The organism is Pseudoalteromonas tetraodonis (assembly GCF_002310835.1).
Taxonomy (GTDB): domain Bacteria; phylum Pseudomonadota; class Gammaproteobacteria; order Enterobacterales; family Alteromonadaceae; genus Pseudoalteromonas; species Pseudoalteromonas tetraodonis.
In genome coordinates, this window is sequence record NZ_CP011041.1 from 2561443 (window position 1) to 2676785 (window position 115343).

Genomic DNA, 115343 nt, shown 5'->3' on the forward strand with positions numbered 1-115343 from the left:
CTAATAAACATATTGTTGGCGAAATTCTGCATAACTCATTTAATTATTCACTGGTAAAAGGTGAAATAGACATAGCCTACAGTGCCTGTAGTGATACTGCGATAAGCCTTATTGAAAACGTATTAGTCAATCATGAACTCGTAGCTAAACACCCTAATGCACAAATTGGTATAGAACGTTTTGCTGATAGCGGCGTCACCATTAGTTATCGTTATTGGGTGCCCACCACTAAAATTATTGAAACTAAACTCGCAATAAATGGCGATGTGTATAAAGCGATTAACGATGCCAATATTGAAATTCCGTTTCCACAACGCATTGTTACGCTTAATAAAAGCGACCTAAAATAAATAAAAACCTTAATATGATTTTAAATCATATTAAATTAATTAAGCGTGCTTACAAATAAAATAATAACGAGTCCTTATGCATCAATCACCTTTTTATCTAGGCGACTGGCAGGTAACACCTGCCAGCAATTGTATACAATGTGCTGAAAAAGTAACGCAATTAGAACCTAAAGCAATGGATGTATTATTATATCTTTGCTTACAAAAAGGCGATATGGTCACCAGCGACGAATTACTCAATCAGTGCTGGCAAAACATTGAAGTAGGCGATAACCCACTGCATAAAACCATCACACAACTGCGAAAAGCACTGGGTGATAAGGCAAGCTCCCCGCTATACATAGAAACCATTCGCAAACGCGGCTACCGTATTATTGCAAAACTTGAGTTTCCATTTGCAGAAGATACATCAAGCTCTATAAATACGTGGCAAGGCGGTTCTCCTTTTTTAGGTTTAAGCGCGTATAACCCAACCGATACCCATTTATTTTTTGGTCGAAACCAAGCCATCACCACCTTACTCGAAAACGTATCAAACCAAGTGAAATGTGGTCGTGCTTTTTGCTTAATACTTGGCCCAAGTGGTACGGGTAAATCGTCGTTAGTCAATGCGGGTATTTTACCAAAGCTACTTGATGAGCGTGGTTATGATGGTATTGGCGTTGTTTCATACACTCAGCTCGACTTTGCAGATGTGCATCAAACTAGGCTGTATTTAGATTTAGCCTCTGCCATGCTTGATTGGGATATAAACCAACACCCCGTATTTGAAGGATTAAGCTCGCAAACACTGGCGCAGCAATTAGAGCACACAATTGACGAAGTGATAAACACGTTACAAACTGCAATCAGTAAGGCAAATACAAAACTAAACACACCGCAGTTTTTTTTGTTTATAGACCGCTTAGAGGTGCTGCTTTCATCGCCACTATTTAGTCCCAACACCCGAAGTCATTTTTTATCGATTATTGAACGTTTAGCCACCTCTAAAGCGGTGATCGTATTTAGTGCGTGTCGTAACGACTTTTACCCTTTAGTGGTTGAGCAACCCAGCCTTATGGCCGCAAAAGCGAATGGCGCCCATTATGATTTAACCCCGCCCAACCGCCAGGAACTACAACAAATTATTCGCTTGCCGGCATTAACCGCTAATTTAACGTTCTCACACGACCCGCAAACCAAAACTCCGCTGGATGAAATACTGTGTGCCGATACCGCCAACAACCCTGATGCCCTGCCCATGTTGCAATACACACTGCAAGAGCTGTATTTACAGCGCAGTGAAAATAATGAGTTATTGCACAGCGTGTATGAAAAACTCGGCGGTATTGAAGGCGCCATTGGTAAAAAGGCAGAAGATGTTTTTATTGGGCTGAGCGCAAAACAACAACAGCAACTAAAAAGCGTATTATCGCAGTTAGTGACGCTAAACCCAGATGGTAAAACCATTACTAGCCGTGCGGCCCGCTTACAAGCATTAACCAACACCAGCCAAAAAGAGCTTGTACAAGCCATGGTCGACAGTCGCTTATTTGTATCGCACTTACAAAACCAAGAAGCCTGCTTTAGCCTTGCCCACGAGGCATTATTACGCCAATGGCCACGTGCCAAACAGTGGATAAACGATCATAAAGATGCCCTTGCTATTAAAAGCCGTTTGCACCACCACACGCAACAGTGGCTTAATGAACATAAAAGTAGCGCTTACCTATTAGCACCGGGTAAACCATTGCAAGAAGCGCTCACGTTATTAAACGACAATATATTCAAACTAGACAATGACGAACGCGCCCTTATAAATAACTCTCTCAAAAATAGTAAAACAAAAACAATAATAAAACGCGGCACGATTGCACTGCTTTGCTTACTTACCTGTGTTGCCCTATTCATGAGTTTCACTAGTTTTCAAGCGCAGCAACTTGCACAGCAAAAGCGCCAAGAGGCCGAAAGCCTACTTGGCTTTATGGTCGGTGACTTTGCCGATAAGCTGCGCAGCGTTAAGCGTATGGACTTACTTGATGGCATTAGTAATAAAGCGCTGGAGTATTTTACCAATCAAGCAGAAGAGCCCAGCTCTCTTTTTAGTTTTAACGACCAAAAAGCCGAATTTAACAACCGCTTTCAATATGCACAAACTCTTGAGGCCATGGGCGAAGTGGCCTATTCGCGCGGTAAAACCAATGAGGCTAAAACCGCCTTTGAAAACGCCCGCACGCGTCTTGAGGCACTTTTAAAAATACAACCAAATAATTTAGAACTACTCACCCTTGCCGGTGCCAATGCCTTTTGGCTCGGTCAGCTTCATTATGATAAAAGTGATTACGCTGCTACTGAGCCATTATTTAAAAAATATCATGCCTACAGCGAGAAAATGTATTCATTAGCACCCAATGACTTTAACTCCATTATGGAGTTGTCGTATTCACATAATTCATTGGGGTCTTTGTATTTAAAGCAATTTAACTACACTGGCGCGAAACAACGCTTTACAGAGTCGCTCGCCCTTAAAAATGAAGCCCTTGAGCTTAAACCCAATAACAAAAATTTATTGCGCGATAAAGCAGACACCATTAGTTGGCTTGCAAAAACTGAAGAAAGGCTTGGTAACTTTAATGCCGCATTAACCATGTATGAAAATGCATCTAATGAGTTAAAAAGTTTATTAATTGAATATCCAGATGATGCCAGTTTATCAAGCAGTTTAGCTTATACTTATATTCAACAAAGCTACCTTTTGAGCTACCTGCCAAATAAACAACCAGCCTACAAAAAAGCACAGCAAGCCACAAAAACAGTTAATACCGCACGATTGCAAGATCCAAAAAGTAAAGACATTCAACATTCTTATTATCGTTTTTTAGCCCACCAGCTAATGCTTTCACCTAATAAAAACATTGATAACCGAGTTAAGGATATTATTAACTTTTTGAAAGTGCAGGACTTTAAAAATAACTTTGCAATTAATACTCAATTGATCCTTATACAGTACTTTATTGATAGACAGTCACCACTTAAAGCATATGAGTTTTTAACAGCCCTTGAAAATGATACAAGCTACCAACAGTACATAGCTAATAAAGCAAAGAGTGGTGATAATGTAGACTTTACGAATATAAATTTACTTAAAGCTAAATTAGCTGAAAATACCGTACAGCGAGAGCAATTTTGCTTAAATGCGCTTAAAGCCATTGCTGAAACAGTAAAAATAAACCAAAGCGTTCACGTAACGCACCCGCTGTTACAGGCATATACCTGCTTAAATAGAGCAAACGAAATCCCCAAAATAAAAGCAAGTCTAGTTAAATTAGGCATTACTCACTTTAAACTATAACCACGAATACAAAAGGAAATAATATGGATAGCTCTCAAGAACAAATTAACTTTACTGTAAATATTGAATTAGACAGTAACGACAACGCCAATTTTACATACTTTAAAGATAACAAAGAAGTCTCTGGCGGTGGCGTTGTTAGAACTGAAACCGCAGGTATTTATAGCTTAAATGAAGCAACACTTGCTAAAGGTTTTTTATTCACCGGAGCCACTATCACTGATAAAGAAGGCGACTGTGCTGGTGATTTTAAATCAGAAATCAATGATGATGGCCAATCAATCACCATCACAGACACAGATGAAAATAATGGCACTGTGTGTTTAATATTTAATGTTGAGTGCAATGGTAAAGCCTATGAAAGCGCCGACCCACAAATTGAAAATAAAGACAAAAATTAATCAACAACGCTTAATATTTAATTTTTGTTTTCCAAATTGCACAGGCCTTTAACGCCTGTGCATAATAAAAAATACTATTAATCAAAAACTTAAAAGCAGAAGATTACCGAAAGGTTTAATTGCACTTTTTTATGTAAATTTGTAGACATCAAAAACGTCTGTATCATGCTAAGGCTAAAACGTGTCTAAACAAATTAATAAAAAAGAGACTCCAGCGGTTAAAAACGATAAAGCACTCCCCTTCGATTGCGCTTTATCGAGTCCTTTTTCTCATACCCAATTTGGCGCTTTAATTGAATTATTTAACGGCACCGCCGAAGGCATTTTTGTACTTAATGAGCACGGTGGTTTTGAGTTTGCAAACCCAAAAGCAGCACAGCTATTAGGTTACTCTCAGCAATCTCTAATAGGCGAAAATTTACTGTCGTTTTTACACGGTGCAGACCTTGATAAATATAAACAGACCTTATTAAATTGGGTAGACATTAAAGATACTACCCTTAGCTTTGGCCCAAATGAAATAAAAATAAATAAAGCGAATGGTGATGTTATTGAAGCAGACTTATCAATATCAAGCATGCCAAAAAGTATTGCATCGGCGCAAAAATTATACGTTTGCATACTTCATGATCTTAGTACGCATAAAGCCATGTATAACCGTTTAAAAATACAGGCCTCAACCGATCACTTAACTGGGCTCGCTAATCGTTTAGCTTTAGATGAGTCACTAAAAAAATACTGGCAAGAAAGTATTCAAAGCCAACAACCTCTAACCAGCATATTGATTGATGTTGACCACTTTAAAAAATTCAACGACACCTATGGGCATATTAAAGGTGATAAATGCTTACAAAAAATTGCAAAAATGCTTTTGCATTGTATTCCGTCAAGAGAGTGTTTGGCTGCGAGATATGGCGGTGAGGAGTTTGCTATTATTTTACCGCGTTGCGATATAAAAAGTGCAACGATTGTTGCCAAGCATGTACAACAACAAATTAATGCGATGACATTTACAGATATAGGCCTACCACCGGAGGTTAAAGTTAGTGTAAGCCAAGGAATTGCCAGTGAAAATAATAACCAGTACCGCACCTACGAGGCGCTGTTATATGCCGCAGACACGGCTTTATACCGAGCAAAAACAGAAGGTAGAAATAAAATAAGTACGATTGTTTAAAGTTTAAATTAAAGGCCTTTTAATGACGCTATATCTATATTAAACGCCACTTCATGGAGGTGGCGTTTAGTTAAATAACGGCCAATTAAATTAAAGTAACAATAAACTACCTAACCCTAAAAAGGTCACAAAGCCGACAATATCAGTGACTGTGGTTAAAATCACTGAACCCGATAACGCAGGGTCAATTTTCATTTTATCTAAAATGGACGGGATCACTACACCCGCCAACGATGCTGCCACTAAGTTAAGTAATATTGCCACGGTAATAGTTATACTAAGCATAATATCGTTAAACCATACAAAGGTTAGCAAACCAATCACTAATGCCCACACCAAGCCATTTACCGCCCCTACTCGCAGCTCTTTTTTAAGTAATGCGTTTCGGTTTGAGTCAGTAACCTGACCCAGAGCCAGTCCTCGTACAATAACCGTTAAGGTTTGGCTACCGGCAATACCGCCCATTGACGCCACTACAGGCATTAATACCGCAAGTGCAACCACTTGCTCTATGGTTGCGCCAAACAAACCGATAAACCACGAGGCTAAAAATGCTGTTGCTAAGTTTATACCTAACCAAATACCACGGTTTTTAGCACTTTTACGAACACTGGCAAATAAGTCTTCGTCTTCTCGTAAACCACCGGCCTTTGCTGCCGCTTCGTCGGCTATTTCTTGACGTAATTCATAAGCTGATGCAATGGTTAAACGCCCTATTAATTTGTTATCGGCATTAACCACGGGCATGGCCATTTTCTCGCTATGAATAACCACTTCAGCGGCTTCATATAAATCATGGTCTGCGTGCAATGAGGTAAAATCATGATTAGCTAACGTCATTAAACTCTCGTTATCATGCGCTTTTATCAGATCATTAACCGCAACTTCACCGATTAAGCTACCTTTACGGCTCACCAAATAAATAACTTCGCTGTATTGCGGTAAGCCTTTGTGTAGCAGCTTTTTAGCGCCACCCGCAGTGAGTTTGTCTGACACCTTTAAAAAATCAAACCCAATCCAGTGACCTAATTGCTCTGGTGTATATTGCTGAGCCAGTTCGTATTGCTTAGTTTGTGCTTCATCGAGTTGTTTTTTAGCGTAATCAATAAAACGTTGTGGAATAACTTCTTCTAACTCAAGTAGCTCTTCAACATTTACTTCGTCTAATAATTTAAATCCGGCACTGTCGTCTAGTGTTTGTAGTAACCATAAACAGCTATCTTCACTTAAATTAACAAAAATTTCGTGCTGCGTGTCTTCATCTAATAAATGCCAAATTTCAAGACGCTGCTCTTTAGGGATCGCCTCAAACAATAAAGATAAGTGCTCAGTTGATAAAGTTTGCTGAGCATCTATAAGTAATTTATTTTTGCGCTCAGTGGTATCACACTGCAATAAGTCGTTTATGAGTTGTGGTAACTGATCAACCGGATACTCTATCATTTAAAAACCCTAAAATAGTCGTTTCACTATAAATTTACTGTAATAAGTAAGTACTTATTAATGAGATTAGCTAGGGTCTGTTTATCTTTCGAGGTTGAACACGTTTCAATCCAAAAAGGTCAACAGACCCTTATAGTGTACATTAGTCGCTAATAAAAATATTAAAAAATCGCTGTGCTGTTAAATATTTATGGTTGTAGCAGGCAATAAACTATCGCGCTTTAGCTAAAAATAAAGCAAAAAAAAAGCCGTAACTAAATAAGTCACGGCTTCCAAAAGCAATTAATAGCTAAGTGTTATTTATATTTTAAACTGACCAACTAAATCACCTAAGTTTTGACCTCGTCCCGCTAAGTGCTGACTTACCGAAGAGGTCGTTTTACTCGATTGCGTTAATTCATTCACAATTTCTTGAATTGCATACACGTTACGGTTTATCTCTTCTGTAACGCTACTTTGCTCAGTAGCTGCGGTGGCAATTTGTGTACTCATATCGTTAATTGTTGTTACCGATGTAGTAACCGCACCTAGACTTTCAGATATAGCGCGTGAAGACTCTACAGAGCGGTTACAGCTTTGTTGACTCGCTTGCATGGCTCCTACAGCCGCAGTGACTAAGTTATGTAATTCGCTAAGCATTTCATTAATTTCTAATGTGCTATCTTGAGTGCGGCTTGCTAAGCTTCTTACTTCATCAGCTACAACGGCAAAACCACGACCTTGCTCACCCGCTCGTGCAGCCTCAATAGCGGCGTTTAATGCCAATAAGTTCGTTTGCTCAGCAATACCCCCAATGACACTCAACACGCTATTAATCTTTTTAGACTGTTCACTTAACGAGTTTACTTGCTCAGCGGCTTGGTTAATTTCACCCATTAAATTTGAAACTTCACTGAGTGAAACATCCACACAATCTTGCGCATTGGCCACTTCTTTTGTTGCTGCCTGCGTTGATACCGCAACTTGTGTGGTATTTTGTGCAACTTCATGCGAGGTTGCTGACATTTCAGTAATAGCGGTGACTACTAATTCAGTTTCATGATTATGTTTTAATAATTTATCTTCAATTAATAAGGTTTGCGTATTGATATCTGATGAGGCCGTTTTAACATCGCTCGTCACATCGACCACACCGGAAATAATACTATGCAGCTTACTAACAAACAGATTAAACGATTCACCCAATTGACCAATTTCATCATGGGTGTCAATCACTAATCTTCTGGTTAAATCACCTTCACCTTTTGCTATGTCATCTAAACTTTGTACCATTCGATGTATTGGTTTAACCATATTACTCGCTGCATATAAAGCACCCACTGCTGCTAAACCAAGTAGCAGAAGTGATATTAAAAATAAGGTGGTCATTTTTTCAGTTAAATGCTCAGCCATGGTTGCTTGGTATTTAACTAGTTCAGCCTCAATGTCATCCATATAAGTACCCGTACCAATCATCCAGTTAGTACCTGGGATCATGGCTGCATACCCTATTTTTTCAATCAAACCCGTCGTGTTGGGTTTTTGAAAGTGATAGGTAAAAGACCCCCCCCCTTTACGAGCTTGCTCTAGTAAGCCAACCACTATTTTTTTACCGTTTGGGTCGGTCATGCCTATTTTATTTTGCCCTTCAATTGCATCGCCTAACAATGCATGAAAAACACTCACGCCATCGGTATCGTAAATAAAATAATAGCCATCTTCGCTAAATTTTAAATCTCTTAACGCATTTTTTGCGTCTTGTTCATTACCTTGTGCTAATTGGTATTGCACTATTTGAGAACCAATTTCAATTTCTGTTTTTAGCAGCGTTTGTTTATCTGCTATTAGTTTGGTTTTGAATTCATTAAAGTATTGCTGCTGATTTTGCTTCTCTAAATAATATGAGCCCGCCATAAAACTGATTAGCAATACAATTAATGGTAAAACAGCCAACAGTAGCAATTTGTTTTTTAAGCTTAAATTACCCATTATTTCTCCAATTAACATTACAAGCCATCAAGCTCTTTTTATTTTGTAGCCCGTTAGCTAAAAAATTTCATTGTTTGCATTACTATACAACGCATACCTGTATACAAATTAAGCACAAACGAGATCGTTTAGCAATTTAATACACTCTTGCAATAGTAAAACACACTAAAAAACACTTTATAACTAGACGATAGTATATAAGCAATAATAAAGAACCAAAACCAATTTAGCCTTTCACATAGCCAGTACACAGCTTGTTAAACTTCCTTAAAGCTAAATTAACCTGACTAACGCTATTTTAGCTTTAATGAAATTAAATATTGGGCATCACACAAAGGTCTTGCTTTCTGAGTTAAAACGCAAATAATGAAGCAACTAACTACTGGGTAAGAATGAGGAAAATGAGTTACATACTAACCACCCAATGCGCCGATGATATTGGCTTAATCGCCAAAATTACCGGACTGTGTCACCGACATAACTTAAACATTATTCGTAATAACGAGTTTGTAGATAAAGATGCACAGCGCTTTTTTATGCGCACTGAACTCACTGGCGAACCCCACACTGAGTTTTTAGCACAGCTACGTGAAGTATTACCCGCAGGTGCAAAAGTGGCGCTACACGGTGAAGAAAAAACCAAAGTTGTTTTATTAGCCACAAAAGAAGCCCACTGTTTAGGCGGCATGTTGTTAAAGCAATTTGAACAAACCCTAAACATAGAGATACTTGCCGTGATTGCCAATTATCCTACATTAGAGCCTTTGGTTAAGGGATTTGATATTCCTTTTCATGTGGTTTCTCATGAAGGACTTACGCGCAGTGAGCACGACGAAAAAGTCGGTGACTTAATTGCCAGCTATAACCCTGACATTATTGGGTTAGCTAAATACATGCGTATTTTAAGCCCTGAGTTTGTTGGTCGATTTGAGGGTAAAATCATCAATATTCATCACTCATTTTTACCGGCTTTTATTGGTGCTAAACCGTATCATCAGGCGTTTGAGCGCGGTGTAAAAATTATTGGTGCCACGGCTCACTTTGTAAATAATGAGCTAGATGAAGGCCCTATTATTTTACAAGACGTATCGAGTGTAACTCATGCTAATACGGCTGAAATGATGGCTAAAATGGGTAAAGACGTGGAAAAAACAGTGTTTTGTAAAGCATTGCAACTAGCATCAGAACATAAGCTATTTATTAATGGCAATAAAACCGTCGTATTTTCATAATTTTTACTTTTTAAATAAAAATGCCAGCTAATAAGCTGGCATTTTTTATAAGTAAATATTAAACCTTACTTAGTTAGGGTGTGTAATACGTTGGTGCCCCAGGGCCTACTGGCATACCTAAAACAAATACCCATAAGTAAAACAGCACCACCCAACCAACAAAGAAAATAATACTATATGGCAACATAGTCGCTACCAAAGTACCTATTCCCATGTCTTTTTTGTATTTAGTGGCAACCGCGAGGATCAAGCCAAAGTAACTCATCATCGGGGTAATTAAGTTAGTTACCGAATCACCAATACGATAAGCTGCTTGAATTGTCTCGGGGGCATAACCTATAAGCATCAGCATAGGAACAAAAATAGGGGCTGTTACTGCCCACTGCGCTGACGATGAGCCTAGCGTTAAGTTCACTAAAGCACACATTAAAATAAACAACACAAATACTTCCGGCCCCGTTAGGCTAAGTGCCTGTAATAATGCAGCGCCATTAATGGCTAAAATAGTACCTAAGTTAGTCCACTTAAAAAATGCCACAAACTGCGCAGCAAAAAATACTAATACAATGTACATTCCCATAGAGCTCATACTTTTGCTCATGGCGTTAATCACGTCTTTATCATTTTTCATGGTGCCAACAACGCGGCCATACACAAAACCTGGAATACCAAAGGTGACAAAAATAAAAACCACAATCCCTTTTAAAAACGGCGAGTGAGCAACTAGGCCTGTTTCTGGGTTACGTAAAATACCGTCTGCGGGTACAACCGTCCACGCGAGTAGTAATGAAACAACAAGTAATGAGAATCCAGCCCATTTTAAGCCCGACTTTTCTTTATCAGTTAAACCGGCAATGTTGTTTTGAGCTAAATCTTCACTGGCTTCGTCTGGGTTATATTTGCCTAATCGCGGCTCTACAATTTTCTCAGTAACTAGCGTGCCTAATATGGCAATTAAAAATACCGATATCATCATGAAATACCAGTTTGCTTCTGCGCCTACTTGGTAAGTTGGGTCAATCATTTGTGCAGCTGGCGTGGTAATACCGGCTAGTAACGGATCAATAGTACCCAATAATAAATTAGCACTGTAACCACCAGATACCCCAGCAAATGCCGCAGCAAGACCGGCAAGCGGATGACGACCTAAGCTATGAAATATCATTGCCGCTAGCGGAATCAATACCACATAGCCAAGCTCAGAAGCTGTATTGGATAATATAGCGGCAAACACCACCATAAAGGTCACTAAGCGTTTTGATGCCCCCATTACCATGCCACGCATAGCGGCAGACAATAGCCCTGAATGCTCTGCTACACTCACACCTAATAGCGCAACTAATACCGTCCCTAATGGCGCAAAGCTAGTAAAGTTAGTCACCAGCCCAGTTACAATACGTTGTAAGCCTTCTGCACTGAGTAAGCTTACTACTTCAATAACACCATCTGGATCGCGCCCAGCAGAGCCCTCAGGCCGTGGATCGATAGCACTGAGTCCAAACCAATCGGCAACACCACTAAATAAAATAATGGCAATACAAAACAATGCAAATAACGTAATTGGGTGGGGAAGCATGTTCCCTAAAAATTCTACAGTGGCTAAAAATCGATTAAACCAGCCGTTCTTTGCGACCTGATTTTCATCTTGGGATGTGTTTGGTGAGTCTATTGAGTCTGACATACCATGCTCTCTTAATTACAAAATGCCCGTAACCTAGCATTATTTACCCAGCAGGTCATGTAATAAAGATGAATGACTTGTTATGTCATAGTAACTGAATGGTTTCGCGTGCTTGAGTTGCAAAAAAGAGGCTCTCGCCTCTAATTTAACCTGTTTAAACTTGCTCTATGGGTTCTAGTTGTAATTTTGCGGCAATTAAAACAGCTTGAGTTCGGTTATAAACACCGAGTTTTCTAAATATGGCAGTTATGTGTGCTTTGACGGTGGCTTCTGAAATATGCAGTTCGTAAGCTATTTGTTTATTCAGTAGGCCTTCGTGCAAATATTGCAATACACGGTATTGCTGCGGAGTAAGTGATGCAACTTGTGCGGCAATTTCCCTATCTTCGCCTTCTATTTCAGCTACCTTACTTTTTAGTTCAGTTGGCAGCCAAGTGTCGCCTTCAAGTATTTGGTTTATTGCATTAGCAATATCATCCGATGAAGATGATTTGGGAATAAACCCCATAGCGCCATAACCCATTACCTTAGAAACAATATTTACATCTTCACTACCCGAAACCACCGCAATCGGTAAGCTCGGATAATCTTCACGAATACGGATTAATCCGTATAAGTCACCGTTACCTGGCATGTGTAAATCTAGTAGTAATATATCAAGATCTTCTTGTTCGCTTAACACTTTCAATGTGCTATCAAAATCGGCCGATTCAAAAACCTCTAAACCTGCAAATTTTGCGCTCAAAGCGCCCTTTAATGCTTCGCGAAATAACGGATGATCGTCCGCTATTAAAAACTGACTCATTGTTCACTCCCAAAAATTCGGCTGCTATCCGATAGACAACAGCCGATATACTACGTTTAGAATCAACTTCTAATCAAGCTTTTAACGCGAAATTAACGATTTAATCGATTTTCTACTAGCTCATCAACGACTGACGGATCGGCGAGTGTCGACGTATCACCAAGCTGTTGATACTCATTTGCAGCAATTTTACGTAAAATACGACGCATAATTTTGCCTGAGCGAGTTTTTGGTAACCCTGGCGACCATTGGATCATATCGGGTGATGCAATAGGGCTCAGCTCTTTACGTACCCAATTACGGATCTCTTTTGTTAGCTCATCACTCACTGTTACACCCTCGTTAGGTGTAATGTAAACATATATGCCTTGGCCTTTAATATCGTGCGGGTAACCGACAACTGCAGCTTCAGCTACGGCTTCATGAGCAACTAAGGCACTTTCAATTTCAGCAGTACCTAAACGGTGCCCAGATACATTAAGCACATCATCCACACGCCCTGTGATCCAGTAATCTCCGTCTTCATCACGACGACAACCGTCACCGGTGAAGTAAACACCCGGGTAAGCACTAAAATAAGTTTGCTCAAAGCGCTCGTGATCGCCATACACAGTTCGTGCTTGCGAAGGCCAGCTATCTAAAATAACTAGGTTTCCTTCAACAGCGCCCTCTAATGTATTACCCTCAGCATCAAATAACGCCGGTGCAATACCAAAAAATGGACGAGTTGCAGAGCCTGGTTTCATATCAGTTGCACCTGGAAGAGGCGCAATCATAATGCCGCCAGTTTCAGTTTGCCACCAGGTATCAACGATTGGGCAGTTAGATTTACCAATTTTTTCGTAGTACCACGTCCACGCTTCGGGGTTAATTGGCTCACCTACTGAACCTAAAATACGCAGGCTATCTCGGTTTGAACTGGCAATTGGCTCATCACCTTTGGCCATAAGCGCTCGAATAGCAGTAGGTGCGGTGTATAAAATAGTAACGTTATGTTTATCAACAACTTCACCCATACGCCCTGCTGTTGGGTAAGTTGGCACACCTTCGAATACGACTTGCGTACACCCATTAACAAGCGGGCCATAAGCAATATAACTGTGACCTGTGATCCAGCCCACATCGGCACTACACCAAAAAATATCATCTTCTTGTAAGTCAAAAACATATTCATGAGTCATTGATGAATACACTAAATAACCACCAGTGGTATGTACCACACCTTTAGGCTGCCCCGTAGAACCTGAGGTATATAAAATAAACAATGGGTCTTCAGCGTTCATGCGCTCAGGCTCACACTCGGGTGCTTCATCAGCAACTAAGTCATGCCACCAAATATCATGGCTATGCCAATCAACATCGCCAGAGGTCAGTTTATGAACAACTACGTGCTCAACGGTAGTTACCGAATCTTGTAACACCGCTTCATCTACATTGGCTTTAAGCGGTACACAGTTACCGGCGCGTCGACCTTCATCTGATGTGATCACCACCTTAGCGCCTGAATCATTAATGCGATCTGCAATAGCCGATGGTGAAAAGCCACCGAATATAACAGAATGAATCGCACCTATACGGGCACAAGCTTGCATTGCATAAATAGCTTGTGGGCTCATTGGCATATAAATGGCAACACGGTCACCTTTTTTTACACCCAATTTTTTCAAGCCATTGGCAAATTTAGCGACTTCGTCATGTAATTGTTGGTAGGTAATATTTTCACTTTGCGAAGGATCATCGCCTTCCCAAATAAGCGCTACTTTATCTGCTTTTGTTTTTAAGTGGCGGTCGATACAGTTGTAAGATGCATTAAGGTAGCCATCTTCATACCATTTTATATTAATATGGCCTTTATCAAATGAAGTGTTTTTTACTTTTGAATAAGGAGTAAACCAGTCAATACGCTTACCGTGCTCAGCCCAAAACCCTTCAGGGTCTTCTACAGACTGTTTATACATCGTATTATATTTTTCATTATCGACGAGCGCTGCGTTTTTAATATGCGCAGGAACTGGGTAGATACTTTGTGACATATTAGTCTCCAATTTATATTACTTGCCTTAGGCTTTTCATCAAGGATTACTCAGCGGTGCACTATTAAATATTAGACATTAGTTGTATCTAGGTTCAAACAGCTATTATCTTATCTATAATCCCCTTAGTTACACTTGATATACATAAAAATACACATTATTAAAGCAAAGAATATGAACAACTCATATTTATTAAACCTTAGTCTAATAGACTAATAGTTGATTGAGTAAATTGTGTACATATACAACAGTAGCTTAAATATTTAAAAGTATTGACTGTTTATTAACAATCTTTATTTACTTACAAATTAAATTAAAACTATGTAAATTCAATTTGTTAGTACTATATAAGTAACACACGTTAGAAAAAACATACAACAAGTAGCCTATAAAAGGACACAACAATGAAACTTACTCCAATTAAAACACTGGCAGCTACAGCTGTACTTTGTGCACTTTCTAGCACAGCTTATGCCGCAACAGCTGCAAAAATAGGTGATACCGAATTCACCTACGGTGGATACATTAAACTCGACGCAATGTGGAGTGACTACTCAGCAGGTGCGCCTGCAGGCACCAGTGTTGGCCGTGACTTTTATGTACCAAGTACATTAACCGTTGGCAGCGATAATAACTCAGATGCTGTATTTGATATGCACGCACGTGAATCTCGCTTTAACTTTGGTACGTCTACACTTTTAGATAATGGCAAAACGGTTAAAACTAAAATTGAGTTAGACTTTTTAGCGTCTGCTCCTGGCGGCAACGAGCGTGTGTCCAATTCATATTCTCCGCGTATTCGCCATGCCTTTATTTCTTATGATGGCTGGTTATTTGGTCAAACATGGTCAAACTTTCAAAACGTCGGTGCATTACCAGAAGCGCTTGATTTTGTTGGCCCAGCTGAAGGCACCGTCTTTGTTCGTCAATCTCAAATTAAATACACTACGGGCGCATGGTCTTTCTCTTTAGAAAACCCAGAAAGCACAATTACAACACCTGGTGGTGGCATGGCAGTGACAGATGATGCCTCATTACCTGATTTTACTGCACGCTATACCCATAATGCTGACTGGGGTAACTTTGTAGTTGCTGCACTCGCTCGTCAATTAACTTATAAAGTAGGCGGTGTTGATGCCGATGAAACTTCTTTTGGTGTCAGTGCATCAGGTATGGTTAAACTAGGTGAAGACAACCTTAAATTTATGCTTACTCAAGGTAAAGGGTTAGGTCGTTATGTTGGTCTAAACGTAGCACGTGGTGCGGTACTCAACGGTGATGATTTAGATGCCATTGATTCAACATCAGGTTTTATTGCTTATCAACATAAGTGGAACAGCCAATGGCGCTCTACATTCCTATATTCGTTTTTCTCAGCAGATAACAATACAGACTTACTTTCATTCTCAGGTGATCCGACAGAATCAAGCCAAAGCTACAGCGCAAATATTCTGTACTCACCGGTTAAACGCTTAACCTTTGGTGCTGAATTAAAACATGCAGAACGCGAGCTTGAAAGTGGCGTAGATGGCGATATGGATCGCTTACAGTTCTCTGTTAAATATGCATTTTAATTTCTTTACTGATTAAAGTACTGATTTACTTCCTAAGCGGCTTCGGCCGCTTTTTTTGTTTTTAACTAGCGCTCAGGTTAACTACAACCACACGCTTTATTTAAAAAATATCAAAGATGTGTAAAATACCGGGTTAACGCAATTGCAAATCACTCTCATTTAGATTAAATTACACCCACATTTTATCTTATGGGAAACAAGATGCTGTACAAACATAAAAACTCTGCATTTAAACTGAGTCTACTTACTTCACTGGTTTTATCTGGACATGCTATTGCTAACGACACGCAAGACGACCTACCTCTAGAAAAAATTGCCGTTTATGGGCAACATCATAAAAATTATATTACAGAAGAAGCACAGTCAGCGACTAAGCTAGGTTTAACAATTAAAGAAACTCCACAGTCAATCTCTGTTGTCTCACGTGCGTTGATGGATGACTTTTCACTTGATGATATTAATGCGGTATTAGAAAGCACCCCAGGCGTAACAGTGGAACAAATAGAAACCGATCGTACTTACTTTAAAGCCCGTGGTTTTGAAATAACTAACTTTTTAATTGATGGTTTAGGCACGCCGCAAAGTTCAGGTTCAATTCAAGGTACACTTGATACGGCAATTTACGATCGCGTTGAAATAGTGCGTGGTGCCAACGGCATGATGACCGGTGCAGGTAACCCATCAGCTACTGTAAATATGGTGCTAAAAAAACCAACCTACACAACGCAAGCTCATGCATCCGCTTCTTATGGTTCGTGGAATAATAAACGTGTAGATATTGATGTTTCCACACCGATTAACGATGAACACGCTGTTCGTGCTGTATTTACAAAGCAAGATAAAGAGTCATACCTAGACCGTTACCAAACCGATAAAACCGTTGCCTACCTTGCCTATGAGGGTAAGCTGACTGACGATACACTACTGAGCATTAACTACGTAAACGAACAAAAAGATGCCGACAGTCCTTTATGGGGCGCGTTACCACTTTATTACACTGATGGCTCAGCGACTAACTATGATGACTCAACTAGCACAGCTGCAGATTGGTCGTATTGGGATAATAGCACTGAACGTGTTTATGTAACACTTGAGCAAAACTTATCAGCGACTTGGGTCGCTAAAGCGCGTTATGCCCACATAAAAAATGAACAAAATTCAGAGTTGTTTTATGTGTATGGCACACCAGATAAAGAAACTGGTTTAGGTTTAACGGGATATGCGAGTCGTTATGATTACAAAGACACACAAGATTTGTATGATTTATATGCCAGCGGTAAGTTTGAGCTATTTTCGCTAGAGCACGACTTATCATTCGGCATCAGCCAAGCAAACATGGACTTTAATGACCAATCGCTTTATGACTACACTACAGGTAATGGTTTTCCAGGTATGCCTGATTTAGCAAGTTGGGATGGTGTTATTCCAGAAGCGACATTGGTTGATAGACCTAATGGCAGTGATGTACAAAACACACAAAGGTCGGCTTATATATCAACCCGCATCAAATTAGCTGAACCATTGAGCCTTTTAGCTGGAGTACGCTATACCGATTGGGAAACTAAAGGTATTGCTTATGATGTAGTACAAACCCGTGATGACTCAGAATTAATCCCTTATATTGGCACAGTGTACGATTTTACCGAGTCGTTATCTGCGTATGCTAGCTATACCGAAACGTTTGTACCACAAAAAGAGTTAGACATTAACGCTGAACAACTGGCTCCTGTAATTGGCAAAAGTACTGAGGTTGGCCTAAAAGCACAGCTTTTAGGTGAGCAAGTATTTGTTACACTCGCCTACTTTGATGCCGAGCAAGATGGACTTGCTGTTGCACTTCCAAACTCTCTTCCTAGCGATACGCGTTATTATGCTGCAGATGGTATCAATAGCGATGGATTCGAAATTGAGCTAAGCGGTCGCTTAACTGATGATTTAAGTGCCAGTATCAGCTTTAGTAATTTAAGTATTGATGGTGACGAACTTGTTAAAGACTACACCCCAGAAAACCAATTAAAAATGGCTGCCACTTATCAGGTGCCATTTATTGATGGTTTAACCTTAGGTGCTAATTACCGCTGGCAAGACTCTATTAGCCGCGTGCAAGTAAAAGATCCAGCAGGCAACGCATTGGTTACTACAAAACAAGGTGCTTATGGCTTACTAGATTTAATGGCCACCTACGAAATCACTCAAAACGTCGGTGTTACCTTCAATGTTAATAACAGCACTGATGAAAAATACATAAACAGCCTCTATTGGGCTCAAGGTTACTACGGTGCACCGCGTAACTACTCACTGTCAGTTAACTGGCAGCTATAAACCTGAGTACTGGGCTCTCATGAACAGAGCTTAAGTCAATTTATAGCAAGCAATAAAAAAGCGCTAACCTAATTGGTTAGCGCTTTTTTTAAGCTCGGGTCAAATCAAGCTTTTAAAACTAATTGGCTTAAAGGTCGCCTTCGTCACCTAATACGTCTTCGCCATCTTCTGGCTCAACTGTTGCTTTTAGCAATAGCATTTCACGCAGTTTACCTTCAATTTCATCTGCAATTTCAGGGTTTTCTTTAAGGAACTTAATCGAATTAGACTTACCTTGGCCAACTTTGTTGCCATTGTAGCTATACCAAGCACCTGCTTTTTCAACAAGTTTGTGCTTAACACCTAAATCAATCAGCTCACCCTGCTTAGAAATACCTTCACCATACATAATGATAAATTCAGCTTGTTTAAACGGCGGTGCAACTTTGTTTTTAACAATTTTAACGCGCGTTTCATTACCAACAACCTCGTCGCCTTCTTTTACCGAACCAATACGACGAATATCAATACGTACAGAGGCGTAAAATTTCAGGGCGTTACCACCGGTTGTTGTTTCAGGGTTACCAAACATTACACCAATTTTCATACGGATTTGGTTAATGAAAATACATAGCGTGTTTGAGCGCTTAATGTTACCAGTCAGCTTACGTAATGCTTGTGACATTAAACGTGCTTGTAAGCCCATGTGTGAATCACCCATGTCGCCTTCAATTTCAGCTTTTGGCGTTAATGCTGCAACCGAATCGACAATAACCACATCAACCGCGCTTGAACGCACTAACATGTCACATATTTCCAGTGCTTGCTCACCCGTATCTGGTTGAGATACCAGTAACTCATCAATGTTAACGCCTAGTTTTTGTGCATAAATTGGATCAAGAGCATGCTCAGCATCAACAAAGGCACACGTTTTACCTTCTTTTTGAGCTTCAGCGATAACTTGCAATGTTAGCGTTGTTTTACCTGATGACTCTGGGCCATATACTTCAACAATACGCCCCATTGGTAAGCCGCCTATGCCTAAAGCAATATCAATACCTAGCGAGCCTGTTGATACAGCGTCAATGTTTAACGCCTTGTTATCACCCAATTTCATAATTGAGCCTTTACCAAATTGACGTTCAATTTGTGATAAAGCTGCGTCCAATGCTTTTTGTTTGTTATCGTTCATTTTACTCTCCAAATCCAGCTAATGCAGACAAGTATACTGTATGAAATCACAGTATCAAGCTAATTTTATTATTTTATCTTCTCTATTATACTTTTCAATGAAAATACAATAGCTTGCAGCCTAACTTGCGCCCTATCTCCATCAAATACTTGCTCAAACGTCCAGTGTTTACCGTTAATTTGTAGGCCAAACCACACAAGCCCTACCGGTTTGCCCTCAGTGGCACCATCGGGACCTGCAATTCCTGAAATAGCAATGCCAATATCAGCATTAGCCGCCTTACATGCACCTGCTGCCATCTCAATGACTGTTTGTTCGCTCACCGCGCCAAATTCCTCGAGGGTATCACGCTTCACATTGAGCAATTCATGCTTTGCGTTATTGCTATAAGTGACAAATGCGCGGTCAATATATGCAGAGCTTCCGGGGGTATCGGTAAGCGAATAACTCACTCCACCACCAGTACATGATTCAGCGGTAGTGATCCATAAGCGTTTATCCGTTAAAATAGCGCCTAATTGCGCAGCAAGTGTCTTAATCTCTTGATGTAATTCCATATTCAGCCTTTGGGTAAATACATGTCGTTTGATCTTTATGCACCGCACACTATAAAACAACAAACCCCTATGATGCAGCAGTATCTAAAAATAAAATCAGAGCATCGCGATATTTTATTGTTTTATCGGATGGGGGATTTTTACGAACTCTTTTTTGACGACGCAAAACGCGCCGCGCAATTGCTTGATATTTCACAAACACATCGTGGCAAAGCCGGCGGCGATCCTATTCCTATGGCGGGCGTGCCTTATCATGCAGTAGAAAACTATTTAGCCCGCTTAGTACAAATGGGCGAGTCGGTGGCTATTTGTGAGCAAGTGGGCGACCCAGCCACCAGCAAAGGTCCTGTTGAGCGCAAGGTAGTACGTATTGTCACCCCAGGTACCATTTCTGACGAAGCCTTACTGCAAGAACGCCAAGACAACCTTTTAACCAGTGTTTGGCAAAATAAAAAAGGCCAATACGGTATTGCGTATCTTGATATCAACTCAGGGCGCTTTAATGTTGTTGAAGTAAACACTGATGAAGCATTTAGCTCAACGCTACAACGCTTAGCGCCTGCTGAATTACTGTATAGCGAACACTTTGAAAACACTCACTTAATTGAACACATTAAAGGGGCAAGACGTCGCCCTGATTGGGAGTTTGACCTTGATACCGCGCAACACTTACTGTGCGAGCAGTTTGGGACCAAAGATTTAGTGGGATTTGGCGTCGACAAAGCACATAGCGCCTTGGTGGCAGCAGGCTGTTTAATGCAGTACGTAAAAGATACCCAACGTATTGCATTACCGCACATCCGCGCAATCACTCTTGAGCATAACGAACACGCGGTTATTTTGGATGCGCCAACCCGTAAAAACCTTGAGTTAACGGTTAATTTATCCGGCGGCTTTGAAAACACCTTAGCCCAAGTGCTTGATAAAACAGCAACGGCGATGGGCTCGCGATTACTTAAACGTCGCATTCATACTCCTATTCGTAATAAAGATGAACTCAACTCACGACTTAATGCTATTACTGCTATTTTAGATGCACAATTATGTGGTGAACTGCATGACGCGCTCAAAGAGATTGGTGATATAGAACGTGTAATTGCTCGCTTGGCATTACATACCGCTCGCCCACGCGATTTAACACGGCTTCGCAGTGCGCTTCAAGCATTGGCGCCACTGCATAGCTTATTAAACGATGCAACTGATACACGTATTTCACATATAATTACGCATTCTAAAGAGCTTCCTGAGCTACAAGCATTACTTGAACGTGCTGTCATTGATAATCCGCCAGTGTTAATTCGTGATGGCGGTGTTATTGCGCCAGGGTATAACAGCGAACTCGATGAGTGGCGTAATTTAAGCCAAGGTGCCACCGATGTGCTTGAACAGCTAGAGCAGCGCGAACGTGAACGCACCGGTATTAGTACACTTAAAATTGGTTACAACCGCGTGCATGGCTTTTTTATTGAAGTGAGTCGCGCCAACTCGCACTTAGTGCCTGCAGATTACATTCGTCGTCAAACATTAAAAAATAACGAACGCTATATAATCCCAGAACTAAAAGAACACGAAGACAAAGTTCTCGGCAGCCAATCAAAAGCGCTGGCCCTTGAAAAACAATTATACGAACAGTTATTTGAATTTATAGCTCCGCATATTGAGCAGCTACAAATAATGGCCTCAGTAATTGCCGATCTAGATGTACTAAATAACTTAGCAGAGCGTGCCCAAACACTTAATTATGCCAAGCCTGAGCTTTGCGATAACGATAATATCAGCATTAAACAAGGCCGCCACCCTGTGGTAGAGCAGGTAATGAAAGACCCGTTTATTGCCAATCCTGTGGAGCTCAATAACCAGCGTAAAATGTTGATTATTACCGGCCCTAACATGGGCGGTAAATCAACCTACATGCGCCAAACTGCACTTATTGTGCTTATGGCACATATTGGCTGTTACGTTCCTGCCAATAGCGCTAAAATTGGTAATATAGATAGAATATTTACCCGTATTGGCGCCAGTGACGACTTAGCATCTGGGCGTTCAACCTTCATGGTTGAAATGACCGAAACCGCGGCTATTTTAAATAATGCCACCGCGCAATCATTGGTGCTTATGGATGAAATAGGCCGAGGAACCAGCACTTACGATGGTTTATCACTGGCGTACGCGACGGCTGATCACCTCGCTTCAAAAATAGCGGCTAAAACCCTGTTTGCAACCCATTACTTTGAACTTACAGAGCTTGCAGAGCAAACGCCTGGGCTGGTTAATGTGCACCTAGATGCCATCGAACACAACGATACCATTGCCTTTATGCATACGGTATTAGATGGCGCAGCGAGTAAGAGCTTTGGTTTGCAAGTAGCAGCACTGGCCGGGGTGCCTAAAGCGGTTATTGCCCAAGCTAAACAAAAGCTAAGCTTGCTTGAAAACCATCAAAGTGTCACCACAGTCACTACAGAGCAACAGGTTTTACCGTTTGATAGTGAGCCACAAACCAGCCAGCCAAGTGAGCTGGAGCAACAAATGAGTGCAATAGACCCTGATAACCTATCACCGCGTCAGGCGCATGAACTGCTTTATAAATTAAAAGCACTGCTTTAAACGCATACAGCCCGGCTTAAAAAGCCGGGCTGTATTCATTTTTCTGTGTGTTTAGATTAGATTAAGCAAATTGTTCAAATAAGCTTTCGGTACTTAATCCTTCTTGCTGCAAAATATCTTTTAACCGACGTAACGCCTCAACCTGTATTTGGCGAACTCGCTCACGGGTTAAGCCTATTTCACGGCCAACATCTTCAAGGGTTGAGGGTTCATAGCCTAGTAAACCAAACCGACGTGCAAGTACTTCGCGTTGCTTAGGGTTTAATTCACCTAACCAGTCAATAATATGCGTATTCATATCGTTGTTTTGTACTTCACCTTCGGGGCCTACATTTTTTTCATCAGCTATCACATCTAATAATGCACTGTCATTCTCGCCACCAATGGGCATATCTACAGAGGCTATTTTTTCATTTAGGCGTAGCATTTTGGTGACGTCTTCGACCGGTCTATCTAAGCTTTCTGCAATTTCTTCTGCGGTAGGCTCATGATCAAGCTTTTGCGTTAGCTCACGTGCTGTACGTAAATAAACGTTAAGCTCTTTAACTACATGAATAGGCAAACGAATAGTACGCGTTTGATTCATTATCGCCCGCTCAATGGTTTGACGTATCCACCATGTAGCATAAGTAGAAAATCGAAAACCACGTTCAGGATCAAACTTTTCAACCGCTCTAATGAGTCCTAAGTTGCCTTCTTCAATTAAATCGAGTAGAGCAAGCCCACGATTGTTATACCTGCGCGCAATTTTCACAACCAAGCGTAAGTTACTTTCAATCATGCGTTTACGGGAAGCTTCACAGCCTTTAAGCGATTTTCGTGCAAAAAAAACTTCTTCTTCGGCACTTAATAGAGGGGAAAAACCAATTTCGCCTAGGTATAACTGAGTGGCGTCGAGGTTTTTAGTGACTTCTTCTTTAACAAATACGTCTTCATCTTCCACGTCATCAAGTAGTTGCGTTGGCTCTTCAACTTTTGAATCGTCAAACTTATCATCAGTGGGGGTTTTCTCAGCTTTTGCTACATCAGCCATAAGACTTCTCCTGAGCAAGCTATCAATAACTTTATGATTAAGGTCTGTAGTCGTTTTATTAGCTTTTGCTGTATTAGCCATGAGCCTTCTCCAGAACTGTCAATCAACACCTTTAGTTCAGGGTAGGTATTTAGCAGGGTTAACAGCTTTTCCTCGATAACGAATTTCAAAGCGAAGTGCCGTTACTGAAGACTCTGAATTACCAATTTCTGCTATTTTTTGTCCCGCCTTCACTATTTGCTTTTCTTTAACAAGTAACTTTGAGTTATGTGCATAAGCACTTAGGTAATCATCATTATGTTTCAATATAATTAAATTACCGTAACCTCTTAGTGCACTACCCGCATAGACTACCGTTCCTTGAGCAGCGGCGAATACTGCCGCCCCCTTTTTATTAGCAATCTGTAGGCCTTTATAACCATTTTCCTTGTTAGAAAAGCGTTGGATTATTTTACCTTTAGCAGGCCAAAACCAACTCAACTTTCTGTTTGTAGAACCTTGAGACTTGCTAATTTTTTGGTTAGCTTGTTTTTGAACATACCTTCGTTTTTTCGGCTTATCAAGCTCTTTCTTTAATTTTTTGTTATTTTTTTGTAAATGAGATGGCTTTTTAGCTGGGTGTTTTTGATTCGTTTTTGCTGTAACCCTTGGCTTACTTGGTTCTAAAAGAGAAACAACCTGACCAGGAACAATAGTGTAAGGTGATGGAATTGAATTGTTTTTTGCAAGCTCTCTGAAATCTTTTCCGGCACTAAAAGCAATCGAGTAAAGTGTATCGCCTTTTTGTACTGTGTATTTTCCGCCGTTAATATTAATCCGTGAGGGATAGTCATTAATATTATTATTTAAACTGCTTACCGGAGCGGGAACATGGCGAGACGAGCATGCACAGAGCAAAACACTAATAAATAAAGCAACATAACAGCGTATTTGTTTATTCAATGCGTTTTGCCCTCTGCGTTAATAACATTAATATATAGTACTTAACGTAATAAAATGTACGCAACAACAATTAAAGCAACAACAGCCCAGCCAAGCACTTCAATATATTGACGTAATTTTTGCTCCATTTTAACTCCGCCCCATTTCATTAAAGCAGATACTAAAAAGAAACGCGCCCCTCGTCCAACCGCCGATGCAACAATAAAGGGTAAAAACGCCATTTGTAATACCCCTGCACCAATAGTAAATACCTTATAAGGAATAGGCGAAAACCCGGCTAAAAATACCACCCATACGCCATAATCTTTAAACCATGTAAGTGCCGTATTAAATTTATCTTGCCATTGCATTTGTGCAATAAAAGGCTCTACAACAGGTTCAAATAACCAAAACCCTAGTAGATAACCTAGCACGCCGCCAAGCACAGAAGCTATGGTAGCAAAGCTTGCAAATCGCCATGCTTTACTCGGTTGTGCCAGCGACATAGGCGCTAACATTACATCGGGTGGCACCGGAAAAAAAACCGATTCGGCAAAGCTCATCCCTGCTAAATAACGTTCTGCATGGCGATGCTTAGCCCACACTAAGGCCATATCATATAACTTGGTAAACAACTTCAAAATGAATTCCTATTCAATATCGCCAGGGACCAAAGGTACAAATCTTACTGGCGCAATTACATGCTCGGTAAAGCTATCGCCTTGGCGAATAACCATGGTTAATTTTTGTTCTGCCTCACCAATGGGGGCGAGTAATACGCCTCCATCTGCAAGTTGTGCGAGTAGTTCTGGAGGGATAATCGTTGCCGCAGCCGTCACAATAATGCCATTGAATGGCGCTTGCGATTGCCATCCTTGCCAACCGTCACCGTGTTTCATAGTGACATTATATAAATCGAGCTGATGTAATCGACGCTTTGCTTGCCATTGCAAAGCTTTTATACGCTCAACCGAATACACCTTATCAAAGGTTTTAGCCAGTACCGCGGTTTGATAGCCGGATCCGGTACCAATTTCTAACACTTTACTTTTCACGCCAGCTAAACGCATCAATTCGGTCATACGGGCAACAATGTAAGGCTGAGAAATAGTTTGTCCTTGCCCTATTGGTAGCGCCGTATTTTGATACGCTTTGTGCTTTAGTACATCATCAATAAAGATATGCCGAGGAATTTGCGAAATCGCCTTTAAAACCTCCTTATCTTCTACGCCCTCTCGTTGTAATAGGTCTGAAAGCGCTTGTGCACTGCGGGTATAATTAGCCAGCACGGTTGATCTCCAACTCGGCTAACCACTCTCCCACAGCTTTGATACTGTCTTTAGCGGTCATATCAACGCTCAATGGGGTGACTGATGCATAGCCATTATTTACAGCATAAAAATCAGTGCCTTCACCGGCATCGCTTTCTGTACCCAAAGAACCATACCAAAAAATATCGCGTCCCCAAGGATCGCTTTGCTTAGTCATGGTTTCTGCTTTGTGTCGCGCGCCTAAGCGAGTTACCTGAACCCCTTTTAGCTCACTTAAAGGAATATCTGGCACATTAATATTGATGATCTGATCTTTAGGCAGTGGATGCGAAGCAAGCCCTTTAATAATATTGACCGTAACGGCTGCTGCCGTTTCAAAGTGTTCACCATGGTGAGAGCACAAAGACACCGCAATTGCTGGTAAACCCAGATGACGACCTTCAGTCGCCGCAGCAACCGTACCAGAGTAAAGTGTATCGTCACCTAAATTGCCGCCGTGGTTAATACCGGCTACCACTAAATCGGGCTTTTCATCCATTAATTGATTCACACCTAAATGCACACAATCCGTTGGCGTGCCATTAACCGACATAAAGCCATTGTCGAGTGTCGTTGCACGCAAAGGATTCATTAACGTCAGTGAATTACTTGCGCCACTGCAATTTCTATCTGGCGCAACCAGCGTTACCTCAGCAATTTGTGTTAATGCTTGGTATAAAACAGCAATACCTTTGGCATTAACACCATCATCATTACTTAATAGAATCTTCATCTGCGTTATCCTTTTCTTTTCGCTCGCGAGGACTGGCGTCAGTATAATCAACCAGTTCGCGCAGTAAAGCCGTTGCAAAGCAGCCTTTGGGTAAACCAAAGCTGAGTTTTAATGTGCGTTCATCAAGTGTTTCTACACTTAGATCTTGGGGGATTAAACGCAGCATTCTGCGCTCGTTTTTAAGCCCTAACTCACCTAAGCCATCACACCATGCTTGATACGGTGCCAACCATGTTTTTTCTTGTTCGGTAAGGCCTTTTTCGCTTTTGCCCACCATGGGCGCCGACATCATAATATCGCCAGAGGCAAGACGTGCAATATTTTCATCGCTGATCGCATCTTCAAAAAACGCATTGCTACCGCTAAGCATAAATACTTCGCGGTGCATGGTTTTAGCAAGGCCATGTTCTGTCACGCGTAAACTAACAATTTGATTAAACACATGTGAACGTGCTGCAGAAATAATAATGCCTCGCAGCTTTTTATCGCGTATGCGCTCACCGGCAAACATTTTTTCAGCCATGACTAAGTTATGCCCATCACGGCCAAAACGCTGCTCACCAAAATAGTTAGGCACACCGGCACGTACCGCATTTATACGGCACAAAATATCAAGCGGCTCGGTTACATTGCGCAAGGTAATGGTAAATCTATTTCCTTTATGGCAACCGGTGCGCAATTTTCGCTCATGGCGCTGCTGCGATACCACAAACACGCTTTCGCTGTTGAGCTCAGTAAAGTCAATATGCTTTTTAATCGGTACTTTTACACTAAACCACTGTGAACACACACCATGGCGGTCTTTCATGCCGGCATAACTTACATCACGTGGCGACACCCCCGCTTTTTGCGCAATGAGTTTAGCTACATACTGAGTGTTTTCGCCTTTTTTTACCACTTGCAAACACACATGTTCGCCACTGCCGGTAAACTCTATACCGAGATCTTCATCAACCATAAAGTCTTCTGCGGTGGTTTTAAAGTCGGCTTTAGAAAGCGGCGCACCATATAAATAATTTAATTCGCTCATGCGCTTTGTTTACTCATAATGACCACGGCATGGCTTGAAATACCTTCTTTTCGCCCCTCAAACCCGAGCTTTTCAGTGGTTGTGGCTTTAACATTTATCTGTGAGAGCTCAGCATTTAAATCACTGGCAAGATTGGTTCGCATTGCTTGAATGTGCGGCAGCATTTTTGGTGCTTGTGCCACAATGGTGACATCCGCATTGCCCAATACATAGCCCTGTTGCTTGGCTAGACTCACTACATGGCGAAGTAAAATACGGCTATCGATATTTTCATATTCACTGGCTGTATCTGGAAAGTGCTTACCAATATCGCCCAGCGCTAATGAGCCTAAAATCGCGTCACACAACGCATGAATAGCTACATCACCATCTGAGTGCGCTAAAAAGCCTTGCGGGTAATCAATTTTTTCGCCGCAGATGGTTAAAGGCCCTTGGCCACCAAACTTATGCACGTCAAAACCATGGCCTATTCGTATCATGTTGCACTCTCATTATTTTGTTTTTGCAGTAAAAAACCTGCTAAGTCTAAATCTTCTGGGGTGGTAATTTTAATATTATCACTGCGCCCCGCCACCAACCTTACCGGCTTATTTGCCCATTCCATGGCACTGGCTTCATCAGTAATAATTGCCCCATTGGCTAACGCATTTTGCAGTGCTGTTTTGAGCTCGTCATATTTAAAAAGCTGTGGCGTAAGTGCTTGCCATAAATCATCACGAGGCACTGTTTGCTGCGCATGGCTTTGCCCTCGTTTTATGGTGTCTTTTACTTTGCTGGCTAAAATACCGCCTTCATCAGCCTGCATGCACTGTGCTATTAGGCGCTCTATATCAGCAATATCAACTAAAGGTCTTGCTGCATCATGCACCAAAACCCAAGTCGGTGGATTGGCAGCTAAAAACAATAAACTGTTTAATACTGAATCTGCACGCTCTTTACCGCCAATAGAACGCAAGATGCGAGGATCAGATAGCGTAAGGTCGTCAAAGTAAGGGTCGGTTTCGCTCAAAGCCACCACTATAGAATTTAAATGCGGTAACTGCGATAACTTAGCGAGCGTGTGCTCTAAAATGGTTTTCCCTGCTAAGGAAATATATTGCTTTGGTGTTGTGTGTTGCATTCTGCTGCCAACACCTGCGGCAGGAACAATAGCTGCAATAGTAAATTTATTTGTCATGGTGTTGAGCCGGTAAAACACGAATAAAGGTTTCGTCCGGTTTAATCATTCCTAATTCGTTGCGGGCACGCTCTTCAATACCTTCAAGGCCGAGCTTTAAATCTTCTATATCCGCTTTTAATACTTTATTACGCTTGATCAGCTTTTCGTTTGTTTGTTGATGCGATGCCACCGCATTTTTTAGACGGGTGTAGTCTTGCACACCATTATGGCCAAACCAAAGTCTATACTGAATAAAAAGTGCTAAGCACAACAAGCCAAATTGAAAAAATCGCATTAAACACTCCTTATTTTAATTTTGAATTGTAAGCTTTACGCCAATGGCCGCTTAACATTGCGCCAATTAATATTGGCAGCCAATAACATTTCCCGTAACGATAATAACCGTGGCGTACTGCGCTTTGAAAACTGCCACTGGTGGCCACAACACGCCGCAGCAAGCGTTGCTTTGTTGGGTTTGAGTAATTGCGCACTTTGCTGCTCAAGCCCTTGACCTAAAAAATCAAACCAGCCAAGCTCATTGCAATGAACCTGTGTTTTAGTTACTTGATCAATGCTGTCTATTCTAACCCGAATTTGGCCGTGATTTTGTAATAATACAGGAATAATCAGCCCAACTTTGGCATAGACTTGATAAAAAAGTTCATTCGCTGAAGAATTAACTTCTGGCGGAGTTGGTTTTTGCTTTTCAAGCCACCCACCATTTTGCGCATCGAGCGTAAAAGGCGATGTTGCATTAGCCACCCGTGTTGCGGCACGTTCAATGTAATAAGGCAGGCTTTTTAATTGCCTGCGTAAACGATCACCATTAGGTTCAGCCACTAAGCGCTGCACCTCACGCTGATAAAAGGCATTACATAATTGTGCATAAAGCACTTTTTGTGCATCAGTTTGCCACATTTCAACTTGTTGGTTTGTGTCAAACTGCTTATTTTTACTGACCAATCGCTGTACTCAAAAACACCTTAATAGATGTTTTATAACACAGTAATGCACAGTTTTTAAGCACCGATTGTTAGGGCTTTTCGCCTAATTTCGCAATGCCTGATTCTAAAAATTGCACAACCGTATTACGTTTTTTTCCAATTAATAAACTGCCATCGGCTAAAAACATAAAGTTTTGCCAGTTGCGTTTAAACACATCAAAGCTCGTTTCAATAATATTATCGCGCGCCATACAAAAATAAACGGTGGTGTTAGCCTGCCAGTCTAGGTGGTTTAAAATAGCGTCAGGAAATTGGGGATCTTCGCTTTCCCATGCGTCTTCCCAATTTACTTCTTGGCTAAAGTTTTGCTCTTGCGCGCACCAATCGGTTTTATCAAAAAAGTCAGGATGATCATGTTCACGACTCACCATGGTTGTCCATAGCACTGCAGCACGCTCGCTGGTCATCGGTTTAATATTAGCTGCATCAATATCTGAAACCGGAATATCTTTGTGGCGAAATACCCAGGCTTTTTTGTAATCATCAAGAGAAATATAATTCATAGTATTGGCGTATTCTTTGGCATAATAAAAAGCGAAGGCAAATTATACAAGATAACAGACTATGACTACAGCACTAAAACTGGGTTTATATCAACACTACAAAGGCCCACAATATAAAGTTATGCATGTGGCAACTCACAGCGAAACCAACGAGCAATTGGTTATTTACCAAGCCTTATACGGTGAATACGGCATATGGGCACGCCCACTAAGTATGTTTACTGAAACCGTTGAAAAAGACGGTAAAACGATTGCGCGTTTTGCCTACCTTGGTGAAGCCGATTAACTATGGCATTATAACGCATAATAATTACTGCTCAGACCAGAGGATGACCCGTGCAATTTAATTCTACTGATAATTACATCGCAAGCTCAGCATTAAAACAGGCCGTAAACGCCGCTATTATGCTGCAAAAGCCGCTTTTAATTAAAGGCGAGCCGGGCACAGGTAAAACCATGTTGGCTGAAGAGCTGGCAAAAAGTTTAGATACCGAGTTGATTCAGTGGCATATAAAATCAACCACTAAAGCGCAGCAAGGTTTGTACGAGTACGATGCCGTATCACGACTACGCGACAGCCAGCTAGGTGATGAGCGCGTTCACAATATTAGTAACTACATAGTTAAAGGTAAGCTGTGGCAAGCCTTCATGTACGCTGAGCTAAACGGAAAACGCCCAGTACTCCTGATTGACGAAATAGACAAAGCCGATATTGAGTTTCCAAACGATTTACTACTCGAACTCGATAAAATGGAATTTCATGTATACGAAACCGGTGAGCGCATTGTGGCCAAAGAGCGCCCTATTGTGATCATCACATCAAACAATGAAAAAGAGCTGCCCGATGCGTTTTTACGCCGCTGCTTTTTCCATTATATTGATTTTCCAAATAGCGACGAAATGCAGCAAATTATTGATGTGCACTACCCGCATGTTAAACAAGATTTAGTTCGCCAAGCACTTGAAGTGTTTTTTAACTTACGCGAAGCCAACGGCCTTAAAAAGAAGCCATCCACCAGCGAGTTACTGGATTGGTTAAAACTATTAATGGCTGAAGATATAGACGCAAAAACCCTGCACGACAAAGCGCAAAAAGGCGGCTTAATGCCGATGTTTGGCGCACTACTTAAAAACGAGCAAGACATAAGCCTAATCGAAAAGCTCGCGTTTATGAGCCGTCGCTAATATGTTGGTACAGTTTTTTTTCACGCTACGCAAATACCGCTTACCCGTGAGTCTGCGCGAACTGCTCGATTTAATAAACGCTTTAAAACAAGGTGTTGTATTTGCTGATGTAGACGCCTTTTATCATTTAGCGCGCACTATTATGGTAAAAGACGAAACGCACTTTGATCGATTTGATAAAGCCTTTAGCGATTACTTTAGCGGTATTGCCGACTTAGACCTGCTCGAGAGCTTAAAACAGCAGCACAACTTACCTGAAGATTGGTTGCGTAAAGAGTTTGAAAAGCACCTAAGCGATGAAGAAAAAGCTCAACTAAAAGCCATGGGCGGGCTAGACGAGCTGATGAAAACTCTTAAAGAGCGTTTAGAAGAACAGCAAAAACGCCACGCTGGCGGCAATAAGTGGGTAGGTACCGGCGGCACCTCGCCTTTTGGGGCATACGGCTATAACCCTGAGGGCATACGCATTGGTCAAGACGGCAACCGCAATCGCCAAGCGGTAAAAGTGTGGGATAAGCGCGAATACCGTAACCTCGATTCTGACCGCGAAATTGGCTCACGCACTATAAAGCTGGCCCTTAAAAAACTACGCAAATTTGCCCGCACTGGCGCAAGCGACACCCTTGATTTAAACGAAACCATACGCGCGACCGCCAAACAAGGTGGCATGCTCGATGTAAAAATGGCACCCGAGCGCCACAATGCAGTAAAAGTATTGATGCTGTTTGATATTGGCGGCTCAATGGATGACTACATTCATACCTGTGAAGAACTATTTAGCGCCGCCCACAGCGAATTTAAACATTTAGAGTTTTACTACTTTCATAACTGTTTATACGAACATGTTTGGCAAGATAACCAACGCCGCCACTCAAACGTTATTGACACCATGACGCTGATCAACAAGTTTACCAGCGACTACAAAGTTATATTTGTCGGTGATGCCACTATGGGCCCGTATGAAATTGCCTATCCTGGCGGCTCAGTAGAACATTGGAATGAAGAATCCGGCAGCGCGTGGTTGGCACGAATCACTAATCACTTTGATAAAGTCGCGTGGCTCAACCCACAACCGGTTGAACACTGGCCGTATTATCAATCAATTGATTTTATAAAGCAGCTAATGAACAACCGCATGTACCCGCTGAGTTTAGATGGAATAAGTAGCGCGATAAAAGAGCTGAGTTAAATATTAATTTACGACAGCTCAGCAGCAGAGCTTCGGGCGTGAACCTATAACTTTGTTGGGTGGCGCCTTCGGCTTAACCAACCTACCTTTGACGTAGGTCGAATAAGTGGCGAAGCCACGCCATCCGACAAAATGATCGATGTACCAGAAACAATCCGATGCACCGCGTTAATGAACAACCGCATGTACCCACTTAGTTTAAATGAGATAAGTAAAGCGATAAAAAAACTTAGTTAATGCATTTTAAGTAGCTCATACACCATATTTTTGATGGTATTCACTGAGCATGAATTCTAATTGCTTCTCGAAGACTTCAATGGATGGTGTTTTTCCACTTAACCGCTGCTGCTTTAGCCATTCAAGTAATTCAATCCTTACTAAATAACCGTCTTCAATGCAGTAACTTGGATCTGAAAGCCAAATTTTTGGAGCTCCTAGTGAAGCTCCTGAATACCAGTGACAAATGGAATAGCCTTCACTTTCAAGCTTATCACTAAGTTGCCAGCTATAAATCCACCAGGTAATCAGAAATAGAGGGAAGCATCCTATAATAACAAATAGCCCCCTTCGCATCGATTTCTCTGATATATCACCATGCATTCTTTGATAAATCCCGTAGATGAGTACAAAAAAAGCGGGCATCATAACTATCAAAGGAATTACTACAGGTTTAATTTTTAACGACATTACATTTTCAGCAATAAGACTTAATGTGCTAATTTCTAATTTAAAGCTGTAGGCATAGAGAGTAATGATTAAACATAAAACACCTATAGAAAACCACCCCTTTTTAGGGTTGGTAGGTGAGAGTTGATTAGCCGAGCTTGCCATTTTAGTATCGTCTTCCTGAGTACGGAATACCAAATAAGCGGTTTATAAACTCAATTGGATTGTTATCGTACATTCACTCAGCCCTATCTAACTCATATTTAAACTAATTAGGATAAACATCATAATTTTTGACCGTCTTATCTTCGCTCTTTGCAGCCTATCGCGGTCTACAACAGTCGGTATTTATGCAGAGGTTGTTTGATTTGCACCTTTCACCTCGAACCTCGAACCTCGAAAATAAAATCACATCAACTTCCAAACCACAAACGCTACAGCAAAACCAACCAAGTACACTAAACCTAACCACGTTAAGCTACGCAAAAGTAGACTGTGTTTAATCGCGGGCTCTGAGCGCACTAGGCTGAAGTTAAGCCATGCAAAAACCGGTGTGGTTACAAAAGCAAGTGTCATTGCAAAGGTAAGCATAGGGCCAAGGGCTGATTTAAAAAATAAAATAACCGCCATACCGGCCAATGCTTGCAGTATAAGCCACGTATTTAAGCTGTGTTTAGATTGCTTAAAACCAAGTAATTTGTGTGATTCGTTAAGTGTGCGGGCGTAACCGTCAAGTACGGTGAGTGTGGTGCCAAACATACACAAAAACGCGATGGCTGATACCAAAGGCCTTGCCCACTCGCCTATTGTTGATGCGTACATATCAATCAGCTGTTTAGCAAACGCTACACCACCGAGCTCTATATTACTGTTTTGCCCATATTGCACTAACGCACCTAAACTAAAAAATACCAGCGCAAGCCCGGCGGTTAACCAATAACCTAGATTAAAATCGAATAAGCCTTGGTTTTTAGTCACACTTTGCTGAGCTTGTTTTTCTTTAAGCCACAACGAGCTCAGTGCCGATATTTCAATGGGCGCTGGCATCCAGCCCATTAAGGCAACCATAAAGCCTAACATGGCAAGTTCATATGGTGAGGGGCCAACGTAGTTTACAGGCGCTACTGGGCCGTTATTTATAGCAATAACCAATGCAGTGATGGTTGCTATAGAAAGTAGCCCCATAATAGCTTTTGCTACGTTATCGAGCGCTTTAAAATGCCCCAGTAATAATATAATTAAACACACGGCCAATATTACCCAACACAATAAGGTAACAGGAATGCTAATAGGTAATGCGTAGTGTAATAAGCTCGCCGTAAGCAGCAATACGCCCGCAGTATTTACCACAGCGGCGATAATATTCAGAGCAATAAAACTGTAAAAATACCCAGGCCCTTGGTTTTTATACCCTTCTACTAAACTATTTTTGGTGGCGAGTGTGTATTCCATACCAAAACGAAAAAACGGATACTTTAAAACGTTAACCACCACAATAAGCCAAAATAGCTGCCAGCCAAATAATGCGCCAGCTTGGGTCGATGCAACTAAGTGTGAGCCACCAATGGCAGCGGTGGCCATTAAAATACCCGGGCCGAGCGCCCCTAACCGAGACTTCCATGTGCTTTGTGTGTATTGCATTAACTTCTCAAATTTGGTGTGTTATGTGCTTTTATTATTAATTTTTATCATTAATAAACTGTGTGAGTGCATAACTTACCTAATTTACAGGCAATAAAAAAGAGCCCTTAGGCTCTTTTTAAAAATAACACATTGTTAGTTATTAATTTAAATCCATCTCTTGGATGATTTCGTGTGCTATTTCAGGTGTGGTACTTACAGGCTTTTCATGTAAGTTCGCTTTTATTTGCCCTTTACGATGCTTTAGTGCGGCATCGAGTTTTTTAGCTGCGCTGGAAATAGCAGGATACATAACTTCGTTTTCCCCTTTTACCGATATACGCGCACCTTCATAATTTGTGCTAATTTCTGCTTGGAACTTATGATGCTCTTTTGAAAGAATAATATCTAGAGATATCAATGATGGAAAATGGCTCGCGACTTTTGAGAACTTTTCGTTAATGTGTTCTTTAATAGAATCAGTAACGTCAACATGGTGACCAGAAAGATTAATTTTCATAGGGTATCCTTTTATTTGTTACCTCATAGTTAGTATTGGGGGCTAAACGAATTAACACAAGAGAAAAAATGAAAATTACGCAATTATTTATTACCCCACCTGATTTAGATCATTCATTTAGCATTAAGTATGCAAAAAGCCGCTTTGAAGCGGCCTTTAGAAATGTTGATAATTTAATCAACCAACAAATTAATCGGTGTATGAACAGCAATAATCAGCAAAATCACTTACTTTTACATGGAAGCTGACATTAGCATCAACATTAAATGACTCACCCGCATTAAATGTTTTCCACTCGCTTTCACCTGGTAATAACACATCCCACTGCCCTGCTAACAACTCCATACACTCTTTTTGGTTAGTATTAAACTCAAATTCACCGGGTTGCATAAAACCCAAGGTTTTCGCTTCACCATTTCCTAAAAGCACAGTACGACTTGATACTTTGCCATCAAAATACACATTGGCTTTTTTAACCACACTAACGTTATCGAACTTTGGCATGTTAACTCCTGTTGTTAATTTATAATTTTGTTACCCCCACAGTGCCTGATACACAAAAACCTTGCAAGTTAAGTGCTGTGAAAATTACTCATCTAAAATCCAAAAGGTTAAAAAAGAACGACTTTATAGAGAGATATGCTTCGAGCAACGGGCTACAAGTTTCGAACAGTACTTTTAGTGATTTATGGACAAAGAGAACTAAAAGACGCTGCGCTTTAGAGAAGTGATCAAACAACTATTTTTTATAATTTGGGTTTTGTATTACCTCATTTTCTTCTCATTCGCTTCTCTTTGTTCAAATTAATTTTTAATGATTTGTGCACAAAGAGGGCGATGAGACACTACGCTTTAGAGAAGTGATAAAAGTACAGCTCATAAAAAAGCCCGCCCTGTTTACACAGCGCGGGCTTTTAAAACACTAAAGTAATTAATTAAAACAATGCGTTTGCTTTGTTAACTACATTTTCTACCGTAAAGCCGAAGAACTCAAATAGCTCGTTTGCCGGTGCCGACTCACCAAAGGTGGTCATACCAACTACGGCGCCATTTAGGCCTACATACTTGTACCAGTAATCAGCAATACCCGCTTCAATCGCTACGCGACGTGAAACGCTTGCTGGTAATACGCTTTCTTTGTACTCAGGCGATTGGTCTTCAAACGCATCAGTACATGGCATAGATACAACACGTACCTTTTTACCCTGCCCACGTAGCTCTTTCGCAGAGTCTTGCGCTAGCTGTACTTCAGAACCCGTTGCAATCAAAATAAGCTCTGGATTGCCGTCACAACTTAAGATGTAACCACCCTTTTTAACGTCGCTTAATTGCTGGGCATCACGAGCTTGCTGCTCTAAGCCTTGGCGAGTAAAGATTAATGATGTAGGACCGTCTTTACGTTCAATAGCTTGTTGCCATGCAATTGCTGACTCAACTTGGTCACATGGGCGCCAGTTGTATAGGTTAGGCGTTAAACGCATGCTGGCAATTTGCTCAACTGGTTGGTGAGTTGGACCATCTTCACCTAAACCAATTGAATCGTGCGTGTATACAAAAATGCTTGGTTGCTTCATTAATGCAGCCATACGTACCGCGTTGCGTGCGTATTCCATAAACATTAAGAACGTTGCACCGTAAGGAATAAAGCCTTTATGCAGTGCAATACCGTTCATAATGGCCGACATACCAAACTCACGTACACCGTAGTAAATGTAGTTACCACTTGCATCATCAGCAGTTAAGCCTTTAGAGCCATCCCAAATTGTTAAGTTTGAACCCGCTAAATCGGCAGAACCACCCATAAATTCAGGTAGTAACGGGCCAAACGCATTTAATGCATTTTGCGACGCTTTACGTGATGCTGGGTTTGCTGGGTTTGCTTGCAGCTCTTCAATGTACGCTTGTGATTTTTCAGCCCAGTCAGCTGGTAATTCTGAATGTGTACGGCGTTTGTATTCTGCTGCAAGCTCTGGGTATGCTTTTTCATATGCGGCAAATTTTTCGTCCCAGCTTGCTTCAAGCTGTTGGCCTTTTTCTTTGTTATCCCACTGTGCATAAATATCTTCAGGGATTTCAAATGCATCGCCCGTCCAACCTAAAAACTCGCGAGACGCTTTAATTTCGTCATCACCTAGTGGTGCACCGTGACAATCGTGGCTACCTGATTTATTAGGTGAGCCGTAACCAATAATAGTTTTACAACAAATTAGTGTTGGCTTATCAGTCACGCTTTTAGCTTCTGCAATTGCTGCACTTACTGCATCGCTATCATGGCCATCAACGTCACTAATTACATGCCAGCCGTATGCTTTAAAACGTGCTGGGGTATCATCACTAAACCAACCTTCAACTTCACCGTCGATTGAAATGCCGTTGTCATCCCAAAATGCCACTAATTTGCCTAGGCCTAATGTACCGGCTAGTGAGCATGCTTCATGAGAAATACCTTCCATCAAACAACCATCACCCATAAACGCATACGTGTGGTGATCAACAATGTCATGGCCTTCACGGTTAAACTGCGCTGCTAATGCTTTTTCAGCAATCGCCATACCTACCGCATTTGTGATCCCTTGACCTAATGGGCCCGTAGTGGTCTCAATTCCTGGCGCGTATCCATATTCTGGATGGCCTGGTGTTTTAGAATGCATTTGGCGGAAGTTTTTAATTTCGTCCAGTGGCAAGTCATAACCACTTAAATGCAGTAGAGAATAAATTAGCATTGAACCGTGACCATTTGAGAGTATAAATCGATCTCGGTCAGCCCACTCTGGATTTGTTGGGTTATGTTTTAGATAATCGCGCCATAATACTTCTGCGATATCAGCCATGCCCATAGGGGCTCCAGGGTGACCAGATTTGGCCTTTTGTACTGCGTCCATTGACAAGACGCGAATAGCATTTGCAAGTTCTTTGCGAGATGGCATGAATTCTCCTACCTTTATATGTATTTGCGCGGGTATTTATTTATCCCCATTCTTACTTATTGTGGGGGCTGTGTGCAATTAAAAACCCATAAAAATAGGGCATTATGAATATTTTTTAAGAACCATTTACTATTAGATATTTTATTTAGACGTCTAGGCGTAAAAAAACTATGCAAGTTCATTTGTTTTAGATAAAATACGCGCCTTAATTTTTTAGCGCTAATACCGACGTTTGTGAAGCGCAATATTTGTGAGCATAATTACAATGGCAAAACATTTATTTACTTCTGAATCTGTTTCTGAAGGTCATCCGGATAAAATCGCCGATCAAATTTCTGATGCGGTACTTGATGCTATCCTAGAGCAAGACTCTCATGCCCGTGTAGCGTGTGAAACTTACGTTAAAACCGGTATGGTTATGGTTGGTGGTGAAATCACGACTAGCGCATGGGTTGATATCGAAGAAATTACACGTAAAACAGTACGTGAAATTGGTTACACACATTCAGACATGGGCTTTGATGCCGATTCGTGTGCAATTTTAAACACGATTGGTAAACAGTCTCCTGACATTAACCAAGGTGTTGACCGTACAAGCCCTGAAGAGCAAGGCGCTGGCGACCAAGGCCTAATGTTTGGTTACGCATGTAACGAAACTGAAGTATTAATGCCTGCTCCAATTACTTATTCTCACCGTTTAGTACAACGCCAAGCACAAGTACGTAAAAGCGGCGAGCTTAACTGGTTGCGTCCAGATGCAAAATCACAGGTTACGTTTGCATACGAAAATGGCAAGCCAGTAGGCATTGATGCCGTTGTACTTTCTACTCAGCACAGCGAAGATGTATCGCAAAGTGATTTAGTAGAAGCGGTAATGGAAACGATTATTAAGCCAGTACTTCCTGCTGAGCTGATTACTAGTGCCACTAAATTCTTTATTAACCCAACTGGTCGTTTTGTAATTGGTGGACCAATGGGTGACTGTGGTTTAACTGGTCGTAAAATCATTGTAGATACCTACGGTGGCATGGCTCGTCACGGTGGTGGTGCTTTCTCTGGTAAAGATCCATCAAAAGTTGACCGCTCAGCGGCTTATGCTGCACGTTATGTTGCTAAAAACATTGTTGCTGCTGGCCTTGCTGACAAGTGTGAACTTCAGGTGTCTTATGCTATTGGTGTTGCAGAGCCAACATCTATCAGTGTTGAAACATTTGGCACAGGTAAATTAGAAGAAGCGCGTTTAATCGAACTTATTCGTGAACACTTTGACTTACGCCCTTACGGCCTAATTCAAATGCTTGATCTTGAGCGCCCTATTTATCTTCCAACAGCGGCTTACGGCCACTTTGGCCGTGATGAATTCCCATGGGAACGCACAGATAAAGCAGACGCACTTCGCGCAGCAGCTGGCCTGTAAGCCACCTAGCTAATATTAAAACGGCCCTTTTTAGGGCCGTTTTGCTATGTGTATTAAGTTAGTCATAAAACAGTCTCGAACTGTTTAACATTTTAGGTATATACTCTGCTTATACAATAAAGCGTGTTAGGGATAAAAAATGGCCGACAATTTTCGTGTTATATTTGTAGGACTTGCAGAAGGCGCAGACAGCCAAGCAGTGACCAATGCACTGACAGAAAAACTAAAAACCTCACCTGAAAAGGTGGCGGCATTTTTTAATGGCAAGCCGCTGTTTGCTCCTAGCAACAAAGAGAAAGCCCTTAAGCAAGCTAAGTTACTTTCAACGCTGGGGATCAAAAGCAAACTTCAGCAAACAGCCCCTACACAAGCTACTTCTCAAAAAGCGCACGACAGCCAGCGAGATCAGCGCTTATTTGATGCCCTAGATTATATTACTAGTAGCTTAATTCGTCTTGAAGAGAAACTTGAGGATCTTGAGCAACGTCTCCCCGAGGTTGAGTTATCACTGCCTGATGAAAATGACGAACCATGGCAAGATGACGATTTAATGCTAGATGAGCCACTCTCTACAACACCCAAAAAACGCAGTAACCTTGTTTTATATTCACTGATTGCCACAGTTGTAATATTACTTATTGTGCTTGCTGTGTACTTATTATTTCCTAATTTATTCTCTTTTTAATCATGGTTTAGTTATTTAATGAGCAATAATCGCGCACAAATAAGACTCGATATTCGTAAAGCACGGAATAATCTATCAAAAAACCAGCAAGAAATAGCGGCCCACTCGCTTAAATTGAATTTTATTCAATATATAAAAAGCCAAAAAACAGCTAAAAAAAAACATATCGCCATTTATTTAAGCAATGATGGCGAATTAGATACCTCATTGTTAATTAATGAATTATGGAGCATTGAACAGCATGTTTACTTACCTGTAATTCACCCTTTCAACGGGGCTAATTTACTATTTCAACGATATGAAAAAAACTCACCCATGAGAGCAAACCGCTATGGTATCTTGGAGCCTAAGCTGAACTGCTCTCAAATATGCCCATTGCCAGCGCTTGATTATCTACTTATGCCACTTGTTGCATTTGATAAATTTGGTAATCGCCTTGGAATGGGGGGTGGGTTTTACGATAGAAGCTTGGCACGTTTACACGAAGAAAACTGGCAGCAACCACAACTTATTGGCCTAGCACACGAATGCCAACAAGTGGATAAGCTCCCAATTGAATCGTGGGATGTGCCTCTTAAAACTATTATTACACCCAATAAAACCTACTGTTGGTAACAATTAATCTTGTAAACTAACAGTCTATTTTTGACATAAATGAGCACATAGCAATGACACAAGATGAATTAAAAAAAGCAGCTGCATGGGCTGCACTGGAGTTTGTAAAAGAAAACACCATAGTGGGTGTTGGTACAGGCTCAACCGTTAATCATTTTATTGATGCTTTAGGCACAGTAAAAGACACCATCGTTGGTGCAGTATCTAGTTCAGAAGCGTCTACAGCACGTTTAAAAGAACTTGGTATAGAAGTATTTGAGCTAAATGATGTTGATGCTCTGGATGTATACGTTGATGGCGCAGATGAAATTAACGCTCTAAACGAAATGATTAAAGGCGGTGGTGCAGCGCTCACCCGTGAAAAAATAGTAGCGGCAGTGGCTAAACAGTTTGTGTGTATTGTTGATGACACCAAACTAGTCGATACCTTAGGGGATTTCCCGCTGCCAGTTGAAGTTATTCCGATGGCGCGCAGCTATGTTGCCCGCGAATTATTAAAACTTGGCGGTGATCCTGTGTATCGCCAAGGTGTTGTAACCGATAACGGCAACGTTATTTTAGATGTACATAATTTAAAAATTACCCATGCTAAACAGCTTGAAACACAAATAAATCAAATTGTTGGCGTAGTCACCAACGGCCTATTTGCAGAGCGCGGTGCTGATAAAGTGATTATCGGCACAAAAAATGGGCCACAAATTAAATAGGATATGGTTATGAGTAAGGTATCGTTAGCAAAAGACAAAATTAAAATTCTCTTGCTTGAAGGTGTTCATCAAAGCGCTGTTGAAACGCTAAAACGTAACGGTTATAGCAATATCGACTACGTTAAAACATCGCTACCTGAGGACGAGCTTATTGAGCGCATTAAAGATGTGCACTTTGTGGGGCTGCGTTCTCGTACTCATATTAATGAATCGGTATTAAATGCAGCTGAAAAACTGGTTGCTATCGGTTGTTTTTGTATTGGTACCAACCAAGTAGATTTAAACGCAGCACGTGAGCGCGGTATTGCAGTATTTAATGCCCCGTTTTCAAATACTCGCTCTGTAGCTGAGCTTGTACTAGGTGAAATACTGCTTTTATTACGTGGTATTCCACAGCGAAATGCCGCTGCGCACCGTGGTGGCTGGTTAAAAACAGCCAATGGCTCGTTTGAAGCGCGCGGTAAAACCTTAGGTATTATTGGCTACGGTCACATTGGTACTCAGTTGGGTATTATGGCTGAAAATATTGGTATGAACGTGGAGTATTACGACATTGAAGACAAACTGTCTTTAGGTAATGCGACACAAGTACATAACTTAACGCAGCTATTGCAACGCGCTGATATTATTAGCTTGCACGTACCTGAAACACCGCAAACTAAAAACCTGATTGGCACGGCTGAATTGGCGGTAATGAAGCAAGGCTCTATTTTAATTAACGCTTCACGTGGTACTGTCGTTGATATTGACGCCCTAGCAGAAGCGCTAACAGAGAAAAAACTCAGCGGCGCAGCAATTGACGTATTCCCAGTTGAACCTAAATCTAACGATGAAGAATTTATCTCGCCACTGCGTGAATTCGACAACGTTATTTTAACGCCGCATATAGGTGGTTCTACTCAAGAAGCACAAGAGAACATTGGTATTGAAGTAGCGGGTAAACTCGCTAAGTACTCAGATAACGGCTCAACTATTACCGCAGTTAACTTCCCTGAAGTATCATTGCCAGAGCTTGCTAATCGCAGCCGCTTGTTACACGTGCATCACAACCGCCCTGGCGTGCTAACGCAAATTAACCAAGCGTTTGCTCAGCACGGTATTAACATTGCCGCACAGTACTTACAAACCGATGAAGCAATTGGTTACGTGGTTATTGATGTAGACACCGATCACTCAGAAGTCGCACTTAAAGAGCTCAGTGCGGTTGAAGGTACAATTAGAGCGCGTATTCTTCACTAACTATCAGCTAAAATAATAAAAGCCGTACTTGAATAATCAAGTACGGCTTTTTTGTTTTAAATTGAATCCTGACGGCTTATAACTTACCGCTGTTATTTGCCTTTAACTTCTAAATTTATAAACTTAACCAGCTCTTCGGGTTGCCCTGCTAACATCATTAGTTGCTGATTCACTTCCATCATAGTTTTACCTTCAGGCAGTTTTGCTGACACACTAAACGAATTTAGTCCTTTAGCAAAATCAGTTAACGCCTTGGCTATTTCTTCGGTCACAGGTGCTTGTTGAAGCTGTTGATCAAGCATTGTTTGCATTTGCTCTAACGTCATACCTTGCTTTGCCAACTCGCTTTCTAATAAGCCTTTAAGATCACCTTGGTTATTAACAACTAAGCTAACATTACGTGGCTCTAGCTTACTCATTGCTTGCATAATCATTGTTTGCTGTTGTAGCTCTTGCTCATAAGTAAGCGGTGTATTACCTGCAGCTTGCTGAGCCTTACTGATTTCAAGTGAAGCATCCATAAGCGCTTTAGAGTTAGCAAGCCCCATGTCCATATCAACACTGGCAATATCATTAGCTTGCAGCTTAACAACAATATCACTGTTACCTGATTGCTCGTCGTAATCTAATGAAGAGTGTAAATCATAACTGGCTGAGGCAAGTTGTGTATTTGTATCTGCAGGCAGTGTATCGACAAAGCTTTTATCAAATTGAAAGTTTTTTAACGTAAAAGCAGTATGTGGCGATATTTTATCGGTTTCGTAGCCTGTCACTTCAACATGCTCAACCGTGGCAATTTTATCGCCCTCAGGGCTAGTCACTTCAATATTACTAATGGCAACACTGTTTGAAATAACACTCGCCGATAGCTCTGCGTAGTTAAAACTAGCACCGGTTTGTTCGCTGACCAAGGCCAACTGTTTATCAACCTCAGCACGTACCTCTTGTGTTGCAACATAGTTTGCATAGCTTACGCCACCCACACCTGCAGCAATAATCGCGGCTGCAATCACTAATTTTTTCATGTCATTTCCTTATTAAACTCTTTATATAAGTGGCTTTAAGCAAGACTAACATTGAGAACATGCATCGTTAAGCACTTTTTGTTTGCTAGTTAATTAAACTCAGTAGCTCGTGCACTGTTTTAACTGGCGTTATTTTAGCACCCAGCCCTTCCATCGATTTATGGTAGTTACGAAATGGGATAAATATTTCAGTAAACCCATGTTGCGCCGCTTCTTTAACACGGGGTACACCACTGTCGATTGGACGCACATCACCGTTTAAACTTAGCTCCCCCATAATACAGGTGGTTCGAGGTACAACAAACTCGTTCAAACTACTTAAAAGTGCAGTAACAAGCGCTAAATCAATACAGGTTTCTGATTCGTCAATTTTTAGGCCACCCACAATATTAAAAAACGTATCGTGAAATATTTTAGTTTTAGTGTGTTTACGTAAAATACCGGTGAGCATTTTAATCCGGTTCATATTTAAACCAACACATACTCGCTGTGGAAATTCTGCTTCTGTTTCAGTGGTTAAACATTGAATTTCGAGTAGTAAATTACGATTACCTTTACGAATACAGGTAATCGTCGACCCCGGTGATTCAGTGGTTGAACCGGATAAGAAAATTTCGCTGGGGTTATCCACACTGAGCATACCGCGTTCACACATTTTAAAAATGCCCACAGTATCTATATCACCAAAGCGATTTTTATTAGCACGCAGCGTACGCACTTGACCATCGTTGGTATCAATATGTAACAGTGCATCAACAATATGCACTAATGTTTGCGGGCCAGCTATTTCATTATTTTTATTTACGTGAGCAATAATGAACATAGTGACATCGTTTTGCTTACAATATTGGGTTAGCGCTTGAGCGGCACTTTTTACTTGCGAGGGTGAGCCAGGGCTACCATTAGCGGTGTCGGTGACCACGGCTTGAATAGAGTCGATAACGGCAAACTTAATTTTGTTTTTATCCAGCTCTTCAATAATGGTTTCAACACTGGTTTCAGAAAGTAAATAGAGCTCATCTTCGTTATAGTTAAGTTTTAAACGGTTTACTCGGTTTTTAAACTGCGACAAAGACTCCTCAGCAGTACAATAAAGCGATGGCATGCGCTGAGACATTCTTGCCACTAAATCCGATAGTAGTGTGGTTTTACCCGCCCCCGGATCGCCAGAAATAATATTAACCGAGCCGGTGGTTACACCGCCGCTTAGTACACGGTCAAGTTCGCCAATTTCAGTAAGCTGTTTTTCTGCCTCTGAGGTTGCTACCTCATTAATTTTTTTAGAGCCACCGCCAATACCACCGGCGTAGCCACCGACACTTGCACGAGCTGCTACTTTTTTGCTTTGCCCTGCAGAAGGTTTAAACTCTGCTAATGTGTTCCACGCACCGCAGCGACACTGACCTTGCCAGCGTTGATAGTTCATGCCACATTCTGTACAAACAAACTCTACTTTTGCCGCTTTAGCCATTTAAAACCTTACCTACTATTCTTTATTTTGAAATATTGACTGTTAAGCGCTTATTTTGCCATTGCTGGCTTTACCTTAGCAACAACGCCTTGTGGAATAGCGCATTTAGTATCACACTCACACTATACTAATACCGTTTTACTGAACCTGCTTTAGGGCATGCTTCTTGCTTTAAAAAGCTAATAAAAACATGCCAATTAATTGGCTCATAACGAATAACAATAAACACAAAGTATAGTTACGCATAATATCGTGATCGCATTTAACTACTTTTCGATATTAGATTTATTTAATTCTCTAATAAATGATTGCAACAGTATACCTACTTTTAAATTAGACGGTGATGATTTATAAATGGCTGAAGACGTATTGCTCAAGCATGAAGCGCTTGTAAATGAATTAAAACAGTATTTGGGAAATGCTAAGTTTGATCTCATTTTCAAGTCAAAAACCGCCGAGTTAAGCAAACCCGAGCAGTTTTTAATAAAAATGGAAATGTCGCGTTTATCTCAGCCGATAGACCGCTTTATTGATCTGCGAGGCTCAGTAACCGGCCAAGTAAAACCTTATGAGCATAACGGTAAACAACACTTTATGGATGACACCGCCATTGAAGTATTCGAAGCGGCAATAAAACAACATAAAGGCTACACCCTTGCCGTGTACGAAGCGGTGATGAACACCGAAAATAATTTTCGTGTTTTACAGCAAAAATCAACGACCACCCCGCCTAAAATAATTGAACCATCACCCGAACTACCCACCGATGTAATTAAGTTTGCGGCTTATGAAAGTCGTAGCGAAGAGCGAATGAATTACTCAATTAAAATTACTATTGAGTACGATGAGCAAACAAAAATTGGAGCAAGTACTTCTGATATTTCACTCAGTGGCTGTAAAATTAAGTTGGCATCCCGCTATAACTTAAAAAAAGGTCAGCTTATTGTTATGCACTTAGTTGGCCTTGAACAAGATTTTGAGCTTGGGTTAAAAAATGGGATTGAATACGAAGTGGTTGCGATAGAAAACACCTCGGATGAATTTAATCATATTCGCTTAAAACGCACATTTAAAGAAAACAACACCGCGTTTGACCATTTTTTAGAAAGCTTTATCCATGGCAATAAACGCCGCTACAAAGTGAACTTAGATAACACCCTCGATGCAGTTATTTCTAAAGGATACGAGCAATATTACATTCCTAGGGTCAATTCGCTATACGTTTTTATAAGTCAAAAAAACGGTGTTTATTATCCAAGCTTAAGTTTAACTACAGAAAACAGCTTATTTATTCAGCGTTACTTTACCGATGAGCGCAAAGTATCTTGCCTATACAGTGTGTTAAACCATAAGCGTATTCGTAACTTGGCACTAAAACCTGTTGCTGTAAAAGAGGAATATTTATATACCTTTACCCATGTCTCTGCAGGAAAAATTTACTACTATTCAGCCACTCGTTCAGAGCTTGAGCAACATGCACAATTAAAAGCGTTATTTTTTGGTTTTGGTAGCCGAAGAGACAGTTGGCGCTGCTTTAAATTACAATTGATGCCAAGCCATACTGAAGATGCTTATATTCCTTTATCTTTACCTAACTCTTTGGGTAAGGATATTGAGAAACTTAATAAACCGCCTTCACCACGTGTTGAAGGCGCCATAAAAGACGTAAAATATTTAATGCTACTTACTCAAGTAGGTAATAAGCATGAACAACAGCATTATCAACAGTATGAATTTGATAAAGCCTTGGCCAATAAATTGAAATTGTTTGGCCACAGTAAGCATGCATCACCGCCGGAGCTAAATACCGTGCCGTTAGAGTACGTGAACCTTCGTTCTAATAAGCGTTACCTTTATAAAACCAGCGTCGTTATTAACACCCGTGACTCAGTACTGCATGGCCATACTCGGGACTTTTCAGTCTTTGGTTTACAGCTAGAGTGTAATCAAGAAGTAAACTTTAAAAAAGGCGATATCGTGTCGCTGTCATTCCCCGATTTACAAAAAATCACCAAAAGTTATTCATTAAGTCTTATTCAATATGAAGTGATGGCGGTAAGTAAATCGTTAACCACGATTAATTTAAAAGCACATGTAGAGAAAAAATTGCCTCATACTGGGGTCGATTTTTTTACTCTTTTAATTGACAGCAATAAACAAAAATTAAAAATAGCAGAGGAGTCACCTAAAGTACCTGGGCTTTCTACAGCACTTAGAAATATGGTAACCAAAACACTTTGCCAGTTCCCAATATACTTACATAAATCAATGGCTCACTTTGAAATTGGCGCCATGGGATTTGGTTTATATCCAAGCCCTCTGCATGTTATTTTACAAAATTTTTCACTGCTAAATACTAAAACAGACTTATCAAATATTATTACTAAAGCGCACATTGCTGATGTGATCACTCCGAATATTAAAGAGCGATCTCGCCAAGACTCGCCATTAGAATTTAGTTTGGTGATTAACTTCGATCCTAAAAAAGAAAATATAGCCGATGCAATTACCAGTCAGTGTATTTTAGGCACCGACTGCAGCGAGTTTAAACAGCAAATAAGTAAAGGGCTGAAGTCTGAGCTGGTTTTTATAATGCGTTTATATATTTCACGTACTGGTCGACTCGATACTGACTACTTAGCAAATGAGCTAAAATACGTTAGCCAATACGCAATTCACAAGGCTAAAGACTTAGAGGATGCCTTGTGGTCAGTATCGGGAGTTGGCGATATTATTGATGTAAGTGACGAAGCCCTTGTACATTTATCGCTCAACCAACAACAGGTTGAGCAAATGTCTAGGCGAAAACTAATTTGGTTAAACCGTTTACGTTAACCCTGTGATGGATTTAGCGGAACCGCCAACATATACAGCAATTGTAATAACGAGCCTTGGCAAATAGCCGCTTGGGCTTGTTCAACTACTTTAGGTTTGCCATGCACAGCAACGCCTAATCCTGCTTGAGCCATCATTTTTAAATCATTTGCGCCATCACCAATGGCAACTGTTTGCGTTTTTTCAAGGCCTAGTTTTTGTTGAAGCGATTCTAAAATAACCGCTTTTTGCTCAGCATCAACAATGCCTCCTAACACCTTACCTGTTAGTTTATCGTCTTTAAATTCCAATACATTGGCATGCACTTCATCTAAATTAATTAACTCTTGTACACGCTCTGCAAACGGCACAAACCCGCCTGATGCAATGGCTAAATACCATTGGTGGTGCTTTAAAATTTGGCACAATGCTTTAATACCCGGCATTAAAGGCAGTGCACTTTTTAGATCATCAATTAAGCTTTTTTCAATCCCTTTTAGCTTGGCAACGCGTTGGTTTAAACTCTCACTAAAATCAAGCTTACCTGCCATTGCCTGCGCGGTCACACTGGCAACCTCGTCATATACATTGGCTAAACGCGCAATTTCATCAATGCACTCAATAGTAATGGCTGTTGAATCCATATCCATTACCAATAATCCTGGTTTTTTTAAATCAGGGGGATTGGTTACTTGCACTAACTGACACGTCAAGGTATTTGCAAAAGTTTGAAGTTCAAGTGGGTTTATTGCCTGCTCTGTATTTTCTATATAAAAACATAATGCCGGAGATAACCCTAAATCTGGCTGGTATTGGCACATTGCTGTCACATTTTGCTGATGAGTGGCAAAAAATTCAATCATGCTATTAATATGCGCCATACTAAAATCGCCTGCAAATGCGATACTAAAAAGCCCTCGTTCTCTGCTTGGAATTGTATTTAAAGGTGCAAATACGCCCTTTTGATAGCTGAACCATTTATTTAGGGTAAGTTGTGATAATGGTTGCTCAGCGCTGTGCTGTGCCATGTTCGCGTTCGACATGGGATCTCCGTTTATATTTCCTGACATTTAGCGCATTGATGATAAGGATATAAGATACAAAATTCGCCATCAGGGTGGATTTAAGGTTATAGTGTAGTTGTAACATCAAATCAAAATGCTGTCAGCAGCATATACGGTGACTATGAAAAATAACCATCTTAAAAATCCACTTACAGCCTCGCAAAAAAAGCGTTTAGTCCGTTTGCTATTGGCCGCTGGCTGCTTTGTATTATTAAGCTGGGTGGGTATAAATAGTAGCTTTCAAAGTCATCAACTGCTTTACGATAATGCCAATAGCGCAGCTAAATCACTCACTCAGTTTATGGCACTGAATGCTAAAAATCCGCTGATAGAAAAAAACAAGCAGCAACTGACCACCTTATGCAACAATATCAGTAAAGATGAATTTGTACTCTCGGCCACTATTTATGACAAACAAGGTGTGGTACTTGCGAGCAGCGATAATTGGCAATCGCATCATGTGTATGGCTTATTACCTGACTCATCACCGGGTATTAGTAGGTTAAAAACGCCTTTTGTTGAGCAAGTTATTTCAGACGACAACCGCCCTATTGGCTTTGTATCTATTACCTATTTAACCCGTGCTGCGGTATCGGCTAGCCATAATCATTTTCATGATTTAGGTCGCCAAGTGCTACTTATGTTAGTGATTGCCTGTATTTTTACTTGGCAATTAGGCCGAGGATTAAAGCGCTGGCAAGTAAATCGTTATATACAAAAAACGTCTGAGCATGAATCATAAAGCTGCTCAGCTAATTGAAATTTATCGCTATTTGGTTTTAAACCATAAAGCGCATCAAATACGTTAGGAATATGCAGTGGGGTATTTACCTCCCCTTGATAGCCACTTAGCGGCATTGAAGGTGAGTCAGTTTCAAGCACTAAATGCTGCGGCTCAAGCTTTGCTATAACCGCACGTGTTTTAGCTGCACGCTCGTAAGTTATAACCCCACCGACTCCAAGTTTAAAACCCTGCTTTATATAATAGTGCGCTTGTTGAATTGAGCCTGAAAAAGCATGGATCACACCGCCGTTTTTTGGCCTACAACGCTTAAACGACTGCGCAATTAAATCATGGCTTTGCCTGTGATGAACAATTAGCGGTAAATCAAGCTCATTAGCAAGCGCTATTTGCTGCTCAAACAAAAAGGTTTGTTTTTCAAGATTGGAAATACTGCGATCGAGCCCGCACTCACCAATAGCCACCAGCTGTGTTTTATTTGCTTTAGCAAAATTAAATAATGACTCTAAATGTGATTGTTGGTGTTGCTCTAAAAAATAAGGATGTAGCCCTGCCGCTATGCTGACTTGTGGGTAGGTTGCTTTAAACTCTAGTAGCTTTTGAGATTGCGCCAAGCTAATACCTGGCACAATAAATTGGCTAACGCCCTTTGCTACACAGGCATTAATAAGTGATTCGCGGTTTGCATCAAACTCACTAAAATCAAGATGGCAATGCGAGTCTATAAACTTCAAAAAACTAGCCCACTACGGATTTAAGCGCGTTATTTGCCAGCTATTATCGGCCTGACGCTGATACATAAAGCGATCATGTAGACGATGAGCTCCGCCTTGCCAAAACTCGATTTTTTGCGGCACAACACAATATCCGCCCCAAAAATCAGGGAGTGGTATTTCACCTTTGGCAAACTTGTTTTTCATATTGGCAAAGGTTTCCATTAACACTTTGCGCGACGACACCGGGCGGCTTTGTTGCGACGCCCAAGCGGCTAATTGACTTTCTTTTGGACGTGATAAAAAGTACTTAGCCACGGCAGACGTTGGAAGCGGCTGCGCCTCACCATATACAATTACTTGGCGCTCCATGTGGTGCCATGGAAAGTGCAAGGAAATTTTATTATTGCCTTTAAGCTCTTGTGCTTTTCGTGAACCGGTATTAGTAAAAAACACAAAACCGTTATCATCTAAATGCTTTAGCAGCACAATACGCTGTGAAGGCTGACCGGTGTCATCAACCGTAGCGACCACCATTGCTGTAGGGTCGGGCAAATTACTGGCAACAGCGTGCTCAAGCCAGGTTTCAAACTGCTTAAACGGATCATCAAGCAAGTTGTCTTCACTAAGCGCATCTTGCAGGTATTCACGACGAATATCTTCGAGTTTCATATCAAATCCTTCTAAAGAGCTATCAGCTATCAGCTATCAGCTATCAGCTATCAGCTATCAGCTATCAGCTATCAGCTATCAGCTATCAGCTATCAGCTACAAAATTGGTGAACATACCGAACAGTGTCAATATAAATCTAACACCTAAACCTAAAATTATCTGTAAGTCTAGGAGTGCTAGCAAGGCGGTAAAACTATTTATGCATAGGAGCATACGGTTTGTATGTGACTTAGGCTAAATAGTTTTACCAACGCAGCTAAAGCGAACTACACGCAGCAGACGTTCACCTAAGTAGTTTAGTCTAAGATAAGGCGGACACTCGACTTATCCCTATGAGCATGCGTAGTTGTATGTGATTAGGGTCAACTATTTAGTGCCAAGCTTCGCATCTGCAAGTGTAGAAGTGCTGACAAGGCGAAGTGCTTTTTTATGCCAAGGAGCATACGTTTTTGTATGTGACTTAGGCTAAAAAAGCACGACAACGCAGTCAAAGCGAACTACACGCAGCAGATTACATTTGCTCCATGACTTCGATGCCTAACAGATCTAAACCCGTTTTTAACGTATCTGCCACTAAATTACACAACACTAAACGGCTATCACGAACACTTGGCTCTACGCCCTCTTTAAGTACTGGGCAAGCTTCATAGAATGTCATGTATAAACTAGCTAGTTCGTATAAATAACCACATAATACGTGCGGTGTGGCTTCATTGATCATCAGATCAAGAACTTCTTCTAACTGTAATAATTTAAGCGCGAGGGTTTTCTCTTGCGGCTCAATAATACTTACATCGGCTTTTAAGCTTGCAGCATCAACGCCAGACTTACGGAAAATACTGCGAACACGCGTATAAGCATATTGTAAGTAAGGGGCTGTTGCGCCTTCAAAACTTAGCATACTGTCCCAGTTGAAAATGTAATCGCTGGTACGGTGCTTAGAAAGATCTGCGTATTTAACCGCGCCAATACCCACTTTACGTGCAATTTCACTACGATCTTCGTCAGATAAATCTGATTCACGCTCAGCGAGTTTGGCTGCTGCACGAGTAATTGACTCTTCAAGTAAATCAGCTAATTTTACCGTGCCGCCTGTACGAGTTTTAAATGGTTTGCCATCAGCGCCCATCATGGTGCCAAATGGGCAAAATTCGTAACTGGTTTCATCGCGTAATAAACCAGCTTTACGCGCAGTAAGCTCCACTTGATTAAAGTGAAGGCTCTGGCGCGCATCAACAAAAATTAAAATACGCTCAGCGCCTAGCTTGTTTGAACGGTAATCACACGCCGCTAAATCAGTGGTTGCATATAAGAAGCCGCCACCTGATTTTTGCACGATAAACGCTGAAGGCTCACCGTCTTTATTTGCCAGCTCATCTAAAAATACCACTTGTGCGCCTTGCGACTCTACTGCGATATTTTTATCTTTTAATAAGCTAATAATATCGTTAAGTTCACTGTTATAAGCACTTTCAGCCATAATGTCGGCAGGTGTCAGTGTAACATTTAAACGCTTGTATACTTCTTCAGAATGCTTAACTGAAGTGGCAATAAATAGTTTCCACAGTTTTTCACAATGTGCGTCGCCACCTTGCAGTTTAACTACGTAGTTACGCGCTTTATCGGCAAAGCCTTCTTCGTCGTCAAAACGCTTTTTCGCATCGCGGTAAAAGGTTTCTAAATCAGCAAGCGCAACAGTATCTAAATCAACACCTTGGTTAATTTGATCTTCTAAATGCGCAATTAGCATACCAAACTGTGTGCCCCAATCACCCATGTGATTTTGACGTACAACGGTATCGCCTCTAAATTCAAGCGCACGTACTACGGCATCACCAATAATAGTTGAGCGTAAGTGACCTACGTGCATTTCTTTTGCAAGGTTAGGCGATGAGTAATCAACCACTACTTTTTGTGGTTTGGCGTGCTCATTTACGGCAAGTTTTGCGTGGTTATTAGCAGCTTGTACGCTTTGAGCTAAAAACTCCGGCTTTAAGTGAATATTAATAAAACCAGGGCCAGCAATTTCCGTTTTTTCGGCAATGTCGCTTACATCTAACTGATCAATAATTTTTTGCGCCAATTCACGCGGGTTACTTTTCATTTTTTTAGCTGCGCCCATCGCGCCATTAATTTGGTAATCACCAAACTGTGGGCGAGTGCTTTGGGTAACCGCTGGGTTAGTATCTTCTGGTAGGCCTGCGGCGGTCATAGCGGCAATGGCTTTTTCTACTAAAATAGTACGAATATTCATAATATTATTTACCTTTATAAGCCCGCCAAAGCAGGCTTTGTGTTAATTCTAGAGGCTAAGTGCTAGTTTTCACGCGTGTGATTAAATGTCACTTCAGGGTAACGCTCTGTCGACAAGTTAAGATTTACACGACTCGGCGCGATGTAAGTTAAATTATCGCCACCATCAAGTGCTAAGTTGCTTTCGCACTTACGTTTAAATTCTTCAAACTTTTTAACATCATCACAGCTAACCCAACGGGCTGTATTTACATTCACGCTTTCGTAAATTGCATCAACGTTATATTCAGCTTTTAAACGCGCTACCACCACGTCAAACTGCAACACACCTACCGCACCTACAATTAAGTCATTATTAATTAATGGTCTGAATACTTGTACTGCGCCCTCTTCTGAAAGCTGTACCAATCCTTTTAATAGCTGTTTTTGTTTTAATGGATCGCGCAGACGAATACGGCGGAATAATTCAGGGGCGAAGTTTGGAATACCGCTGAACTTAATTTTTTCGCCTTGGGTAAAGGTATCACCAATTTGAATCGTACCGTGGTTATGTAAACCAATAATATCACCAGCGTAAGCATCAGCTGCACGCTCACGATCGCCCGCCATAAAGGTTACCGCATCAGAAATACTCACTTGTTTACCTATACGCACATGATTCATTTTCATGCCTTGGCTGTATTTACCCGATACAATACGCATAAAGGCAATACGGTCACGGTGTTTTGGATCCATGTTGGCCTGAATTTTAAATACAAACCCAGTGAAGTTTTCTTCTGTGGCTACAACTTGGCGGTCTTCTGTTTCACGAGGTAAAGGCGTTGGCGCCCATTCAGTCAGTCCATCTAGAACATGATCTACACCAAAGTTACCAAGTGCAGTACCAAAGTATACAGGCGATAACTCACCCGCTAAGAACAGATCTAAATCAAACTCGTGTGATGCACCAATAACCAGCTCTAACTCGTCACGTAACTGAGCTGCAAGTTCATCACCAATCGCTTGGTCAAGCTCTGGGTTATCAAGTCCTTTAATGCTACGCACTTCTTGAATAGTATGGCCTTGGCCTGTTTTGTATAAAATAGTTTCTTCGTTATGGATATGGTAAACACCTTTAAATTCTTTACCACAGCCAATTGGCCACGTAATAGGTGCACAAGCAATATTTAGCTCTGTTTCTACTTCGTCAAGTAGTTCCATTGGGTCGCGAATATCACGGTCACATTTATTCATAAAGGTAACAATCGGCGTAGTGCGCAGGCGTGTTACTTCCATTAACTTACGGGTACGTTCTTCTACACCTTTGGCGGCATCTATCACCATTAAACACGAATCTACCGCGGTTAGTGTACGGTAAGTATCTTCAGAGAAGTCTTCGTGTCCTGGGGTATCAAGTAAATTAACTAACGCATTGTTATATGGAAATTGCATTACTGAGGTAGTCACAGAAATACCACGCTCTTTTTCCATTTCCATCCAATCAGACTTAGCATGCTGATTAGAGCCACGCCCTTTTACTGTTCCGGCTTTTTGAATTGCTTGTCCGAATAACAATACTTTTTCTGTGATAGTGGTTTTACCCGCATCCGGATGCGAGATGATCGCAAAGGTACGGCGTTTATTAATTTCGCTAAGGAGATTTTGGTCTGCCATTAAAAAGGTTCTTTTAGTTGATATACGGATGTATTTGTATTTTAGTATGCTGAGCTTTCAAGGCTAAAAACAAGCAAACCTAGAAAGCGCAACATACCCCAACAAGAACCCAAATTAGCTCTTGTGACGCTATCCGTTAAGTTAATCGTAATTGAAGACTATTTTCGCTGATCTTGGCTTTATAAACAATCAATGGTTGGTTATTAACGGATCTTTTTTAAGTTTGGTGTTTTCAGCGATTATTAACAATAACGCTATAAATTGCCCACTAACTTAACACCAAGCTTGAGTAATGGTTCTGTAAATCATATTATTGTTCGATTACATGGAGGATTTGATGTTGGGTAATGAAAACCAGTAAGCTAAGTATTCGATTATTATGGTATATAACTCCACTGGTTATACTGCCGTTGTTATTTTTAGGTGGGTTTACGCTCACTAATGTAACTAACTCTACGCAAAAACAAGCCGACCTGATCATGAGTCGCTTTGTAGAGCAGCAACAACAAAAAGTATTCAACTATATAGACTCTTTTCATGCAACGGCGAAGTTACTCTCTGCCTCACCCGTACTGAGTGACTTTTTAGCTAAAGATTTATTTGAAGACGCCAGCTATACCTATCGCCTTGGCGCGTTAATGGATGTATTTGCCAGTTACAGTGAAGCCTACCCTGATATTATTAGTATTAATTTAGTCTCAAAAACCGGTGAAAGTGATGCCTATTACTCCAGTAATTTAACTGTCGCGCCAAAGTCTTATCCGTTTTTTGACCAAGTCATACAAAGCAATTTAAGCCAGCAGCAGTTTATGGTGCAAAAAGAAGACGGCACCACCAACTTATATTTTGTGCAACGCATATACAGCGTTGACTACTATTTAAAACGCCCACAACAACTTGGTTTTATTGTCCTTAAGGTCGACCCTTCAATTTTAAACACCAGTATTTTAGAAGCCCCTTATAACAACACCTTAAATTTACTGCTCGCCAATGATGGTAAAATTTTATTTAGCTCTGATTACAAAATGCGTGGCCACTATGTTAGTGAGTATGAACTTAATAAAATTAATGACCTAGCTGATATTGGCAGCTTATCAACCATTGAGCTTTCGAGCGTTGATAAAATAGAACGATTGATTTTTGCAGCCCAAATGAGTGGCGGCTACTATTATGTGTCGACCATTCCTAAAGCGGTACTGTATCAATCAGGTAAAGCAATTAGTGTTATCACTGGGCTAATTGTAATTATTTCTGTGATCACCCTACCGATCTTAATTTTTATTGTGGTGCGCAATTTACTGCTTAACCCAATTGAATTACTAGGTGAAGCAAGTCATCGCGTTGGTGATGGCGATCTTTCAGTCACGCTTCCCGCTTATACTACCGATGAGGTAGGCATACTGTTTAACGATTTTAATCACATGATTAACCAAATTAAGCACTACCAAGAGCAGCTAGAAGAATATAAGCATCATTTAGAAGATAAAGTAGAGAGTCGTACTAAGGCACTTGAATCAATGAATAGTAAGCTTGAAACAGCCATCGCTCAAGCAGAGCAAGCAAACCAGCTTAAGAGTCGTTTTTTAGCCAATATGAGCCATGAAATTCGCACTCCGCTCACTGCTATTATGGGTTTTACCGAGCAACTACTGCATAGCGATAAGAAAACAAACGATAAACATCATTTAGGCACTATTCTTCGTAATTCAAAACATTTATTAGAGCTTATTAATAACATCCTCGATTTATCAAAAATTGAAGCCGAAAAACTCGCTGTTGAGCAAACACCATTAAATGTTGTGCAGCTTATTCATGATGTTGAATCAATCATTAAACCTTTAGCACAAGAGAAACAGCTTTCATTTACAATTAATTATTCGCTACCATTACCACATACCATAAATAGTGACGTTACTCGTTTAAAACAAATACTGATTAATATTGCCAGTAACGCAGTTAAATTTACTGAGCAAGGCCAAGTAACAATTACGGCAAAGTTTCAAGCACCAAAAATTCTTACATTTATAGTTGAAGATACCGGTATAGGCATGTCGGCAAACCAAATAAGTCGATTATTTACGCCATTTGAACAAGCTGATGCCACAACCACACGCCGATTTGGAGGTACAGGATTAGGGCTATGTATTTCAAAAAATTTGGCTCAGCTGCTCGGTGGCGATGTCAGCGTAACCAGTGAAGTGGGTGTGGGTAGTTGTTTTACTATCGATATAGATTGTCATTTAGGTAATGGGCTTAGTAGTAACCTGCTTTTGACTGAACACTCTCAGCTATCACCCGAAAAAGACCCGCAACTTTCTTTTGCAACCAATAACTTTGATGCGCATATTTTAGTGGCAGAAGATAACCCCGATAATCAGTTGCTGATAAAATTACTCCTTCAAACATGGGGGTTAGAGCCTGATATAGCCAATAATGGCGCACAAGCAGTAGAAATGGCACTAGTGAACGACTACCAGCTTATAATCATGGATATGCAAATGCCGGTTATGGGCGGCTTAGAAGCAACTAAAATGCTCAGAGATGCCGCCTACGATGGCCCAATTATCGCCCTAACCGCAAATGTCATGAACCATGATATAGATACTTACCTTGAAGCAGGCTGTAACAAAGCGCTTGGTAAACCCATTGATAAAGACGCACTAGAAAATGTATTAGTCAGCTATTTACACCTTGAACGCGATAATCAAAATAAGTGGGATAGCTTATTAAAAAGTGAGAAATTTCAGCAAATAAATGCTAATTATTTGGCAAGTTTACCTGATTACTTAAAGCAGATAAAAACCCTTTATAACAACCAAGATTGCGAAACACTACGCGCACTTGCCCACAGCATTAAGGGCAGTGCCGGTTGTTTTAACTTTGATGATATTTACCATAGCGCATCAGCGCTTGAGCAAAGTTTAAAAGGCAATGATATGACTCAAAGAGAAAAACGCGTTTTAGAACTCATTACAGCAATAGAACAAGCCATCGCTAATAAGTAATCATTAAAAATTTAAACCCAGTGCCATGCCCATTAAAATCGCATCTTCAAAGCCGTTTTTATTTGGCGCATCGCTGGGGTAATAATTTTTACGTACTGACATTTCAATAAAGCCCGCACGCTCATACAAAGCAATCGCCCGCGAATTAGACTCTCTCACTTCTAAAAATAAGTTTTCGGCACTGTGTTGCTCGCCGTACGCTATAAACTGCGTTAATAACTGCTTAGCAAATCCTTGTCCCTGAAAGCTCTGGGCGACACAAATATCCATTAAGGTAAAATCGGGCCCTGCTTTTTCACCAATGTAAAAGCCTATCATTTGCTCGTCATCGAACGCAGCTAAATTAAAATAGCGCCCCTGCAAACACGACTGCATTGTTTTTAACGTCCAAGGGTGTGTATGACAGGCATTTTCAATGGCCATCAGCTCATTGATATTCTCATCGGTAACCGACTTAAAGTGTATCAAGGTGTTCACTCATTAAAGCCCATAACGCACGTTTTTGCGCACAGGTTAGGTTAGAATCAGGCAGGCCTAATTGTTGCTCACTAAACTCAATGGTTGATGATTTAACAATTGAGTTTATTGTTACAGGCGCAAAGGCACGCTCAATATCATCTTTTAATGTATCACAGAGAATTAACGATGAAGTCGCTGACAACTCAGCTTGAGCTGGGCGAAAGTGTTGATTAAGTTCAAGCTTTTCTATACCAAAAACAGATGCGTAACGTGAATGCATAACAACTCGATGGATTAGTAAGATGAATAATATAGGAAGTAATCAAAACGATGTAAAGAAGAAATGGCAGGGGCGGAGAGATTCGAACTCCCAACCGTCGGTTTTGGAGACCGCTGTTCTACCAATTGGAACTACGCCCCTGCAATGACGATGAATTATATAGAGCTTTTTATAAAGGTAAAGTAAAAAAACACGGTTTGCAGTTCAATTGCTTTCAAAATAAACAAAGCGGCGAATTAGCAAGCTAATAAAGCTCTTTTTTAAACATACCCAAGCTATCTGTAAAAAGTAAAAGGGCCAAACACAGTTATAATAATTTAAAGCGCTTCATTCGCTCGAAAGATAATGTTGCTGAATAACAAGTTGAAGGTACTCAAGGAATGCTTTTACTTTTTTGAACGGATATCTACGTCCAGAATAAAAAGCATACAAAACCAAATCTTCAGGCTCATCAGCTAAGGAATCTATTTTTGTTAACTGCCCTTCTTCTAGCTCTTGTCTGCACGCTTCAAAAGGAAGTATCGCAAAACCTAGCCCTTTTAGTGCAGCGGATTTTGCCATATGCCCACTATTAACTTTGTAACGGGATGCAACATTAACTGTGCCTGCTCGTTTGAATTTCCATGGCATTCCTTGTAAGACTGATAAGCTTGTAATACAGGGAAGCTTACCAAGTTCAGTCGTTGAATTTGGTTTAGGATGTTTATCTAGTAAAAAAGGAGAAGCTACGACACAACTTGGCCAACGAACCAGCTCTTTTGCAACCCATCCAGAATCCTCCACAGGGCCTCGTCCAAAACGTATCACTACATCAAACCCTTCTAATAACCCTTCTTCGGGATTAAGCTGAGTATCACAACTTAACTGAATGTTAGGGTGTTTATAACAAAACTCAGCCATAGCCTCTGCCAAAAACGGTAAATCAGGTGTAATGACTTTTAAATGCCCTGAAACTAAATCACTATTTTGATAGGTTTCTTGTAAAACATCCCTCATCGCAACAAGCAGCGGAGTTAAGTTTTGGTAAAGAAGTTCTCCCGCTTCTGTCGCGACCATTTTTCGTGTTGTACGTTCCAATAGCCTTACATTCAACGCTTGTTCTAAAAGTGCAACATGACGGCTCACATTTGATTTGGGAATTTGGCACAGCTCAGCAGCCCGCTTAAAACTTAATTGTTCAAATACTTTCTGGAAGCTAAGAAGCCACTGTAATTCAATATTATTTAGCAAAACTATCTCATAAAATGGGATTTACAAACCTAAATTACCATATTTATCCTGTTTATTGGACCAGTGATAATCACTTTTTTCTTAAAAACTGGGAAGATTTAAATGAGTTCAATTAAACATATAGCCATTATAGGTGCAGGTGTTGCAGGCCTTGCGTTAGCGATATTTGCAAGAAAACAAGGTATCAAAGTTACCTTATTCGAAAGAAACACCAGCTTTTCTACAATCGGTGCTGGCGTTACGTTATGGCCTAATGCGACCTTTGTGCTTGAGCAGCTAGGTCTAATAGATGATTTCACCCAGTGTGGGGGTCAGCCAGTTGCTATGCGACAGTACGACAAACAAGCCACTCAATTGGGTGAGTTTAATATTCAAACACTAAACTCTCTGTGCGGCTTTCCAACTATTAGCATATTACGTCGTGACTTAATAAAGATACTCGCCGAGCGACTAGAGAAACTGGGTGCCACTATTCACTTCAACCAAGCCGTCAATACTCAGGACATTGCGCAATTAAAAGATAAGTTTGACCTTATAGTAGGCTGCGATGGACGAATGCAGTCGAAAGCTCGAGAGTATCTGTATAAAGTGCCTATGCCAACTAAATACCAAGGCTTCATTAATGTAATAGGCATCAGTGAAATTGACCTAACTCCTTTTGAGCAGACAATTCATGACTTTAGAGATAATAATGAACGCTTTGGTATAGTACCTGTAGCAAACCAACATTGTTATTGGGCTGCTGCATGGCCTAGTGAACTTGATAAAACGAAATCAATGGAGCAGTGGTTTGAAGAAATGCATGAGCGTTTTCAGGATTGGCCTAAAAAAGTTCAACAGGTACTTAATAGCTATAATCCACGCAGTTTAAAACGCATATTTGTACATGATATCGACCCACTTCCCTGTTGGCACAATGAGAATCTCATTATTATCGGAGATGCTGCACATGCTTCCTTACCCACATCGGGACAAGGTGCTAGCCAAGCGCTTGAAGATGCTTGGCACCTAGCTCAATTATTTAAGACAAAATGTAGCCTCAATGTTATTTTGAAGAGGTTTTATGAAACTCGTATTCATAAAACCTCCAGCGCCCAAAACATGGGTAGACTAGTAGCCCAGCATATCTTTAAACAATCATCTAACTCGGCCACAGATGCACCAAGTATATCCGCAGAAGAGCTCAGTCAACTCTATATGCAAGGACTAAACTTAACTCATACCAAATGATAACCGTCTAAATAACAAAAACCCGCTTCAAAAAAGCGGGTTTTGGCCAAAGTAGAAAATTCTGTCATATCACGACGAAGTTCTTGTTTCTCTTTAATACTAAGCCTCCCCGGATCAGAAGTGGTTCTATCCACCTTGTGTCGCCAACTTGTCGCTGTACATTTTAGATAGCGCATCAAAACATTGGTTACCAGCAAGAAGCCTCAAAGGGTTCATATATCCACTATTACAATCGATACCGTCCCATCGATATAATGGAGACGATAATTCTGTTTAGGCCGTGAATCGGCTTAACTTACTGTCGGGAATTAGTTGACTGCTACAAAGCTCGAGATAAAACCCCACACTCTCTGATGTGTGGGGAACTTTATGTAATAGGCTATTTACATAGCAGGTTGAATGCCGTTAGGACAAGCACCTGGTGAGCCTGTGCCAGGAATAGTGGCCGGCACTGTTGGCACTGGGTAATCGCTCTCTAGTAATTGTATGGAATTGTGGTTGACTGCCGGTACGGTTTCAATATTACACCCGCGAGCGCCACCTGATTCGAAGCCACCACCGACTTTACCTTTACAAATGAAGGAGCAACTAAAGTGCGCATCTTGTAAATCGTGCACGTTATACTGCTGACAGCCAACAGCGGGGTCAGTGCCAACGGAAATGAGTTTACCTAACCATGCAGAGTTTTTTGCCCGACTCTCCAACTCTTTATTCACTGTTTCAGCGGTGGCACATCGACGTGTCACATAACGTGATCCATCAATGAGGTTTTCGACATCATTGATACAATATTGATATTTGTAAAACTCAGCGGAAGCCAATGATTCAGGATTACCAGCAGCATCAGAGCCACAAACAGCAGTCTTGTGCGAGCGCTCGCAGATAAATTTCGGTCCACGGCACACATCGCATGATACTGGTGATGTCGGTGTTGGGTTAACCTCATCTCCTCCACGGCTGTTTTTGATAGGCAAGGTGGCGCTGACCGTTTGACCTTTAGTATCAGTGACCGTCAGCGTAATATCCCCTCCGATATAGGTGCATTCACTCGCAGGTTTGCTAATGGTTGCCGTTGGGTTGTCGGTTGTTTCACCACTTAGCACCACGCCTTTGGCTGGCGGTGTCCAGCTATAGGTATAGGGTGGTGTGCCACCGGTAATTACCGGTGCATGCAAACTTACTAACTTATCGATACCATTTAGCGAAGTCAGATCCGCGTTTATGCTTTTAAGTGCGGCTGTCAGTTTGCGACTGTCGACTAACGGTAAAGTTGCCGGAGCTGCTGGTTTGATCAGCACTGTATAACTTTGGTTGCCAGCCTGATAATGACCTGGCGTATCACCAGCTACTATGTCGAGTTTATAGGTACCAGCAGTGCCTGTTTGCGGGTTGATGCTAATGGTAGCTGCATTTAGAGGAGCGAAGGTATCGGCTGGCGCGGTACTCGGCGTAACGGTCCACGAAATAGTCGTTGGCGTTATCGGTGCAGAACCTACGCTGCTTATAAAATCTACAGTAACATCTAACTTTGGATCACCTTCAGTTAAGGTTATGTCTGTTGCACTTTTTGGCATTACAACAATAGTCGGTTCATAAACCACGACATTTATCATGTCTTGCTGCGAAGCACCACCTACTATTGGCATCCCGACCACAGTAAAAGTGAGCGTTGTATCGCTCGTCACATCAGGTGCCGTAAATGAGGCGTTATATTGATTGGCACCACTTAGCGCAACTATTGGTATTCCTGCCGTTTGCGTCCATTGATAACTGGCGAGACTGCTGCCCGTTGCATTTAGAATAACTGTTTGCCCTGCGCGCACGCGCAGATCAGCACCAGCACTAATACTAGGCGCAGCCAATACTTCCACCATCGCCGTTTGTGATATTTTATTACCTGTTCCTTGTGCGGCAAAAGTGAAGATATATTGGTTCTCGTTTCCATAGGCTGGAGCGATAAAGGTACTGGTTAAACTGCGAACATCGCCCTTGACGCTGCTATTGCTGAGCGTAATGGTACTGGCCGCCGTAGGAAGTTGGCTCCACGTTAAACTTTGCACCGTTGCAGGGCTGCTTGAGTCTGCATCGATCACCGTACCGACTAAACTAACGATTTGTCCTTCATTGACATAAAGAACAGGAGTAACATGTGCCGATATATCGGGCTGGCCTTGCACTGTAACTGTTACTTGGTCTTTTTTGACTCGACCATTACTAGTAACCGAGAGTTCAAATACCAGGTCTTCGCTGGTGCCCGCAGCTTTAGCTGGAGAGGTAAATGATGCATTCAAAGTATTTGCATTTTTTAAAGGGGTGACATCTGAGCCTGAAATCTGCGTCCAAGTATAAACTGGTTCATTGGCATGTTGCACACTGCCGTGCAACTGCACATCACTTAAACTTTCAGCAATAGAAAAATCATTACCAGCGCTGACCAGTAAAGGTAAAGCGGGTACGGTCACAACAACGCTATCTTTAGCCGTATTACCCAAACTGTCGATTACCGTCAGGTTGTAGTTAAGCTCTACTTCATGGGTCAGAGACGGCGCGATAAATGATGGGTTCGCATCACTGATACTGCTTAGTGCGGCATTCGTATCATCTGTCCAACTATAGGTGTAGGGCGGTTTCCCTCCTGCAACATTCGCATTTAAGTACCCCGTTTGCGAGGGTGATAAATCAAAGTCGGCGCCCAAGTCGACACTCATGTGGCGATCTTGAATGGTCACTGCAACCGTGGCGGTAGCCGTATTGACCGAATCCGTTGCCGTAACTTGCAGTTTGATCTTAGTATCAGCATCCACATTGGGAAGATCTAAGCTTGCATTCGATGAGGATCCGTTGATAATGCTTGTTTTCGTCAGCGATGTTGTGCCGGCATCAGCAAGAGTCCATGCATAGCTTACCGCACCATCGGCATCTTTAGCCGATGCCAATAAATTGAGGGTATTACCTTCAGCCAATGTGCGTGTTGCTGCACCAGCTGTTACTTGCAAAACATTGTTCACATGGTAAGTGACACTATCGGTAGCAGAGCCGTTAGCCGTATCATTTACTATCACTTCAAGGGTCACAGTAGCAGGGCCATTCGGTGCGATAAAGCTTGGAGTAGCGGTGTTTGGATCTGTAAGGCTAATGCCTATACTAGTGGTTTCTACCCATAAATAACTGAGTGAACCAAAGGTGTTGCCAAGACTGACTCTCGGCTTCACTGTCTCATTTGCAGTTACGGTCGCATCATTAGAGGCGGTTACCATTAACGGCAACTTCGGTGGTGCGACTACTGGATCAACTGTCACAGTCATTTGTGCTTTTGCTAAGGCTGACCCATCGCTCACTTCGACTTCTATTACAATATCTTGATGGCCGCTCACACTAGGAGCGGTGAAACTTGGCGAATCCGTTTTATCATCTGCAATCGTAATGGTTGGGCCACTTAATTGCGCCCACTGATAGTTTAAGGGACCACTGGCGTTCATCACTGTCGTTTTTGGGTGCACCACATGACCACTGTATACGCTTTCATGCCCAGCCATACTGAGCGCAAGTGTGGGTTTGCTTGGCGCATTAACAGGTACTGCCTGAAACTGAGTATCAGTAGTTTTAGTAATCACCTTACCTTCAGGTGAGGTATAGGTAATGGTTGCCTGAAGCTTAATGTTGGTATTACTGCTTACTGATGGCGCATTAATGATGGGCTGAGCTGTATTGTCACCAGCAATTATCAAGTCATTAGGTTTTGGATTTGGCTCAATCACCGTCCATAGGTAAGAAAGAGATGCCCCGTTATCTAAAGGGGGGACATGGACATCGATGCTTGGTTTAAAAGTTTTGCCGGATTCTACCTGAACAGGAGCTGCTGTACTGACTCCAGGGCCTGTTGCCAAGTGACTACCTATTTGGTTTTGATGAGGTGCCAGCTTAAATACAGGTTTAGCGGTATAAAGTAGCGAATCGGAAACAGTATTGGTGCCATCTGTCACAGTAACATTGACTCTAATACCTGTTTCTGAATTGACATTTGGCACAACAAACACAGGGTGCTCTGTTGTCGCATCTGTAAAGGCAACATCGCTACTCTCCCACAACACTGATACACGATCAAGCGTACTGGTGATAGTTGCTGCAGGATACACAAAATCCCCTTCTTCAACTAAACAGTTGGTGGTGCAGCCCTTTGGTTTAATAATCTGTACCGACAAAGGCGCAGTTGCCTTCACTTGAATATCGTGTGTAATACTCACTTGATGGCCATCGGCATCAGTTACTTGTACTACCCATTGAAAATCGGTATCGGTTGTAACCTCTGGCGGCGTAACCTCGGTAGTTTTTCCATTAACACTACTTATCATAGCGTCTGGACCTTTTGTTTGCGTCCATTTATAGGTAAAAGGCCCCGTGCCACCATTAACCTCGGCAGTCAAACTAACAGAACCATGACCATTGTATACTTGATGCTTAGCACCTTGCTGAGGCTGTAAAGGTCCAGGCTTTATTTCTACTAGCTGTGTCTGTGATGTGCTTTTCCCGCTACTGACTTCCGTAGCTGTTACTTTAAATTCGAGTTTTCCCGGCTGCTTAGGCGCAATGAAAGATGTGGTTTGGCTGGCACTGTCTATTAAGTCTACTGTGGTACCGCTCACTTGCTGCCATTCATAGGTGAAGCTTCCACCGCCACCAGACTTTTCGGCTTTTGCTGTTAAGTGGACTGTCTGCCCTGAAGTGCTTTGCTTAACTGTATGTGACGATTGAGAGTTTGCATCAACTTTGCCCGTTCCAGTATTAATCTGGTTAACAAAGCTGATGCCCGTTGGCTTAACCGTGAGAACCACAATCGTATCAAACAACAAGCCGCTGGCGTCTTCAGTTTGTGCTGAGAAAAATAACTCTGTGTCCTGAAAAACATTAGGTGCTGTAACCTCGACTCGATTATCTATTTGTTGCCAAGATACTGTTTGTTCACTTAATAGTTCCCAACTTATCTCCTTGTCACTATCAACCAACCCATTAACCGTATAAGCCGCATTTAAAATGACCTTGTGTTCAGAAGAAACTTCCGTTGGGCCTGTAACCTCTAATGACTCAACATCTCCAATAACGTCAACCGGTGAGGTAATGTCTATGGTGATATCCTTGCTTAGCGACATACCTGAGAAACTAGCTGTTACACGAATGCTAGCTTGCTCAATATTTGACGGTGCTACAAAGAACCCTTGGTTACTATTACTAACTAAGCCAAGTGGTAATACACTCTCTTCCATCCAAAGGTAACTCGCGCCATCAATATTTTGTCCATTTTGTTGTAACTGAACCTCAATCACTGCAGATTGACCCACTTCTACGGATAAAGGCGCTCGGACCAACTCAATTGTAAATTCTTTACTTGTATCTGAAGACACTGAGGTTCGGTCACAGGCCACTAGAAAGAATAGCATTAAAAGTAAACCAAAACCTTGACTAGGCAATTTCATAAGTAACAGTATCCTTATCATAAAAAAGATACAAAGTTTTAAGATTATTTAAGCCTAAAAAGCATAATCAAACTTAAAACTTCGATAACCTAAATTGATACTAGACTCAAAATTAAAACTCTGCAATTTGTCCCTTTTTCATGAATCAAAAGAACACGATCTTACTGTTAAATTAAGTCCTGTTCTCGCAGTTCAGCTTATTAGGGTTGCCACACTCTTAGATAAACTAGCCTTGGAGTCTTGTGATGTGCCTGCCACTGGTGGTTACAGAAACCAACTGACCGACCATTCCAGCGAGTAATTATCCACCACATTCCCTCCAAAAGTGCCTACCATTACTAAGCTGGTATGACACAAATTCCATAGACCAACGTTGATTTAACACTATTGTCTTAGCGCCTTGCGTTTCTTCACACCCGCCCTCTTCAGTGTCTAGGCGATAGGCTTGCTTTTAGCTCTGAATCCAGCATTTTCCTTTGAGCAAATCCTGTAACATAAGCTACCCACACAGGGGATATTTAATCGCCAGCGACTGAGCCCAACAAACTTATAAGCCACACATTCAGTGTACCAACAGGCACACCGATTAATTGAAGAACGTTCCACCGCTACCACACCTGATATATCAGTGACGGTACATCCAGATGTCAAAAAAGAATCGTATGTAAACGACTGTGATCATCTTTATCTATGGTTTTGTGCGTATTTTTATATTCGAAGTCTCTCGGAGCTGATCGGTAATGTTATAATCATAGCCTAGGCTCGATTTGGTTAAGTCAGTTGCGTTGACGATCAGGACGAGCGAGTCGAGTTACCGACTATTCTAAAAACTCTGTGTTTTACATTTAGTAATGATTAGTTAGCCAAACGAGTATAAGTAAAGTACTAAGAGAACTTTACAGGCTAATTAAAAATTATTTTAGCCTTTATAAAGTGTTAAATAAAACTGACTAGATATAATTAAATTTAAAGTAATTATTTTCGAAAATAGTTCTAAATATGTGTAACCTCTAAGAAAAGTGATGCTTAAAACCATTTCAATTTATTTTTAATCTTGTTTTAACTCAGCACCATAAAATACCCGCTACCTTACTCGCTTTATGTATTAGAGTTTTTACCCTTAGCAGAACAGTTTAATAGGTGAAAGGGCTCGAAGCTCGCAAAGACTAAGAGCTATTAATAGACATTAGCCTAAAAAGCCAAAGACGCATAAGCGTATTTTAATCTATCTGATATATAGTCGTTCAAACCTTATCTGATAATTCCTCGTTTTTAATTGCTGCCTATACAACTAAGTTCTTACTACTCGTCGACGTTTTAGTTCAGCTTTGACTCAACGTCTGAGCCCACTTTTTCTTCAGCAATTAACGGTCGTGAAACTGAACTTACTCTGCTTAGTTACCATTTTGCTTTTGATCCGATTTTTTTATAGCTCATTGATATTAAGGTATTTTTAATCAGTAGAGCACATTATAAATAATCAAGAATGCTACAGCACAAAAGACAGTATTATATTACTATATCACTTTAAAACTTTTCTGTTAGCTACCACTTTTGCACTCTATCTAACGGTCAAATTTCCCAAGAGATATCAACTCCAGTTCAGCTTCTGATTTAATCTGTATTTATGTGACACTCAAATTATTATTAGTCAATACACCATTCAAAGGTACTTCCATATCTAACAGCTTTAAGCTTACCTATTTTATGAATATCCATCGCGCTTTGAATCATATTTTACGCTCAAAATAACAATTTTCATCATTTCCATGTTAACCATATCACTTACCCCATTCTAAGTTGTTATACAACGCTTCTTAAAAATCGCTCGGTGAGTTAGCAGAAGGTCGAGAAAATATAGGTGATTACCTTCTTCACGACGAGTAAAATTTGCAGGGCATTTTCTTGGTTGATGAACTGTAGAGCGGCTAGTTAGATCGGTACATCATCACTGACTACGTACGGCGACCAAAGGGCCAGCGTCTTATTTTGTCGATTTGATCGACCGAACCATCATAAACTCGCCCTACCATCTTCAACCTATTTTGGAATACCTCCATTTTGTCAGCAATGATTTTCATCTTCAGGCAGTGCCCAGTGTTACGCAGCCACAGCCCTAAAAATAGAAGCCAGCACTACAACGAAAACTAATATCTCCGCAAGGTTTTTTAGGAAAGTAAAAATTCATTAAAAAGGCCAGTCAGAAATACTGACTGGCCTTTTTTTATCTAACAGAAACTAGATTAGGTTTTTACAACCAAGTCTATTCCCACTCGATAGTGGCAGGTGGTTTTCCTGAAATATCGTAAACAACGCGTGAGATACCGTCGATTTCGTTAATGATACGGTTAGAAACCACACCTAAAAACTCATACGGTAAATGTGACCAACGTGCAGTCATAAAGTCGATGGTTTCAACACAACGAAGTGAAACAACCCAATCATACTTACGTGCATCACCCATAACCCCTACCGACTTAACCGGTAAGAATACAGTAAACGCTTGGCTTACTTTATGGTAAAGCTCTGCTTTGTGAAGCTCTTCAATGAAGATAGCATCTGCGCGGCGAAGTAAATCACAGTACTCTTTTTTGATTTCGCCAAGTACACGCACACCTAAACCTGGCCCTGGGAATGGGTGACGGTAAAGCATATCGTACGGTAAACCTAGCTCTAAACCAATTTTACGTACTTCATCTTTAAATAACTCACGTAATGGCTCTACTAAGCCCATTTGCATGTCATCTGGTAAGCCGCCCACATTATGGTGCGATTTAATCACGTGTGCTTTACCAGTCGCTGATGCCGCTGATTCGATTACGTCAGGGTAAATTGTACCTTGACCTAACCATTTCGCGTTTTTAAGCTTTTTAGCTTGCTCATCAAATACATTAATAAACGTGTGGCCAATAGCTTTACGCTTATCTTCTGGGTCTGATTTACCTGCCAAGTCATTTAAAAATTGATCTTCGGCATCTACTTTAACTATGTTTAAGCCAAACTTATTGCCAAACATATCCATAACTTGCTGGCCTTCGTTTAAACGAAGTAAACCGTTATCAACAAATACACAGGTTAGGCGCTCACCAATAGCACGGTGAATAAGCATAGCCACAACCGATGAATCTACACCGCCTGATAAGCCTAAAATAACTTCGTCGTCACCTACAGTTTCTTTGATACGCTCAATGGCGTCATCAATTATTTTTGCTGGCGTCCATAATTTTTCACAACCACAAATATCAATAGCAAAACGCTCTAGTAAACGTTGACCTTGATGTGTGTGCGTTACTTCTGGGTGAAATTGTACACCGTAAAAGCGCTTTTCTTCGTTAGACATTGCAGCATGCGGGCAAGTAGATGTTTTAGCAGTGGTTTTAAACGTATCTGGAATTTCCATTACTTTATCACCGTGACTCATCCACACATCTAGTACGCCATTGCCGCCATCAGTAATATGATCTTCAATGGCATCAAATAATGCACAGTTACCCACTTTTTCAACTTGTGCGTAACCAAATTCTTTTTTATCTGAGCTATGTACACGGCCGCCAAGCTGCGTTGCCATAGTTTGCATGCCGTAACAAATACCAAGTACTGGAACGCCTGCATTAAATACATACTCAGGAGCACGCGGGCTATTTTCAAGCGTGGTTGATTCTGGGCCACCAGAAAGGATAATACCTTGTGGGTTAAACTCGCGAATTTGCTCTTCGGTTACATCCCAAGCCCAAAGCTCACAATAAACACCAATTTCGCGCACGCGACGGGCGATTAACTGCGTGTATTGTGAACCAAAATCTAAAATGAGGATTCGTGAATCGTGAATGTCTTTGCTCATGAAGTATCTCGTAAAGTCAGGTGCTAAACGCCACCAGCTTAAGCTGTGTGACTATATTAGGGCTAACAAAGGTTAGCCCACTTTTTTCAAGTTGTTAAAGGCTGATTAGCCTAAACGGTAGTTCGGTGCTTCTTTAGTGATTTGCACATCATGAACATGCGACTCACCCATACCAGCAGAAGTTACACGTACAAACTGTGGTTTAGTGTTTAGCTCTTCGATTGTGGCACAACCGGTTAAGCCCATTGCACTGCGAAGACCACCCACTTGTTGGTGAATAATGGTTGCAATTGGCCCTTTATAAGCAACACGACCTTCAATACCTTCTGGTACTAACTTGTCAGCTTGGTTTGATTTTTGGAAGTAGCGATCCGATGACCCTTCTTTTTGATCCATCGCACCTAGGCTACCCATACCACGGTAAGACTTGTAGTAACGACCTTGATAAAGTTCAACTTCACCTGGTGCTTCTTCAGTACCCGCGAGCATAGAGCCAACCATTACACACGATGCACCCGCAACCAATGCTTTTACAATATCACCAGAAAAACGAATACCGCCATCGGCAATCACTGGAATATCGCGACCTTTAAGGCCTTCAACCGCATCTGAAATGGCTGTTATTTGTGGTACACCACAACCAGTAACAATACGTGTAGTACAAATAGAACCTGGGCCGATACCTACTTTAACAGCATCAACACCAGCATCTGCAAGGGCAATAGCACCTTCGGCTGTCGCTACGTTACCCGCAACAATTTGTAAGTCTGGGTAAGCTTGACGAGTCGCTGCAACACGGTCAATAACACCTTGTGAGTGACCATGAGAAGTATCGATTAGTAGTACATCAACACCGGCTTCAACTAATGCAGCAATTCGCTCATCAGTGCCTGCGCCAACGCCTACCGCAGCACCTACACGTAAACGGCCTTGCTCGTCTTTACATGCATCTGGTTTGTCTTGTGCTTTTTGGTAATCTTTTACGGTGATCATGCCTTTAAGTTTAAACGCATCATCAACCACAAGAATCTTCTCAATGCGGTGTTCGTGCATTAAGCTTAAGATATCTTCGCGAGCCGTTCCCTCTTTAACCGTTACTAGGTTTTCTTTTTTCGTCATCACTGTTGAAACCGGCTGTTCAAGCTTAGTTTCAAAGCGCATATCACGACTAGTTACAATACCTACAAGGTTATTTTCGCTATCGGTGACCGGAAAACCTGAGAATCCCTTTTCCTGAGACAATTCAACAGCATCTGCAATAGTCAGATCGGCAGTAACTGTAACAGGGTATGAAACAATACCTGCTTCATAGGTTTTAACTTTACGAACATTTTTCGCTTGTTCTGCAATGGTCATGTTTTTATGAATAAAACCAAGACCACCTTCCTGCGCGAGGGCAATAGCTAAACGAGCTTCTGTAACAGTATCCATAGATGCTGAAATGAGCGGCAAGTTAAGTTTGATACCACGCGTTAAGCGAGTTGAAATATTTGCCGTATGTGGCAAAACAGTAGAATGACCAGGTACTAAAAGTACGTCATCAAAGGTAAGAGCTTCTTTAGCGATTCTAAGCATTTTGGCAACTTCTCACATGTGGATCTAAGATAAGGAATTGCGGCCAAATTTTAACAGCGTTGTAGGCACTAGTAAATAATATTTTGTATTTATTTATGATAAGCTAGATTTATAAATGTTTTTTGGTAGTTTTTATGTTTTCTAAGCCCTCGCAAACGGTTTATACCGTATCTCGCCTTAATCGTGAAATACGTGCCTTACTTGAACAAGGTTTTGCGTCTTTAGTACTCACTGGTGAAATTTCTAACTTTATTGCGCCTGCTTCTGGGCATTGGTATTTTTCGTTAAAAGACGATAAAGCGCAAATTAAAGCCGCCATGTGGCGAGGCAATAATCGCAACCAAAGTTACCGACCAATTAACGGCGCACAAGTAACCGTTAAAGCACGTGTATCTTTGTACGAACCCCGTGGTGACTACCAGCTTATTGTTGAACATATGGAACCTGCCGGCGAAGGGCAACTTAAGCAAGAGTTTGACGCGCTAAAAATGCGTTTGGCTGCAGAGGGCTTATTTAGCTCCGCTTATAAAAAGCCCCTGCCCCAAAACATAAATCGCATAGGGGTGATCACCTCACCTACAGGCGCCGCAATCAAAGATATTTTAACTGTTTTAAAGCGTCGTGCGCCGCAATTAGAAGTGGTTATTTACCCTGCGATGGTGCAAGGCAAAGAAGCGCATGGCCATTTAATCAAGCAAATAGAGCTGGCAAATTTACGTAATGAAGTCGACGTTATCATTCTCGGACGCGGTGGTGGTTCATTAGAAGATTTATGGTGCTTTAACCATGAACAACTTGCTCGTGCTATTTATCAAAGCTCGCTGCCCATTGTGAGCGCTGTTGGCCATGAAATAGATACCACAATTAGCGATTATGTCGCTGATGTTCGCGCCGCAACCCCTTCTGCAGCCGCAGAGCTCGTAAGCCCCAATACACAAGAGCTACATAATAGGGTTAATCAGTTAATTAATCGTTTAGCGAATGCATTTAAACACGACATTGCCGATAAACGCGCACTAGCCATACAATTGCAGCATCGCCTTAATTTATGCCACCCGCGCAATCAGCTAAACCAAAAATCACAACGCTTAGATGAGTTGAGTATTGCACTGCAACAGGCAATGCGTCAGCGTTTATATCAACAAGAACGCGTGTTAGCTAATTTAACACCCAGACTAATGCGCCAATCACCAGATAAAAAGCTAGCAAATGCAAACCATCAGTTAGCACAGCTCCATGCAAGGCTAAATCAAGCGATGCAGCAGCAACTACAACACGCAAATAATACGCTTGCCTTACAAGCAAGTCGGCTTGATTCGGTCAGCCCCCTTAATGTCCTAGCACGTGGTTATAGCATTACTAAAGCAGCGCAAAATAAAGTGGTTAAATCAGTGGAAGATGTAAAAGTGGGTGATGTGTTGATCACTGAGTTAGTAGATGGCCAGGTTATTTCAAAGGTAGAAGCTTAGCCATATTGCTAAGCGCTAGCCTTGCGTACTTACGGTAAACTCAATACGGGCATCGTTAGATTGAGATGCACTGAGTTTAAATTGCTGCCACCAAGGTTCAAGGTGAAGCTTATCGTTAAGCTCGCGCCATAATTTAGCTCCATAATTAACGGCATGTTGATTTATGGTAAGCTCAAACTTACAAATTGTTTGCTTACACTTTAGCGCTGTAAGCTCAGCGCTATCTGCAAACTCATTAATAATTAAAAAGTCAGTTAACGCGACTTCAAGCTCGTAACTCCATTCGAGATTATCAGCCTCTTGCTCAAACTGTATTGCGAGCTCATCATCAAGCTCTACACTTTCTAATTGATTTAACTTTAGCTGTTGTTGAGATTGCTTAAGCTGGATTGATTTTTTTTCAAGCCGCTGATTAAGCTCAACCACATGTTGTGCTAGCTGAGTTTGTTGATCAGCCGCTTGGGCTTTATTAACCTGCACTAAGCCTTGCAAAGTAGTTGGCTGATTATTGACTTGAGTGTTAGCCGAAGAGATTACAGCTTGTTTGGGCGCTGAGGAAACACGAGTGGAATCTTTAAAAAACAAAAAGTAACCACTTGCTAACGCCACGCCTGAAGAAAAACAGAGCAGCATAGCCACAAGGTTACTTTTATATATCATTTCTAGGTACTCAAAAATTAAAGCATTGCACTGGTGTGCGATTCGTTTTCTGGCTCGGGATATTCTAAAAAGTTTTGGTTCATACTTTCTGCCGGGCACTCACAATCAGGGCGACCAATAATTTTTGCAGGTACGCCAACAGCAGTTGTGTGAGGCGGCACAGGGCTTAATACCACTGAACCTGCGCCAATACGTGCGCCCTCGCCCACTTCAATGTTACCCAGTACTTTAGCGCCCGCGCCAATAAGTACGCCCGCTCTGATTTTAGGGTGGCGATCGCCTTGCTCGTTACCCGTACCACCTAATGTAACCGATTGTAATATAGATACATTATCTTCAATTACGGCGGTTTCACCTATAACAATACCGGTGGCATGGTCAAACATAATGCCTTGGCCTACTTTACAGGCAGGGTGAATATCAACCCCAAACACCTCTGAGGTACGGCTTTGAATAAAGCGCGCAAGCTCTTTACGATTTTGTTGCCATAAGCAGTTTGCTAAACGGTGTGCTTGTATGGCGTGAAACCCTTTTAAATTTAAAATCACGGTAAGGTAGGTTTCGGCCGCAGGGTCACGATCTTTTACCGCTTTAATATCATGAGCAACATGTGTCAGCATACGGTCACACTTTACAAAAGCTTGGTCAAACAGCTCACGGATTGTAAAAGCAGAAACCACAGCATCAGCTAGTTTATTAGCAACAATAAAACTCAATGCCGACCCTAAGCACTCATGATTTAAAATACACGAATACACATGGCTCGCTAAAAGGGGTTCACGAGTTACTACTTCATTTGCTTCACTACGAAGCTGTTGCCAAATTTCATGACGCATAATACTGCCTTAAGTTATTACAAAGAGCCTACCGCCAATTCTAACGGATTTAGCCGCCTAGGTGTTAATCCCTTCGTTATTTGTTCTGGTTATTATATATAACCAGTTAAGTTTCAGGTTTATATTACTTTTTTCAAGTCATGTCATATGACAGCTAGGCAGGTTTAACCATTTGTGCAAAAATAAAATAAGTTAATAAAAATCAGTAAATAACAACATATGACAGCACGTGTGTCATGTGCCAAAATAGCCACTGGCGTACTGCTGACGGCGTAAAAAATAATAATAAACGCTAAATTAGCATCATCAACTCAACATGGATAACGATGATGAAAAACGACATATTAAATACAAAAAAATTAGGCTATAAATTTTACTTTCAAGATGGCGATAACCAAATAGCCTGTTTTGGAAGCTACTTTACAGGTAAAGAAGAAGTCTATATTAACGATGACTTAGTTAGCAGTAGACGCAGTGTTAATATAAAAAGCTCACACACATTTGATTTTGAAAATTCGCAGTACCAAGTGAAATTTGACATGCTCAATATACTCACAGGACGACTTGAGTGCACTCTATACAAAGATCAAGAAGTGCTTGCCAAGCAAGTTCAAAGTAGTCTTCCTAGCGATCCTAAAAAAGCGGCTTTTTTTATTCTAGGCTGTGCATTAGGTGGTGCAGTATTTGGCTATACCACTGCAACAGTCGTAGAGCTAATTGTAGGAAAACTTTAACATGCAATTAAACCCTACAACGGTAAAGTCGCTTAGGCACACATTCGATTGGACACAACAACAGCTTGCCGATGCCTGCGATGTAAGCTTGCGAACCATTCAACGAGTAGAAAAAGAAGGTGCAGCCTCAAAAGAAACCACCATGGCCTTATGTGCGGTATTTGAAGTACGCCAAGGTGAGCTTATTAAGCTTGATGAGAACAACCAAAATGATGCCAATAACAGTCCATCTAAAAGTTTTATTGCAGGTTTGATTATTAGCTCTGTTATTAGTTTTGCTCTTGGTGCAGCCTCAGTACTTTTAGTAAGTAACTAGTATTTAAAACCTAAAATATAAAAATGCCCCAATGCTTACTGCACAGGGGCATTTTTTAATACTTAAAAACTTAAATTATTGAAATACTTTATCCACCTTTACTACTTCAATATTTTTTGCAGGAATTGCCAGTTTATAATCAGCAATTACCTTATCTTCAGCCACTAACTCGGCAGGCTTATCGGTGTTATACACCATAGGCGAGGTTTGCATAGTTGCTAAACGTTTTTGCATATCTTCACCATCACCGGTAACAAACACATAGTGAATATTCTCAGTTTGTAGGTTGTCTTTAATCACTCGATTTACATCATCAACGCTTAATGTTTTCAGTTTGCTTGTGACGTAGTTTACAAAACTATCGGTGTTATAAAACTCGCTATCTAGCGCATAACCTAACTGGCGATTTTGACTAGCAACCATTTGTGGCACAAAGTTAATTAAAAAGTTACGCGTGGCTTCAAAATCTGCCTCGGTCATACCATTTTTAATTAGCTTATCTAGCTCAAATAATGCGGTACGGGTTGCAAAATGCGCATCGTTGTTTGAGCGCAGTGGACGCAGCCACACTTGGAATATTTGCTCAGAGCGCCCTAAGTTTGCATCCGGTTTTGTTTGAAACATACCTCTAGGGAAGTATTCAATATAGGCGTAATCACCGTAATTCATACCACGCGTTTGACGAATACGTTCGTACAAGTAACTGTTAGAACTGCGATGCTCACCAAAGTACGAGCGCACTAACCACAATGCGGTCCAGTCTTCGCTGCTACGAATGGTATCAATAGGGAACCCGAACGACACAGCCGTTGATTGCGCTGACTTTTCAACAATCGTTGCATGATGACCTTTAAGTTCTGGCGCATCAGGGATTGTTAAGCGGCTTTGTTCGCCTTTAGGGAGTGTCGCTAAGTCAGCTAACATTTGTGCTTTGAGTTTTTCAGGCACTGCACCAATTAAACCCACAGTAAGTTTAGCTTGTGTAAGTTCAGCATTATAAAACGCTTTAACATCATCAAGGGTCAGCGCTTCTAAATCAGATAAATCACCGTAGTTATAGCTTTCATAAGGGTGGCCTTTATAAAGCACACTGTAGAGCACTTCTTTACCCAACTCTTCGTCGTTAGAAGCTTTTAAACCAGACTTAATGCCATCGATCATTTCTTTTTTCAGACGTTTAAAGTCATCTTCTCTAAAGCCTGGGCTTAACAGCTGCTCACTCACTAAAGCATACCACTGAGCTGCATTATCTTTATGGATACGCCCTTGAAACGACAGCATTTCTTTATCTATTTGATAACCAAAACTACCCGCCAGCGGGTACATTGCCTTTTTAATATCTTTGTAACTCATTGAGGTTGAGCCACCTTGCGCTAGCATTGCGGCAGTTAAAGCCGCTACGCCTTTTTTACCCTGCGGATCGGCAGCGGCACCGGTATTAAATAATAAGTTAATATCGATTAACGGCGAGCTATTAGTTTTATCAAGTACTTTAAAGATTGGCTTACTCGGTACTTGCTGATATTTTGCTACCAATGCATTTAAATCGCTTTCTTGTTCAAAACCAGGGGCTTTATCAAGTGCCGACATAGTAATTGTGGTGCGCGCATTATCAACAAAATACTTATTTGCAACGGCTCTAATATCTTCGCTAGTGATATTGTCTGCCGATTTATACAACTGATTAATCACCTCAGGATCGCGCTCAAAATGCATATAGCTGGCAAGTGTAGAGGCAATTGCTTGCGATGAATCTAAACCATTTATAAAGCTGTATTTAAGATTAGACTTTAAATCACTGAGTTTTTGGCTATCAACCAACTCGGTACGCGCTTTGGCATACGTACGGTTTATAGCATCACGCACTGTGGCTAAATCATCGGCATTTTCAACTTTTACAAATACATGCAGTAACCCTGGATCTTTAGTCTCTGGGTTATAGGTAAACATTTGACTCGCTATTTGCTTTTCTACTACCAGCTCTTGGTAAATATCTGAATTACTAGAAAAATAAAGCTGCGATAGTAAATCTAATGCGGCTCTGTCTTTTTTCTGAGGCTCCCATGCAGCGCCTTTATACGACACAAGTAACCAGTGACCAGGTAGTCCTTCGTTTTGCTCATGCACATATTTTGGCGCTTGTTGAGTTGGCTCTTTTGGAATATCAGCAACATAGTCGCCTTTTTGCCAATTACCCCAGTGTTTTTTAACCATCGCCATGGTCTCTTTTGGCTCAACATCACCAACAATCACAAGCGATACATATTCAGGCTTATAAAACTTATCAAAAAACTCTTTACCGTAGGCCATTTGATCTGGCATGGCTTCAATGTCTTCAAAAAAGCCCATTGTAGTGTGTTTATAGGTATGTTTTTCGAACGCTTCTTGGCGTACCGCACTTAATAATTTACGAATTGGACTGGCGTTATTTTTTAAGTACTCGCCTTTAACCGTTAGCGCTTCGGTTCTAAATTGCTCTTCGGTGTAGCTTAGGTTTTGAAAAATATCAGCTTCAATCTCAAGTACTTTATCAAGATGTTGCTTTGAAAAATTTAAGTGGTAGTTAGTGTAATCGTTAGTTGTGTAGGCGCGGTTATCAACCCCTGAATTTTTTAGAATATCTGAATACACATCTTGCGGAAACTTTTCAGAGCCTTTAAACATCATGTGTTCAAAAAAGTGAGCAAAACCAGTTTTACCTGCTTCCACTTCATTACGCGAGCCTACAGATACAGGTATTTGTAGCGATACTACATCTGGGTAATCGGTTTTAACTACCATCACACGTAGGCCGTTATCTAGCTCTTCTATTAGGTAATCTTGTGAAAAAACACGCTCATCTGCTTTATTAACTTGTTCTTGTTGAGCTGCTGTTTGCGTGTTTTGACTTTGCTGCATAGCACAACCTGTTAAGGCCAGCGATACCGCTAGGCTAGTTGCCAATAATTTAAATTTCATTGTTATCCCTTTTTAAATTGAGCAATTTTTAAAACATTTACCAAACTAAGTATGCCGTAAAGTAATTAAATATAAGAGCCCTAAGCCTATTAATTATGTAAACAACTGTGTCAGTTATTGCTGGTAACTTGGTTTAACTATGAAAATAATTCACGTTAGTTGAGAAACTTTCAATAAATAAATCTATCTAGACGTCTAAATGGCTGCTATATTAAATCCATCATCACAAATTAAGCTGGAATGAGGATTATGGCTTTATCACTTCAAGAAAAAATACAGGACACCAACCAAGGTGTTTACCTAATTGGCACAACACCGCCAAAAATTGGGACTGATAAAGCGCAATTAAAAATCATTGCCGAAAAGTTATTAGGCCGTTTACACGAAATTGAATATGACGGCGTAATTATTTATGACATTCAAGATGAAAGCAGCCGTACAGAGCAAGCGCGTCCATTTGCATTTAAGCAAACAGTTGATCCGCGCGAGTACAGTCAACTCTTACGAGGCTTATCTGATCTTGATGTAATTACTTATAAAAGTGTAGCTCAGCGCGGTGTGAGTGAGTTTAAAGCGTGGTTAGATGAAACTAAAAATGACTACGATTTAAAAAACGTGGTGTTAGTGGGCAGCCCATCATCAGCGGGTGATATAAAGCTAAGCTTACCGAATGCCTACAAAACTCTGGCAGAGCAGTCAGAAGACTTCTTTTTAGGTGGTGTAACCATTGCTGAGCGCCATGCCAATAAGCGTAATGAGCACCAACGCTTAATAGAAAAAACAGCACAAGGGTGCCAGTTTTTTATCTCTCAAGCCGTTTACAATGCACAAGCAACCATAGATTTAATAACCAGTTATGCGCGCACATGCAAAGCACAAGGCCTGACACCTAATCGGATTATATTAACCTTTACGCCTTGTGGTGGTGAAAAAACATTGGAGTTTATGCAGTGGCTAGGTATCTCAGTGCCAGAGGCAACTAAATGGCGCATGCTTGATTCGGAAAATACATTAAGCGAATCGGTACGTATTTGTCGTGAAAATCTCGACTCAATTTTAAAAAGCTGTGCGCACTTAGGTGTACCACTGGGCTTAAATATTGAAAGCTTAACCAACCGTAAAGAAGAAATAGACGCATCAATTAACTTATACCGTTTATTAAAAGCAACAATGGAACTCAACCTTGCGGAGAAACTAATAGCTTAATTGCGGGGTTCGGGGTTCGGGGTTCGGGGTTCGGGGTTCGGGGTTCGGGAAGAGATTATTGGATGCTCCCTTTATATCAATAAGTAAAATCAAGATAAGTGTTTAATATTTACGAGGTAGACGCCGAGCTTGAAAAGCAGTTTATTTTCATAAGTACTAACTTGATCTGTGAGGTTTGAACTGTAGGACTTTATCAAATCTAACAGTCGCATTTGTGCCATTTGCGGACTGTCGTAACCTTAGACTCTTGTTAGCCATTTACTCTGGTAGTGAAAATGTGAACTCTTGATAGTCGTGTTCTTTAGTCAGTGCTGAGGCTGTATTTTCAAAGTGCTGTAAAAAAAATTCAGACTCTACTGAATCAGGTGTCACATGCTCTTTCACAAATGGGTGCAATGCAATTCCTGCATTCAGAGACAAAGGCACAAAGTTGAAAAATATTTGAGATTTACTGAAACCTAAAGATTTTGCCTCTTCTTCAAATTTATCTGCATTTAAATAGTTACGAATTAGATCTCTAGCATTAGCTCTCAATCTTGATTCATTTCGTGGCAAAGTTAACAAATCGTCTAAATCAGACCAAGATAGAGGTATATCAAAGTACCCTCCACCTTCTTCCTCTTCAGGTACAACAGAATTTACGTATAGATACTTCTTTTTGTTTGTAGGCTTTTCACAAACTTGATTATGGTAGTTCCATAAACTTCTAATTCTGTTTGCTTTGTTATGGTGGCGAGCATTGCGAATTGCCAGAATTATGCAAAGTTCAGGGACTGAATACCAATCTACTGGCTTTCCTAATTCTTGCGCCATCAAATCATATAAATTATGGAATGCATTTAATTTTGCGTTAATTGCAGTTTCCACAGTACCCACGGCTTCTGCTCTATCAATATCAATTAATTGTTTTAATCTTTGATTCGATTCAAGCAGAACTCTAAACGTTTGAGTCAGGTCTTCGAAGGAATGGGTAAGCATATAAACTCCGTACGTATGAATTAATGGCTAACAGCTTATTGAACACCGTTTTGGTGGTTTATAACACACCAAAACGGCGTATATTACATACCCCGATAATTTCACCAATAATTTCCTTTGTAAACAAGTAATTAAAATAGCGAGATATTAAGCATGTTATTTTTCCCCAAAGCGGCGTTTAATAATGTTATCGAACAGAATTAGGCTCTTACTCAAAGAAGTAATAATAAATTTAACTTTTCAGTGTCCGCTCCTCGCTCATACCCGAATTCTTTTGTAGCGAGCTAAGCTTAAAACTCCATAAACACCGGAGTACAACTAATGCACCAGTTAACTATATATCAGCCTAAAGAGCCTTGGAATAAAAATAAGCTTGTAGGACAAAAGTTACCTCTAAAATTACAGCAAATATGGGCTATCCGAATACGACTGGAACTTTTTCATAAAATAAGAGATCTAGCACTATTTAACCTAGCCATAGATAGCAAACTAAGAGGGTGTGATTTAGTTTCACTAAAAGTTAATGACATTGCACATGGTAAAGCAATCCAATCACGGGCAATAGTCGTTCAAAAAAAGACTGGTATGCCTGTTCAATTTGAAATTACTGGAAATACAAGGAAATCAATTGTGGCGCTCATAGAGCAATTTACTCTCAATTCTTATGATTACTTGTTTAAGTCACGAATTCATTCCTCTGAACACCTTTCAACCCGTCAATATGGACGTATAGTTGACTCTTGGGTCACCTCAATTGGGTTAGATAAGACTCAATATGGCACTCATTCAATGAGACGTACCAAACCATCACTAATTTACAAAAAAACTAAAAATTTAAGAGCCTGTCAGCTTCTACTTGGCCATAGAAAACTAGAGAGCACTGTCAGGTACTTGGGAATAGAAGTTGATGATGCGTTAGAAGTATCAGAACAGATCGATGCTTAAATTTGAACCTAAGCCAGACTCGAAGTTAGAGTCTGGCACGTGCCATAATCCGACCTTGAGACACATAGAGATTAAGACTGCAAAGATACGAAAGCGGAAGTTAGCTTTGGCCTGTTTAACGACAAATATTCCGACAAAGCAGTCATGACTATTAGTTTATTGTTAAATCTAATCTTTCTTTTCGTTCATCTACTCAATAACCCCACGCTAAACGTGACTTTAGCGTGGGGTTAGAGTTCACAGTAATTTTATCTGGATAGCTCTTTTATTTTTTTCTCTGAAAACCAGCGATATAAAACAGGTAAAACAAATAATGTTAACAGTGTTGCAGTTACCAAGCCGCCAACAATAACACTCGCTAATGGGCGCTGTATTTCTGCACCAACACCATTAGACATTAACATCGGTATCAAACCTAAAGCTGATGTTATAGCAGTCATAAGTACAGGTCTTAATCTTGAAGTAGCGCCTTCAAAAACGGCTTTAGATGCTTCTAGACCGTCTTTAATACGTTGGTTGATACTTTCTACCATAACGACCCCATTCAATACCGCTACACCAAATAAGGTAATAAAGCCAACGGAGCTTGGTACAGACAAGTATTGTCCAGATAAATATAAGGAGAAAACTCCGCCAATTACAGCAAGCGGCACGTTGACCAATATCAGCATAGCTTGACCAACAGAACCAAAGGCAAAGTAAAGTAGTAGTGCGATTAGTGCTAACGATAAAGGTACAACTATAGCTAACCTATTTTGAGCACGTTTTTGACTTTCGAACTGGCCGCCAATCGAAACAGAATAACCTGAAGGTAAGTCAACCTTTTCAGCAATTACCGTTCTGATATCGGCAACCACGCTTCCCATATCTCGATTTTGTACATTTGCTTGGATAACGACTCTTCGTTGTACATCATCGCGTCTAACTTGTGGTGGGCCTGACTCAAATGAGACTGAGGCTACGTCACCCAGCCGCACCCAAGCACCAGTAGGTGATTGAAGCCGAATATCAGCAATAGCTTCTTTGTTACTTCGGTACTCTTCCTCTATGCGAACGTAAATATCATAACGTTCATTACCATTGATTATTTGTCCGGCTTCAACACCACCAATACCATCACGCACAACCTCCATTATGTCACTCACAGACAATCCAAAGCGTGATAGTTCTTGCCTGTTAGGACTTATCACCAATTGCGCTTCACCAGCAATTTGCTCCAATGCAACATCCCTTGCACCTTCAATGTTTTTAATTGCTGTTTCTATTTCTTGACCTTTAGCCGCCAGTACCTCAAGTTCAGGCCCAAACAACTTTATCGCCAACTGAGCCTTAACACCAGATAGTAGCTCATCGACACGAGTCGCAATAGGTTGAGAAAAGTTGAGTAGCAACCCAGGGAATTCTTCTAAAGATCTCTCCATTTTTCCTTGAAGTTCATATCGATTAGATGCACTGGTCCACTCAGAAACAGGCTTCAACCCTATGTAAATTTCGATGTTATTCACAGGCTCTGGGTCTCCACCTATTTCTGCTCGACCAATTCGGCTTAATGCATAGGTTACTTCAGGAAAAGCCATTAGTTTTTCTTCTAGAATTGGTGCCACAGTGAGCGCGGTATCTAAACTGGAAGAAGGTGCAAGCGTTGCTCTTAAGTTTATCGTCCCTTCTTCTAACTCAGGTACAAATTCAGTACCAATTAATGGAACTAATGCAAAGGCAGAGAAAACTAATATAAGTGCGGCTGAAATGACTAATTTGGTGCGTTTTAGTGCGAATGTAAGCCCTTTTCTGTAGAGTTTGTCTAATGGCCTAAGAACAAAGCTTTCCCTCTCTTTTACACCTGACTTAAATAAATAAGTAGCTAAAGCGGGTACAACAAACAACGCAACCACAATAGCAGATATAACAGCTAAAATGATGCTTATTGCCATAGGTTGAAATAACTTTGCCTCAACACCTTCAAAGCTAAATAAAGGCGTAAATACGACTAAAATAATAGAAGCTGCAAAAAATACGGGACGAGCCACTTCTTTACCCGCATTTTGAAGACGTAACTTAATACCATGCTCATCTTGTTCTACATCATGTGGATCAGTATCAGCACTAGGCACTCTTTCTTTTACAGTTTTTAAATGGGTAGAGTCTGGTCTATTTAAATGCTTAAACATGTTTTCAACCATCACGACTGAACCATCAACTAGCATACCAATGGCTACGGCAATGCCACCCAATGACATAAGGTTTGCAGAAATGCCCCACCAAGCCATGATCATTAACGCGATACCAATTGAAATTGGAATAGATATTAGGACAAGGAAGGTTGCACGTATATTCATTAAAAATAGTGCTAATACAATACAGATGAAAATAAATGCTAGTAATAGTGCATCAACTACTGTATCAACGGCTTTTTCAATCAAATCAGCCTGATCATAAAATGGTTCAAAGCGAACACCTTTAGGCAATGCTTGATTAATCAATGGGATTCTTGCATTGATACCATCAATGGTGGCTTTAGTATTAGACCCCATGCGTTTTAAGACAATGCCAGAGACAACTTCACCTAAATTTTCGACTTTACCGTCTTCGGTTTTGCGCGTCATTGTGACAGCACCTTGACGAATTTCACTGCCCATTTCAACTTTAGCAATATCCGAAACCGTCACAACTGTCCCATCAACTGTTTTGACGGGAACTTGTTTGATATTACTAATACCAGCGTCACCACTTTCAAACCAACCTGCACCTCTAATAACAAGCTGCTCTTGCCCACGGTTCATATACCATCCGCCAACATTGGCATTGTTGTTATCTAGGGCACCAACAACGTCTTCTTGCGTTAGGTTATAAGAAAGAAGCTTAGATGGATCTACATTTACTTGGTACTGCCTAACAATACCTCCAAAGGAGAGTACATCAGTAACACCATCGACAGGCATAACGAGTAATTTTACTACCCAATCATTGAGACTCCTGAGTGCCATAGCATCATAGCCTGCATCTTTATCTGAAATAAGAAGGTACTGAAATACTTGGCCTAGCCCTGAGGTGTTTGGCCCCATTTCGGGTGTGCCGACACCTTCTGGTATCAGTTCTTTTGCGGCTTGAAGACGCTCAAATACAAGTTGTCTTGCAAAGTAAATGTCGGTGCCTTCTTTGAAAACAACCGTGACGCCAGACAAGCCTGTTTTAGAAATTGAGCGCACTTGTTCTACATCAGGTAAGGCATACATGACCGCTTCAATGGGGTACGTAATGAGTTGTTCAACTTCTTCAGCAGCTAGTCCTGGCGCTTCAGTATTTACAGCAACTTGAACATTAGTAACATCAGGAAAGGCATCTAAATTTAGTTTTGGTATAACCATAATTGCGCCGACAATTGTGGCAAACAGCGCAATCAAAATCAGGAGTCTATTATTAACAGACCAATCTATTATTTTATTAAACATAGTCTTGCTCCTTAGTGGTTATGCGGATCAAATCCGCCTTTAGCGATTTCAGAAGCAACAAAAAATGCGCCTTTGGTTACAATTCGCGTCCCACTATCAAGGCCAATGATTTCCCTAAAATCACCTAAGGCTCGGCCTAGTTCTACTTCTACAGCTTTAAATTCTCCAGGGTGGTCTTCGACAAATACGGTCCAATCACCATCTGCGCTGCGGATCAATGCTTCTTCTGGCACAGCCATCACTTTCTGCTTTGTGGCAAACTGAAAGTAAACTTTTACAAACATACCTGAATGAAGGTTATCATCAGCATTCTGTACCCCCAATCTAATAATTCTTGTACGAGTTACGGGATCAATTGTATGGGCTTCTTGGATAACTTTGGCATTGTAACTCTGGCCTTCTAATTTAAGTACCGCAGGAGAATCAATTGATAAATTTAGCTTTTTATTTGGAGAAACTTTTGCTTCAACCCATAGTTGTTTTTCATCAGCTAACAACATGACTGAATCCCCAGCATCAACACGTTGCCCTTGGATAAAGTCGTCTTGAAGCACGACACCTTCACGGTGCGCCGTTAATGCATATTGTCCAAATGCTTTAATGTCTTTGTTAGAAATACCATTTATTGCTTTTTCAGTTAACCCTAAAGCAATGAGCTTGCCATAGCTCGCATTGTATGTTGTTTCAGCTTGTAATAATCGACTTTCACTCACCGTCTTATTACCCAGCTTTTTTACACGTTGCCATTCGGTTGAAGCGATTAAATAGTCAGCTTGTGCTTGTGCCATTGCTTCACTAAATAATGTAACTAACTTCTGACCTATTTCTACATACTCGCCAAGCGCTGCATGGCGACTGATAATGACTGACTCTGTACGTGGTGATACCACATAACTTTTATAGCCATTAGCTTTTATTTCGCCAGGTGCATATACGGAGCTAAATTGATATTCAGGCTTAACACTTTCCACTTTAATGTTAGCAAGCGACATCTTCTTTGGATCAATAGTGATACCTTCTTCATGTCCTTCTTCTCCCTCTTTATTACCACCTTCATGGCCGTGCTCGTCATGGTCACCTTTATCTTCTTCATGTCCCTTTTCGTGTTCATGCTCATCTTGATGTTCTTTTTCTTCTTGTTTCGAAACGTTTGTGACAGAACCAGTTCCATCTGACGACTGTGCAAAAGCATCATGATTTGTAGTAAACCCAACTAACAGGCAGCTAATTACTACGGCTAAAAATTTTTTACTAATTACTGTATTCATTTTTGTAACCTATATTTTTAATAAATTTAAGATTTCGTTTTTCGCTACTGAAAAAACAAAGCGCTCAAATCTCAAATTTGGATAACTGACCCATACTTAAAATGAAGGATATTTCTGCAAGCTTGAATTGATTTTCCAAACGTATTCCTGCATGAAGCCCTTCCGCACGTTGATTTAATGCAAGTAAGTAGTCAGAAGTATTAATGTCACCAGCTTCCCAGCGCTTATTTAATAAGTTTTCGCTGCTATCTAATCTGCCTTTTGTCAGTTTTTGCCATTGCTCATAATATTTTTTACTGACAATAAGCGATTCATAATTAGCTTTTGCTTCAAATGACTGCTTTCGATAAACCGACCGAAAGTTAGCCTCTGCTGCAATTGCTTCTGAATAAGCGGCTTTAACAGTATCTGAATAGTTATTTCTGATATTTAAAGGCATTGAGAAAGTCACGCCAATCAAGTCTTCATCTCCACTTTTCCCTGCGTTAACTCCAATGGTTGGATTGGCTTTAGATTCCATAGTGGTTAGTTGAGCTTTAGATTGTTTTATCTTCCATTGCGCTCTAGCGAGTTTAACTTTTGGATGTTCCTCAACCCACTGAGAGTTAAATGAATAGTTTGTTGCTCCAAAAGTAAATGAAAACAAATTGGTAGTATTAGGCGTCCAATCAGGCAATAACTCCTGAACATTTACCTCTGCATTTTTCAAAGCAATTTGCGACTCAGATATTTCACTGAAAACTTGGGACAAGTTTAAATAAACCAGTTCAGCGTCAAGTGGCTCTAAAAGTCCTGCTTTTCGCTTATCTTCAATAATTCCAACGAGCGTTTGTAATTGATTTTCTCTTACTGAAAGTAACTGAGCCACCTTTTTTGCTGCTTGCCAATTAACTATTGCAGTTAAAGCGTTAGCCTTTTTAGAATCGAGTAGAGATAACAATTGTTGCTGGTTTGCATAAACACCAATTTCACCAATGCTTTTATTTGCTGATTGCTTATCCCAAAAATCAATCGTTTGACTGATACCAATAGAATAATTATCAAAATCACCCTCTTTTTCATAGCTTGCTTCAAGCTCTGGGTTATATACGGCTTTAGTTAAGCTCTTGGCTCTATGATTACTTGCATTAAGTAACTCTTTAGCCGCAACAACTTCGGGATCTTTATTTATTTGACTATCTAGCCATGAAATACTTTTCTGTTTGGCATAAGTGGCAACTGAAAAACTCACAGCCATACATAAAGACAGGACTAAACCTGCATTTTTTAAATATATATACATAAAAATTCTTAATTTTAAAATTAATAAACACGAAACCTTTATCCATTATTAAAGGATAAATAGGTCATTAAAAATTAATCTAATTAAGAAATGGGCGGACGAAGTATCGCTTCAAGAAAGGTACTTGTTTGATCAATTTGATAAGGCGTTTTATTGATAATGTTTAGTTTGCCCGTGGTATTTGAATTACTGACTAAAATCCAAGATAAGTGGCTGCCACTGCAATGTCCGCAGTGATGACAATCTTTTTCATTATGCTGCTCATCACCTACATTATCATTTGAGACATTTCGATCATCTGCATGATCATGTTGAATTTGAAGGTGCTCTATATCTATTTGGTGATTCTCAGGTGTTGCGGATACAACAGCAGTTAACGATTGCAAAACAATCGAAACGACTAATAGTATTTTTAACGCAACATTGAATTTCAAAATAAACACCTACTTAAATATGAAAAATTATAATATCAAAAAAAGGTTTTCTAAACTAGCCATGCGCATGTTTTTCATGCTCGTCACGGCAAGTTTCTTGAGGAAACTCAAACTCAATGGTTGTATGAGATAAATTATAAGAAGAAAGTTCCTTAGCCACTTGTTGTTTTAGCCTAATTAATTTATCAACCTCAAAGTTATGGGCTAACTCTAGGTGAGCAGTTAATACGTGACTTTCCCCGTCTAATGACCAAAAGTGCATATGATGAATCCCATTAATTTCAGGTATAGCCTTTATCGCTTTTTCAATATTATTCTGCACTTCTTCATCAGGTGTAGCTTGAAGAAATAGTGCCAATGTTGTTTTCAGGTTTTTCAAAACGTTAAACAATATAAACAGTGTAAAGCCTATAGAAAGCAAAGGATCTAATATTGGTAGATCTACAAAAAGCAGCACGATAGAAACAATTAGGACTGCAACCCAGCCAAGTACGTCTTCAAGCAAATGCCACGTAAGTACTTTTTCGTTCAGCGTTTTACCCGCTTTTAGTTTAAATACTGCATACCCATTAACAGCAACCCCAAGTAATGCAAGACCCAACATTCCTTCAGCCATTGGCATTTCAGGATTAGATAATCTTGGTATTGCTTCAAATAGCACCCAGACAGAACCAATAACTAATACAATACTGTTAATTAATGCGCCAAACAGGGTAAGACGACGATAGCCATAGCTAAATCTATCGGATGCTTCTTTATCCGAGAAACGACTCAGTATCCAAGCGAATCCTATAGATAAACTGTCACCCAGGTCATGTACAGCATCAGCCATAATAGCGGTACTGTTGGTTAGCCAACCACCAATAAATTCGATAATAGTAAATGAAACATTAAGGAAAAATGTCCAACCTATACGGTCGTCTTTTCCATGCGAATGGCTATGGCTATGATTGTGCATTTTCCACCTCAAGAACTTTTAAATTTCTTACATTGACTACGTTAAAATTGATAAAGTGACGGATCACTCGTTGATACATCCAACGTTTGATTCCTGATAAGTTAGTTCCTTTTTCGAGATAAAACTCATCAGGGGAATTATAAACACCAAAATCATCATGAATACCTTCTTTTTGTATATAGGTATCTTGACCACGCCAATCTGTATCTGGCGAAGAGAAACACTTTGTTGCAACACCATAACCACAAAATTCGTTTTTTATTTGACTAAATTTGTGCTGTAGTGAACTTAAATATTGTTCATCTAATATAAAGCCTTCTAAGTTTATCCAACGATCCTTGAAATAAACTTCAATCCAACTATGAATGATATATTTAGGTGCTAACCAAAATACATAAGTTGGAATAGCTCCTTTTTGTAATCGCTGCTCAATAGTAAAGCCGTGAAAACGACATTGAATACCTAATCCTCGTAACAAAGCCATCAGCAAGTTACCCTTGGTATTGCATTGTCCGTAACCATCGGCTAAAACACTGCTTGCTGAAATATCATCACTCTCATTGTAACCAAATAATATTTCATCTTTAACAAATTGGTAGGCTGCACCAATTTTGTTGAAGTCATCGAGTTCTTGCCAATTACGCTCAGAAATTAATGATTGAATTGTAGAGTGTTCAAAATTTACTATCTTGGTTTTTTCTAGATATTTGCTATTCATTGATGTTTCCTTACTTTGAACAACCAAAGGTTGATTGTTTATCTTCATTTGGTGTTTAACGTGTTTTCTCAGCAACAGCTAATTCTTGTTTAGCATCGCTTAGTATTCGGTAAGCGCCTCGAAGAATTAACATTGAAATGATGCTACCAATGACGATATCAGGCCAACGCTGTTTCAGCACCATAACGAGTATGCCTGCGATAACGACACCAAGATTTGCAATTACATCATTCGCTGAAAATATCCAGCTAGCTCTCATATGTACTTCATCGTTGTTGTGCTTTCGAATAAGGATGAGACAAATCACATTTGCAACTAAAGCAACCATGCCTACGCCAATCATAAACCAAGAGTGAGGCTCACTTTCACCATACAGCCTTCTAGCAATATCCATTAGAATTAGCACGCCTAACCCCAGTTGGAAATAGCCACTCACTAAAGCAGCATTAGCCTTATGTTGGATTGACTTTCCCACCGCGTATAGTGCAATTGCATAGACGATTGCATCCGCTAGCATGTCTAACGAATCTGCAATTAAAGCCGTTGATTCTGATAACCAACCAAAGCCAATTTCAAAAACAAACATCGAGGCATTGATAGCCAGAAGCCAATAAAGCACCGTTTTTTGCTGGTTATCTTTTAGCTCAACTTCACACCCACAATCGCTCATTTTCATCTCCGATTAACTTGTATGCTCTAACTATAAATCCTATAGTGACTATAGGGTCAAGTTTATTTGGAAATTTTATGAAAATTGGTGAGTTATCGAAAACATCGGGGTATTCAGTACAAACCATCCGATATTATGAAAAGGAGGGCTTGCTGTCAGATCCTGATCGCACTGAAGGGAATTTCAGGTTGTATTCTAATAAGGCATTTAAAGAGCTAGAGTTCGTAAAGCATTGTCGAAGTTTAGATATTCCGCTTAATGATATTAAGCGACTCATTGAATTAAAAAACAAGCCAGAGGAGAGTTGCTCTAGTGTAAATGCATTAATTGATCGGCAACTAACTTTAGTTAATCAACGAATGAAGGAATTGAATGCACTCAAAAAAGAGTTAAAACTAATGGCAAGCTCTTGCGGGTCTGACGGTACAATTGAAGTCTGTGGCATTATCAAGTCATTAGATAGTTGAACTAAATATAACTTTAGATTAGTAGTATTCACAAAGGCAATAATGAAAACCATTGGCAAATTAGCACAATCATTAAATTTAAATGTAGAAACCATTCGTTTTTATGAACGAGAAGGACTGATTACACAACCTGAAAAACCAATATCTGGTTATAGACAATATGACGAATCAATAGCAGGACAACTTAGGTTTATCACAAAAGCCAAAGCGCTCGGCTTTACGTTAAGAGAAATAAAATCGCTAATGTCTATGGACAGCAACTGCGCTCAAGTTGAGCTATTAAACCGACAAAAGTTAGCAATCATTCGAGACAAAATTAATGACCTTCAACGTTTAGAGAAAGTAATTGTGGGTATGACAAATACCTGTATGCAAAACGAAGATCCAACACATTGCCCCATAATTGACTCATTAAAATGATTGACTCCGTACTTGTATACGGAGTTTAGAATGATGGTAATATCAACCAATAGACTTTCAAATGATAAATAAAATATTAGACAGAGTAGGCTCTAGTGGCGTTTGGCTAGCGGCACGGCCTGCCTCCCTGCATTAAGGTCACTTGCATCGGCATTAGGACTAGGCTTCTTCTCTCACTTCGAAGGAATAGCTGTAAATACGCTTTTACCTATTTTTGCATCTTTGGAACTATTGGTAAACTTATACAACTGGCACAAAAATAAAAACCATACCAGAGCTGTCTTCAGCATTCTAGGGCCTGTAGCAGTGCTATTAACGCTTTATCCTCTTTGGCTATATGATTGGAGCACATACCTATTTTACTTTGGTATTTGCTTAATGGTCGTTATGTCGGTTTTGGATATCGTAAAACCAGTAAGGGAGCAAACATGCAACGTATGGCTAATTGCCGTCGTTGAAACGATTAACGGTCAATGTCTGCTTTTCGCTCAAAGCTGCCCTTAGAGCATTTACGTTAACTCGTTTTGGGGCAAAGGCGAGTTACATTTATAACTTGCCTCTGGACAAAAATGATTTTGATCGACCGTCTGCTGATCGCTCACTGCCGAACTTCGTAAAAGTGCCACTTTGAGTCGTTCAGTTTAATTCTTTGCTCAACTAATAAAAACTAATTAACAGACGTTTTACCTAATTCATTTAGGTCAGTGGCTTAGCTCTCCAATTGACCAACTGCGGTATTGTACTAGCAGTTATACTTCTAACTAACACTACTCATAACTCATTTTTTCGAAAATATCTGTTGTCACCACAACATAATAAATTTATTATATAATAAATTTATTATGGAGCATTTCATGAAAGTTCTCTTTTTATGCACTGAAAACTCAGCTAGGTCTATCATGGCTGAGGCGTTGCTAAAACATCATGGTAAAGGTGAGTACGAGGTTTATAGTGCTGGTACTGAGCCAAATAGTGTTGATAGTCGTACCTTGTCAGCTATCGAGCACTTTGGGTTACCTACCGATGGATTACACTCAAAACACCTTGATGAAGTTAGCAATATCCATTTCGATTTTGTTATTACCCTGTGTGATAAAGCGGCAAAAGAGTGTGATAGCCGAGTCAATGGTACTAACTGCCTTGCTTGGGATTTCCCTGAGCCTCGTTCTCGTAGAGATGCCAACCCGTTTGAAAAAACGCTACAAGAGCTAAATGAACGGATTAAAATGTTTTTGCTGATACAAGAAAAGCAAAAGCCAGCGCCAATAACGCCAACTACTTTTTACAAAGCTCTGGCTGATGATATTCGCTTGAAAACGCTTTTAATCATTGCGGTTGAGGGTGAAGCGTGTGTCTGTGAGTTGATGACTGCATTAGATGAAGAGAGCCAGCCCAAAGTGTCCCGTCACCTAGCACAGCTTCGAAAAACAGGCATTTTATCTGACAGAAAGCATCAGCAATGGGTGTTTTATTCGATCAATCCAACATTGCCAGCGTGGATGAAGCAAACCATCACCTCAACGGTAGTGAATGAGCCTATTTTTATCGAACAAGAGCTAGCCAGATTAAACTCGATGGGTGACCGTCCTACGCGTGTGGCAAGCTGCTGTAATTAAGGAATGTAACTATGGGGATTTTTGAACGTTATTTATCTGTTTGGGTGGCGATATCAATTGCTGCTGGTGTGGCGCTGGGGATTGTTTACCCACCTCTTTTTGAAGCTATTGCAAAGCTTGAAGTTGCCCATGTAAATGTAGTTGTTGCTGTTTTCATTTGGGTAATGATCTACCCAATGATGGTGCAAGTGGATTTTTCAACCATTAAGGAAGTAGGGAAGAATCCGCAAGGCTTGGTATTAACTTTGGTGGTCAACTGGCTTATTAAACCATTTTCAATGGCTGCTTTAGGTTGGTTGTTCTTCGAAGGCTTATTTGCCGATTTTGTATCACCAGAAACAGCGCAAGAATACATCGCTGGTATGATTTTACTGGGGGTTGCACCTTGTACGGCAATGGTGTTTGTCTGGTCGCAATTAACCAAAGGTGATGCGAACTATACCTTAGTTCAGGTGTCGGTGAACGACATCATCATGATTTTTGCATTCGCTCCCATTGCGGGGTTATTGCTTGGTGTAACAGACATTCATGTACCTTGGGGCACCTTGTTTATCTCGGTGATTTTGTATGTATTGCTCCCTTTAATCGCGGGAATCCTGACTAGAAAACACTTAAACAGCTCAGGTCGCGATGAAGCAGCTATCACAAGTTTGCTAGAGAAGTTAAAACCGTTTTCTGTTATCGGTTTACTGGCAACAGTCGTTTTGCTGTTTGGCTTTCAAGCTAACACCATTATTGAGCAACCACTTAATATCTTGCTAATCGCCATTCCGCTTATCCTGCAAACCTATGGCATTTTCATTATTGCCTATTTTATCGCGGTCAGACTCAAGCTTAAGCACAACATTGCTGCACCTTCTTGTTTGATTGGTACATCTAACTTCTTTGAATTGGCAGTGGCAGTAGCTATTTCCCTTTTCGGCTTACATTCAGGCGCTGCATTGGCGACCGTGGTTGGGGTTCTGGTTGAAGTTCCAGTTATGTTGTCTCTCGTATCGATTGTGAACAGAACAAAACATTGGTTTAACGAATAATTAAGAGGCTTTTTATGCACACTCATCCATATGACATACTAACACTTGATAATGGCGCAAGCTTTATCTTTACTCCTTGCCCCGGAACAAAAGACGTTGATTTAACAACATCGGTTACACAATTGAAAGATGCTGGAGCACAAGCGATTGTGACGCTGATGTACGATGCAGAAATGAACAAGAATGAAGCCGAAGACCTTCCTCAAGTGTGTGATGCACAAGGTATTAAATGGTTTCAGTTACCTATTTTAGATGACGATGCACCAAATGAAGATTTTGCAGCAGCGTTCAAATCAAACCTTGATGACATGCTATCTATCTTACGCAATCAAGGCACCATTGCCGTGCATTGTAAAGGCGGCTCTGGTCGCACAGGCTTAGTCATTGGACTACTGATGTTTGAACTAGGTTACGACAAGGCAGACATTATTAAACAAGTGCAGAAAATGCGCCCTAAAGCGCTCTCACACCCAGTACAACTTTCTTTTTTCAATGAGTTTCAAATAGTAGGAGCTTAACAATGGCAATTAAAATTGGTATTAACGGTTTTGGCCGCATGGGTCGCTTAACACTTAGAGCTGCTTTTGGTTGGCAAGACATTGAGTTTGTGCAAATCAACGATCCTGCTGGCAATGCAGAAACGCTAGCACATTTATTAAAGTACGATTCTGTGCATGGTACTTGGTCACATGATGTAACCCATGATGACAATAACGTGATAATTGATGGTCAAGCCATTCGTGTAACGCAAAACAAAGCAATTAATGATACGGATTGGTCTGAATGTGATTTGGTCATTGAAGCGTCAGGCAAGATGAAGAAAACTGAGTTGCTACAAGCCTACTTAGACCAAGGAGTAAAAAAAGTCGTTGTAACAGCACCCGTAAAAGAAGAAGGTGTACTTAATGTGGTTATGGGGGTTAACGACCATCTATATGATGTTGAACAGCACTCAATCGTAACGGCAGCGTCTTGCACCACAAACTGCTTAGCACCAGTGGTGAAAGTGTTACTGGATAAAATCGGCATCAAACATGGCTCAATGACGACTATCCACGACATTACCAACACTCAAACGATTCTAGATGCTCCGCATAAAGATTTACGTAGAGCGCGTGCCTGTGGCATGAGCTTAATCCCAACCACTACAGGTTCGGCAACGGCGATTACTCATATTTTCCCAGAGTTGAAAGGTAAGCTGAATGGTCATGCGGTACGTGTGCCTCTTGCGAATGCTTCAATTACTGATTGTGTATTTGAGGTTGAGCGTCCAACAACGGAAGCTGAAATTAACGCTTGGATGAAAGAAGCGGCTGAGGGCGAATTAAAAGGCATTCTTGGTTATGAAGAAAAGCCACTTGTGTCTATCGATTATAAAACCGACCCACGTTCTAGCGTTGTCGATGCATTATCAACAATGGTCGTTAATGGCACTCAGGTGAAGCTGTACACATGGTATGACAACGAGTGGGGTTACGCTAATAGAACGGCTGAACTTGCTCGTAAAGTCGGATCATCAATTAAAGGGTAATGTAACACTATGAAGCGCTTGGCATCATTATCTGACGATATTAAGCAATACCTTGTTGTAACAGGCAATTATTGGGCATTTACCTTAACCGATGGCGCACTACGCATGTTGGTAGTGCTTCATTTCCACGCGTTAGGCTATAGTCCGCTGAGCATTGCGATGTTGTTCTTGTTTTATGAAATCTTTGGTGTTGTCACTAATTTAGTTGGCGGCTTCTTAGGTGCCCGTTTAGGGCTAAATAAAACCATGAACATCGGTTTGGCGATTCAAATAATCGCCTTGCTGATGTTAGCCGTTCCCGCTGAATGGTTAACCGTTGTCTATGTGATGATTGCACAAGCGCTTTCAGGCATTGCCAAAGACTTAAACAAAATGAGCGCAAAAAGCTCAATTAAGATGTTGGTTGCCGCAGGACAAGAAGGCACCTTGTTTAAATGGGTCGCGGTATTAACAGGCTCTAAGAATGCCCTGAAAGGCGTTGGCTTTTTCTTAGGCGGCTTACTGTTAACTTTACTTTCCTTCAAAGGCGCAATGTTGTTAATGGCAGGTGTTTTGGCTCTTGTTTGGTGTTACAGCCTTTATGCTTTGAAAAACGACTTAGGTAAAGCCAAGAACAAACCTAAGTTTACCGACATCTTCTCAAAGAGTCGCTCTATCAATATCTTATCGGCTGCACGACTCTTCTTGTTTGGTGCCCGTGATGTCTGGTTTGTGGTTGCACTACCTGTGTTCTTGTCACAAGTGTTTGAATGGGATCATTGGACAGTAGGTGGCTTCTTAGCGCTTTGGGTGATTGGTTACGGTTTTGTCCAATCAATGACACCTAAGCTAATCAATTTCAAAGCTAGCGTTTCTCCTGCCACTGAAACCGTAAAATGGGCAAGCTTGTTGGCATTAGTGACATTAGGTATAGCTTTATCGTTACACTTTAACTGGGAAGTTAAAACGGCACTCATTGCTGGCTTAATGGTATTTGGCGTACTGTTTGCCATTAACTCATCTCTGCACAGTTACCTGATTGTTAGCATGGCTGATGCCGATGGCGTTTCGTTAGATGTTGGCTTTTACTACATGGCAAATGCAATGGGGCGTTTGATTGGTACAGTGCTGTCAGGCTGGGTTTTCCAGCTATACGGGTTAGCTGCTTGTTTAGCAATTTCATTTATCTTTATTAGTTTAGCTGCACTTATTTCTGCCAAGTTACCAGCCACAGCAAGTAACAAGTAAACAGTTTGCATTAAGGCTTTCCCCTGACACTTAGCAGTCAGGGGAATGAATTATTTACCAAAGCAACAACTGTTCCCTTCTTGGATGGGAGGACACTTTACTGTCCCATAAGAGCAATAGACGCAACAATCACCTTTTAATGGTTTAAGCAACTTTTTACAGCTTTCGCATTCGTAGTACCACTGGCAAGCATTTGTAGGCATAATCTCAACTTTACTAAACCCGCACTTTGGACAGGTTATCTTTGATTCTAACTCTATGCCTTGCATACTGGCTCCATAACAGGCCTAACCATATCTAATACTGACATAAATACCATCCATGTGATCAAAGAGACATCATTATACAATTAATGCAGATTGCCTAAACTCAATTTTAGGGCATGAACGGGTTCGCTAAGCGTCCGCTTTGTAGAATTAAGTCCAGATATCCAGATAACTCTGACTGTCTCTTATTCGCTCATAGCAGCTTGTCAGGTGAAGTCTAAACTAATTCTCCTCAGCTGTAAGATCAGATATGAGCTACTACACCTATATGGCTTGCCTTTTTATTTTTATAATGTAATTCGCTGGTCAATTTCTTTTTAAATTTATATTTTATTACTGTGTTTATCGCGGATTGTTTTTTTTAGCTGTTTCTTAATTAAGGTTTGTTCGCAATACAATGCAACAAAAACCCCAATAAAACTCGAAAAGATCACAATAAGCCAATAGTAAGCACTATTAAACGTGACTATCTCTGAAATAGACAGATACAAATTGAATGGAACCACAAAAATTAAAAATCCTAAGACTTTGATAAACTCCCTAAATAGCTGAGAGTCCATTTTGGCTGAGTTTATATGAGCATTAATAGTTTCGTCTGACACATTACCTAGCTCAGCGTATTCCTTTTTCAACCAATTGAGATAATCCAATTTCACTTCCTTTTTTATATTTTTCGCTTCAATCACCTGATTTCATTCTCGACAAAATAATTACACTTTATTGATTACATGTAAACAATACAATGACTTAACACTTAAGCTGCGTGCTAAAAAGAACTAACAGGGAGAGGTAGTGAATTAAGAAGATGCAACAAACCACGGCGCTAAATTCAACGCCGTGTTGGGCTCTTTTTACTGACAACTGATAGCTAAAAACTGAACGCTTTTATTTACGTCTTCTGTTAGGCGCTCTTTGTCCTGTAATACGTTTTTTATCGCGATCTTTACGCGCTTTGTTGGTGTTTTTGCGGTTATCTTTAGGTGGCTTATTTAAATCGGGCTCGTAGCCTTCAAGCCATTGTGGGGCTAAACGCGTATCAAGCAGTACTTCAATTTCTTCAAGTAGCCACTGCTCATCTAAACTCACTAACGACATTGCAAGGCCTTGCTCGCCAGCTCGTCCTGTACGGCCAATACGATGCACATAATCTTCAGCTATGTATGGCAATTCAAAGTTAATTACGTATTTAAGTGCCGGTATGTCTAAACCGCGCGCCGCTACATCGGTGGCTACTAATACACGCGTACTACCTTCTTTGAAGTTATGAAGAGCGCGGTCGCGAGCACCTTGTGATTTATCACCATGAATAGATTCGGTTTTTAAACCATCTTTACACATTTCTTTAGCAAGCTTATCGGCCATTTGTTTAGTGCGGGTGAATATAAGCACTTGGCGCCAGTTTTTCATGCCAATCATGTGCGAGACCAGTTCGCGCTTTCTGTCTTCATCTACTGCGTAAATAACTTGTTCAACCTCTACAGCAGCAGAGTTACGCTTATCAACTTCAATAAGCTCAGGATCTTTGAGTAGCTTTTTACTTAGCTCAAATACACTGTCATCAAAGGTGGCGGAAAACAGTAAGGTTTGACGATCGCATGGGATATGACGCAGTATTCGTTTAATTTCGTCAATAAAACCCATATCAAGCATACGGTCTGCTTCATCAAATACTAAAGAGTCCACGCTTGAAAGCACCACACTGCCCTTCACTATATGATCAAGTAAGCGCCCTGGCGTTGCCACTATTACTTGCGCTGTTTTAAGTGCTTTGATTTGTGGGCCAATGCTTGCGCCACCATAGGCAAGTGCACCTTTTATATCTGTACCTTGTGCGTATTTTTCAAAGCTTGCAAATACTTGCTGAGCAAGCTCCCTAGTGGGCGTTAAAATAACCACACGGGCAATGCCTGGTTCGTCTTTTTTAGCTGAATTTAAAAGCTTATGTAATAGCGGCAAAACAAAAGCGGCTGTTTTACCTGTGCCTGTTTGCGCACTGCCCATTACATCATTGCCCGCTAAAATCGGCGGAATAGTTTTAATCTGAATAGCGGTTGGTGTGGTGTAATTATTTTGCTCAATCGCGTTTAATAATACAGGGTCGAGATCAAGTGATGAAAATGATGTGGCAGACATAGGCTTAGCTTTAAAATAACAAAGAGCGCTATTATACCTGAGCTACATCAATAAAAAAGGCGTTAAATACAGCTGTATTTAACGCCTTTTTTCTCTGTATTTTTTAAGCAGGCTTTAACGTCGCCTTACGCTCATTGTAAAACGTAATTAAATCATCAACGGTTGCTTGGCAATATTCACGAATGCCCGACACCACCATGTGTTTTTCACCAAAACCCACCTTTTCGCCGTTTTCGAGTAAATTAAAGCGCAAGGTTATTTTGCCGCGTTTACCAGCGTATTCAAAGCTAGGCTCTGCAAACTCAAGGGTGGGTGATTTAATATCAATGTTATTAAGATTAATTATCATTGATTCATAAATAATCATAGGCCGCGCAGGATTTATCATTACCTCTTGCTTGCCCATTAAAGGAATAATTACATGCGGGAACGCAGCACCTGAGAACTCAACATAATTTTTTATTAAACTATTTGTAAGTGTTGGGCATTTGCTGGTTTTACCGTCGCGCTTAACCTTTAAAATTACTTTTTCGCCATGGTTTACATCAAATTCTTCTCCAGGTTGTTCTGGAAAATTTAGTTTGGTATTTTCATCAACCATACCGGCAAAGGTAAACTCCATTCGCTCACTAATGCCATAGCGGTCTAACACTAGAGAAAAAAGTAAGTCTCCTGGTGCGCAAAACTTTTTAGCGTCTTTATCATGAAGCGGGTTGTAGTCGTCGGCTACACATTTAGCAAAGCGACAACCTTGCTCACGAGAAATTGAAACATAATCAGCATGCTGCTGATAGTAAGGACTTAACATAGTGTGTTCACTGCTTAAACTGCTTATAACCTAGCTATACTACCAGAAAAAAAATCTTGAGAGGTCGAATCTGTTTAATAAAGGCGAAAAATGATAATTTGCAACTCGCTAATTAACTAAGTAAATTAGGCAAATACGAGTTTAAGGGATTAACTAATGAAGTATTTTTCTTTATTAATATGCGCGGTTTCATTATTAACTGGCTGTAATAACATTACTTACACAACCAATATCGACGACGAGGTTTTATCAGAACACGTTTCAAGCCACATTAAAAAACGTGGTCTAGAGCAATTTTACAGTGTTCAGGACGCTCTCGATAGAGGTGCAAGCCCCCTTGGTGGAATAAAAGGCGAAAGCTGCGATGTATCAGATGATATGCGAACATCCTCAATTAGCTATAACCGTTTGAAATCACAAGCCATAGAATCCCTTAAAAACGATGTGCTTTATTTAGGTGGCAATGCATTTACACTGGAGCAATGCCAATCAGTATCCCGCTACAATTGTGATTTAGCCGTTACTTGTACCGGACAAGCCTATAATTATTAATAGTTCTGAATTATATAATTAAGACTATAACGCTATGTGATTCGTTTTCTCTCATTTCCCCTATCAAACAACAAGCTGTATTTGCCAATGACTTTTTACTTTTTAGCTGCCGCTATTTTATGTGTTTTCCCACAGTGTAAACTCACTGTATTTCGCCAACCATTATGGCAATACTTATTACTGCTAAGTGTTATTACTGCCTATTATCAACAATATATAAATTTAAACGCGGTTGCTGTTATAGCTGTTTATGTGGGATTGTTTCACTTTACGCTATTGGCAACCTCAGCGTTAAAACGTAATGTTCTAACGTCTTTATTTATAACAGCCTCACTCGGGTTGGCCTTACATTGGTTTGCGGGTTTTAATAACCTGCCTATTGTTGTTAATGAACAAATCACCAGTAACGCAATTGCATTTACCTTGTATGCTAATTTTGATAAAGCATTAGCGGGTTTAATGCTGAGCGCTTATTTTTTTGCAAAAAATAAAACGGCAAAGCCAGTGACTATCGGCTACCCTGCTTTAATCATAATTATCACTATTTTAGCGGCGCTTATAACTGCTTTAACGTTAAACCTTGTTGAATTTGCGCCAAAAGTACCTGAATTTTGGTTGTTATTTATAGCTATCAACCTACTTTTTACCTGCGTTGCAGAAGAGGCATTATTTAGGGGGGTGATACAAACTAAGCTTTCAAAACTAATAACCCCGGGCAGGTTTGCATTACTGGCACCGGTGATCAGTACTTGTGTATTTTCACTGGCACACTTTTCAGCGGGTACTCATTATATGCTTGTGGCGGCCGTTGCAGGTTTTGGTTATGGCTATATTTACTATAAAACAAGCCGATTAGAATGGGCCATTTTATGTCATTGGCTCGTTAACGTGTTTCATTTTTTCTTATTTACTTACCCTATGCTGGCAACTCCATCTTAGAATTACAGGCACAAAAAAGCCGCTTAAATTAAGCGGCTTTTGAATCTGTATACGCGATTACGCACTTGGGTAATCGCGGTATGCGCGTTCTATCTTTTTAGCCTGCTTTTTAGAAATACCTAAATGGGCAAGCGCAACACGTAAACGTGCACGCGATAGATCTGATCCTAAAATCTCCATTGCATCTAATACCGAAGTTGATGATGTTTTGCCGGTAATAGCCACAAATATAGGCTCTAAGAAGTCTTTAATTTTAAGCTCGTGGAAGGTGGCTACTTCTTTTGCAATTGCAAAAATAGCTGGCTTTTCAAAGCTACGTAAGCCTTCCAGTTGCCATACAAAAAATTGCAGCGCTTGGCGAATAACATCTTCGTCAGCTTTACCGGCGGTTAATAGCGCTGGGTCGTAGGTCGGGATGCCGCCTACAAAATGCCCTGCTAAATCAACCATGTCAGAGAGTGTATTTATACGCGTTTTAGCTTCAGGTAAGACTTTAGCCAGCATGTCGCCATTAAATTTCCAGTCAACAAAACGCTGCATTAGCTCTGCATCAGTTAAGTTTTCGCGGATCCACATACCGTTTAACCAGCTTAACTTGTCTACGTCGAATACTGGGCCACCAAGCGATACACGCTTCATGTCAAAATGTTCAATCATTTCATTAAGGGTGAACTTTTCACGCTCATCAGGCATTGACCAACCCATACGGCCTAAGTAGTTTAGTACCGCTTCTGGTAAGTAACCCATTTCTTTGTAGTAATTAATAGACGTTGGGTTTTTACGCTTAGACAGTTTTGATTTATCTGGATTACGCAATAATGGTAAGTGACCTAGTACCGGTGCTTCCCAACCAAAATCTTCATACAGTTTTAATAGCTTAGGCGCTGAGTTTATCCACTCTTCACCACGGAAAATGTGGCTAATTTGCATATGGTGATCATCCACCACGTTAGCTAAAAAGTACGTTGGAAAACCATCCGCTTTTAATAGCACTTGCATGTCTACGTTTTCCCACGGGATCTCAATTTCGTCGCGTAGGTAATCGTTAAACTTAAAGGTACCTTCGCTTGGGATTTTCATACGTATAACGTACGGTTTACCAGCAGCTAGGTTTGCTTTAATTTCGTCTTCTGTATGGTTTAAGCCACGGCCATCGTATTTAGGACGCAGACCTTCGGCCATTTGCTCTTCACGCATTTGGTCCAGTTCTTCGCTGGTTGCGAAACAGTAGAATGCTTTGCCGTCTTCAACTAACTGATGAGCGTATTTTTTATATAAATCACTGCGCTCAGATTGACGGTATGGACCAAATTCACCACCTACATCAGGACCATGATCCCACTCAAGGCCTAACCAGCGTAAGCTATCCATGATGGCTTGTTCAGATTCTGGTGTGCTACGAACTTGGTCAGTATCTTCAATACGAAGTACAAATTCACCGCCTTGCTGTTTAGCAAAACAGTAATTAAATAAGGCAATGTAAGCGGTGCCAAGATGCGGGTCACCAGTTGGCGACGGAGCAACACGGGTACGAATTGTCATGGTAATGTCTCTTTTAATAAGTGAGATGGTATGAAATACCAATAAATATTTTAAGCGGCTACTTTGTTTAAGTAAGCAATAATATCGTTTGATTCATAAAGCCATTTTACTTGGCCATCTTGCTCAATACGTAAACAAGGTACTTTAACTTTTCCGCCTTGCTCTAATAGCTCTTGGCGGTATTGCTCATCATTTTTTGCATCGCGTGTTTCAATTTTTAAGCCTTCACGCTTAATTGAACGGCGCACTTTTACACAAAAAGGGCATGCTTTGAATTGATAGAGCTTAAATTGTGCGGTTTGCTGATCAAGCTTAGTTTGCTCTTGCGGATCACGTTTTTTGCTACGCGGCGTAAAAACAAAATTAAAAAATAAGATGATACAACCTAAAACCCAGCGAACTAATTTCATCTTCAATACTCTTTACAACAAATTTAAGGTGCAAGATTTTAACACAAAAAAGCGCAACACTATAAGCGGATTATACGTTGCGCTATATCGTTAAAAAAGTGCTTAATTACAACACCACCATATCATCTCTGTGTAGCACTTCCACGCCGCTATCGTAATCAAGTAAATGGCTGATTTGATTAGAATGTGCGCCTTTTATTTTATCGATTTCAAGATGGCTAAAGCGCGTTAACCCCCGTGCAATAATTTGCTGGTTTACATCAATTAAGTTAATTAAATCTCCACGTTCAAATTCACCTATGGCACGCGTAATACCTTTAGCAAGTAAACTAGCCCCCTTAGATTGCAATGCATGCACCGCACCGGCATCAATTAAAATTTGGCCACTACTTTTAGGCCCTGCCAATAACCATTTTTTTCGACCATCTTTAGGCGCGGTAAGTTTTAAAAAACGGGTGCCTGGTAGTTGCTCGCTCATGCATTTTAAAATCACATTTTCATCAGCGCCTTTGGCAATAATCACCTCAACCCCAGCTCTTCTGGCAATATCCGCGGCCTGTAATTTGGTTGCCATACCCCCTGTGCCTAGGTTCGTACCGCTGCCACCCGCAAGTTGGCGTAACTCATCATTAATATGGGTAACTTCGTCAATCAAGGTGGCGTTAATGTCGGTGCGCGGATCGCTGGTGAATAACCCTTGTTGGTCGGTCAGTAGCAGTAACTTATCGGCATTGGCTAAAATAGCCACCAATGCCGACAAGTTATCGTTATCACCTACTTTTATTTCGCTAGTAGCAACTGCGTCATTTTCATTAATGATCGGCACTACATCGTAATTTAATAGGGCATTGAGGGTATCGCGTGCATTTAAATAGCGCTCTCTGTCGTCAACATCCGCGCGCGTTAGTAGCATTTGCCCGACGTTAATGCCATACAACGCAAATAAGCTTTGCCAAATATGAATGAGCTGCCCCTGTCCAATGGCGGCCAACATTTGTTTGTCTATTAATGTGCGCCCACAGGGTTTTAATAGCTGTTCGCGACCTGCGGCAACCGCACCGCTTGATACTAAAATAACGTGATGACCTTGCTTTTTTAGCTCACTGCATTGGCGAACAAGTTCCACCATATGTGCTTTGTCTAACTTATCGGTACCGCCAGTGAGTACGCTTGTACCTAGCTTTACAACTACGACCTGATCCCTTTGCATGTTTTTTACTTAGCGCAATAAATGATGAATTTATTTATACCAGTTCGGTATTTTTGAACAAGTAAAAAATATTCAATCACCCCCTCTGCATGCTAGGATCGCACTATATTCAACCGATTAAATTACACCTTATGCCTGCCAGTTTATGTTTAATTATTGCCACCTTTTTGTGGGGTAGCTCCTTTATTGCACTTAAATACGCGATTGCGATTTATGACCCTGCCTTGGTGATATTTTTACGTATGCTCACCACTTTACTGATTTCGTTATGTTTATGGCGTTACGTAATTCGCTTTGAATATTTAAAAGGCGATTGGAAGTACTTATTAGGCATGTCACTGGCAGAGCCTTGCTTGTACTTTTTATTTGAAGGCCACGCAATGGAATATACCTCAGCGTCTCAAGCGGGGGTGATTGTTTCTTGTTTACCCATTATTGTGGCATTTTTAGCGTTTTTCATGCTCAAAGAGCATATTAGTAGAGCTATTGTAGTGGGTTTTACGCTGTGTATTGGCGGCAGTATTTTACTTACCTTGCTCTCACCGAGTTCAAGCCAAGCCCCAAACCCATTACTGGGGAATTTTTTAGAATTAATGGCCATGGTGTGCGCGGCATTTTATACCGTGTGTATAAAACATTTAGCTAACCGCTACTCCCCGCTCACATTGATTGCTCTGCAAGGCGTGAGTGGTAGTTTGTTTTTTGCTCCGTTTTTACTGTTTATTGACCTACCCAGTGAAAACCAACACGATTTAACCGCACTAATGAGCATTTTGTACTTAGGCTCTTGTGTTACTTTGGGTGGGTACGGCATGTACAACTATGCGATTAGTAAAGTGTCGGTGTTAACCGCCGCGGCTTATTCTAATTTAATCCCTATTTTCACTTTAATTTTGTCAGCCATTATCCTCAACGAAGTACTAACTCTTGGCCAGTGGATCAGCATATTTGTGGTGTTTATAGGCGTAATGATTAGTCAACGCCATCAAGAACTAGTGGTCGATATTCCTAACTCAACTTCGGGTGAGGATATTTCTGCCGACACTAACCATCTTAAATCGGTACCCGAGGCCAGTGAATCAAAAGGGTAACAGGTTAATAAATACAGCCCTGATTGCTGCAAAAAATCGGTGTTGTACTGATTAATTACCTCAACATGTGTTACTGAATAATGCTGCACTTGGCCATTTTTAAGTTGTAGAGAAAATTGCTCCCCCACTTTAGCGTTTTTTAAAAACGCAAAGTGGGTATCGTTGTGGCCGGCAATAAGTGCTCCTTGCGAGTTACCAAAATCAGCCCCACCTAAATCCCCTGCTGGTAAAAAGTGGCTCGGCGCAAACGCTAAGTTTCTACCACTTGCACCATCAAGCACGGTTAGTCGTTTATTATGCTTTGGCCATATTATTTGTGCCACCGGGTAGCTATCAGCATAAAACCACGGCTTAATTTTTTTATTGGGCGATTTAAGGGCTCTTTGCCAAGCTTGCTCTATTAACACTTGTGCAAGCCATGCCTTTGACTGCATGTATACACCATGGCCAAACAAGCTCAGCCCAAAGGCAAGTAAACCTATGCTTAGCCACTTTTTCATTTACAGCGCCTTACTAACAACAGACCACCTAGAAGTAGTAATGCACCAAACACAATATGCATTTTGCTTTGCCCATCTGTTTGCGGCAAGCGCATGGTCATTCCTTGTGGCATAGTATTAGCCACTTGTGTGCTTTGTTTAGCAACTTCTTTAATAGTGGTCTCTTCTATGGCAATAAACGCAGTAAATGGGCTAAGTAATTGATGCTCAAGCGCGAGCTGCTGCACTTGCTGTTTTACAACACTTTGTTGGTTGTATAACAATAACGACTTTATTTTTTGACGTGCCCAAAGCTTATCAATTCCTGTAGCTTTTGAATTTGCTTGCGGATTAAGCTTAACCTTAAACTCCCCATGCGCCGTTTGCCCAGTAAAAGTAATTGCATCGGTATTGTCTAATTTAATAGCCACCATAATAGGCTCAGCAAAATATAGGTCGGGCAAAGGTGAGGGCCAAAAATCTAAGCTGTCTCCATTTGTATTTGTTAACGCTAAATTAGTCATCGCCGGGTGAGCAAGTTTATCAAACAACTGCTGCATTTTCGGCTGCACATCATGAGCACTGCTTATAAAGGTGTAAGTTCCCTTACCTATATCAGCGGCACGACGCATAAAATAACGGTTAGGTGCGCTACCAATGCCCACGGTAAATAAACGGCTATCACCTAAGGTATGCCCAATATGTTTAAATAACTGATCTTCGTTACTTACGCTACCATCGGTTAAAAATACAACTTGGCGCACAAACCCTTCAAACTGCGTACCATCAAGTACAGCATCAAGTGCGCCTTTTATTTCAGTTCCGCCATCGGCTTGTAAATTATAAATAAAACGCTCTGCGCGACGTAAATTGAAGTCACTGGCAATTAATGGGGTCTCACTCATGACTGCAACCTCATTATTAAAACTGACAATATTGAAGCTATCATCACTATCTAATAATGATAATGCGTAAAACAGCGCTTTTTTAGCTTGTTCAATAGACTGCCCATGCATAGATCCCGAAGTATCAACTACAAACACCATTTCACGCGGTAAACGCTGAGATTGAGTAAAACTATCGCTTGGCGGCATTAACATTGCTAACGCATACTGCTCACCATTTTGTGCTTGCTGAGTAAAAAGTGCAGCTTGCGCTTGCGCTATTTGAAGTGGCTTAAACTCAAGTACAAAGTCTCTATTTATGGCTTGCTGTTGTTTTAGCACAATGCTGTATTGCCCAAATGCAGGGTTTTCAATATTAACTTGATGGTACTTAGCGTTTATATCAACCAATTCTAAGCCTATATCCATGTTAATTGTTAAGCTTAAATCACTGGCATTTGCCGCCTCATTGGTTTGTTTTGTGTAAACAGGGCTTAACCAACCCTGTGGAGTGAACGAAGGTGCATTAGCGCTTTTTATCGCATGCTTATCTTGATCATCGTTAACTTCTCCTGTTATTGCATGATAGCGTGGCGTAATTGTAGTTGGAAAATGAATCGCAAAGGTTCCGTGTTGGTAATCAATAATCTCTTGATACTCAAGCGTTATAGCTATTTCTTCTCCGGGCCCTACATTTGCCACATTTGTAATAAACATATTTGCACGTTGCTGTCGCAACAATGAAGCTTGTTTGCCTGCTTTTTTGGCAGCTTGGTACTGTTTTTCAGCTTGGCGTTTTTTTGTTATTTTACCTTTGATAACTCGCTCGCCAATGCGCATGGTCATTGCTTGCACGGCGCTTTCATCGGGTAAAGGAAATACATAACGTGCATTTACGGCAAAAGGGTTTTCATTTATGTAGTGCTGCGTAACTACAACACGATTAATTAGCCCTGTTAGGGTCATTTTTGCATCGCTTTTTAAAATAACCCCAGGGTTAACCGCCACTCCTTGGCTATCAAACAAGGATAGTTTTGGCGACTGTGCATGGCTTTTAAAGCTGGCTAAAAGCACGATGATAATAAAAATAAAAAGGCTTACCTTGGTAAGCACTTTGGTGGGTTTACTCAACATAAATCACTCCCTCGAACGCACGCTGTTAATTGCTTGCTGTTTGGTCAGTAGTTTGATTTAGCGCACGGGTAGTGAGAGTAACGCGTCTGTCAAAAAAGTTATCTTCAAGGGTGTTACTGTTTGCTATGCTTTGCTGCTCGCCAAATGCTTGTGCGCTTAAACGTATATGGCTTACACCTTGTTTAATTAAGTAACTTTGTACGGCGTTTACTCTGGCTTTTGAAAGTAATAAGTTTGCTTGCTCTTCACCACGCTGATCGGCAAAGCCACTTAAATCGAGTGCGAGTTGCGGTTGGCTTTTTAATAACGCTACCAATTGATCAAGCTGCTTGGCAAAATGTGGAGCAATATCGCTAGAGCCAGTTTTAAATTGCACCGTCATTGCCAATAAATTATTAAGCTGCGATTGCGTTAGTTGCTCATTTTGCTGAGCCAGTAGCTCAAGTTGCGCCTCTAGGTGACTGTTATGATTAAGAACATGCTGGTAGTCGTTGGTTTTCTCTGCCATTACAGTTAAAGCTTGCAGCTGCTCAGCAATGGTTTGCTCAGCCACCTTGGCATCGCCAATCAAACCACCAGCAAATGCGCCTACAAACGCGCCGATTGGCCCACCAACAACACCACCAATAATGGCACCGGTGCTCAGGCCAACAATTGTTTCTTTTTTTGCTTCTTTTGATGGGGTATCCGCAGCAAATACTGGCGTACAAAAAGTGCTAACAAGTGTGAGTGCGATTAATGTTTTCTTCATGGTCGATTCCTTACTATTAATAATGGTTGGCAAGCTATTGGTTGGCACTTGCGTTGTATTGGTAATTTCAATAGCTGTATTAAAACACTATGAAGTGGCAATAAAGGGGAGTAAAAATGGCAAACTGCTGAGCAATTGTGGCAAAAAAATGGCAATTGTGTTTTTAACCGTACTTAGCGCAAAAACTTCGCTATAGTGCGCCTAAGTCAATATGAGTAATTAAAAAATGAAAAAAATAGCTATCGTTGAAGATGAAACTGCCATTCGCGAAAACTACATAGAAATGCTAAGCGCTCAAGGCTATCAGGTAAGTGGTTATGAAAACCGCCCTCAAGCAGAAGTCGCTTTTAAAGAAGCACTCCCCGATTTAGCCATTGTTGATATTGGCTTAGGCCATGAAATAGATGGCGGCTTTTTACTGTGCCAAACACTGCGTTCACTTTCTAAAACCTTACCAATTATTTTTTTAACCGCTCGCGACAGCGAAATAGACACCGTATGCGGCCTGCGCATGGGCGCCGATGACTACTTAACCAAAGATATTAGCTTAGCGCATTTAGCCGCGCGTATTGGTGCGCTATTTCGCCGAATGGAAGCATTAGAGCAACCCGCCGATGCCAACGCATTAATAATTCGCGGTCAACTAACACTCGACACGCAACGCATGCAGGTGCTTTGGCAGCAACAGTTGGTTGATTTAACCGTAACTGAGTTTTGGATGCTGCATTCACTCGCCCAACGACCTGGCCACGTTAAAAGCCGTAATGAGTTAATGAGCGATGCTAAAATTTATGTAGACGACAGTACCATTACCTCTCATGTAAAACGCATTCGTAAAAAGTTTATAGCACTCGATAGCCAGTTTGACTGCATTGATACCGTGTATGGCATGGGCTACAGGTGGGAGCAACCCACATGCTAAGATTTGGCCTACGCAGTAAATTTATTCTACTTTCATGCTTTTTGTTTTTGTTGCCATGGTTAGGCTACGAGTACGTATGGGAAATGGAAAAGTTTTTACGCCAAGGCCAAGAAAAAACGCTCGTAGGCACTACACGTGCACTGGCCACGGCCCTGCACGAACGTCCCGCTTTATTTGACGAACAAACCAACTTTTTAGACCAAGTTGTAAAAGGCCGCGATCTCTATGCTTATAATTTAAAAAGCCCAATTCAGCTCGATGGTAAACTCAGCGACTGGGACGCTTACCAATCGCTATTTTGGCTTTATGACAAACGCTACTTACAAACAGCCAATGATAACCATCAACTGAGCAACTTATCATTTAGCCACATGGTAGGTAAGTTTGATAATTACTTATATGCTGTATTTAAAGTCACAGATGACACTGTAATTTACCGTGCTAAAAACAGCCTCAGCATTACCAATAATGACTATGTAAAAATTGGCCTAAAAAACCCTGATGGGCAATTTAATACTTATATTATTGCTCCGCGCCAAGATGGCTGGGTCAACGCATTTGATGCCAACAGTAAAATGCCTTTTACTAAAATTCAGGGCTTTTTTAAACAAACTGAAACAGGTTACAACCTTGAGCTGCGCTTTCCTTTGAGTATGCTTGGCAATAAACTGGGGTTTGCCATTGCCGATGTTGATAGTAAACAACCAAACCAAACACCTAATATCATGTCTACATCCAACTTAAATAACCCAAATGATTTAGGCTCAGTACTGGTGCCCTCCCCTGAGATAAACCGTATATTAAAAGGCATGGGCCACAGCGGCAGTCGCATTTGGGTGGTCGATAATCATCACCGTGTTTTAGCGCAATCGGGCAGTATTCAAAATGCCGATGGCGTATGGGCTGATGGGCTAAAAAATCAAGCGCCAAAAACCGCATGGCAACGCTTTGAACAAACCTATTTGCATCCTTTGTATTATAAAATTTTAACGCGTCCTGAAGATGAATTTATAGATACCTTACACGATGTCGCTTCAATGCAAGGCGCTCATTTAGCCAAAGCACTGAAAGGTCAACCGGCCTCGTCTTGGCGACTCACCCCCGATAACAAAGCGGTGATATTATCGGCCGCGTATCCTATTTGGATTGAGGATAAGGTTATTGGCGCAGTTATAGCCGAAGAAACCACTAATGGCGTGCGCACACTGCGTAATAAATCGCTGGAAAAACTATTTAATGTGATTTTAGCGGTCATGTTAATTGGCACAGTCACTTTGTTCTTTTTTGCCTCACGTATATCAAGTCGTATTAGGCGACTACGCGATACAGCAGAGCAAGCCATTGATGCACAAGGGCGGGTAACAGGCTATATAAATTACAGCGATGCCAATGACGAAATTGGCGATTTATCGCGTAGCTTTTCAAATATAGTGAGCCGACTTGGTGGCTATACCGATTATTTAGAAAATATGTCGTCGCGCTTATCTCATGAGCTGCGCACGCCGGTTGCGGTTGTACGTTCATCACTTGAGAACTTACAAAGCTTGCAGCAAAGTGAACTGAGTCAAAAATACCTTGAGCGTGCCAGTGAAGGAGTTGAGCGTTTAGGGAAAATAATTACCACTATGAGTGAAGCAACCCGCCTTGAGCAAAGCATTCAAAGTAATGAGCCAGAGCCGTTTGATTTACAAAAAGTGATTAGTGGTTGTATGCAGGGCTACCAACTTACTTACCCTAACCAGTTATTTACACTCAACATTTGCCAAAGCACACTGCCAATGCAAGGTGCCCCTGAATTTATAGCGCAACTGCTCGATAAGCTAATTAATAATGCCTTGGAATTTAGTGAAGCCAACACCGCGATTGAAGTCAGTCTGAAGCAAAGCGAAAACAAAGCAACATTAACGGTAAGTAATACAGGTACTTTATTGCCTGAGGGGCTTACTGAACATATTTTTGATTCTATGGTATCGGTGCGCAGCCAACAAATGCAGCAACAGCCGCATTTGGGTTTAGGGCTATATATTGTCAGGCTGGTGTGTAATTACCATAACGGCAGTGTTATCGCGCATAATAATGAGCAAGACAATGGTGTGGTGTTTACCGTGAACCTGCCTTTAAATAATTAAACAAAAAGCGGTTTAATTATAAACCGCTTTATTTTAAAGCTTTGCAGTTACAATTTAATTCACACACAAGTGTAACGATTCACTTTTAATTCATTCGCTCAGTCTTAGTCTACTCACCTAGGAGGAGTCAAAATGAAAGAGTTATTAGAACCCGAAGAAATAGAGTTTATTCTCGATTTATATCGTCCTAATGCAGCCAATAACCATGCTCAACAGGGCGCGACTAAAAAGCACAAGGTAAGTAATAAACAAGCCATGCAAGCTGAGGCTTTAGCTCGTAGTGCTTAACTACACAAACCTTACAAGTTAGCCATTAAGCTGTAAAAACGCTTTAATACAGTCTATTTCTGCCTGCTTGACCGTTTCGCCTATTTCAGGGCCTTTTTTACCGCTTTTAAGCGCATCTTGCACTATCTGTTTTTTATCCATTTTTTGTAGTTCATTGTGAATTGCACGTAATTTAGCGGCTTGTGGGTAGGGCTTATCTACCAGCGTTTCGCCTCGTCCTTGTGCATCACACTGGCACGCTTGAGTAAATGCAATAAAACGCTCTGGGTGCACTAATGCATTTAAATTAGTGACGATTAATTTATGAATAGTTTGCGGCCTTAACTGTTCAAGCGTGTGGCAAAGTGTATGGTTATCACTGGTAAGCACACCGATATCACGAAAGCGATTAGGTATTTTTAAACGTTCACAAAAGGCCTCAACCACCGCAACCCCTTCACGTTCATGGCCGCGTAAATTCCCCTGTTTTTTGTAACTGAGCGCTTTACCAAAATCATGAGTTAAAGCAGCAAAACGCGTTTCTAAATTAAAGTTTAAATCGGCTGCTCGCCTAAGGACTAACATAGTATGTACAAACACATCTCCCTCGGGGTGATGATTTGCAGGCTGTGGGGTGTTTTTCATCTGTTCAATTTCAGGAAAAATACCTAAGCCATCTAATGCTTGAAAATAAAGCTCAGGGTGTTTTTCACCAAGCGCTTTTTCTGTTTCAAGCCATACTCGCTCTGGCACTAAATGTTCCAGCTCGCCTTTATTTTTAAGCTCCTGCATTAATGCAGTGGTACTTGGATGAATAGACCATTCACTGCCATAACGGGCTAAAAAACGGGCAATACGTAATACCCGAACCGGGTCTTCTACAAATGCTTGGGTGGTGTGGCGCAGCACTTTATTTTTTAAATCATCTTGACCATTAAAAGGGTCAATAATAGTGTCGTTTTCGTCAAGTGCCATAGAGTTTATGGTTAAATCTCGGCGTGCTAAGTCTTCTTCAAGCGTAACATTGGGGCTCGCATCCACTACAAAGCCGGTATAACCTTTACCACTTTTACGCTCGGTACGCCCTAGTGCATATTCTTCTTTAGTGTGTGGGTGCAAGTAAACGGGAAAATCACTGCCAATAGGTAAAAACCCAAGCGCTTCCATAACCTCTGGCGTTTCACCAATAACAACGTAATCGTTATCTTTTGATTGTATGTTTAGCAGCTTATCTCGCACTGCTCCGCCAACTAGGTAAACTTGCTTTAAGCTTTGTTGCACTTTATCCCCAACCACTACTTTTAAGGTTTTCTTTGATGTTAATCATACCTAATCGCAATTTAAAAATCAGCGTTGTTTGCCAAGCTTTAGTAAGCTCATTACAATAGTGCATTATTTTTTTATACCTAAACTCACCTTAACTAATGAAAAAACATTCAGCAAAAAAAGAACTTAGGTTACTACCCATCCTTTTGATCGTTATTATTATGTGTGTTGCGGGGCATTTTTTGCTGCAAGCTAATTTTCAAGACAGTCATTTGGTCGAATACCTATTAGCCGCGATTCCATTTGCTATGTTTGGCTTAGTGATAGTGGCCTTTAAAATGGCCGCTAAAAGTGAGCAACAAGAAAGTGATGAGTAAATAAGTTACTGATAGTTTTTTTCTGCTTTAGTGACTTTATATAGGTAGCGTCTTGATTCCGCACGTGAGTGCTTAGTGGTGAGAATGTTATAAAACTGGCTTGAAGTAAGCTGATTTATTTGTGAAAACGCCACACTTCTATTTTTATTAAATATACGCAATACATTACCCGCGCCACCGTTATAAGACGAGATCATGGCAAAGTGCTTACTTTTATCGGTATTAATTTTATGTAAGTAATTATTTTTTAAAATACTTAAATACGCGCTGCCAATATCAATATTATGTTTTGGATTAAACAACACTGCTTTGGTTGGCTGCCCGGGTACTTTTTTAATTTTTTGATACACATCCCGCCCTGCAGTTGCGGGGATCACTTGCATTAATCCATAT

Annotated in this window: 100 protein-coding genes and 1 tRNA gene (2 of these 101 only partly in view); 40 read left to right on the forward strand and 61 right to left on the reverse strand. The window is 40.8% G+C overall.

Features of this window, described 5'->3' with window-relative positions:
- From PTET_RS12020 to PTET_RS12035, 4 genes are all read left to right on the forward strand, one after another.
- On the forward strand, positions 1-350 hold the 3' end of the coding sequence (locus PTET_RS12020; protein ID WP_096038681.1) for a mechanosensitive ion channel family protein. 484 nt of this gene lie to the left of the window's left edge; the window shows 350 of its 834 coding nt (coding positions 485-834); its start codon lies off the left edge, out of view; the stop codon is at positions 348-350.
- Between the two features lie 76 nt (positions 351-426).
- Entirely contained in the window at positions 427-3681 is a 3255-nt protein-coding gene (locus PTET_RS12025; RefSeq protein WP_096038682.1) for an nSTAND1 domain-containing NTPase, read from the forward strand.
- Between the two features lie 23 nt (positions 3682-3704).
- Positions 3705-4082 (forward strand): DP-EP family protein, encoded by a 378-nt coding sequence (locus tag PTET_RS12030; RefSeq protein ID WP_016899671.1) that lies wholly within the window; start codon positions 3705-3707, stop codon positions 4080-4082.
- 181 nt (positions 4083-4263) lie between these two features.
- A complete protein-coding gene (locus tag PTET_RS12035) occupies positions 4264-5259 on the forward strand; it encodes a sensor domain-containing diguanylate cyclase (RefSeq protein ID WP_096038683.1) in 996 nt (331 codons plus the stop codon).
- A gap of 90 nt (positions 5260-5349) precedes the next feature.
- Here PTET_RS12035 and PTET_RS12040 read toward each other — a convergent pair whose 3' ends face one another.
- Both PTET_RS12040 and PTET_RS12045 read right to left on the reverse strand, forming a co-directional pair.
- Complete coding sequence (locus PTET_RS12040; RefSeq protein WP_016899669.1) at positions 5350-6702, reverse strand: magnesium transporter; 1353 nt, start codon at positions 6700-6702, stop codon at positions 5350-5352.
- A gap of 300 nt (positions 6703-7002) precedes the next feature.
- Positions 7003-8670 carry a methyl-accepting chemotaxis protein gene (locus PTET_RS12045; protein ID WP_090495329.1) on the reverse strand — a complete coding sequence of 556 codons (1668 nt, stop codon included), beginning with the start codon at positions 8668-8670 and terminating at the stop codon, positions 7003-7005.
- A 401-nt stretch (positions 8671-9071) separates the two neighbouring features.
- Between PTET_RS12045 and purU the strand changes: the two genes are divergently transcribed.
- Positions 9072-9902 (forward strand): formyltetrahydrofolate deformylase, encoded by an 831-nt coding sequence (gene purU, locus PTET_RS12050; protein WP_013465657.1) that lies wholly within the window; start codon positions 9072-9074, stop codon positions 9900-9902.
- Between the two features lie 73 nt (positions 9903-9975).
- Here purU and PTET_RS12055 read toward each other — a convergent pair whose 3' ends face one another.
- The 3 genes from PTET_RS12055 to acs all read right to left on the reverse strand — a co-directional run bounded on the left by PTET_RS12055 (position 9976) and on the right by acs (position 14421).
- Complete coding sequence (locus tag PTET_RS12055; protein WP_028833942.1) at positions 9976-11583, reverse strand: AbgT family transporter; 1608 nt, start codon at positions 11581-11583, stop codon at positions 9976-9978.
- A gap of 154 nt (positions 11584-11737) precedes the next feature.
- Positions 11738-12388 carry a response regulator transcription factor gene (locus tag PTET_RS12060; protein ID WP_013465659.1) on the reverse strand — a complete coding sequence of 217 codons (651 nt, stop codon included), beginning with the start codon at positions 12386-12388 and terminating at the stop codon, positions 11738-11740.
- 92 nt (positions 12389-12480) lie between these two features.
- A complete protein-coding gene (acs, locus tag PTET_RS12065) occupies positions 12481-14421 on the reverse strand; it encodes an acetate--CoA ligase (RefSeq protein ID WP_096038684.1) in 1941 nt (646 codons plus the stop codon).
- Between the two features lie 404 nt (positions 14422-14825).
- Between acs and PTET_RS12070 the strand changes: the two genes are divergently transcribed.
- Positions 14826-15995, forward strand: coding sequence for a DcaP family trimeric outer membrane transporter (locus tag PTET_RS12070; protein WP_013465661.1), 1170 nt, complete (start codon positions 14826-14828; stop codon positions 15993-15995).
- A 201-nt stretch (positions 15996-16196) separates the two neighbouring features.
- Positions 16197-18317 (forward strand): TonB-dependent siderophore receptor, encoded by a 2121-nt coding sequence (locus tag PTET_RS12075; RefSeq protein ID WP_174818633.1) that lies wholly within the window; start codon positions 16197-16199, stop codon positions 18315-18317.
- 127 nt (positions 18318-18444) lie between these two features.
- Here the strand turns inward: PTET_RS12075 and recA are convergent, their stop codons facing one another.
- Both recA and PTET_RS12085 read right to left on the reverse strand, forming a co-directional pair.
- Positions 18445-19488, reverse strand: a complete 1044-nt coding sequence (gene recA, locus PTET_RS12080; protein ID WP_013465663.1) for a recombinase RecA — start codon at positions 19486-19488, stop codon at positions 18445-18447.
- Between the two features lie 68 nt (positions 19489-19556).
- Positions 19557-20045, reverse strand: a complete 489-nt coding sequence (locus tag PTET_RS12085) for a CinA family protein (RefSeq protein WP_096038686.1) — start codon at positions 20043-20045, stop codon at positions 19557-19559.
- A 21-nt stretch (positions 20046-20066) separates the two neighbouring features.
- On the opposite strand from PTET_RS12085, the gene mutS reads away from it, so the two are divergent.
- A complete protein-coding gene (gene mutS, locus PTET_RS12090; RefSeq protein ID WP_096038687.1) occupies positions 20067-22652 on the forward strand; it encodes a DNA mismatch repair protein MutS in 2586 nt (861 codons plus the stop codon).
- A gap of 61 nt (positions 22653-22713) precedes the next feature.
- Here the strand turns inward: mutS and rpoS are convergent, their stop codons facing one another.
- The 11 genes from rpoS to PTET_RS12145 all read right to left on the reverse strand — a co-directional run bounded on the left by rpoS (position 22714) and on the right by PTET_RS12145 (position 30345).
- Complete coding sequence (gene rpoS / locus PTET_RS12095) at positions 22714-23685, reverse strand: RNA polymerase sigma factor RpoS (protein ID WP_028833937.1); 972 nt, start codon at positions 23683-23685, stop codon at positions 22714-22716.
- 117 nt (positions 23686-23802) lie between these two features.
- Positions 23803-24627, reverse strand: coding sequence for a peptidoglycan DD-metalloendopeptidase family protein (locus PTET_RS12100; protein WP_096038688.1), 825 nt, complete (start codon positions 24625-24627; stop codon positions 23803-23805).
- Positions 24628-24668: 41 nt separating this feature from the next.
- On the reverse strand, positions 24669-25247 hold the full coding sequence (locus PTET_RS12105; protein ID WP_096038689.1) for a YqaA family protein: 579 nt from the start codon (positions 25245-25247) through the stop codon (positions 24669-24671).
- 9 nt (positions 25248-25256) lie between these two features.
- Complete coding sequence (locus PTET_RS12110) at positions 25257-25895, reverse strand: protein-L-isoaspartate(D-aspartate) O-methyltransferase (RefSeq protein ID WP_036953558.1); 639 nt, start codon at positions 25893-25895, stop codon at positions 25257-25259.
- On the reverse strand, positions 25885-26649 hold the full coding sequence (gene surE / locus PTET_RS12115) for a 5'/3'-nucleotidase SurE (protein WP_028833935.1): 765 nt from the start codon (positions 26647-26649) through the stop codon (positions 25885-25887). The genes PTET_RS12110 and surE overlap by 11 nt, the downstream gene beginning before the upstream one ends.
- Positions 26630-27679, reverse strand: coding sequence for a tRNA pseudouridine(13) synthase TruD (gene truD / locus PTET_RS12120; RefSeq protein WP_096038690.1), 1050 nt, complete (start codon positions 27677-27679; stop codon positions 26630-26632). Before truD ends, surE begins: the two co-directional genes overlap by 20 nt.
- Positions 27676-28158 carry a 2-C-methyl-D-erythritol 2,4-cyclodiphosphate synthase gene (gene ispF / locus PTET_RS12125; protein WP_016899658.1) on the reverse strand — a complete coding sequence of 161 codons (483 nt, stop codon included), beginning with the start codon at positions 28156-28158 and terminating at the stop codon, positions 27676-27678. The genes truD and ispF overlap by 4 nt, the downstream gene beginning before the upstream one ends.
- Positions 28155-28856: a 2-C-methyl-D-erythritol 4-phosphate cytidylyltransferase gene (gene ispD / locus PTET_RS12130; protein ID WP_096038691.1), complete on the reverse strand. Its 702-nt coding sequence runs from the start codon at positions 28854-28856 to the stop codon at positions 28155-28157. The genes ispF and ispD overlap by 4 nt, the downstream gene beginning before the upstream one ends.
- Positions 28846-29133, reverse strand: coding sequence for a cell division protein FtsB (gene ftsB, locus PTET_RS12135; RefSeq protein WP_013465673.1), 288 nt, complete (start codon positions 29131-29133; stop codon positions 28846-28848). Before ftsB ends, ispD begins: the two co-directional genes overlap by 11 nt.
- Before the next feature lie 35 nt (positions 29134-29168).
- Complete coding sequence (locus PTET_RS12140; protein WP_096038692.1) at positions 29169-29801, reverse strand: hypothetical protein; 633 nt, start codon at positions 29799-29801, stop codon at positions 29169-29171.
- 70 nt (positions 29802-29871) lie between these two features.
- Complete coding sequence (locus PTET_RS12145) at positions 29872-30345, reverse strand: DUF2947 domain-containing protein (RefSeq protein ID WP_013465675.1); 474 nt, start codon at positions 30343-30345, stop codon at positions 29872-29874.
- A 61-nt stretch (positions 30346-30406) separates the two neighbouring features.
- Between PTET_RS12145 and PTET_RS12150 the strand changes: the two genes are divergently transcribed.
- From PTET_RS12150 to PTET_RS12160, 3 genes are read left to right on the forward strand one after another with little or no spacing between them, the layout of a single operon-like run.
- Positions 30407-30631 (forward strand): DUF1653 domain-containing protein, encoded by a 225-nt coding sequence (locus PTET_RS12150; RefSeq protein ID WP_008110327.1) that lies wholly within the window; start codon positions 30407-30409, stop codon positions 30629-30631.
- A gap of 50 nt (positions 30632-30681) precedes the next feature.
- The gene (locus PTET_RS12155; protein WP_008464234.1) at positions 30682-31530 is read left to right on the forward strand and encodes an AAA family ATPase; all 849 of its coding nucleotides are present in this window, start codon (positions 30682-30684) and stop codon (positions 31528-31530) included.
- A gap of 1 nt (position 31531) precedes the next feature.
- On the forward strand, positions 31532-32719 hold the full coding sequence (locus tag PTET_RS12160; RefSeq protein ID WP_096038693.1) for a vWA domain-containing protein: 1188 nt from the start codon (positions 31532-31534) through the stop codon (positions 32717-32719).
- A 252-nt stretch (positions 32720-32971) separates the two neighbouring features.
- On the opposite strand, the gene PTET_RS12165 is transcribed toward PTET_RS12160, so the two are convergent.
- The 5 genes from PTET_RS12165 to tkt form a co-directional block, all read right to left on the reverse strand.
- Positions 32972-33550 (reverse strand): hypothetical protein, encoded by a 579-nt coding sequence (locus tag PTET_RS12165; RefSeq protein WP_096038694.1) that lies wholly within the window; start codon positions 33548-33550, stop codon positions 32972-32974.
- 243 nt (positions 33551-33793) lie between these two features.
- Complete coding sequence (locus PTET_RS12170; RefSeq protein WP_096038695.1) at positions 33794-35026, reverse strand: NRAMP family divalent metal transporter; 1233 nt, start codon at positions 35024-35026, stop codon at positions 33794-33796.
- A gap of 142 nt (positions 35027-35168) precedes the next feature.
- Positions 35169-35525, reverse strand: coding sequence for a ribosome hibernation-promoting factor, HPF/YfiA family (gene hpf / locus PTET_RS12175; RefSeq protein ID WP_013465684.1), 357 nt, complete (start codon positions 35523-35525; stop codon positions 35169-35171).
- A 189-nt stretch (positions 35526-35714) separates the two neighbouring features.
- Positions 35715-36029, reverse strand: coding sequence for a pyrimidine/purine nucleoside phosphorylase (gene ppnP, locus PTET_RS12180; protein ID WP_010387728.1), 315 nt, complete (start codon positions 36027-36029; stop codon positions 35715-35717).
- Positions 36030-36460: 431 nt separating this feature from the next.
- A complete protein-coding gene (gene tkt / locus PTET_RS12185) occupies positions 36461-38452 on the reverse strand; it encodes a transketolase (RefSeq protein ID WP_058155158.1) in 1992 nt (663 codons plus the stop codon).
- A 265-nt stretch (positions 38453-38717) separates the two neighbouring features.
- Between tkt and metK the strand changes: the two genes are divergently transcribed.
- The 5 genes from metK (at position 38718) to serA (ending at position 43115) form a co-directional block, all read left to right on the forward strand.
- Positions 38718-39869 (forward strand): methionine adenosyltransferase, encoded by a 1152-nt coding sequence (gene metK, locus PTET_RS12190; protein ID WP_010387726.1) that lies wholly within the window; start codon positions 38718-38720, stop codon positions 39867-39869.
- Positions 39870-40008: 139 nt separating this feature from the next.
- The gene (locus PTET_RS12195; RefSeq protein WP_036953523.1) at positions 40009-40554 is read left to right on the forward strand and encodes a hypothetical protein; all 546 of its coding nucleotides are present in this window, start codon (positions 40009-40011) and stop codon (positions 40552-40554) included.
- An 18-nt stretch (positions 40555-40572) separates the two neighbouring features.
- On the forward strand, positions 40573-41169 hold the full coding sequence (locus PTET_RS12200; RefSeq protein WP_096038696.1) for a 5-formyltetrahydrofolate cyclo-ligase: 597 nt from the start codon (positions 40573-40575) through the stop codon (positions 41167-41169).
- 53 nt (positions 41170-41222) lie between these two features.
- Positions 41223-41876, forward strand: a complete 654-nt coding sequence (gene rpiA / locus PTET_RS12205) for a ribose-5-phosphate isomerase RpiA (RefSeq protein WP_013465690.1) — start codon at positions 41223-41225, stop codon at positions 41874-41876.
- Positions 41877-41885: 9 nt separating this feature from the next.
- A complete protein-coding gene (serA, locus tag PTET_RS12210) occupies positions 41886-43115 on the forward strand; it encodes a phosphoglycerate dehydrogenase (protein WP_028833921.1) in 1230 nt (409 codons plus the stop codon).
- Between the two features lie 92 nt (positions 43116-43207).
- On the opposite strand, the gene PTET_RS12215 is transcribed toward serA, so the two are convergent.
- A complete protein-coding gene (locus PTET_RS12215; protein ID WP_096038697.1) occupies positions 43208-44140 on the reverse strand; it encodes a hypothetical protein in 933 nt (310 codons plus the stop codon).
- A gap of 85 nt (positions 44141-44225) precedes the next feature.
- Positions 44226-45611, reverse strand: coding sequence for a DNA repair protein RadA (gene radA, locus PTET_RS12220; protein WP_013465693.1), 1386 nt, complete (start codon positions 45609-45611; stop codon positions 44226-44228).
- Between the two features lie 354 nt (positions 45612-45965).
- Here radA and PTET_RS12225 point away from each other — a divergent pair, with 354 nt between their 5' ends.
- Positions 45966-48446, forward strand: a complete 2481-nt coding sequence (locus PTET_RS12225; protein WP_096038698.1) for a PilZ domain-containing protein — start codon at positions 45966-45968, stop codon at positions 48444-48446.
- Here the strand turns inward: PTET_RS12225 and serB are convergent.
- A complete protein-coding gene (gene serB, locus PTET_RS12230; protein WP_036953510.1) occupies positions 48443-49468 on the reverse strand; it encodes a phosphoserine phosphatase SerB in 1026 nt (341 codons plus the stop codon). The two genes, PTET_RS12225 and serB, sit on opposite strands and share 4 nt — an antisense overlap.
- 142 nt (positions 49469-49610) lie before the next feature.
- Here serB and PTET_RS12235 point away from each other — a divergent pair, with 142 nt between their 5' ends.
- Positions 49611-50231 (forward strand): AhpA/YtjB family protein, encoded by a 621-nt coding sequence (locus PTET_RS12235; protein WP_096038924.1) that lies wholly within the window; start codon positions 49611-49613, stop codon positions 50229-50231.
- Here PTET_RS12235 and PTET_RS12240 read toward each other — a convergent pair.
- From PTET_RS12240 to prfC, 4 genes are all read right to left on the reverse strand, one after another.
- A complete protein-coding gene (locus PTET_RS12240) occupies positions 50198-50965 on the reverse strand; it encodes a TatD family hydrolase (protein WP_096038699.1) in 768 nt (255 codons plus the stop codon). The two genes, PTET_RS12235 and PTET_RS12240, sit on opposite strands and share 34 nt — an antisense overlap.
- Before the next feature lie 12 nt (positions 50966-50977).
- Positions 50978-51616, reverse strand: coding sequence for a pyridoxamine 5'-phosphate oxidase (gene pdxH, locus PTET_RS12245; RefSeq protein ID WP_024602100.1), 639 nt, complete (start codon positions 51614-51616; stop codon positions 50978-50980).
- A 512-nt stretch (positions 51617-52128) separates the two neighbouring features.
- The gene (gene argS / locus PTET_RS12250; RefSeq protein WP_028833914.1) at positions 52129-53871 is read right to left on the reverse strand and encodes an arginine--tRNA ligase; all 1743 of its coding nucleotides are present in this window, start codon (positions 53869-53871) and stop codon (positions 52129-52131) included.
- A 62-nt stretch (positions 53872-53933) separates the two neighbouring features.
- Complete coding sequence (gene prfC, locus PTET_RS12255) at positions 53934-55523, reverse strand: peptide chain release factor 3 (protein ID WP_028833913.1); 1590 nt, start codon at positions 55521-55523, stop codon at positions 53934-53936.
- Between the two features lie 347 nt (positions 55524-55870).
- Here prfC and PTET_RS12260 point away from each other — a divergent pair, with 347 nt between their 5' ends.
- The gene (locus tag PTET_RS12260) at positions 55871-58528 is read left to right on the forward strand and encodes an ATP-binding protein (RefSeq protein WP_096038700.1); all 2658 of its coding nucleotides are present in this window, start codon (positions 55871-55873) and stop codon (positions 58526-58528) included.
- A 3-nt stretch (positions 58529-58531) separates the two neighbouring features.
- Here the strand turns inward: PTET_RS12260 and rimI are convergent, their stop codons facing one another.
- The 4 genes from rimI to PTET_RS12280 form a co-directional block, all read right to left on the reverse strand.
- Entirely contained in the window at positions 58532-58996 is a 465-nt protein-coding gene (gene rimI, locus PTET_RS12265) for a ribosomal protein S18-alanine N-acetyltransferase (RefSeq protein WP_174818637.1), read from the reverse strand.
- The gene (locus tag PTET_RS12270) at positions 58983-59267 is read right to left on the reverse strand and encodes a hypothetical protein (RefSeq protein WP_010387704.1); all 285 of its coding nucleotides are present in this window, start codon (positions 59265-59267) and stop codon (positions 58983-58985) included. Before PTET_RS12270 ends, rimI begins: the two co-directional genes overlap by 14 nt.
- Positions 59268-59331: 64 nt before the next feature.
- Positions 59332-59408: transfer RNA gene (locus PTET_RS12275), tRNA-Trp, on the reverse strand.
- Between the two features lie 186 nt (positions 59409-59594).
- Positions 59595-60497 carry a LysR family transcriptional regulator gene (locus tag PTET_RS12280; protein WP_096038701.1) on the reverse strand — a complete coding sequence of 301 codons (903 nt, stop codon included), beginning with the start codon at positions 60495-60497 and terminating at the stop codon, positions 59595-59597.
- 102 nt (positions 60498-60599) lie between these two features.
- On the opposite strand from PTET_RS12280, the gene PTET_RS12285 reads away from it, so the two are divergent.
- The gene (locus tag PTET_RS12285) at positions 60600-61727 is read left to right on the forward strand and encodes an FAD-dependent oxidoreductase (RefSeq protein ID WP_096038702.1); all 1128 of its coding nucleotides are present in this window, start codon (positions 60600-60602) and stop codon (positions 61725-61727) included.
- Here the strand turns inward: PTET_RS12285 and PTET_RS18980 are convergent.
- The 4 genes from PTET_RS18980 to guaB form a co-directional block, all read right to left on the reverse strand.
- Positions 61715-61861, reverse strand: a complete 147-nt coding sequence (locus tag PTET_RS18980; protein WP_157740501.1) for a hypothetical protein — start codon at positions 61859-61861, stop codon at positions 61715-61717. The two genes, PTET_RS12285 and PTET_RS18980, sit on opposite strands and share 13 nt — an antisense overlap.
- Before the next feature lie 249 nt (positions 61862-62110).
- A complete protein-coding gene (locus PTET_RS12290) occupies positions 62111-67198 on the reverse strand; it encodes a PKD domain-containing protein (RefSeq protein WP_096038703.1) in 5088 nt (1695 codons plus the stop codon).
- Between the two features lie 2263 nt (positions 67199-69461).
- Positions 69462-71039, reverse strand: coding sequence for a glutamine-hydrolyzing GMP synthase (gene guaA / locus PTET_RS12300; protein ID WP_010387703.1), 1578 nt, complete (start codon positions 71037-71039; stop codon positions 69462-69464).
- A gap of 105 nt (positions 71040-71144) precedes the next feature.
- Positions 71145-72614 (reverse strand): IMP dehydrogenase, encoded by a 1470-nt coding sequence (guaB, locus tag PTET_RS12305; protein WP_008110278.1) that lies wholly within the window; start codon positions 72612-72614, stop codon positions 71145-71147.
- A gap of 134 nt (positions 72615-72748) precedes the next feature.
- On the opposite strand from guaB, the gene xseA reads away from it, so the two are divergent.
- A complete protein-coding gene (gene xseA, locus PTET_RS12310) occupies positions 72749-74083 on the forward strand; it encodes an exodeoxyribonuclease VII large subunit (RefSeq protein ID WP_013465703.1) in 1335 nt (444 codons plus the stop codon).
- Between the two features lie 15 nt (positions 74084-74098).
- Here xseA and PTET_RS12315 read toward each other — a convergent pair whose 3' ends face one another.
- Together PTET_RS12315 and cysE are read right to left on the reverse strand one after the other, a co-directional pair.
- Complete coding sequence (locus PTET_RS12315) at positions 74099-74743, reverse strand: hypothetical protein (protein WP_036953494.1); 645 nt, start codon at positions 74741-74743, stop codon at positions 74099-74101.
- A 17-nt stretch (positions 74744-74760) separates the two neighbouring features.
- Entirely contained in the window at positions 74761-75579 is an 819-nt protein-coding gene (cysE, locus tag PTET_RS12320) for a serine O-acetyltransferase (RefSeq protein WP_010387694.1), read from the reverse strand.
- 326 nt (positions 75580-75905) lie between these two features.
- Here cysE and PTET_RS12325 point away from each other — a divergent pair, with 326 nt between their 5' ends.
- Both PTET_RS12325 and PTET_RS12330 read left to right on the forward strand, forming a co-directional pair.
- Positions 75906-76313, forward strand: a complete 408-nt coding sequence (locus PTET_RS12325; protein WP_013465705.1) for a hypothetical protein — start codon at positions 75906-75908, stop codon at positions 76311-76313.
- 1 nt (position 76314) lies between these two features.
- Positions 76315-76629 (forward strand): helix-turn-helix transcriptional regulator, encoded by a 315-nt coding sequence (locus PTET_RS12330; protein ID WP_013465706.1) that lies wholly within the window; start codon positions 76315-76317, stop codon positions 76627-76629.
- Positions 76630-76704: 75 nt separating this feature from the next.
- On the opposite strand, the gene PTET_RS12335 is transcribed toward PTET_RS12330, so the two are convergent.
- Entirely contained in the window at positions 76705-79587 is a 2883-nt protein-coding gene (locus PTET_RS12335; protein WP_013465707.1) for a M16 family metallopeptidase, read from the reverse strand.
- 249 nt (positions 79588-79836) lie between these two features.
- On the opposite strand from PTET_RS12335, the gene PTET_RS12340 reads away from it, so the two are divergent.
- Positions 79837-80793, forward strand: a complete 957-nt coding sequence (locus PTET_RS12340; protein ID WP_010387688.1) for a methylenetetrahydrofolate reductase — start codon at positions 79837-79839, stop codon at positions 80791-80793.
- Between the two features lie 258 nt (positions 80794-81051).
- Here PTET_RS12340 and PTET_RS12345 read toward each other — a convergent pair whose 3' ends face one another.
- Positions 81052-81771: a PI-PLC domain-containing protein gene (locus tag PTET_RS12345; protein ID WP_058155173.1), complete on the reverse strand. Its 720-nt coding sequence runs from the start codon at positions 81769-81771 to the stop codon at positions 81052-81054.
- 321 nt (positions 81772-82092) lie between these two features.
- Between PTET_RS12345 and PTET_RS12350 the strand changes: the two genes are divergently transcribed.
- Positions 82093-82716 carry a tyrosine-type recombinase/integrase gene (locus PTET_RS12350; protein WP_004589486.1) on the forward strand — a complete coding sequence of 208 codons (624 nt, stop codon included), beginning with the start codon at positions 82093-82095 and terminating at the stop codon, positions 82714-82716.
- A gap of 248 nt (positions 82717-82964) precedes the next feature.
- On the opposite strand, the gene PTET_RS12355 is transcribed toward PTET_RS12350, so the two are convergent.
- The 7 genes from PTET_RS12355 to PTET_RS12385 form a co-directional block, all read right to left on the reverse strand.
- The gene (locus PTET_RS12355; RefSeq protein ID WP_004588883.1) at positions 82965-86165 is read right to left on the reverse strand and encodes an efflux RND transporter permease subunit; all 3201 of its coding nucleotides are present in this window, start codon (positions 86163-86165) and stop codon (positions 82965-82967) included.
- A gap of 11 nt (positions 86166-86176) precedes the next feature.
- The gene (locus PTET_RS12360) at positions 86177-87433 is read right to left on the reverse strand and encodes an efflux RND transporter periplasmic adaptor subunit (RefSeq protein ID WP_002962258.1); all 1257 of its coding nucleotides are present in this window, start codon (positions 87431-87433) and stop codon (positions 86177-86179) included.
- Positions 87434-87497: 64 nt separating this feature from the next.
- The gene (locus tag PTET_RS12365; protein WP_008468875.1) at positions 87498-88715 is read right to left on the reverse strand and encodes a TolC family protein; all 1218 of its coding nucleotides are present in this window, start codon (positions 88713-88715) and stop codon (positions 87498-87500) included.
- Positions 88716-88798: 83 nt separating this feature from the next.
- A complete protein-coding gene (locus PTET_RS12370; RefSeq protein ID WP_004588885.1) occupies positions 88799-89149 on the reverse strand; it encodes a hypothetical protein in 351 nt (116 codons plus the stop codon).
- Between the two features lie 55 nt (positions 89150-89204).
- On the reverse strand, positions 89205-90107 hold the full coding sequence (locus PTET_RS12375; RefSeq protein WP_004588886.1) for a cation diffusion facilitator family transporter: 903 nt from the start codon (positions 90105-90107) through the stop codon (positions 89205-89207).
- Positions 90094-90825: a transglutaminase-like domain-containing protein gene (locus PTET_RS12380; RefSeq protein ID WP_004588887.1), complete on the reverse strand. Its 732-nt coding sequence runs from the start codon at positions 90823-90825 to the stop codon at positions 90094-90096. The genes PTET_RS12375 and PTET_RS12380 overlap by 14 nt, the downstream gene beginning before the upstream one ends.
- Positions 90826-90880: 55 nt before the next feature.
- Positions 90881-91495, reverse strand: coding sequence for a cation transporter (locus tag PTET_RS12385; RefSeq protein ID WP_004588888.1), 615 nt, complete (start codon positions 91493-91495; stop codon positions 90881-90883).
- Positions 91496-91572: 77 nt separating this feature from the next.
- On the opposite strand from PTET_RS12385, the gene PTET_RS12390 reads away from it, so the two are divergent.
- The 8 genes from PTET_RS12390 to arsJ all read left to right on the forward strand — a co-directional run bounded on the left by PTET_RS12390 (position 91573) and on the right by arsJ (position 97790).
- The gene (locus PTET_RS12390) at positions 91573-91962 is read left to right on the forward strand and encodes a Cd(II)/Pb(II)-responsive transcriptional regulator (RefSeq protein WP_004588889.1); all 390 of its coding nucleotides are present in this window, start codon (positions 91573-91575) and stop codon (positions 91960-91962) included.
- Positions 91963-92004: 42 nt separating this feature from the next.
- Entirely contained in the window at positions 92005-92382 is a 378-nt protein-coding gene (locus tag PTET_RS12395; RefSeq protein ID WP_004588890.1) for a MerR family transcriptional regulator, read from the forward strand.
- Between the two features lie 102 nt (positions 92383-92484).
- Complete coding sequence (locus PTET_RS12400; protein ID WP_239978102.1) at positions 92485-92886, forward strand: MerC family mercury resistance protein; 402 nt, start codon at positions 92485-92487, stop codon at positions 92884-92886.
- 350 nt (positions 92887-93236) lie between these two features.
- Positions 93237-93998, forward strand: coding sequence for a metalloregulator ArsR/SmtB family transcription factor (locus PTET_RS12405; protein WP_036983716.1), 762 nt, complete (start codon positions 93237-93239; stop codon positions 93996-93998).
- A gap of 11 nt (positions 93999-94009) precedes the next feature.
- A complete protein-coding gene (gene arsB, locus PTET_RS12410) occupies positions 94010-95032 on the forward strand; it encodes an ACR3 family arsenite efflux transporter (protein ID WP_028835005.1) in 1023 nt (340 codons plus the stop codon).
- Between the two features lie 14 nt (positions 95033-95046).
- Positions 95047-95550, forward strand: a complete 504-nt coding sequence (locus PTET_RS12415) for a cyclin-dependent kinase inhibitor 3 family protein (RefSeq protein WP_016898911.1) — start codon at positions 95047-95049, stop codon at positions 95548-95550.
- A gap of 2 nt (positions 95551-95552) precedes the next feature.
- Complete coding sequence (locus PTET_RS12420) at positions 95553-96563, forward strand: ArsJ-associated glyceraldehyde-3-phosphate dehydrogenase (RefSeq protein ID WP_016898910.1); 1011 nt, start codon at positions 95553-95555, stop codon at positions 96561-96563.
- 9 nt (positions 96564-96572) lie between these two features.
- Positions 96573-97790, forward strand: a complete 1218-nt coding sequence (arsJ, locus tag PTET_RS12425; protein WP_096038704.1) for an organoarsenical effux MFS transporter ArsJ — start codon at positions 96573-96575, stop codon at positions 97788-97790.
- A 50-nt stretch (positions 97791-97840) separates the two neighbouring features.
- On the opposite strand, the gene PTET_RS19215 is transcribed toward arsJ, so the two are convergent.
- From PTET_RS19215 to PTET_RS12445, 4 genes are all read right to left on the reverse strand, one after another.
- Positions 97841-98059: a GDCCVxC domain-containing (seleno)protein gene (locus PTET_RS19215; RefSeq protein WP_096038705.1), complete on the reverse strand. Its 219-nt coding sequence runs from the start codon at positions 98057-98059 to the stop codon at positions 97841-97843.
- 320 nt (positions 98060-98379) lie between these two features.
- The gene (locus PTET_RS12435) at positions 98380-98742 is read right to left on the reverse strand and encodes a hypothetical protein (RefSeq protein ID WP_236613516.1); all 363 of its coding nucleotides are present in this window, start codon (positions 98740-98742) and stop codon (positions 98380-98382) included.
- A 199-nt stretch (positions 98743-98941) separates the two neighbouring features.
- Entirely contained in the window at positions 98942-100189 is a 1248-nt protein-coding gene (locus PTET_RS12440; RefSeq protein ID WP_096038706.1) for a DEAD/DEAH box helicase, read from the reverse strand.
- A 103-nt stretch (positions 100190-100292) separates the two neighbouring features.
- Positions 100293-100997, reverse strand: a complete 705-nt coding sequence (locus PTET_RS12445) for a DUF3581 domain-containing protein (protein ID WP_096038707.1) — start codon at positions 100995-100997, stop codon at positions 100293-100295.
- A 156-nt stretch (positions 100998-101153) separates the two neighbouring features.
- On the opposite strand from PTET_RS12445, the gene PTET_RS12450 reads away from it, so the two are divergent.
- Together PTET_RS12450 and PTET_RS12455 are read left to right on the forward strand one after the other, a co-directional pair.
- The gene (locus tag PTET_RS12450; RefSeq protein ID WP_013465711.1) at positions 101154-101549 is read left to right on the forward strand and encodes a hypothetical protein; all 396 of its coding nucleotides are present in this window, start codon (positions 101154-101156) and stop codon (positions 101547-101549) included.
- Between the two features lie 87 nt (positions 101550-101636).
- Positions 101637-102488, forward strand: a complete 852-nt coding sequence (locus tag PTET_RS12455) for a CPBP family intramembrane glutamic endopeptidase (RefSeq protein ID WP_096038708.1) — start codon at positions 101637-101639, stop codon at positions 102486-102488.
- Between the two features lie 57 nt (positions 102489-102545).
- On the opposite strand, the gene gltX is transcribed toward PTET_RS12455, so the two are convergent.
- The 3 genes from gltX to proB form a co-directional block, all read right to left on the reverse strand.
- Positions 102546-104030 carry a glutamate--tRNA ligase gene (gene gltX / locus PTET_RS12460; protein ID WP_008111109.1) on the reverse strand — a complete coding sequence of 495 codons (1485 nt, stop codon included), beginning with the start codon at positions 104028-104030 and terminating at the stop codon, positions 102546-102548.
- Between the two features lie 50 nt (positions 104031-104080).
- Entirely contained in the window at positions 104081-104440 is a 360-nt protein-coding gene (locus tag PTET_RS12465; protein ID WP_008111110.1) for a glutaredoxin family protein, read from the reverse strand.
- Positions 104441-104546: 106 nt separating this feature from the next.
- Positions 104547-105650, reverse strand: a complete 1104-nt coding sequence (proB, locus tag PTET_RS12470; protein WP_033102848.1) for a glutamate 5-kinase — start codon at positions 105648-105650, stop codon at positions 104547-104549.
- A 131-nt stretch (positions 105651-105781) separates the two neighbouring features.
- On the opposite strand from proB, the gene PTET_RS12475 reads away from it, so the two are divergent.
- Positions 105782-106741 carry a DMT family transporter gene (locus tag PTET_RS12475; protein ID WP_096038709.1) on the forward strand — a complete coding sequence of 320 codons (960 nt, stop codon included), beginning with the start codon at positions 105782-105784 and terminating at the stop codon, positions 106739-106741.
- On the opposite strand, the gene PTET_RS12480 is transcribed toward PTET_RS12475, so the two are convergent.
- Genes PTET_RS12480 through pdsO form a run of 3 tightly spaced genes read right to left on the reverse strand, consistent with a single transcriptional unit; the run spans position 106636 to position 109989 of the window.
- A complete protein-coding gene (locus PTET_RS12480) occupies positions 106636-107241 on the reverse strand; it encodes a class GN sortase (RefSeq protein ID WP_096038710.1) in 606 nt (201 codons plus the stop codon). The genes PTET_RS12475 and PTET_RS12480 overlap by 106 nt on opposite strands.
- Complete coding sequence (locus tag PTET_RS12485) at positions 107238-109238, reverse strand: marine proteobacterial sortase target protein (RefSeq protein ID WP_096038711.1); 2001 nt, start codon at positions 109236-109238, stop codon at positions 107238-107240. Before PTET_RS12485 ends, PTET_RS12480 begins: the two co-directional genes overlap by 4 nt.
- 25 nt (positions 109239-109263) lie before the next feature.
- Positions 109264-109989: a sortase-associated OmpA-like protein PdsO gene (pdsO, locus tag PTET_RS12490; protein ID WP_096038712.1), complete on the reverse strand. Its 726-nt coding sequence runs from the start codon at positions 109987-109989 to the stop codon at positions 109264-109266.
- Positions 109990-110215: 226 nt separating this feature from the next.
- On the opposite strand from pdsO, the gene pdsR reads away from it, so the two are divergent.
- From pdsR to PTET_RS19065, 3 genes are all read left to right on the forward strand, one after another.
- Positions 110216-110911, forward strand: a complete 696-nt coding sequence (gene pdsR / locus PTET_RS12500; protein ID WP_008111124.1) for a proteobacterial dedicated sortase system response regulator — start codon at positions 110216-110218, stop codon at positions 110909-110911.
- Positions 110905-113040 carry a proteobacterial dedicated sortase system histidine kinase gene (gene pdsS, locus PTET_RS12505; RefSeq protein ID WP_096038714.1) on the forward strand — a complete coding sequence of 712 codons (2136 nt, stop codon included), beginning with the start codon at positions 110905-110907 and terminating at the stop codon, positions 113038-113040. The genes pdsR and pdsS overlap by 7 nt, the downstream gene beginning before the upstream one ends.
- A gap of 132 nt (positions 113041-113172) precedes the next feature.
- Positions 113173-113328, forward strand: coding sequence for a hypothetical protein (locus PTET_RS19065; protein ID WP_010387666.1), 156 nt, complete (start codon positions 113173-113175; stop codon positions 113326-113328).
- 18 nt (positions 113329-113346) lie between these two features.
- On the opposite strand, the gene PTET_RS12510 is transcribed toward PTET_RS19065, so the two are convergent.
- Positions 113347-114588, reverse strand: a complete 1242-nt coding sequence (locus PTET_RS12510; protein ID WP_029610018.1) for a multifunctional CCA addition/repair protein — start codon at positions 114586-114588, stop codon at positions 113347-113349.
- 143 nt (positions 114589-114731) lie between these two features.
- On the opposite strand from PTET_RS12510, the gene PTET_RS12515 reads away from it, so the two are divergent.
- Entirely contained in the window at positions 114732-114950 is a 219-nt protein-coding gene (locus tag PTET_RS12515; protein ID WP_024602373.1) for a hypothetical protein, read from the forward strand.
- A 5-nt stretch (positions 114951-114955) separates the two neighbouring features.
- Here PTET_RS12515 and PTET_RS12520 read toward each other — a convergent pair whose 3' ends face one another.
- Positions 114956-115343: the 3' end of a murein transglycosylase domain-containing protein gene (locus tag PTET_RS12520; protein WP_013465723.1), read on the reverse strand. Its footprint extends 764 nt past the window's final position; only the last 388 of its 1152 coding nucleotides appear in the window; its start codon lies beyond the right edge, outside the window; the stop codon is at positions 114956-114958.

Coding starts and splice junctions, on each gene's coding strand:
- PTET_RS12195 (WP_036953523.1), top strand. CDS start 40,009: ATGGCCGACAATTTTCGTGTTATATTTGTAGGACTTGCAGAAGGCGCA.
- rpiA (WP_013465690.1), top strand. CDS start 41,223: ATGACACAAGATGAATTAAAAAAAGCAGCTGCATGGGCTGCACTGGAG.
- PTET_RS12160 (WP_096038693.1), top strand. CDS start 31,532: ATGTTGGTACAGTTTTTTTTCACGCTACGCAAATACCGCTTACCCGTG.
- PTET_RS12270 (WP_010387704.1), bottom strand. CDS start 59,267: ATGCATTCACGTTACGCATCTGTTTTTGGTATAGAAAAGCTTGAACTT.
- PTET_RS12365 (WP_008468875.1), bottom strand. CDS start 88,715: ATGTATATATATTTAAAAAATGCAGGTTTAGTCCTGTCTTTATGTATG.
- arsB (WP_028835005.1), top strand. CDS start 94,010: ATGGGGATTTTTGAACGTTATTTATCTGTTTGGGTGGCGATATCAATT.
- PTET_RS12040 (WP_016899669.1), bottom strand. CDS start 6,702: ATGATAGAGTATCCGGTTGATCAGTTACCACAACTCATAAACGACTTA.
- pdsO (WP_096038712.1), bottom strand. CDS start 109,989: ATGAAGAAAACATTAATCGCACTCACACTTGTTAGCACTTTTTGTACG.
- PTET_RS12390 (WP_004588889.1), top strand. CDS start 91,573: ATGAAAATTGGTGAGTTATCGAAAACATCGGGGTATTCAGTACAAACC.
- PTET_RS12415 (WP_016898911.1), top strand. CDS start 95,047: ATGCACACTCATCCATATGACATACTAACACTTGATAATGGCGCAAGC.
- PTET_RS12235 (WP_096038924.1), top strand. CDS start 49,611: ATGAAAAATAACCATCTTAAAAATCCACTTACAGCCTCGCAAAAAAAG.
- PTET_RS12515 (WP_024602373.1), top strand. CDS start 114,732: ATGAAAAAACATTCAGCAAAAAAAGAACTTAGGTTACTACCCATCCTT.
- proB (WP_033102848.1), bottom strand. CDS start 105,650: ATGCAAAGGGATCAGGTCGTAGTTGTAAAGCTAGGTACAAGCGTACTC.
- PTET_RS12285 (WP_096038702.1), top strand. CDS start 60,600: ATGAGTTCAATTAAACATATAGCCATTATAGGTGCAGGTGTTGCAGGC.
- PTET_RS12325 (WP_013465705.1), top strand. CDS start 75,906: ATGATGAAAAACGACATATTAAATACAAAAAAATTAGGCTATAAATTT.
- pdxH (WP_024602100.1), bottom strand. CDS start 51,616: ATGAAACTCGAAGATATTCGTCGTGAATACCTGCAAGATGCGCTTAGT.
- PTET_RS12480 (WP_096038710.1), bottom strand. CDS start 107,241: ATGAAAAAGTGGCTAAGCATAGGTTTACTTGCCTTTGGGCTGAGCTTG.
- radA (WP_013465693.1), bottom strand. CDS start 45,611: ATGGCTAAAGCGGCAAAAGTAGAGTTTGTTTGTACAGAATGTGGCATG.
- PTET_RS12070 (WP_013465661.1), top strand. CDS start 14,826: ATGAAACTTACTCCAATTAAAACACTGGCAGCTACAGCTGTACTTTGT.
- PTET_RS12150 (WP_008110327.1), top strand. CDS start 30,407: ATGACTACAGCACTAAAACTGGGTTTATATCAACACTACAAAGGCCCA.
- cysE (WP_010387694.1), bottom strand. CDS start 75,579: ATGCGTCATGAAATTTGGCAACAGCTTCGTAGTGAAGCAAATGAAGTA.
- mutS (WP_096038687.1), top strand. CDS start 20,067: ATGTCGTTTGATCTTTATGCACCGCACACTATAAAACAACAAACCCCT.
- ispD (WP_096038691.1), bottom strand. CDS start 28,856: ATGACAAATAAATTTACTATTGCAGCTATTGTTCCTGCCGCAGGTGTT.
- PTET_RS12465 (WP_008111110.1), bottom strand. CDS start 104,440: ATGAAATTAGTTCGCTGGGTTTTAGGTTGTATCATCTTATTTTTTAAT.
- ispF (WP_016899658.1), bottom strand. CDS start 28,158: ATGATACGAATAGGCCATGGTTTTGACGTGCATAAGTTTGGTGGCCAA.
- PTET_RS12355 (WP_004588883.1), bottom strand. CDS start 86,165: ATGTTTAATAAAATAATAGATTGGTCTGTTAATAATAGACTCCTGATT.
- PTET_RS12290 (WP_096038703.1), bottom strand. CDS start 67,198: ATGAAATTGCCTAGTCAAGGTTTTGGTTTACTTTTAATGCTATTCTTT.
- surE (WP_028833935.1), bottom strand. CDS start 26,649: ATGAAGATTCTATTAAGTAATGATGATGGTGTTAATGCCAAAGGTATT.
- PTET_RS12360 (WP_002962258.1), bottom strand. CDS start 87,433: ATGAATACAGTAATTAGTAAAAAATTTTTAGCCGTAGTAATTAGCTGC.
- PTET_RS12225 (WP_096038698.1), top strand. CDS start 45,966: ATGGCTGAAGACGTATTGCTCAAGCATGAAGCGCTTGTAAATGAATTA.
- PTET_RS12200 (WP_096038696.1), top strand. CDS start 40,573: ATGAGCAATAATCGCGCACAAATAAGACTCGATATTCGTAAAGCACGG.
- PTET_RS12045 (WP_090495329.1), bottom strand. CDS start 8,670: ATGGGTAATTTAAGCTTAAAAAACAAATTGCTACTGTTGGCTGTTTTA.
- gltX (WP_008111109.1), bottom strand. CDS start 104,030: ATGACAATTCGTACCCGTGTTGCTCCGTCGCCAACTGGTGACCCGCAT.
- PTET_RS12055 (WP_028833942.1), bottom strand. CDS start 11,583: ATGTCAGACTCAATAGACTCACCAAACACATCCCAAGATGAAAATCAG.
- PTET_RS12315 (WP_036953494.1), bottom strand. CDS start 74,743: ATGATATATAAAAGTAACCTTGTGGCTATGCTGCTCTGTTTTTCTTCA.
- PTET_RS12450 (WP_013465711.1), top strand. CDS start 101,154: ATGAAGTATTTTTCTTTATTAATATGCGCGGTTTCATTATTAACTGGC.
- ftsB (WP_013465673.1), bottom strand. CDS start 29,133: ATGCGATTTTTTCAATTTGGCTTGTTGTGCTTAGCACTTTTTATTCAG.
- pdsR (WP_008111124.1), top strand. CDS start 110,216: ATGAAAAAAATAGCTATCGTTGAAGATGAAACTGCCATTCGCGAAAAC.
- guaB (WP_008110278.1), bottom strand. CDS start 72,614: ATGCTTAGAATCGCTAAAGAAGCTCTTACCTTTGATGACGTACTTTTA.
- PTET_RS12375 (WP_004588886.1), bottom strand. CDS start 90,107: ATGCACAATCATAGCCATAGCCATTCGCATGGAAAAGACGACCGTATA.
- ppnP (WP_010387728.1), bottom strand. CDS start 36,029: ATGCCAAAGTTCGATAACGTTAGTGTGGTTAAAAAAGCCAATGTGTAT.
- PTET_RS12405 (WP_036983716.1), top strand. CDS start 93,237: ATGAAAGTTCTCTTTTTATGCACTGAAAACTCAGCTAGGTCTATCATG.
- serA (WP_028833921.1), top strand. CDS start 41,886: ATGAGTAAGGTATCGTTAGCAAAAGACAAAATTAAAATTCTCTTGCTT.
- prfC (WP_028833913.1), bottom strand. CDS start 55,523: ATGGCAGACCAAAATCTCCTTAGCGAAATTAATAAACGCCGTACCTTT.
- PTET_RS12485 (WP_096038711.1), bottom strand. CDS start 109,238: ATGTTGAGTAAACCCACCAAAGTGCTTACCAAGGTAAGCCTTTTTATT.
- PTET_RS12075 (WP_174818633.1), top strand. CDS start 16,197: ATGCTGTACAAACATAAAAACTCTGCATTTAAACTGAGTCTACTTACT.
- arsJ (WP_096038704.1), top strand. CDS start 96,573: ATGAAGCGCTTGGCATCATTATCTGACGATATTAAGCAATACCTTGTT.
- PTET_RS12420 (WP_016898910.1), top strand. CDS start 95,553: ATGGCAATTAAAATTGGTATTAACGGTTTTGGCCGCATGGGTCGCTTA.
- pdsS (WP_096038714.1), top strand. CDS start 110,905: ATGCTAAGATTTGGCCTACGCAGTAAATTTATTCTACTTTCATGCTTT.
- PTET_RS12030 (WP_016899671.1), top strand. CDS start 3,705: ATGGATAGCTCTCAAGAACAAATTAACTTTACTGTAAATATTGAATTA.
- tkt (WP_058155158.1), bottom strand. CDS start 38,452: ATGCCATCTCGCAAAGAACTTGCAAATGCTATTCGCGTCTTGTCAATG.
- hpf (WP_013465684.1), bottom strand. CDS start 35,525: ATGAAAATTAATCTTTCTGGTCACCATGTTGACGTTACTGATTCTATT.
- serB (WP_036953510.1), bottom strand. CDS start 49,468: ATGTCGAACGCGAACATGGCACAGCACAGCGCTGAGCAACCATTATCA.
- purU (WP_013465657.1), top strand. CDS start 9,072: ATGAGTTACATACTAACCACCCAATGCGCCGATGATATTGGCTTAATC.
- PTET_RS19215 (WP_096038705.1), bottom strand. CDS start 98,059: ATGCAAGGCATAGAGTTAGAATCAAAGATAACCTGTCCAAAGTGCGGG.
- PTET_RS12445 (WP_096038707.1), bottom strand. CDS start 100,997: ATGTTAAGTCCTTACTATCAGCAGCATGCTGATTATGTTTCAATTTCT.
- PTET_RS12455 (WP_096038708.1), top strand. CDS start 101,637: ATGACTTTTTACTTTTTAGCTGCCGCTATTTTATGTGTTTTCCCACAG.
- PTET_RS12330 (WP_013465706.1), top strand. CDS start 76,315: ATGCAATTAAACCCTACAACGGTAAAGTCGCTTAGGCACACATTCGAT.
- PTET_RS12060 (WP_013465659.1), bottom strand. CDS start 12,388: ATGAGTCAGTTTTTAATAGCGGACGATCATCCGTTATTTCGCGAAGCA.
- PTET_RS12395 (WP_004588890.1), top strand. CDS start 92,005: ATGAAAACCATTGGCAAATTAGCACAATCATTAAATTTAAATGTAGAA.
- PTET_RS12165 (WP_096038694.1), bottom strand. CDS start 33,550: ATGGCAAGCTCGGCTAATCAACTCTCACCTACCAACCCTAAAAAGGGG.
- PTET_RS12025 (WP_096038682.1), top strand. CDS start 427: ATGCATCAATCACCTTTTTATCTAGGCGACTGGCAGGTAACACCTGCC.
- PTET_RS12440 (WP_096038706.1), bottom strand. CDS start 100,189: ATGTCTGCCACATCATTTTCATCACTTGATCTCGACCCTGTATTATTA.
- recA (WP_013465663.1), bottom strand. CDS start 19,488: ATGAACGATAACAAACAAAAAGCATTGGACGCAGCTTTATCACAAATT.
- guaA (WP_010387703.1), bottom strand. CDS start 71,039: ATGAGCAAAGACATTCACGATTCACGAATCCTCATTTTAGATTTTGGT.
- PTET_RS12385 (WP_004588888.1), bottom strand. CDS start 91,495: ATGAGCGATTGTGGGTGTGAAGTTGAGCTAAAAGATAACCAGCAAAAA.
- PTET_RS12340 (WP_010387688.1), top strand. CDS start 79,837: ATGGCTTTATCACTTCAAGAAAAAATACAGGACACCAACCAAGGTGTT.
- PTET_RS12350 (WP_004589486.1), top strand. CDS start 82,093: ATGCACCAGTTAACTATATATCAGCCTAAAGAGCCTTGGAATAAAAAT.
- PTET_RS19065 (WP_010387666.1), top strand. CDS start 113,173: ATGAAAGAGTTATTAGAACCCGAAGAAATAGAGTTTATTCTCGATTTA.
- PTET_RS12170 (WP_096038695.1), bottom strand. CDS start 35,026: ATGCAATACACACAAAGCACATGGAAGTCTCGGTTAGGGGCGCTCGGC.
- xseA (WP_013465703.1), top strand. CDS start 72,749: ATGTTTTCTAAGCCCTCGCAAACGGTTTATACCGTATCTCGCCTTAAT.
- PTET_RS12215 (WP_096038697.1), bottom strand. CDS start 44,140: ATGAAAAAATTAGTGATTGCAGCCGCGATTATTGCTGCAGGTGTGGGT.
- truD (WP_096038690.1), bottom strand. CDS start 27,679: ATGAGCGAATTAAATTATTTATATGGTGCGCCGCTTTCTAAAGCCGAC.
- argS (WP_028833914.1), bottom strand. CDS start 53,871: ATGAATATTCGTACTATTTTAGTAGAAAAAGCCATTGCCGCTATGACC.
- PTET_RS12260 (WP_096038700.1), top strand. CDS start 55,871: ATGAAAACCAGTAAGCTAAGTATTCGATTATTATGGTATATAACTCCA.
- acs (WP_096038684.1), bottom strand. CDS start 14,421: ATGTCACAAAGTATCTACCCAGTTCCTGCGCATATTAAAAACGCAGCG.
- PTET_RS12380 (WP_004588887.1), bottom strand. CDS start 90,825: ATGAATAGCAAATATCTAGAAAAAACCAAGATAGTAAATTTTGAACAC.
- PTET_RS12475 (WP_096038709.1), top strand. CDS start 105,782: ATGCCTGCCAGTTTATGTTTAATTATTGCCACCTTTTTGTGGGGTAGC.
- PTET_RS12145 (WP_013465675.1), bottom strand. CDS start 30,345: ATGAATTATATTTCTCTTGATGATTACAAAAAAGCCTGGGTATTTCGC.
- PTET_RS12345 (WP_058155173.1), bottom strand. CDS start 81,771: ATGCTTACCCATTCCTTCGAAGACCTGACTCAAACGTTTAGAGTTCTG.
- metK (WP_010387726.1), top strand. CDS start 38,718: ATGGCAAAACATTTATTTACTTCTGAATCTGTTTCTGAAGGTCATCCG.
- PTET_RS12335 (WP_013465707.1), bottom strand. CDS start 79,587: ATGAAATTTAAATTATTGGCAACTAGCCTAGCGGTATCGCTGGCCTTA.
- rpoS (WP_028833937.1), bottom strand. CDS start 23,685: ATGGCTGATGTAGCAAAAGCTGAGAAAACCCCCACTGATGATAAGTTT.
- PTET_RS12085 (WP_096038686.1), bottom strand. CDS start 20,045: ATGGAATTACATCAAGAGATTAAGACACTTGCTGCGCAATTAGGCGCT.